The organism is Streptomyces sp. NPDC043812, assembly GCF_056436245.1.
Map to the genome: position 1 here is coordinate 113,423 of NZ_JBWKCY010000009.1, position 114,029 is coordinate 227,451.

Consider the following 114,029-nt stretch of genomic DNA (forward strand, 5'->3'; position numbering starts at 1 on the left):
CGCCTGGGCGCGAATGCTCACATCCCGCCCCGCGATCGGCAGCGATCCCGCGATCCGGATGCTGCCGCGGCCCGCATCGGTGAACTCGACCTGGGAGGCGCCCAGTTCACGGTTGAGGTCGTCGAAGGAGAGCAGGACGTCGCCGTCCATGCGGTCGATCACCCCGCCCTGGATCGCCGTCGGCAGATCACCGACGATCCGCACATCGGTTGCCGTGGCGTGCACTTCGGCCAGTGAGACCTTGTCGGCGGCGACGTCGGGAACGGTGACGTCCGCCCTGTCGATACGGCGGTCGAGTACCTGCGTCAGGAACGGGAAGCCCGCGATGTCGACCTGCGGCCGGGCCGCCAGGCCCATCGACTGCTGGATCTTGTCCTCGGCCTTCTCCTCCGCGTAGGCCACCGCGAGCCGGTCGCCGGTCACGAAGAACGCCGCGGTGATGATCGCGGCGACGGTGAGTTTCACCGGCATGGACAGGATCGCGAAACGGCTTTTGCCGCGGTGGTTGGGGGGTGACCAGTCGTCGTCCTCGTCGTCGTCGTCCGAGCGGATCCCGAGCCGGTCGAAGCCGGAGGCGTAACGCCCGTCGGCCTCCGCGCCGTAGTCCGGTTCGGGGTCGGCGAGTTGGGCCAGTTCGTCGTACGGATTGCGTGTGTGCATGGCTATGCGTGTGGGGGGTCGCATCGGCTCATCCCATCACGATCACCACTGCCGGGCGCAAGCCGGATCCGGGACAACGGGGCGAGATATCGCCCACGTCCACGGCGCCGCCCCGGCCGTCGGCAGCCGTCCGCAGGGAACAGCCTCGGTCCCGCGGCGGTTGCGACAGGGGTGCCCGGCGCGGAGCCGGACACCGGCCGGTCTGCGCACACGCAGCGCCGGCGCTCCTTCCGGACGACTGAGGAGAGCCCATGTCACCGGGTCACCGCATCACCATCGAACAGGGAACCCAGCACGTGCGCGTCGTGCGCGACGGCGCGGTGCTCGCGGAGAGCAACCGTCCGCTGCTGCTGCACGAGACGGGCCTGCCGGTGCGCTACTACCTGCCGCCGCAGGACGTGCACACCGATCTGCTGACCCCGTCCGATTCCCGTACCCACTGCCCCTTCAAGGGGGACGCCTCCTACTGGTCCCGCCCCGGCGCGGCCGACCTCGTGTGGGCGTACCTCGACCCGAAACCGGACGTCGCGCAGATCAAGGGGCATTTCTGCTTCTACGACACCGAGGTCGTGTCGGGCTGACGCGGAGGTCTCCCCTGCCGGACGGGGGCCTGGCGCGAAGGTCTGAACGGTGATTCACTTGATGCATGGCCTATCGCAAGACGCCCGCGGTGCAGGACCGCCTCGACGCCGCCAGGGAGCAGCTGGTGGACAAGGCGACAGCCGTGGTCGCCGACGTGGGCTGGGCCAACGCCTCCGTCACCACCGTCGCCGCCGCCGCCGGGATGTCCGTCGGCTCCGTCTACCAGCACTTCCCGTCCAAGGGAGCACTGGCCGTCGAGGTCTTCCGCCGTGCCTCCGGACGGGAGGTCGAGGTGCTCCGCGAGGTGCTCCACCAGGGCAGCGGCGACCCGGTCGAGCGGCTCGCACGCGGTGTTGGCGTCTTCGCCCGCCGCGCGGTCGAATCACGCGGCCTGGCGCACGCCCTGCTCGCCGCCCCTGCCGAACCGGCGGTGGGTGCCGAGCGACTGGAGTTCCGGCGCCGCTACCGGGCGGTGTTCGCCGAAGTGATCCGTGAAGGGGTCGCATCGGGGCTGCTCCCCGCCCAGGACCCGGAGATCACCGCAGCGGCACTGACCGGGGCGATCGGTGAAGTGCTGGTGGAGCCGCTGTCCGACCCCGCCGAAGGCAATGACGACGCGCTCATCGGCGAGCTGGTGGCCATGTCCCTGCGCTGCGCGGGTGCCCCGCCCGCCGCATCCTGACCCTGACACCCCGGAGGACTCCGATGACCACCGCCGCTGACGCCCCGCTGCGCAGCACACCCACAGCACGCACCCACGAGGTGACCAACCAGGTACCCCCACTGGTCGGCCACGACGTCGCCGACGACGCCGTGCTGCTGGAAGGTGTGCGACGCGAAGGTGCCGGGTGGTACGTCGACGACCTGCACCGCATCGGCCGACTGGCCGGATCGGAGCAGGTCCAGCGCTGGGCCGACGAGGCCAACCGCTACGAGCCGGTACTGCGCACCCACGACCGTTACGGCAACAGGATCGACGAGGTGGACTTCCACCCCTCGTACCACGCGCTGATGGACGTGGCGATCAGCGAGGGCCTCGCCGGAGCACCGTGGGCCGACGACCGGCCGGGGGCGCATGTGGCCCGAGCCGCCGGCTTCATGGTGTGGAGCTCGGCCGAGCAGGGACACGGCTGCCCCGTCTCCATGACGTACGCCGTGGTCCCGGCCCTGCGCTCCGCGCCCGAACTGGCCGCGGTGTACGAGCCGTTGCTGACCAGCCGCACCTACGACCCCGGTCTGCGCGCACCCGCGGGCAAGCGCGGGCTGCTGGCCGGCATGGGAATGACCGAGAAGCAGGGCGGCACCGATGTGCGCGCCAACACCACCGCCGCCGCCGAGCAGCCGGACGGCACCTGGCGGCTGCGCGGCCACAAGTGGTTCACCAGCGCCCCCATGAACGACCTGTTCCTGGTACTGGCGCAGGCGCCGGGAGGACTGTCCTGTTTCCTGGTGCCCCGTGTGCTCCCCGACGGAAGCCGAAACACCTTCCGCATCCAGCGGCTGAAGGACAAGCTCGGCAACCGCAGCAACGCCAGCAGCGAGCCCGAGTTCGACGACACCGTCGCCTGGCTGGTCGGCCCCGAGGGGCAGGGGGTGCGGACGATCATCGACATGGTCACGATGACCCGCCTCGACTGCATTCTGGGCTCCGCGTCCGGGACCCGTGCGGCGCTGGCACAGGCGGCCCACCATGTCCGTCACCGCAGTGTGTTCGGGGCCAAACTGATCGACCAGCCGCTCATGCGGAACGTCATCGCCGACCTGGGGATCGAGTCGGAGGCAGCGACCACCCTCGGCCTGCGGATCGCCGGGGCGGCGGACCGGGCGCAGCGTGGCGACGCGCAGGAGCAGGCGTTCCTGCGGCTGGCCACCGCCGTCGGCAAGTACTGGGTGTGCAAGCGACAGCCCGCCGCGGTCGCCGAAGCTCTGGAGTGCCTCGGTGGCAACGGATATGACGAGGCGTCCGGCATGCCGCGCCTGTACCGCGAGGCGCCCCTCAACGGTCTCTGGGAGGGCTCGGGCAACGTCAACGCGCTCGATGTACTGCGCGCGTTGACCCGCGAACCCGACTCCCTGGAGGCCTTCCGCATCGAGATCGAGGCCGCGGCCGGGGCGGACGCGCGTCTCGACGAGGCGTGGCGGCAGGTGCGCGCCGAACTGGTGCTCACCGAGGACGCGGCCCTGCGCTCTCGCAGGCTCGCCGAACGCATGGCCCTCGTGCTGCAGGGTTCCCTGCTCGTCCGGCACGCACCGGCCGCGGTGGCGGACGCATTCTGCGCCTCACGGCTGGACGGCGACCGCGGCCTGGCCTTCGGCACCCTGCCGACGGGTGTCGACCTGGGTGCGGTCATCGACCGCACCCCCGGCGCCGCGGGCTGAGGCGGTCGCCCACAGGGGTTCGCCGACCGGCCCGCGCGTCAGGGCCGTGCGCCCGTGATCGTCGCGGCCAGGGCCGCGATCGGCGGCCATGACCACTGGCCGGCCCGTGCGAGCAGGAAGCTGCGGCGCAGGCCGGCCAGCGGGTCCAGTGGGCGGAAGGCGACGTCCGGCCGGTGTCGCTCGATACCCGACCGGGCGAGCAGCGCCACCCCGTGGCCCGCGCCGACGAGGCTGTTGACCAGGCGCAGGCTGTCCACGCGATGGGCGATCCGGGGCACGAATCCGGCGATCGCGCAGACCCGCTGCACCAGCTCGTCGTCGTCGGTGCCGCGGGAGTTGGCGATCCAGCCCGTGCCCGCGAACTCCGTCAGGTCGGCCACGGCTACCGGCCGGCCCGCGTCGGGGTGGTCGGCGGGAACGGCGAGATACAGCGCCTGTACCTCGAACTGCCGCGCGCTGAGCTCCGGTGGAACGGTGCGTGGCACCAGGCTGTAGTCGTACACCACTCCCAGGTCGACGCCGCCCGAGCGCAGCAGCCGGGCGGTGTGCTCCGGCTCGTGTTCGTGCACCTCCACCACCACCCGCGGGTACAGCTCCCGCAGGGCGGCGAGCGCGGGCAGGACCACCGGCTCGACCGCCGTGAAGAAACTGGCCAGCCGCACCTTCCCGACAGGGTCGGCCGTGCCGCGCAGTTCCGCCTGGGCCTCCTCGACCGCGGCGAGGATGCCCACCGCATGCTCGACGAGCCGCTCACCGGCGGGCGTGAGCCGGACGCGGCGGCCGTCCGGGGCCAGGAGCTGGACCCCGACCTCCTGCTCCAGCACGTTCAGATGCTTGGAAACGGCTGATGTGCCGTACCCCGTGCCGGCGGCCACCGCCGCCATGGTGCCGAGCCGGTGCAGCTCGACCAGGAGTCTCAGCCTCCCCAGATCGGGGAGCCGTTCCATGTCCTCGGCCGTCATCCCGGCAGTGTCCACCAATGGTGGCCGATCGGTCCACTTTCAGCTCGTGGACAGAAACAGAGGGATGCCGGTCCAATGGTCCGGTGACCACCGACGCCGCCGCTCCCGCCCCGACGAGTACGAGCAACCCTGCGCGTACGACAACGGCCCCGGCACCCGCCGGTTCCCGCCGCATGCCGGGCGCGGCGCTCGTCCTCGTCGCCATGGTCCTGCTGCACACCGGCAGCGCACTGGCGACCGAGCTGTTCCACTCCCTGGGCCCCGCCGGCACCACCTGGCTGCGACTGACGTTCGCCGCCGTGTTCCTCGTCGTGTGCACGGGCCGATCGCTGTGGCGGACGCTGCGGACGGTGTCACCGCGCGACCTGCTGGCCACCGTCCTGCTCGGTGCGGTGAGCGCCGGCATGATGCTGCTGTTCTCCGAGGCCGCCGCGCGACTTCCGCTGGGCACTGCCACGGCGCTGGAGTTCCTCGGCCCGCTCACCGTCGCGGTCGTCGCGTCGCACCGGGCCAGGGAGCTGGCCTGGCTCGGGCTCGCCGCGGCAGGCGTCGTTCTGCTCACCTCGCCCTGGACGGGGGCCACCAGCCTGACCGGTGTGCTCTTCGGCCTGGGTTCCGCAGCCTGCTGGGCGCTGTACGTCGTCGGTACCGCCCACGTCGGCAGCCGCCTCTCCGCGCCGCATGCCCTGGCCGTGTCGCTCGCGGTCGCCTCTGTCGCCGCGGCGCCGTTCGGAGCGCCGGGCGCCCTCTCCGCCCTCACCTGGCAGACGGCGGCCGCGGCCGCGGGCATTGCCGTTCTCATGCCGCTGCTGCCGTTCCTGCTGGAGATGAAGGCGCTCCAGCGCATCGGCAAGACCACGTACGGCACGCTGGCCGGGCTGGAGCCGGCCGTCAGTCTGCTGGCCGCGATGGTTCTCATCTCGCAGACTCCCGCAGTCCTGCAGATCGCCGGCACCGCGCTGGTCGTGACGGCGGGCATCGGCGCGACGCGAGCCGAGTCACGACGCCGCTGACGCCTCGCCGGAAACCGCCCCAGGAGGTGTGATCCGGCGCGTTGCCGCGCTTCAAGGGTGGGCTGCTCGCCCGACCGCTCCGCGGTCCTGTCCGGTGGGCGCGACGCCGACGGAGGTGCGGTCACACGGCGATCCGGACAGGGTGGAACCAGCCGGAAGGCGATGAAGCGAGAGAGCTGATGCGCTGCATCCAGCTGCGTGACCTGGCCGAACTGCTCGGCCGGGCCCTCAATGGCGTCACACGCAGAAGGAAGACCGATGCTGAACGTCACCCTGAACAACGGCGTCGAGATGCCGATCCTCGGTTTCGGCGTCTACCAGATCCCCCCGGAGCAGACCGAACAGGCCGTCACCGACGCCCTCGCAGCCGGCTACCGGCTGCTCGACACCGCCGCCGGCTACCAGAACGAGGAGGCCGTCGGCCGCGCGATCAGAGCAGTGGCGTCCCGCGCGAGGAACTGTTCGTCACCACCAAGCTGTGGATCCAGGACGCGCCCGCGCAGGAGAACACCAGGCGCGCCTTCGAGACGTCACTGCACAAACTCGGCCTCGACCACCTCGACCTGTACCTGATGCACCAGCCCTACGGCGACGTGTACGGCCAGTGGCGCGCCATGGAGGACCTGCATCGTGAGGGCAGGATCAAGGCGATCGGCGTCGCCAACTTCTACCCCGACCGGCTCGTCGACCTCGTCGTCAACAACGACGTCACGCCCGCGGTCAATCAGATCGAGACCCACCCGTTCTTCCAGCGCACCGCCGACCAGGAGGTCATGCGTGAGCACGGGGTCCAGATCCAGTCGTGGGGCGGGTTCGCCGAAGGTCGCAACAACCTGTTCACCCACCCGCTCCTGAGCGAGATCGCAGAGAAGCACGGAAAGTCCGTGGCGCAGGTCGTGCTGCGCTGGCTGATCCAGCGCGGCATCGTCGCGATCCCCAAGTCGGTCCGTGCCGAGCGCATGGCGGAGAACATCGACGTCTTCGACTTCGGGCTCACAGACGACCAGATGGCGTCCATCGCCGCCCTGGAGACCGGAACGTCGCAGTTCTTCGACCACCGCGACCCGGAGATGGTCAGCTGGCTCGGCCGGCGGCGCGTGGACTCGTGATCCCGTCGGCGGCTTCGGAACCTGCTGCCTCGTGATCGGACCCCGGGCACGCCCCCGCCCCGTCCGGAGTGAGGAACCGGCGGTCCCGACGGCTGGACTCGTCTGGACTTTACGTCCACAGTCTGGATGTTTACTCTTGGCGAGTCCTGGGGTGTGCCAGGGCGCCGAGCGCGGAGGTGACGTGTGTCCGATCGGTCCGGTGATGCGATCCTGGCCGCCCTGAAGCCGGTCGTCGACGGGCTCGCGGCGACGTTCGGCCCCTCGTGCGAGGTCGTCCTGCACGACTACCGCCTGGGCGACCGGTCCGTCGTCGCCGTGTCGGGAGAACTGACCGGACGCCGGGTCGGCGGCGCGCTGAGCGAGATCGGCCTCTCCATGCTCGCCAAGGGCGACGAAGCGGCGAACGACCTGAACTACGTCACCCACACCCCGGGCGGCCGGATCGTCAAGTCGTCGACGATGCCCCTGCGCGACGACGAAGGACGCCTGATCGGCGCGCTCTGCGTCAACCTGGACGTGACCGCCCTGCGCCAGGCCGGCGACGTCCTCGCCGCACTGGCCGGCACGGCCCCCGTCGAGCTCCCCGACACGACCTTCACCAACGACTTCGACGACGTGGTCGACGCCGTGGTCCGTTCCGAGGAACTGGCGCGCGGGAGGCCGGTCGACGCCCTCACCCGCGCCGAACGGCTGCGCCTCGTGGGAGCCCTCGATGCGCGCGGAGTCTTCGCCGTGCGCAACGCGGTGCCCCGCATCGCCCGGCGGCTGGGCATGTCGCGGTCGGGCGTGTACGCGGACCTCGCCGAATCCCGCCGCGACGCAGTCACGCCCGATGCGACGGACTGACCACGTCCCCCTCCTCCCCTTGGAGACGCACATGACGTTCCCCGACGGCCTGGCCCCCTCGGAACCGGGCACCATGACCCTGCGGTGCGCGACCTGCGGTCGTTCCCATGCCCTCGACGAACACGCCTGGCGGTGCGCCGACTGCCACGGCGCGCTCGACCTCGCCGGCTTCACCCCCGCCGCCATGCCCGGCCTGTCCGTCCTCGCGCAACGGCCCGCCACGCAGTGGCGCTACGCCGAAGCACTTCCTCTCGGCGAACCCACCCACATCACCCTCGGCGAGGGGATGACACCTCTGGTGACCGCGCCCGGGCGCGCCGACGTGCTGCTCAAGTCCGAACACCTCATGCCCACCGGTTCGTTCAAGGACCGCGGCGCCGTCCTGCTGGCCGCCCTCGCCGAACGGCTCTCCGTGACCCGCCTGATGGCGGACAGCAGCGGGAACGCGGGAACGGCCGTCGCCGCCTACGCCGCCCGCGCCGGGATCGGGTGCGACATCTACGTGCCCGCCGGCACGTCGGCGGGCAAGGTGGCCCAACTGCACGCGTACGGCGCGGTCGTGCACCGCATCGACGGTTCCAGGGAGGACACCTCGGCGGCGGCCGCCGAAGCCGCCGCCGAGCCGGGCGTCTTCTACGCAAGCCACATCTACAACCCGTTCTTCCTGCACGGCACCAAGACGTACGCCTTCGAGATCTGGGAGCAGCTCGGCGGCCGCCTCCCGGAGACCCTGGTCCTCCCCGTCGGTCACGGCACGCTGCTCCTCGGCACCTACCTCGGCTGCCGGGAGCTCCTCGACCAGGGCCTCATCGACCGTCTCCCGCGTTTCACGGCCGTCCAGGCCGAAGCCTGCGCGCCTCTCGCGCGGGCCTTCCGCGACGGCCTCGCCACGCCGTCCTCCGCCCCGGCCGGCCCCGCCACCGTGGCCGAGGGCATCGCGATCGCCCGCCCCGCCCGTGGCGCACAGATCCTCGCCGCCGTGCGGGCGACCGGCGGCGAGATCGTCACCGTCACCGACGACCAGGTGCGCAAGGCCCACACGGCGCTGGCCCGTTCGGGGCTCTACGTCGAACCCACAGCGGCGGTCTGCTGGGCGGCCCTCGACGCCGGGTACGTCACCATGGGCGCGGACGACTCGGGCGGTGTCCGGGCCATCGCCCCGCTCAGCGGCAACGGACTCAAATCCAAGCCGCCGGCCTGACACCCCGCGAGGCGCCCCTGGACGCGGCGCAAAACCGGACGACGGCGCACCGCCCGGCCGGACACAATGCGGCGATGACCGATCCTGAGCGAAGCACTCCCCGCCCGGACTTCCGCACCAAGCCCACGCTGCAGGGGGACCTGGTCCTGCTCCGGCCGTTCACGGGCGACGACCTCCCCGCGCTGATGCCCATGTTCCTGGACCAGGACGTGGCACGCCTCACCGGCAGCCACACCGACGGCGAACCCGACGAAGCACGGCTGCGGGCCTGGTACGACACACGGCGCGACCAGGACGACCGGCTCGACCTCGCGGTGGTCGAACGGGCGACGGGCAACGTCGTGGGGGAGGCGGTGCTCTTCGAGTGGGACGCGGACAACGAGAGCTGCAGCTTCCGGATCTGCTTCGTGCCCGGGACGTTCGGCCGCGGCCTGGGCACGGAGGCGACGCGGCTCATCGTCGGCCACGGCTTCGAGAAGCTCGGGCTGCACCGCATCTCCCTGTGGGTGTACGCGTTCAACCCGCGCGCCCGCCGCGCCTACGAAAAGGCCGGCTTCGTCCCCGAGGGCGTGCTGCGCGACGCGCTGTTGTGGGACGGCGAGAGGGTGGACTCCACGATGATGGCGATTCTCGCGCCGGAGTGGTTCCGGCACCGCGGGCGGCCGGAGACGGCCACCCCGCCAGTCCGGTCGAAGGACTGGACCGGGCAGCCGCACATCCGGTCCGGCCGGCCGGTGGACGAGGCCGGGCAGCCGCACACCCGTGTCGTGGCCGACGTGGTCCCCCGCCCCCTGCCGTGGCTGGCGCGCCCCGCCGCCCGCACCTGGACCTGTCCGCCGGTACCGGCCGGTGCTGCCACCTTCCACGCCCGACTGCCCGGCTATGCACCCACCCCGCTGACCGAACTCCCCGCGGTCGCCGCCGAACTGGGCGTCGGCCGTGTCTTCGTGAAGGACGAGTCGAAACGTCTGGGCCTGCCCGCGTTCAAGGCGCTCGGCGCCTCCTGGGCCGTGCACCGTGCCCTCGCCGAGCGGCCGGCCGCGGGCGGGGAGGCGGCCGGCGTTCTCACGCTCGTCGCGGCCACCGACGGGAACCACGGCCGGGCCGTCGCCCGCTTCGCCCGGTCGCTGGGCCACCGGGCCCACATCTTCGTGCCGCACGGCGTGCACCCCGACGCCGCGGCCGCCATCGCCGGAGAGAAGGCCCGTGTCACGCGGGTGGCAGGGTCCTACGACGACGCCGTCCGCGAAGCAGCCGCCACTGCACAGGCTCCGGACGCCCTCCTCATCCAGGACACGGCGCTGCCCGGTTACGAACGGATCCCGCGCTGGATAGTCGAGGGGTACTCCACTCTGCTCGCCGAGACCGACGCCCAGCTCGTCGCCGCGGGTGTCACGTCCCCCGACCTCGTCGCCGTACCCGTCGGCGTGGGGTCCCTCGCCCAGGCTGTCGTGACGCACTACCGCAGCCGTACCGACGGGCGTGCCACGGCGCTGCTCTCCGTGGAACCCGAGTCCGCCGCCTGCCTCCTCGAGAGCCTGAGCCGCGGTGAGCCGGTCGGTGTGGCCACGGGGGAGACGACGATGGCCGGCCTGAACTGCGGTACGCCGTCCGGTCTGGCCTGGCCCTACCTCCGCGACGGACTGGACGCCGCGACAGCCGTCGCCGACGCCGACAGCGACCTCGCCTCGCGGGATCTCGCCGACGCGGGAGTCTCCTCCGGTCCCTGCGGCGCCGCGTCGCTGGCCGGCGTCCGTGCCGCGCTCACGGGGGAGGGCGCTGCCCAGCGGCGGGCAGCACTCGGCATAGGGCACACATCGACGGTGGTCCTCCTCAGTACCGAGGGCGCCGAGGCCAATCCGCACACTGCGGCGGTCGGTTGACCCGGTGGGCGCCCGACGGTCAGCCCAGTTCGAGGCTGGTGACCCCGAACAGCCCTGACCGGTCCACCGCGGGAGCCGGCCCGGTGTACATCCGGGCCGTCTCGAACGTGGGCGCCAGTCCGAGCTGTTCCACGAGTGCGGTGGCCGCCGCGTTCTCGTCGGGGACGTCGACCGCCACGTCCGTGCCGGGAAGCGTCTGTGCCAGCGCCCGGATCAGCGCGGCCGCCACGCCGGGCGACGCCGCGTAAAGGGGGCCGATGCGTGACGCGCCGCTGCAGGGACGGATGACACCGAACCCCTGCAGCTCACCGTCACGCAGTGCGGCGACAGCGGTGCGTGCGGGCAGGCCGGTCCAGGCAGCGAGGAAGGCGTCGCGGGGCTCGGGGAAGAAACGGCGGTCGTAGGCTGCGAGCCGGGCGAAGGGGAGCGAGCGGGCGTCCACGAGCACGACACCTGCGGGGACAGCTGCTCCCTCGTCCGGCACGCCCTCGAATCGGACGTTGTTCCAGGCCCGGCGGAACCCCGACCGCCGGTAGTTGTCCTGCTGGTCGACGACGCCGTCGAGGCCGACGAGGCGGCCGTCCAGACGCGCCGTACCGGCGCGCCACAGCTGGATCCCGTAGCCCTTTCCGCGGACGGAGGGGCGCGTGATGTAGAAGCCGATGAACCCGAAACCGGCGCCGTAGCGCACCGCGGAGATACATCCCACCGGTTCGCCGTCGAGGTGCCCGACGAGAAAGCCGTGCGGATCGGCGACGGCGAAGGCAGAAGCATCGGACTCTCCCGGATTCCACCCCTCCTCGTCGGCCCAGTCCCGCATGCGCCCGATGTCGTCGGCGCTTGCGTTCCGGATCTCGAACTCCGTCATGCCTGGTCCCTCCGCCGAGCAGAACGGCATCTGCCGTACCTGTGCGTCACCTTCGGTAGGTGACGAGGCGTTCATAGCAGGCGCACTCCGGAGCGCCGATCAGGACAAGCCACACGCGGCGCACCGTCCCGCGAGGCGTTCCTCGGGCCCGGGCCGTCGCAGGCAAAGCGGATCCTGCAGGAGCTGTGGCACGGGCGCGCCCCGCAGATGGCCGCACCCCCTCCGAGCGGGACCTACCGGGGATTCGAGCAAGAGGCCGCCGTGGTCTGCTCCGAGAGTCCCAACCCCCGTGTCCTCAGCCGCTACGCGGAACTCGACGCATTCAGCGCAGCACGCGCGGGGGACCTCGGCCGTCGCTGGGTGTGGGACTACGAGTGGTGCGCGCAGTGGCCGGCAACAGCGGCACACCGCTACGCCGGACCATGGAACCGGCACACCGCCCACCCGGTCCTGGTCGTCAACCCCACCTACGACCCGGCCACTTCCTATCAGGCGGCCGAGGTCATGGCCCGCGAACTGGCCGATTCCCGCCTGCTGACCCTCCACGGCTACGGCCACACCGCCCTCGTCAATCCCAGCGCCTGCGTGAACCAGCATGTCGTGCGCTACCTCACCACGGGCGCCCTGCCGCCCGTCGGGGCCTCCTGCCGACAGGACACCCCGCCCTTCACCCCCGCCAAGCCGACAGGTGGCGTCGCGGCGGGCGGCGGTGGACTCGCCGACGCCCACGACGCTCGGCCGCGGGTTGGATGACCGGCGATGCCACTCCCTCCGCCGGTGGGAGCCGCGGCTCTCAGGGTGCGTCCTGTGCCGCTCATGGCAGTTGCTGGGCACCGAGCCGATCAGGACAAGCCACGCGTGGCTTCACCTCCCCCGGCCGACCGACCAGCGCCGCCGCCTCGGTCCTGCCGTGTGTCCGAGGAGGGCAGCTTGCTCGCTCTTCAGGCGGGTGAACCGGTCACGGATGTACTGCTGCAGATCCCGGCCGGGGAACGGTATGAGCGACAGGTGCTCCTCGTAGTTGCCTTGTGCCCAGCGCGCCGCGGTGATCTCGTACCCCGCCACATGGGCGCAGAGTTGGAGGAGGGAGGGCGGCATCTCCTCCTCGATGAGGAGATCGGCCTTCCTGACCACCACGTCGCGCATCGCCTGGATGTTGGGGATGAACACAGTCGTCGCCCACGTCCGCCACTGGGCGAGTTCCTGCTCGGTGGGAGGTATCTCGTGATGAAAGGGGTCGAGGCCGTCGGCGCGGGCGTACTTCTGCGAAAACGTGTCGTAGGTACGGCTGTTGGCCTCCATCAACGCGAACAGTGGACCGTAGAAGTCGCTCAACTGCTGGTTGACCCGCGTCAGCCGAGCCTGTCGCTGCGCAAGGCGCAGCCCGTTGACATAGGTCGCCAGGTATCCGATGAAGGCCAGCCCGACGGTGATGATCACTGTGCCCATGGGGGCGATGCTAGGCCGCGCCGACGCTGCCGATCGCCTTCCCCGTATGCCCGAAGAGCTCCGGCCGGGCGACGGGGCGGCGAACCTGTTCCGTATCAGCGCCCTGGCATGGGCGGAACCGCACTCCTGGAGGTCCGATGACCGACGCGCCCGAACTCCGGTATCTGCGCCGCTGCGTGGAACTGGCGGCAGAAGCCCTCGACGCCGGCGACGAGCCCTTCGGCTCCCTGCTGGTCGCGGGAGACGGCAGCATCCTGGCGGAGGACCGCAATCGCGACGCCTCCCTCGCCGACCCGACCCGCCACCCCGAGTTCGCGCTCGCCCGGTGGGCGGCCGAGCACATGACGGCCGACGAGCGGCGGGCGGCGACGGTGTTCACCTCGGGTGAGCACTGCCCGATGTGTGCGGCCGCCCATGGCTGGGTCGGGCTCGGCCGCATCGTCTACGTCGTTTCCTCGCTGCAGCTCGGCGCCTGGCTCGCCGAACTGGGCGTTCCCGCCCCTCCGGTTCGCGCCCTCCCGGTCCGTGACGTCGTCCCGGGCATCGAGGTCCAGGGCCCTGTCCCGGAACTCGCCGAGCAGACCACGCACTGCACCGCCGCTTCCACGCGGCCGACTGACCCCGCGTGGTCCGGTTGGCGGGACGCATGCCGGGCTGCCGGCCACGCGGCGCGGGCCGGTGGGTGATCGATCATCCGGTACGCGTATCCCGGGCGCCGCCACTTCATCGGATGGTGCCTGCGTCTTTCAGCACCTGATATCCATGGTAAGAAGATGATATGGGCGCCTTCAGCCGATTCATGGCTGGGCTCCGGCCATCGAGTCCCCGGCCGCACCGGCACTCCCGCTCCCTGCTCGGCGCGCGCACCGTGGCCGGGCAGGTGTTTCTTCTGCAACTCGCACTCGTGGTGCTGCTCGTCGCCGCTGCTGCGGTGTCGCTCGTGCTGCAGGGCCGGCGGGCCGCCGTGCAGGACGCCCGGGCCCGTTCGTTCGGCGTCGCCGAGGCCTTCGCCCACTCCCCGGGAATCGCCGTCGCCCTGGACGGCGAAGATCCCACCGCCGTGCTGCAACCCCTCGCGGAGGAGACCCGCAAGAGCACCGGCGTCGAGTACGTCGTGATCGCCGATCCCCGAGGGATCCGCTACACCCACCCCGACCCTTCGCTGATCGGCAAGCACATCATCGGTCCGTACAAGGAGGCGGTCGAGGGCCGCGGCTTCACCAGCACCTTCACGGGCAGCCGAGGGCCCGCCGTGAACTCCGTCGTGCCCGTGCAGCGGACCGACGGATCGGTGGCGGGCCTCGTGTCCGTGGGGATCACGGTGGAGAACGTCAACGACCTGGCCAACCGCGACGTACCTGTCCTCATCGGCGCCGCAGCGGCCGCACTCGCCCTCACCGCAGGCGGGGCGGCGCTGGTCAGCCGACGTCTGCGTCGGCAGACACACGGTCTGGGCCCTGCCGAGATGACGCGGCTGTACGACCATCACGACGCGGTCCTGCACTCCGTACGGGAAGGCGTGCTCATCGTCGGCGGTGACGGGCTGCTGCTCCTGGCCAACGACGAGGCACGGCGGCTGCTCCGCCTGCCCGCGGACGCCGAGGGGCGCCCGGTGACGGACGTGGGACTGGACCCGGGGACCGCCGAGCTGCTGGCGTCGGGGCGGGTCGTCTCGGACGAGGTGCGCAGGGTGGGCGACCGGCTGCTGGCCGTCAACCTTCGGCCCACCGACGCACACGGAGGGCCCGCCGGAACGGTCGCGACCCTGCGCGACACGACCGAACTGACCGCCCTCGCCGGCCGAGCCGAAGAAGTACGCGAGCGACTGCTCCTGCTGTACGAGGCCAGTGCGCGTATCGGCACGACCCTCGATGTGACCCGGACCGCGGAGGAGCTCACGGACGTGGCGGTCCCCCGTTTCGCCGACTTCGCCTCGGTCGACCTCGTCGAGCCCGTGCTGCGCGGTGAGGAACCGCCCTCGCGCGCTGCCACGGTGACGGACATGCGGCGTACGGCAGCAGCGGGCGTGCGCGCGGACCATCCCTTCTATCCGGTGGGGCAGGTCGTCGAGTTCCTTCCGAGCAGTCCGCCGGCTGTGGGCCTGGCCCACGGCCGCAGCATGGCGGTCTCCGACCTGGCCGCGGAGCCGGGGTGGCAGGAGCAGGATCCCGAGTGGGCGGCGCGGATCATCGCGTACGGGGTCCACGCGTACCTCTCCGTGCCGCTCCACGCACGCGGTGTCGTCCTCGGAGTGGCCAACTTCTGGCGCTCGCAGAACCCGGATCCCTTCGACGACGAGGACCGGTCGTTCGCGGAGGAGCTGGTGGCCCGGGCATCCGTATGCGTCGACAACGCCCGTAGGTACACGAGGGAGCACGAGATGGCGGTGACACTGCAGCGCAGCCTGCTGCCGGGCGGCCTGCCCGAGCAGAACGCACTCGACGTCGCCTTCCGCTACCTTCCGGCCCAGGCGGGTGCGGGCGGTGACTGGTTCGATGTGATCCCGCTGTCCGGCGCAAGGGTGGCGCTGGTCGTCGGGGATGTGGTGGGGCACGGGCTGCATGCGGCCGCGACGATGGGACGCCTGCGCACGGCGGTGCACAATTTCTCCACGCTCGACCTGCCGGCCGACGAACTCCTGGCGCGTGTGGACGAGTTGGTCGCGCGTGTCGACCAGGAGGAGACGGGCGAAGGGGAGCGCGCGGTGATCACCGGCACGACCTGTCTGTACGCGATCTACGATTCTGTCAGCGGCACGTGTTCGGTGGCGCGGGCCGGACATCCGGGGCCGGTGCTGGTCCTGCCCGACGGCACGGTCGCGTTCCCGGACGTTCCCGCCGGGCTGCCTTTCGGTATCGGTGGACTGCCCTTCGAAGCGGTCGAGTTGCAGGTGCCGGAGGGGAGCCGTCTGGTCCTGTGCACCGATGGACTCGTCGAGACGCGGCACCGGGATTTCGACACCGGTCTCAAGGCGATGCGCGATACCCTGTCCGGAGGCCCGCGGACCCCGGAGGAGACCTGCGACGACCTGATCGCCGCGCTGCTGCCCACCGCGCCGAGTGACGACGCCGCCGTTCTCGTGGCCGGTACGCACCTCCTCGATCCCGCCTGTATCGGCGAGTGGAGCGTCGAACCCCATCCGTCGGCCGTCGCCGGGGTCCGCAAGGGGGTCGCCCAGTGGCTCACCGACCGGGGACAGGAGCAGGGGTCATTCGCGATGGAGCTGATCCTCAGCGAGCTCGTCACCAACGCCATCCGCTACGGCAGTCCGCCGATCGGTGTCCGGATGCTGCACGACCGCACGCTGATCTGTGAAGTCTCCGACGCGAGCAGCACGGCGCCGCATCTGCGGTACGCGGCGACGACGGACGAGGGCGGGCGCGGCCTGTATCTCGTCGCCCAGTACGCCGACCGTTGGGGTACGCGCTACACCGGCCGCGGGAAGGTCATCTGGGCAGAACTGACGCCGGGCGCCAAGGAACAGGCCCTGTTCGCAGGTGACCCGGAGCTGCTGGACCTCTGACCGTGACATGCGTCGGGACGGCGATCGGAACGGGCCGATGCCCGCCTCGCCCGGGTCTGTTCCTTCATGTCCACGGCGAACGCACGCTCATCCGTGGGAGGTTGCCTCGCCGATGTGGTGCCCCGCCGCGGCGAGACCTTCCGACACGGCATCGGCGAACGCCGAGATCGCCGCGTTGTGGCGGCTCGGCACCCAGACCACCGAGGTGAGCCACGCCGGCGCCGCGCCTTCGATCCGGCGCCAGACGAGCCCGTCGGGGAGCGGCGTCGCCGGCGCTTCGTTCAGGGAGGTCGGCTACAGCAAGGCGGAGGCGATGCTCACCAGCGTCGTCGCGATGCTCGCCTACAGCGCCGCGTGTCCGCTGATGGCGGCGGCGAGCGACCGGTACGGTCGCAAACCGATGCTGCTGGTGGCCTGCGGCGGCTTCGCGGTCGCCACCCTGCCCGCCTTCTGGCTGATCGGAACCGGCCTGCCCGGAGCGATCCTCGGAGCTTCCGTACTCGCGGTCCTGGTCGCGGTCATCGGCACCTCCAACGTCCCGGCGATGGTGGAGATGTTCCCGGGGCAGCTGCGGGCGAGCGGCTCGGCCATCGGCTACACGGCCGCGTACGTGCTCTTCGGCGGCACGGCCCCGTTCGTCGCCACCGGGCTCGTCTCGCTCGGCGGAACGCCTCTCGCCCCCGGCTTCCACCTGATGGGCCTGGCGGTCGTCTCGGCACTGGTGGTGCTGTTCTCCTTCCGGGAGACGCTGCGACTGCCGCCGGCCCGCACGACGGTGCTGGAGAAATAGCAGCCCCCGCCGCGCCCCGCCGGCGGTCACCGAGCGCGACGCGTCGCGCTCGGTGACCGCCGGCGGCGGCTGCGGATCTTAGGGTTCGCCTTATGCCTCGCAAGGGTTCCACGAACGGTCGGCGTCCCCTGTTGCTGCGTCAGGGGTGGGTCTGGTGGCTGCCGTTCGCCGCTGTGCTGGCCGACCTCCTGGCCGAGCTGGTCCTGGACGGACGCGAGCCGGTGAGCTTCCTCCTCATCGGTGTCCCTCCGCTCGCTGCGGCGACGCGCGGCCCTCGGGGCACGGCACTGTCGGCGGCTGTCTGCCTGGGGCTGCAGATACTCTTCGCCGCCAACCGCCCCGGTCATTTCGACGAGCAGCACCATGTGGCGCTCTACGTGGCCATGCTGATCATTGGCATCGCCAGTACGGCCCTGTCATGGCAGCGGGAGCGGACGAGAGCGCATCTGATCCGGGCGAACTCGGTTGCCGAGGCGATGCAGCGGGCCCTGCTCCGGCCGGTTCCCCATACGCTCGGCCCGGTGCGGGCCGCGGCCTTCTACTCGGCCGGCGAGGGCGGTACCCTCGTCGGCGGTGACCTGTACGACATGTGCGCGACGCCCTTCGGGGTGCGGGCGATCATCGGTGACGTCCGCGGCAAGGGGCTGGGCGCGGTGCAGACGGTGGCCGCGGTACTCGGCAGCTTCCGGGTCTCCGCGCACGAGTGGCAGAACCTGACCAGCCTCGCGGAGCGGCTGGAGCTCAGCATCGCCCGTAACGATCCCGTCGGTGACACGAACGACCCCGAACTCTTCGTCACCGCGCTGGTGCTGGAGTTCCCGTTCGCGGGCGGCGAGGTGCGGATCGTCGACCGCGGCCACCCCCCGCCCATCGTCGTCGGCCCGGACGGCGCCCGGCGGCTGACCACCGCGCCCGCGCTGCCGCTGGGACTCGGCGCACTGTCGCCCGGCGGCGCCGCCGAGACGACGGTGCACACGCTGCTCCCCGGAGAGGTGGTCGTCGTCCACACCGACGGAGTGAGCGAAGCACGAGACGGCACCGGCACGTTCTACCCGGTGCTCGAACGCCTCGCGACGCACTTCGGAGACGGCCGGGCACCGGACCCCGCGGACATCGTGTCGTTCGTCCGCGCCGACACGGCACGCTGGTCGAAGGACTGCGACGACGATCAGGCCGTCCTCGCCCTCGCGCTGACGGATCGTACCCAGCCGGTGTCTCCTTGATGGGCGGTCATATGGCCTCGTGCGTCCGTCCGGTGAGTGATCGCTGATGCGGCCCGGGCGGATCGAGCCGTGCTGATCCGTCGGACGGGCAGGTCAGCCGGGACCCGTGCTCGGCGCTCCAGATCGTGAGCGCCCCTGAGGGGCCGGACGCCGTGGCGTCCGGCCCCTCACGCGCACCCCGCCGGGGGCGGGGGTGCTGCTGGAGGTTGTGCTGGAGGACGAGGAGACACGGCCCAGGGGCCACGGACCCCCGACCGGCCCCGCGCGACGGATGACCGCGCGGGGCGGTGGCCGCGGGTCACTCGTCGCGTGACTCCACGAACTCGCGGGCCGCCGGCAGCTCGTGGGTGTCCTCCGCCATCACCGTGCCGCCGACCGCCTTCTTGTCCGGCTTCAGGAAGTACGCGGAGAAGCTCGCCGGACGCGAGACGTCCGAGAAGTTCTGCGGCGTCCCGAGGCCCGTGTCCACCGCCTTCTGGGTGCGGTGCGCCTTCACGAGGCCCTCGCGGGACAGGTCCTTGGCCTTGCAGGCGGCGGCGAGATCGAGCTCCATCAGCCGGGCCGCGTTGTATCCGGACAGCACACCGGAGTCCACCGGGGAGCCGGGGAACTTCTTCTGATAGGCCGCGACCATCTTCTTCACCGCGGGCAGATCGGAACTGACCGGCGGGGCCGCGCTGACGATGTGCAGCATGGCCGTGAGCGCGGGCTCCGCGGGGGTCGCCATGAGCTGAGGCGCGAAGCCGGGCGCGCTGCTGACGACCGGGACCTTCATACCGCGTGAGGCGGCCACGCCCACCAGGGACGCGGTCTGTGCCGGACCCGCGCTGATCAGGACGGCCTTCACGCCGGACTTGCGCAGCGCCGAGACCTGAGCGGACAGATCGGTGTCGGTGGCCTTGATCTTCTGCCCGACGACGGTGAGCCCGGCCTTCTCCGCCGCCCACGTGGATCCCTCCAGGGCGTTGGCGCCGTAGTCGCCCTCGAAGTACACGTGACCGATCTTGTCGCCCTTCTTCACCCCCTTGGTGCGGGTCAGGAAGTCGACGGCGCTGATCATGTCGATGTCGTAGGTCGTGCCGAGCACCTGGACGGCGTCCTTGCCCAGCAGGGAAGCGGCCCACGCCTGGGGGAACGTGAGCACCTTGTCGCGTTGGATGTCGTCAAGGAGCCCGGCGACCACCGGTGAACCGATGACCTGGGGCATGGCCAGCGTGTCGGGGGAGATCTCCGTGTAGGCGGCGACCGCCTTCTGGACGTCGTAGCCGTGGTCCTTGACGGTGATCTTCACGGTGCGGCCGCAGATGCCGCCCTTGGCGTTGGTCTCGTCGGCCCACATCTGCTGGGCCTGCACGATGCTCTTGCCGAGGGTGGCGTACGGGCCGCTCAGATCGGTGAGCGCGCCGAGCGCGATCGTGTCTGCGGTGACGCCGGGGCCCGTTCTCACCCCGTCGGCACCGGCTTCGCCGGTGCTGCTCCCGCCGGATTTGGTGCTGCATCCGGCCCCTGCGAGGAAGAGTGCCGCGGTCGAGGCGGCCAGGACGGTACGTGCCGTGCGGTTCACGAGGTGTGCTCCTTGGGTCGGGCGGCGGGGGCGGGTTCTGCGGTCGAGCCCGTCGGGTCGGTCGGGTCGGTCGGGCCGGTTTCGGGGTCGACTTCGGGCGGACGATGCCTCGGGGAGAGGCGGCGGATGCGCTGCCCGGCGCGCCGGGCGAGGCCGTGCAGCCCGTCCGGGGCGAACAGCAGGACGAGCACGACGACGGCCCCGTACAGATAGCGGGACGCCTCGGTGGGGCCGACCGCATGACCGGGTGAACCCGGCGCCGCCACGAGCGGCAGCTGGTCGGCGTAGCGGGCCATGAGCAGCGGCAGCGCGGTCACGAAGACGGCGCCCGCGGTGGCGCCCGCGACCGAGCCGAGCCCGCCGATGACGATCATCGCGAGATAGTCGATGGAGAGAGCGAGGCCGAAGTAGTCCGGCACGATCCGGCGGAAGGCCAGCGCGATCAGCACACCGGCGAGACCGGCGTACATCGAGGAGAGGACGAAGGCGGCCGACCGGTGCCGCCCGAGGGCGACGCCCATCACAGCGGCGGCGGTCTCACTGTCCCGCATTGCCGCGAGTGCCCGGCCGGGCCGCCCGTGCAACAGCCCTCGGGCGGTGAACCAGGTGACGGCGAGCAGCGCGAGACCCAGGTACCACAGCCGCTCCTCGGCGCCGAACGGCACGCCCAGGACCACCAGTTGGGGATCGGTCGCCGCGAAGGTGAAGCCGCCCACGGACATCGGCGGTACGGAACGCCCGTTGAATCCGCCGGTGACCGTGTCGGCCGTGAGCATCAGATGGTGGCCGAGGAAGACCAGCGCCAGCGTGGCGACGCCCAGGTAGATTCCGCGCACGCGGGCGGCGATGGGGCTGAACAGCCCGCCCGCCGCACCGGACAGCGCGACTGCGAGCACGAGGGCGAGCGCCGGAGGAAGTCCGGGGCCGGGCTCGCCCGCTAGCCACACGTAGCCGTACGCGCCGACGGCGAGGAAGAACGCGTGGCCGAGGGAGAGCTGGCCCGCCGTTCCGGAGAGCAGGTTGAGCCCCACGGCCCCGATGGCTGCGGCCATCGCGAACAGCCCGACCTGGAGCCAGAAGGCGTCCACGTACAGCGGCAGCGCGCACAGCAGGACGAGACCGACGGCCTTGACGATGCGGTCAGACACGGACCGCCTCCTTCGAACCGAACAGCCCGGCGGGCCGTACGAGCAGGACCAGCACCATCACGGCGTACGGCGCGACGTCCCCGAACCCCTCGCCGAGGACGGACAGTTCGGTCTGGTATCCGGCGACCAGGGCCTCGGTGACCCCGATGAGCAGGCTTCCGGCCAGGGCACCGGGAGGTGAGGTCATGCCGCCGAGGATCGCCGCGGGGAATGCTTTGAGAGCGATCAGGCCGGTGGTGCGTTCCAGCCCCGGTGCGGGGAACGCGGCGAGGAACACGGCGGCCAGGGCGGCGAGCACCCCCGCGAGGCACCACGCGAGGGTGCGGATGCGGTCGAGCCGGATGCCCATCAGGGCGGCGGCCTCCCGGTCCTCTGCCGAAGCGCGCAGCGACAGCCCCCAACCGGTGTACCGGAAGAGGGCGAACACTCCGCCGATGACCAGCAGGGAGACCACGATCGCGGCGATCCTGCTGTGCGCCACGGTGACCGGCCCCAGGGTGGCGACCGAGCCGCCCCACGGGTCGCCCAGGGTGAGCAGATCCCCGCCGATGCGCCGGGTCAGGTCGGTCATCAGGATGATGTCGACGCCGATGGTGAGGATGGTCAGGACGTGGGCGGCGTGCGGGTCGAGCCGGCGCAGCAGCACCCGGTCGACGAAGCCGGCGACGGCAGCGGTGGCCAGGAGCGCAACGGCGAGCGCGCCGGCGAATCCGAGGCTGTCGTGCAGGACGGCCGTGACGTACCCGCCGAGGAGCAGCAGCGAGCCGTGGGCGAAGTTCATCACGCCCGACGCCTTGAAGATGATGACGAAGCCGAGGGCCACGAGGGCGTAGACCGAGCCGAGGGCCAGCCCGTTCAGCACGATGTCGAGCACAGTGCTCATGCGGTTCGCTCCTGGGTGGCGGGGGTGCCGAGGTAGGCGCGGCGCACCTCCGGGTCCTGACGCACCTCGTCGGGTGTGCCTGCCGCGATACGGCGCCCGAAGTCGAGAACCGTGACCTCCTCGGCCAGTCGCATGACGAGTCCCATGTCGTGCTCGACCAGCAGGACGGACAGGCCGAGCTGTTCGCGCACGGTGCGCAGCACCTCGACGGTGCGGGTCCGTTCGGAGCTGTTCATGCCGGCCACCGGCTCGTCGAGGAGGAGGACACGGGGCTCCAGACACAGGGCGCGGGCGAGTTCGACGCGTTTGCGGTCGCCGTAGGACAGCAGGGTGACCGGCGTGTCGAAGAGCGCCGCCAGACCGGTGAGTTCGGCGATCTCGCGTGCTCTGGCCATATGGGCACGCTGCTCGCGGACGGTGTGCGGCAGACGGAGAGCGGTCGCGGCGAAGCCCGCACGGGACCGGGTGTGGCGGCCGAGCATCAGATTGTCGGCGACGGTGCCCGCGGTGGTGACGATGTTCTGGAAGGTGCGGGCGACACCGAGGCCGGCGATGCGGTGCACCGGCAGGCCGGTGAGGTCGGTGCCGCCGAGTTCCACCGTCCCCGAGGCCGGCCGGCACAGGCCCGACAGCACGTTGAAGCAGGTCGACTTGCCCGCTCCGTTGGGGCCGATGAGCGCGTGGATGCTGCCTGGCGCGACCGTGAAGGACACCGCGTCGAGCGCGGTGAGCCCGGCGAACCGCACGGTGATGTCGCGCACGTGGAGGGGCGGGGGTGGGGACTGGGGCGGGAAGGCTGTGGTCACGCGGCTCCCTGCCCTTCGACGGGGGACGGGGCCGTGGCCGGCTCCTCGCCGAGATACAGACGCCGTACCGCGTCGGTGCGGGCCAGTTCCGCCGCGGGACCCGACAGGCGTACCTCGCCGACGTCGAGGACGTACGCATGGTCGGCCAGCGCGAGCGCCATGGCCGCGTTCTGCTCGACCAGCAGGACCGAAGTGCCCTGGGTGTTGATCTCCTGGACGACCTCGGCGATGCGCTCCACCATCAACGGGGCGAGCCCCAGGGACGGTTCGTCCATGAGCAGCAGCCGGGGAGCGGCCATCAGCGCCCGGCCGATGGCGAGCATCTGCTGCTCTCCGCCGGACAGCAGTCCGGCACGCTGCCCGGTGCGTTCGGAGAGTCGCGGGAAGAGCCCGAAGACGCGGTCCCGTGCCTCGCGGACCTGCGCGGGCGCCCGGCGCCCGAGGCCGAGTCCGCCGGCACGCAGATTCTCGTCGACGGTCAGACCGCCGAACACCCGGCGGCCCTCCGGGACCTGGACGACCCCCGCCCGCACCGCCGCGACCGGGTCCTGGCCGTCCATCACCAGATCGCCGTAGCGCACGGTGCCGCCGGTGACCGCGCCGTGGTGCATGCGCAGAGTGCCGGAGACGGCGCGCAGCAGGGTCGTCTTGCCCGCGCCGTTGGCGCCGAGCAGGGCGACGACACCGCCGTGGGGCACGGACAGCCGGACCCCGCGCAGGGCGGTCACGGCGCGGCCGTAGTGCACATCGAGGTCCTCGACGTGCAGGGCGGGACGTCTCTCGGGGGGTGGTTGGGGCATCACGGCTCCTCGGAACCACGCGAATGCGCGGAAGTACGGGTGGACGTCGGGGGAGTCGGCCATACGAGAACACGGCGGACGCAGCGCGTACAGGCGCGGACGCAGTGTCAGGGCCGGTTCCCAGAGCGCGCGGCCCCAGGCTGTGCGGCTGCCCAGTGGGCAGGCCCCGGCGCGCCGTCCGCGCGGCGCGGGCGCAGCACCGAGCCGAGCACGCACAGGGCGAATCCGGCGGGCACGGTGACCAGACCCGGCGTCTCCAGCGGGAAGACATCGAAGTCGGCGCCGGGGAAGAGGGAGACCGGAGTGCCCGAGGCAGCGGGGGAGAGAAGCATGAGGACCGCCACGAGCAGCGGAGTGCCGTACAGGGCCCAGCGCGCCCCGCCCGCGGTCATGCCCTTCCAGAACAACGTGCACAGCAGCACGGGTGCCAGGGTCGAGGCGGCCGCGGCGAAGGTGAACGAGAACAGGATCTGCGGATGGCGGTGCTGGGCGAGGACGGACAGCACTACCGCGGCCGCGCCGACCGCCACCACCGCACGGCGGGCCCGTGAGACCTCGCGCACGGTCGAGCGGCGGCTGCGACGGGACGGCAGGTCGTGGGCGAGGGACGCCGCCGCGGCCACGGTGATGCCGGCGACGGCGGCGAGTGTGGTGGCGAAGACCGCGCACGCGACGAAGGCGAACAGGACGCTGTGTCCGGCTGCGGCACCCGGATCGAGCACGCCGGTCACCATCAGCAGAGCGGTCCCGCCGGCCGGGTCGGCGGCGCGCAGGGCGCCGGCGCCGACGAGGGCGGCAGCGCCCAGCCCCACGACGACGACGGAGCCGCACACCAGGGCGACCGCACCCGTGGCCCACGCCATGGAGAGGCGTACGTCCCGTCGACGCCGCGGCGGATGCAGCCGCATCGTCACATGGGGCAGACAGGCGGCGCCGAGCGCGAGGGTGAGGTGGAAGCTCAGCAGGTCCAGCCGGCCGACTGCCGAGTCCCCGAACTGCAGCCCTGGCGTGCCGTACCGAGATCCGTGGCCGCTGCCGCGCCCGGCCTCGTCGAAGAGCCGTACCGGGTTCCAGCCGAAGCGGTGCAGGACGAGCCCCGCGAGCAGCAGGACCGCGGCGAGCACCACCACGGTCTTGAGGATCTGGACGAACCCGGTGCCGCGCATGCCACCGGACGCGGCGAAGGTGACCATCAGCGCCCCCGTGGCCACCGTGCAACCGGTGAGGGCACCGTCGGGCAGTCCGAGCATCACCGTCATGATCTTCCCGGCGGCGGAGAGCTGCACGATCAGCAGTGGCAGCAGGATGAGCAGGGTGGCGACGCCCACGGCGATCCGCACCGTCCGCTCGTGCAGTCGCTCGGCGAGCACGTCCCCCAGCGTGAACCGGCCCTTGCCGCGCAGAGGTTCGGCCAGGACGAGCGTGAGCAGGACGAGTGAGAGGACGGTGGCGAAGGCGAAGAGCATGCCGTCGTAGCCGACAAGGGCGACGGAGCCGGTGGTGCTGAGCAGGGTCGCCACCGAGATGTAGTCGCCCGCGATGGCGAGCCCGTTCTGCGCGGGACGGGTGGTGGCGCTTCCGGTGTAGAACTGCTCGGGTTCGTCCGAGTCGGCCGCCGCCAGTCCGCAGAGCAGGAGGCAGACGGTCACGAAGGCCACGAAGAGCACGAGCGCGAGTGCCTGTCCGTCGACACCTCCGCCGCTCATCCGTGCTCTCCCGTGGTGTGTTCCGCACGCTCGGCGCAGTGGGCGGCAACGGCCCACACCACGAGCCCGAGGTCGGCGGCGGTGAGCAACAACAGGAGTGGTCCCAGCAGCCCGTGGGTCAACGAGCCGACTGTCGTCACGGTCAGATGGAGGGCGAGCAGCCAGGCGGCCCGCCGGTGCGCGAGGAGATGGGGCATGGCGATCACGGCACCACGCCCGACAGGCGGCGTACAGGCCGCTCCCGCGGTGCGGTGCGGCGGCACGATCCGACCCGGCCGACACTGTGCCGACGCACAACACCCCTGCTGCGGCACGCGGTTCTGCGCCGGGGACGGGTTCGCTCAGGGATGCAGCAGCCGGCGCGCGGTGAGGGCGAGACTGAACTCGACCACGTCGGCCGGGCGGGTCAGCGTCCGTCCGGTGAGCTGTTCGCAGCGGCGGAGCCGATTGAGCACGGTGTTGCGGTGGCAGTAGAGGCGGGAGCTCGCGCGCTGCGCGGATCCCTCGCAGTCGAGCCAGGCGGCCAGTGTGTCCAGCAGCAGGTCGCGGTCGGACGGGTCGAGGCGCAGCAGCGGGCCGAGGACCCGCTCGGCGAGCGCGGTGCCCAGGGCCGGTGTCGAGACGACGAGGGCGGCGGGCAGGTGCTCGTCGAGGAGGACGGTTCCGCCGCTCCGGGGGCAGGTGCGCAGCGCGGTCTGCGCGAGACGACGGGCGTCACCGACGGCGGCCAGTCCCTCGACGACCGAGCTGATCCCGATCCGGGCGCCGGGCGGGCCGGTGATGTCCCTGGCCGGCCCTTCGATGTCGCCGTCGCCGACCAGCACGATGCCCTGCTCGACGTCCGCCCCGGTGTGCCACAGCACCCGCATCCCGGGCAGCCCGGACACCGGACGGGCGCCCGAGTAGGCAAAACCGTGGCTGCCGTCGATCAGGACCACGGCGTATCTGCCCTGTTCCGGCAGGTCGAGCGCGGCGGACACCTCGGGCAGGTCGGCGATGCGGGTGGTCCCGTCGAGGAGCGCGGCGGTCATCACCCGCAACCGGTTCTCGCGCCGCCAGGTCAGCTGACGTTCCACCTGCCGGTAGGCCTCGGCGACGAGCGTGCAGTGCTCGTCGACGAACGTCCAGACATCGGTGGCCACATGGACCAGCAGCCGGACGTCGTCGGGGCGCCGACGGGCCGTCTCCTCGACGAGGCCCTGCCAGACCATGCCGCCGCCGAGCCGGAAGGCGTGCAGCAGGGCATCCAGCGGGAGTCCCTGCTCGGCACGGGAGGCGCCGATCTTCCAGGAGCAACGACGGGCGGCGTCACGGGTGTTCCGCGGGTCGAGGAGCGAACCGACGCTGTGCCGCAGGGACCGGTGGACCTCCTGCCACACATCGGCGGGATCGGCCTCGATCGCCGCCTGGTAGGCGGCGTCCTGTTCCCGCAGCGCGGCCACGAGCCGGTCGGTGAGATCCGGGAGGTCGTCCAGCAGCACCCGTGCGGCGCGGTGGAGCACGGCGAGAGCCTCGGTGTTGACCAGCGAGCGGACAGGTGCCGAGCCGCGCGGTGCGGTGGACGGGACGCCGGGCAGCGCCCGCACCTGGGTTCTGACGACGTGCTGCACCGGGGTTCTGACGACGTGCTGCATCGAGGGCCTCCGCCGGGTCGGCTTCCTCCGGCGCGTCGAGCGGCCCGCCCGCCGCACCGGACCTTCATGATGTCGAAGGATGGCATACCGTCCGGTCGGTCCCCAGGGGTGCGGAGGTCTCATTTCGGCACGATCCGCCAGTCGGGGCGGTTCCGCGTGCGAGCGCGGTGCCGCTGTCACGGCGCCCCGATCGCCATAGCATCGGGCGACCGTGCGCCTCGGGGGCAACCGCGAGCGGTGGTGAGGACCGCCGGTTGCCCGCACCGGCACCTCGGATAGGGTGATTCGGTAGAAAACGTGCCAATTTCGTAACGCACCAGAAGGACGGTGCACCGGCGACGCCCGGTCGTCCGACGCCCGGGGTGAGGTCGTTGCGTGGACACATACGAGCCGACGACTGACCTGCCGGACCAGCCCCTGACGGCGGTCGGGCACGCGGGTGTGCTCCGCGATCTCCTGCCGATCGCCCTGTGGAAGGCCGACGCGGCAGGACTCGTCGTCGAATGGTCCCTCGCCGCCCAGGACCTGCTCGGATACGAGTCCCAGGAGATGCTGGGCCGCCACGGGATCCCGATCCTCGTGCCCGAGTCCGACCAGGAGGCGGCCGACCGTCTGATCCGTGAGGTCGTCGCGGGCCAAGCGGTGGTCGGGACGCTCCCCGTCAGGCACCGTGACGGACACCTGGTGCCGATGGAGATGTGGGTGTGCCCCTCCGCGGACGCCCACGGCGGCACCGGTGTCCTGGTCATCGCCGCCGAGACCTCCACGGTCCTCGGCATGCGCGATTCCCTGGCCGCGCTCGAAGGACTCTTCACGCAGTCGCCGATCGGGCTGGCCATGCTCGGCCCCGATCTGCGCTTCCTGCGGGTCAACGACGCGCTCGCGCGCATGAACGGCGTCTCCGCGGCCGAGCACCTCGGCAGGACGCCGGCCGAGGTCGCCCCCGGAATCACCGCCTCGGCTCTGGAGACGGTGATGCGTCAGGCCATCGACCGCGGTGAGGCGGTCGTCGACGTACGCGGCACCGGCAGGACGCCGGCCGATCCGGACCACGACCGGACCTGGTCGTGCTCCTGCGCCCCCCTGGTCGACGACGCCGGAGCCCGGCTGGGGCTCATCGCCTCGCTGATCGACATCACCGCCGGGCAGCAGGCACAGGCCGAGGCCGAGCGGTCGCGCCGGCGCTTCGCCGTCCTCGCCGAGGCTGCCGGACGCATCGGCACCACCCTGGACCTCCGGCGCACGGCCGAGGAGGTCGTGCAGGTCCTCGTGCCCCGGCTGGCCGACTCGGCGGACGTACAACTGCTGGAGGAGGTGCTCGACCCCGACGAGACGGGCGCGTCCAGCCAGGGCGTGGTGCGGCGCATGGCCGCGACGTTCCCCGACCCCTCCGCGCCCACCGGGAAGCTCACGCCCGGCATGACCTTCCAGGTCCCGCTCGGTTCGGTGTACGAGCGGGTCATCGCGGAGGGGCGGCCCATGAACCTGTACCAGGCCGACCTTCCCGAACTGATCCCGCAGCCACAGGCAGCCCCGCTGCGCGCATACCTCGGCACCCACATGGGCTGCGCACGGCTCGTCCCGCTGGTCGCCCGCGGCAAGGTGCTCGGCGCCGTCGTGCTGACGCGGGTGCGCAGCCGCGAGCCGTTCGACGAGCAGGACTGCGTCCTCATCGACGAACTGGTCGCCCGCGCCGCGCTGAACATCGACAACGCGCGCATGTACACCAGCCAGCGCCAGGCGGCCATCACCCTGCAGAGCAGCCTGATGAGCACCACCCTGCCGGAGGTCACAGGACTGGAGCTCACCGGGCGCTACCTCCCCGCCAGCGATCACGAGGTCGGCGGCGACTGGTTCGACGTGATCGCTCTGCCCGACGGCAGAACCGGGCTGGTCATCGGGGACGTCATGGGTCACGGCGTCCATGCGGCGGCCGTGATGGGTCAACTGCGCACCGCAGTACGCACACTGGCACGCCATGGCATCCCGCCCGCCCAGTTGCTCCGCTCCCTCGACGCGACCGTGACCGAACTGGGGGAGAACGAGATGGCGACGTGCATCTACGCCGTCCATGACCCGGTGGCAGGCGGCTGCGAGATCGCCCGGGCAGGCCACCCGCCCCCGGCCGTGGTAGACGCCGGCGGCGGGGTCGCGTTCCTCGACGGATCACCCGGTACGCCGCTCGGCGCGGGCGGACCCGGCTTCCGCACCGAGTGGGTGACGCTGCCGCCCGGCGGTCTGCTGGTGCTGTACACCGACGGCCTCATCGAGGCCCGCGACCGTGACCTCGACCAGGGCATGCGGCAGCTCGCCCGGACACTGGTGCATCCCTCCCGCCCGCTGGAACACATCTGCGACGGGATTCTCGGCCGTCTGCTCCCCTCGGTGGGCCAGGACGACATCGCCGTGCTCCTTGCCAGACCGTGCACACCCCGGGCGGCGCAGTGAGCCTGGCCGGTGCCCCGCGCATGGAGGATCATGGCAACCGCCGGACCGGGGACGGGATGTGCAGGCATGCGGGCCACCGAGAGCAACCAGGACCACCCCTTCGCCATCACCAGCACGGCTGCGGCCCTCCTGGACGATGCGGGCACAGTCCTGGCCTGGACCGCGGCGGCCGAGGCTCTCGTCGGCCGGCCGTCCGACGACGTGTGCGGCAGGCCCGCCCGTGAACTGCTGGCCGACCCCGGCACCTGGGCGGGGATCCTGGCGCGGCGTCCCGCGTCGCGCGGCAACGGGTGGGAGGGCAGGGCCACCCTGAGGCACGGGTCGCAAGGCGACGTCGAGATCTGCTTCCGAGTCGTGGCGCTGGACGCCGGCAGCCACGGGAGCGGCGCACGCTGCCTCGTCCTGGGGACAACCGCCGAACTCGACGCCAGAACGCGGCAGGATCACGCCGTCACCCAGGAGCTGTTCCTCCAGGGGAGCGTGGGTCTGGCGATTTTCGACGCCGAACTACGGCTGCTGCGCACCAACACACATCTGCTGCCGTACACCGGTGTCCCCGCCGACCTGATCGGCAGACGCCTGGCCGACTTCCTGCGGGCCGAGGACGCGCGGGCCATCGAGGACCGGTTGCGCGATGTGGTGCACACCGGGGACCCGCTCATCGGCTTCCGCGCCGCCGCCCACACGCTGGAGGATCCCAGAGGCGGCCGCGTCCTGAACATCCAGGCGTTCAGGCTGCAGGAGCCGGACGGCCGCGCCATGGGCGTGGCGGTGCTGTTCACCGATGTCACCGACCGTGAACGGGCCCGGGACCGGCTCGACGTCCTGTACCGCGCCACCGCGGCGCTGAACCGGTCCCTCTCCGTCCAACGCACCACGGAGGATCTGGCCGGTGTCCTCGTGCCCGGGCTGGCGGACTGCGCCGCAGTGGACCTCGCGGAGACCGTGCTGACCGGAGGCGAACCGCCCCCCGACGGACCCCGCCCGCTCGCGCTGCTGCGTACTGCCGTGGCCGGTGCGGACGGCGTGCTGCGTACGGGCACGGCCGAGGAACCGTCCGTACCCGCCCACGACCCGGCCTCGCCGCAGGCACCGCCCGACGGCTGCGGACTGCTGATCACCGGACTCGCCGACAGGGCAGCGCCCCGGCCGGACTCCGCGCGCCCCGCCTGGGCCACCGCTGTCCCGGGTGCGCATTCCGCGATGACCGCGGCACTGCAGGCGCGTGGCGTCGTGTTCGGCCGGCTCACCCTGTGGCGCACCGGAGACCGGCACCCGCTGGACGAGGACGATCTCGCTCTCCTGGAGGAGATCGCCGCCCGCGCCGCGATGGCCGTGGACAACGCCCGCCGGTACACCAAGGAACGCCGCACGGCAGTGGGTCTCCAGCGCAGTCTCCTGCCTCCGGCGACGGCGGAGACACCCGCGCTGGAGGCCGCGAGCGTCTATCTGCCCGCGGACGCGGACAGCGGCGTGGGCGGCGACTGGTTCGACGTCGTGCCTCTGTCGTCCGCGCGCATCGCCCTGGTGGTCGGGGACGTGGCCGGCCACGGTCTGTACGCCACGGCCATGATGGGCCGCCTGCGCAGCGCCGTCCGCGCGCTGGCCGACCTCGAGCTGGAACCCGACGAACTGCTGACGCACGTGGACGATCTCGTCCTCCAGGTCGCCGCCGAGGCCGAGCGGGACGACACGGGAGACGGCCCCGAGCACTCGACCCTCGCCGGCGGACCGGCAGGTGCGACCTGCCTGTACGCCGTCTACGACCCGGTGACGCGCCAGTGCGTGATGGCCAGCGCAGGACATCCGCCGCCCGCCGTGGTCCGCCCGGACGGCACGGTGGAGTACGTCGACCTCAGCCCGGGCCCTCCGCTGGGAGTGGGCGGATGGCCGTTCGAACCGGTCGAGCTCGTGCTCCCGTCGGGAAGTGTCCTTGCGATGTACACCGACGGCCTGATCGAGCGCGGCAAGGGCGACATCGACGAGGGCATGCGCAATCTGGCGGACCGTCTGGTCCACGCGGACGTACTCGGCAGGCCGCTGCGCGACGCGCGCCACGACATCGTGGCCGGATTGCCGCCGGGCCGGCTGAAGGACGACGTCACGCTGCTTCTCGCCCGCACCCGGGTCGTCCCGGACGAGGCGATCGCAACCTGGCGGTTCGAAGCGGACGCATCCGTGGTCGGGGATGCGCGCCATCTCGTCCTCGAGCAGCTGTCCCGGTGGGATCTCGACGAGCTGGCGTTCGCCACCGAACTCATCGTCAGCGAGCTGCTCACCAACGCCATTCGCTACGCGGGCGGCCCCGTGCTGCTGCGCGTCGTCCGGGCGGGAGCCCTGATCTGCGAGGTCTCCGATCCGAGCAACACCCAGCCCAGGATGCGCCGCGCCAGAAGCTCCGAGGAGGGCGGCCGGGGCCTGTACCTGGTCGCTCAGCTCTCCCGCCGCTGGGGCTGCCGTTACACCCAGGAGGGCAAGACGGTCTGGTCCGAGCAGGTCCTTCCCCCGCTCTGACCACCCCGGCGTCGCCGCTCCGGCCGTCCGACCAGGTTGCGTCCGAACCCTTGACGCGCCGGAACGACGTCCTCCATGATCCCGCTGGAAACGTTTCCATGGAAACGTTTCCGCTCTTCCCCGAGTCCGCCGGACCGGGGGCGTACGGCCTTCGCACCGAAAGGCGCTCATGGACAACACCGTGACCATCAAGGACGTCGCAGCCCGCGCCGGCGTCTCCGTGGGCACCGTCTCCCGTGTGCTGTCCGGCAGCCCCGCGACCTCCGCCGCGGCGCGGGAGCGTGTGCGCAGCGCCGTCACGGAACTCGGCTACCGGCCCGACGCCCGGGCGCGCGCCCTGCGTTCGGCCCGCAGCAATGCGGTGGGCCTGCTCGTCTCCGACGTACGCAACCCGTTCTTCGCCGACGTCGCCCACGGTGCCGAACAGGCGGCGCTCGCCTCGTCCTACGTGACGCTGCTCGCCAACGCCAACGAGGACACGGCGCAACAGGACACCTATCTGGAGGCGTTCCTCACCCAGCGGGTCGACGGGATCATCGTCGCCCCGCAGGGTGAGGGCAGCGGAAACCTGCGCGCGCTCGAACAGGCCCGCACTCCGCTGGTGTTCGTCGACCGGACGGTCGAGGACTTCGATGTGCCCAGTGTGACGGCGGACAACGAGCAGGGCGTCGACCTGGCCGTCGCCCATCTCGCCGCCCAGGGGCACACCCGCATCGGCTTCATCGGGGGACCGCCGTCCGTGTCCACCGGCCGCGCCCGGCACGACGCGTTCCTGGCGGCCGTGGCCCGCCACGGCCTGGACGAGGATCCGGCACTCGTCGCCGTGGGCGACTTCCGCAGCGCGAGCGGCAGCACCGCGGCCGCCGCGCTGCTCGCCGGCAGACGTCCGCCGACCGCGCTGCTGGCCGCGGACAGCCTGATGGCGGTCGGGGCACTGGGCGAGGTACGGCGCCGAGGGCTGCGCATCGGGACCGATCTCGCACTGGTCTCCTTCGACGACATCGAGTGGTTCAAGGAAATCGACCCGCCGCTGACCGTGGTGGCCCACGACGCACGCGCGCTCGGCGAGAGCGCGATGAGGCTGCTGCTGGACGTCATCGAGGGCCGCCCGGCCGAATCCGTCGTCCAGCCGATGCGGCTCGTCGTACGGGAGTCCTCCACCGGACGGCGCGCCGACTGATCCGACAGCCCGTCAATCCCACCGCCACCGGGCTCCGTTCACACCGGCAGGACCGCTGACGGCCGATCCGCGGTGCGCCCGCACGCGCCGGACGGGGAGACCGGCATGCCGGCGGTGTCCCTCCCCACACCGACATCGATCACCGACCGCGCGAGGTCCAGAACGACCCGCGCTCCCCTCACCGGAAGGACCGACCATGCGTATCGCACTCGGAAACGACCACGCGGGCCTCGGGCTCAAGGAACACGTACGCCACGTGCTGCTCGGCCTCGGCCACGAGGTGCTCGACCGGGGAAGCGACAGCGATGCACCCGTCGACTTCCCCGACGTCACCTTCGCTACCTGCGACGCGGTGCGCAAAGGCGAGGCCGACCGGGCCGTTCTCGTGTGCGGCACCGGCGCGGGCGCCCTGATGGCCGCCAACAAGATCGCCGGAATCCGCTGCGGACTGGGCCACGACGTGTACTCGGCCCACCAGGCCGTCGAGCACGACGACGCCAACGCCATCGCGATGGGCGCCTGGCTCGTCGGCCCCGCGACGGCGACCGAGGTCCTGGAGGCGTTCCTCTCCGCGACGTTCGACAACGACGACGACACCGTGCGCCGCGTCGCCAAGCTCCACGAACTGGAGCTCCGGTCGGCACGGGAGCTTGCCGACCGGCTCTGAGCCGACCGCCCGCTCCCCACAACTCCCCACCCCCCCACAGGCCGATGGGCCAACCGTCCCCCGCGCATACCGAGATCGAAGGAGACCCGGAATGAGCGCGCCCAGCACTGCTTCCGCCGACAGCGCCCGACCAGGACGCATCAAGACCGCACTCGCCTCCGCGGCAGGCACCTGCGTGGAGAACTACGACTTCGTCGCCTACGGCACCGCCTCCGCCCTCTATTTCGGCGATGCCTTCTTCCCCGACTCCGACCCCGTCGTCGGCACTCTGCTCGCCTTCGTGACCCTCGGTGTGGGCTTCCTGATGCGCCCCGTCGGCGGCGCGCTCGGCGGATACCTCGGTGACCGGCACGGCCGCAAGCCGGTACTCGTCGGTGCGCTGCTGGTCATGGGCATCGCCACGGTTCTGATCGGCCTGCTGCCCACCTATCAGCAGGTCGGTGTCCTCGCCCCCGTGCTGCTGGTCGTCATCCGCTGCATCCAGGGCCTGGCGTTCGGCGCCGAGTGGGGCGGCGCGGTCATGATGACGTACGAGCACGCTCCCCGCAGGCGCCGCGGCCTGTACGCGGCGATACCGCAGGCCGGCAACCCGCTCGGCATCGCGTTCGCCAACATCGCCTTCCTGCTCTCCGCCTCGCTCGACGGCGACTGGGCCTGGCGTCTGCCCTTCCTCGCCAGTTCCCTGCTGATCGTCGTGGGTCTCGTCGTACGGATGAAGCTGAGCGAGTCCCCGGAGTTCGAGGCGGCCAAGGCCGAGGGCGGCACCGTGCGCAATCCGCTGCTGTCGGTCCTGCGCGACGACTGGCGCAACATCCTGCGCATCATCGCCCTGCGCGTCGTCGAGTCCTGTGCCTACTACCTGACGGCCACGTATCTGCTGTCGTACATCACGGACCGGGACGCGGACGACCGGGGCATCGCGCTGACCGGCGTGGTCGTCGCGAGCCTGATGGCCGTGGGCACCACGGTCCTGTCCGGCGCCCTGACCGACCGGGTGGGACGGCGCCCGGTCTACCTGGTGGGCTGCCTGCTCGCCGCGGCGTTCGGCATTCCGATGTACATGATGGCCAACACCGGGGCGCCGGTGCTGATCGTGCTGGTGTTCCTTGTCGCCATCGGTGTCATCCACGCGGCACTGACGGGTACTCAGGCAGCGTGGTTCGCCGAGCTGTTCCGCACCGGGACCCGCACGTCGGGTGCCTCGCTCGGCTACCAGACCGCGGCGTCCGTGGCAGGGTTCGCCCCGTTCGTCGCCGTACTGCTGGCCGATTCCTTCGACTGGTGGGGCCCGGCCGGGTTCTACGTGATGGTCTCCCTCGTCGGTCTCATGGGTGTGCTCGCCACGCGCGAGACATGGGGCCCCGCTCAGCGGGCGGCCGTCGACGCCGAGCCGCAGGTGACGCTGGACGGAATCCCGTCGCAGCAGGGCGCCCGCCGCGACACCTCCCGGCAGCGCCCCTGATCCGGCAACCCGGTGACGCGAGCGGCGTGCCACGGCCTCCCCGGGCCGAGGCACGCCGCATGCGGGTGCGTGGGGGAGGGGCACCCGGCCGATGCGCGCAACATGGTCACGGCGGCCCTCCGCGGTGCCACGGTCCGGTGCCGTGTCAGCGGCCCGGGCGGGACGGACGGACCGTGAGGGAGCCGTCCGGCTCGGAGTTCACGCGGGTGCCGAAGCCGCGGCTGATCCGGCCGAGAACGTCGTGCACCCTCAGGCAGTCCGCCCGCGACGCGTGCTCCAGCCGCATGCGCCGTGCCTGCAGCGGCGTGATGCGCAGCTCGTGGAGACGGCCGCTCCCGGCCTCCACAGCGGCGCAGTACAGCAGCCGCAGATCGTCCCGGTACTGCTCGTATCCGGTGATCCCCTCGTAGTCGTTGATCAGATCACCGCAGCCGTAGAGGATCAGCTTGCCCCGGTACACCTCCAGCGGCCTGGGATGGTGCGACGAGTGGCCGTGGACGATGTCCGCGCCGCCGTCGACCAGCGCGTGCGCGAAGCGGACCTGGTCCTGCGTGACGCGGTAGCCCCAGTTGGAACCCCAGTGGAGCGACACGACGGCCACATCTCCCGGCCTCCTCGCGGCCCGCAGCCGCGCGGCCACACCCGCAGCGGCGGCATGCGACGTTCCGGCGGCGAAGTGGACGCCGCTCCGCTCCGCGGTCGCCGCCCAGGTCCGCGGCACACCGCTGGACTGCATCCCGAGCGCCTGGACGAGGACGCGCCGTCCGTCCCGTACGGGCACGGCGGCGCAGTGCCGCGCCTCGTCCACCGACCTGCCCGCTCCCGCGGTGCGCAGGCCCGCGTGGTCCAGGGCGTCGAGCGTCTCGGCGAGCCCGAGGCGGCCGTAGTCCAGGACATGGTTGTTCGCCAGGACGCAGACATCGGGACGGGCGACCGTCAGACCGGGCAGATTGGCCGGGCTCATCCGGTACAGAACCTCCTTGCCGGGGGCGGCATCGTCGCTCTGCGTGATCGACGTCTCAAGGTTGAGCAAGCGCGCGTCGAGCGCCGCGGCGTCCAGCGCCTGCAGCGCCTCGCCCCAGGGCCAGGAGAAAGGGACGGGACGCGGAATGGGACCGTTCATCGCCTCCGCGAGCTCCACGTAGCGGCGGGCGTCCCGCAGATACGGCTCGGACAGGGCTGGATCGCCGGGGTGCGGAAGAATCTGGTCGACACCGCGGCCGAGCATCACGTCGCCGCTGAGGAAAACCGTGACGAGGTCACCGTCCACGCACTCCAAGCTAGTCCTGCCGCAGGGACCGTGCCGACGCCGCATGCGGCGCCCGACCGCCGCCGGTACGAGAATGGCAAGTGGTGGGCCAGACTGTCGGCCGCGTGCGTCGGAGCTCGCGACGGTGAGCCCGCACGCGGATCGCGCACGCGAAACCGGCGGCACACATGCCGGAACACGCGGTGGCTGTACGGCGGCCACCGGGGCAACGCCTCCGTCCGGCACCTGGCCGGCCTCAGGAGGACGAGGTGACCGAACGTGTTCTTCAGGGATCGGATCGACGCGGGGCGTCAACTGGCCGCCCTGCTGGAGAAGTTCGGACGGGAAGAGCCGGTGATCCTGGGACTGCCGCGGGGCGGGGTGCCCGTGGCGGCCGAGGTCGCCCGCGCGCTGGAGGCGCCGCTGGACGTGTGCCTGGTACGCAAGCTCGGCGTTCCCTACCAGCCGGAGCTCGGGATGGGGGCGCTCGGCGAGGACGGCATACGGGTCATCAACGACGAGGTGGTCCGCAGTGCGCGCGTCACCCAGGACGAACTGGAAGAGGTCGAGCGGCACGAGCAGGTCGTGCTGGCGCGGCGGGCCCGGACGTACCGGGGCGAACGCAAACAGCTGGAGGTCGAGGGCCGGACCGTGGTGCTGATCGACGACGGTGTGGCCACGGGGTCGACCGCACGGGCCGCCTGCCGGATCGCCCGGGCACGGGGAGCGGGGCGGATCGTCCTGGCGGTCCCTGTCGCCCCGCAGGACTGGACGGCCCGGCTGGGCGGCGAGGCCGACGAACTGGTCTGCCTGAGCACACCACGTGACTTCTTCGCCATCGGCCAGTTCTACGCCGACTTCGCCCAGACCGACGACAGCGAAGTGATCGCCTGCCTGGACGAGGCGGCGGCCCGCACCGGCCGATCCTCGCGACCGGTCGGCGGCGCCCATCAGGTGCGGGAGGCGGAGGTCGTGTCGGGCGCGGCGCTGCTACCCGGCGAGCTGACCGTGCCTCCCGGCGCGACCGGAATCGTCGTCTTCGCCCACGGCAGCGGCAGCAGCCGACTCAGCCCGCGCAATCGCGCCGTGGCCACGGGGCTGCACCGCGCGGGACTGGGGACGCTGCTTTTCGACCTGCTCACCGAGGACGAGGGCCAGGACCGGGCGAATGTCTTCGACACCCCGCTCCTGGCCCGGCGGCTGCAGGATGCCACCGGCTGGCTGAGGGAACAGCCGGAGGCCGCAGGGCTCCCGACCGGCTACTTCGGTGCGAGCACCGGCGCGGCCGCCGCGTTGTGGGCGGCCGCGGAGCCCGGCGAGGACATCGCCGCGATCGTCTCGCGTGGCGGCCGCCCCGACCTTGCCGGCCCACGGCTGGCCTCGGTGACGGCACCCACACTCCTCGTCGTGGGTGGTGACGACGGGACCGTGGTGGACCTCAATCGCGACGCGCTGGCGCAGCTGCGCTGCGAGAAACGTCTGGCGATCGTGCCCGGAGCGACGCATCTCTTCGAGGAGCCGGGCGCGCTGGAGGAGGTCACGCAACTGGCAAGGGACTGGTTCACCGCCCACTTCGCCGCGTCGGCGCAGGCCGAGCCCCCGCCCGCCGCACGCTGAGGCGCAGGCCGAGCCCCCGCCCGCCGCGCTGAGGCGCAGGTCCGGGAGCGTCTCGCCCGTCGCACGCTGAGGCGCAGGTCCGGGAGCGTCTCGCCCGCCGCACGCTGAGGCGCAGGTCCGCGAGCGTCTCGCCGGCTGCGGGACGACCCGATGGCGGAGCCCGGCGCGAGGCCGCAGCCGGGCCGGCTCGTTGCGGCCACCGGCGGGGTCCGGCGCGCCGCGCGGCTGCGCCGCCCCACCAGGCACCTTGCGCGATGGGCCCAGCAACAAGTGCCAGGTCCGACAGGCCGCCTTACGTTCATGAGTGACCTTCGCCCGGCAGGGCGAAGACCGATGAACGAAAGGCTTCCGATGTCCCGACATCCGTGCACCGCCGCTAACCGACTGCCTGTCAGGAAGTTGCTGATCGCACTCACTTGCGCTCCACTCTTCCTCCTCCTCGGCGCCCTCCCCGCCCACGCCGTGACGCACCAGGCACGCGGCGCCGACTGGGACGCCATCGCCGCGTGCGAATCGTCCGGGAACTGGCATGCCAACACGGGCAACGGTCACTACGGCGGTCTGCAGTTCACCCGGTCGAGCTGGGTGGCGGCGGGCGGGCTGAGGTTCGCCGCCCGCGCCGACCTTGCGACGCGGTCGGAGCAGATCGCCGTTGCAGAGAGGCTCGCCGACCTGCAGGGCATGGGTGCCTGGACGTGCGCCCGCGGCTGACGCGGACGCACCGTGCCGGCAGCCGTGCGCGGCCGGCCGGATAGGGTGACGTGCGTGGTGACTTCGGACAGTACGGCCGGCGACCGGCTCGTCTACGGATGCATGGGGCTCGGCGGCGGCTGGGACAAGGAGCCCTACGGCGCACAGGACATCGCCCGGGCCGAGGCGGCCGTCGAGGCGGCCCTGGACTGCGGCATCACCACCTTCGACCACGCCGACATCTACCGGCACGGCAAGGCCGAAGCGGTCTTCGGCGAGATCCTGGCGCGGGCGCCGGAACTGCGTGACCGCATCGTCGTGCAGACCAAGTGCGGCATCCGTCTCCCCGACGGCCACCGGCCCGGCACCTACGATCTGCGCGGTGCGACCATCGTCCGGCGCGTGGAGGAAAGCCTCGCCCGCCTGCGTACCGACGTCATCGACGTCCTGCTGCTGCACCGCCCCGATCCTCTGGCGGACCCGCAGGACGTGGCCGCAGCGCTCACGAGTCTCCACCGGCAGGGACTGGTACGCCGGTTCGGTGTGTCCAACATGGGGTCCGCGCAGATCGCGGAACTGCAGGCACACCTCGATGTCCCGTTGGGCGTCAACCAATTGGAGATGAGCCTCCACCGGCGCGACTGGCTCGAGGCGGGAGTGCTGGTGAACACCGCCGAGGCGGCGTCCAACGGCTTCCCGCTCGGGACGGTCGAGTACTGCCGGGCGAACGGCGTGCGACTTCAGGCGTGGGGCGCACTCGCGCAAGGGCGCTTCACCGGCGCCCAGGAGACGCCCGAGGAGCAAGCGGCCGCGCAACTGATCGTCTCGCTGGCCGAGGCGAAGGACACGACGCCGGAGACGATCCTGCTGTGGTGGCTGCAACGCCACCCCGCGCGCATCGCTCCGGTCGTCGGCAGCGCCCGCCCCGAACGCATCCGCGCCTGCCGCGACGCCGCCCGCCGCACCCCCGACCTCGGTCATGACGAGTGGTACGCCCTCTGGCTGGCGGCCCGCGGCGTCCCGTTGCCCTGACCGGGGTGGAGATGCGGAGTACGAGCTCGGGCCGCTACTCCACGAGTTCCCCGTTCCGGGCCACCACGCGGCCTGCGTGCACGACCATGTCCCGCTGCGGCATGTCCACCACCACCTGCGGCAGGGCCTCTCCGCGCACGAGGAGGAAATCGGCGGGGGAGCCGGGCGCGAAGTCCGCGTGGGGCAGGGCCATGAGGTCCGCGCCGCCGTGGGCGCCCAGCCGGTAGCAGTCCGCCAGTTCCTCGTCGAGTCGCACGTCCGTGACCCAGCCCAGCAGATGCGCGCGGTGCAGCATGTCCGCGTTGCCGAACGGGCTCCACGAGTCGCGGACCCCGTCCGAACCGAGCCCGACGTGCACGCCGTACTCGCGCAGCCGGGCGACCGGCAGGACCAGCGAGGCGGAGGGCGCCACCGTTGTCAGGGAGATTCCGAGATCCCCCATGTCCTCGGCCAGCGCACCGAGTTCACGGTCGTCCAGGCCCGGGAGACAGAAGACATGGCTCACCGTGACCTTGCCCCGAAGGGACAGTGCCCGGGTGCGGTCGATGATGCCGCGCAGTGCCCTGACGCCCTGCTCGCCCCGGTCGTGGAGGTGGATGTCCACGCCGACGCCGTGCCGGTCCGCGATGCCGAAGACCAGGTCGAGCTGCTCGTCGAGTGCGTGGTCGAAGCCGATCGGGTCGATCCCGCCGATCATGTCGACAGCTCCTGTGCGTGCCGCCTCCTCGAGGAGCTGCGCCGTGCCGGGTGCCCTGACGACGCCGTGCTGCGGGAACGCGACGATCTGCACGTCCAGCGCGTGCCGCAGCCGTTCGCGGGCGGTGCCCACACCCTCGACACCGGCCAGATCGTAGGCGGGGGCCACGTCCGCGTGGGCGCGCATCCCGCGGGTGCCGCGGGTCACGGCATGGGCCATCATGCCGTAGGCGCGTTCCGCGACGGGACGCCGCTGGCTGCGGAACAGCTCCACGTCCTGGGCGACGTAGTCGGCGATGCCGTCGGCCGGCTTGCGCGACACCCACGGCCCGCCCCACGTCGTCTTGTCCGGGTGGATGTGCGCGTCGACGAGTGACGGGAGGGCGATACGGCCTCCGCCGTCGACGACCTTGGCCCCGGAGGGCGCCGGACGGTCCGTGATCCGGCCGTCGACGACCGTCAGATCCACGGCGGTCCTTGCACCGAAGGGGCGCACGTTGCGGAAGACAACCGCCCGGGAGGGCCGACCACCCTGCCCGTGCGAAGGGGCGGTGCCCGTCCCGGCCGCGTCGGTGTCGGCCCGGGCGAGTGAGGCCGTGGCGGACAGCGCGGCCGTGGTGCCGGCCATCGCGACGGCGCCGGCGAGCATGCTGCGCCGGGACACCCCACCGGGTGAAAGGGAGGGTTGCTCCATCAGGACTCCTTCGGTGTGCGGTATGGCTGCGAACAGGTACGAGAAGCGGACGGCTGCACGGCTCAGAGCGCGATCCCTGCGCGGACGACCCGAGCCGGCCTCTTCAGAACCGACACGTCGGCCAGCGGATCACCGTCCACGACGATCACGTCGCCCGAGAACCCGCGCGCCAGTCGGCCGGCCGAGCGCTCCAGGCCGAGCAGCCGTGCCGCGCCGGTCGTGGCCGTGCGTATCGCGTCGAGCGCCGGCAGGCCGGCCTCGCGCATCAGCTCCACCTCGCGGCCGACCGGGTCGATCGCTCCGCCCGCCGAGTCCGTGCCCGCCGCCAGCGGCACCCCCAGCTCGTGCGCCGCCAGGACCGCCCGCCGCAGCACCGGCAGGTAGGTGCGGCCGCGCTCGGCGAGCACCGGGTCGGACGATGCGGCCAGGCCCGCGATCGCGGTGAGCGTGGGAGTGAAGTACGTACCCCTGCGGGTCATTTCGCGCAGCGTCCGCTCGCCGACGAACGCCCCGTGCTCCAGGGAGCGGATGCCCGCCGTGACCGCGTCGTGGCAGCCCTGCTCGCTGTAGCTGTGGCACAGGACGCCCTTGCCGCCGCGCCGGGCGGCCGCGACGACCTCGGACAGCTGCTCGTGCGTGTACACCTGGGCCAGCGGATCCTGCTCGGGCAGCCCCGCCCGTTCGTTGACGCGCGTCTTGATGACGTCGGCGCCGCGCGCGAGGTTCACCTCCACCACCCGTCGCAGCGCCTCCGCCGAGCGCACACCGTCCTTGAGGCGGACCAGCGGCGTGAGATCCGGGTCTGCGAGCACCGTGTCGCCGAGGTCCGGTGTGACGAAGACGCCGGCGGCCTTCAGGCGGGGCGCGAGGGCGGGGGAGTGGCGCGCCAGTTCCCGTACGGCGATGTCCTGGTAGAAGTTCGTCGAGCCGCTGCGGGCGCTGGTCGCACCGCCGCGGACCGCTGCGCGGGCCTCGGCAGCGGTGCTGAGGTGGATGTGCGCGTCGACGAGCCCGGGCAGGATCCACTGGCCGTGGACGTCGAGAACCTGCGCGCCCTGCGGTACGGCGACCCGGTTCCGGGCGCCGGCGGTGCGTACGACTCCGCCCTCGATGACGACGACGGCATCCTCGGTGACGTGTCCCGTCGCAGGGTCGAGCAGGTTGCCGCCCCGCACGACGAGGTCGCCGCCCTGCGCCGGCCCACTGCGTCCCGCCACCGCGGGGGTGGCCACGGCCACGGTGCCGGCGAGTGCGGCGGCGCCCGCGAGGATCCCGCGGCGGGTGAGGCTGCTGGGCGGCGGGGGTGTGGCATCGACGCACATGAGGGCTCCTGGGGCGGTGAGGCGGACGGCGCGGTTCCGTTCACTTTGTATACCAAGCCCGGATGTGCGGACAAGGGATCGAGGCGGAGCCCATGAAAGGCGCGGTTCAATGCGCCCGAGGGTGTCTGGATCTACGTTCTGGTATACAAATTCTCTCAGGCGTCGCTTCCGAACAGCGACCGCAGTGCCACCGCTCTGCTGTCGCGGACATGCAGGAGCGTGCTCGCCGCAGCGGCCTCCTCGTCGCCTGCCGCGATCCGCCGGAACATGTCCGTGTGCTGTGCCCGCATGTGCGCCGGCTCCTCGCGCAGCCCGAACAGCAGCTGCAACTGCCAGCTCAACTGCTCCATCGTGCGGGCGAGCAGCGGATTCCCCGACAGCGCCACGACCCCCTCGTGGAACGCGGTATGGGCCGCCACCTCGCGTGCTCCCTCGTCCGCCGCGGCCGCCCGCTCGGCCTGTGCGAGAGAGGCCTCCAGAGTGGCGAGGCCCTCGGGATTGGCGTCCGCGGCGCGCGCCGCGAGCCGCGACGCCTGGACCGCGAGCGGCTCCCACACCTCGTAGAGATGCTCCACGTCGGCGCGCTCCAGTCGGCGCACCCGCACCCCGCTGTGCGGCAGGAGCTCCAGCAGGCCCTCCGCGACAAGCGCGCGCAGCGCCTCGCGCACCGGTACGCGGGACATGCCGAGCTCCTCGGCGACCTCGCGCTCGACGAGGCGGGCACCTTGCGCGTAGCGCCGGTCCACGATCCGCCGCCGCACGGCTTCACGCGCCTGGGCGCCGAGCGAAGCGGATGCCCGCGCCGCGCCGTCCGCACCACCCTGCCCCGGCTTACTGCTGTCCGCCACGTCCGCTGCCTCTCTCTCGGCGTGCCCCGGTGAGAATACGTGCCCCGAACCCCCACCCGGCGGACGGTTCAGCAGGCGTTGATCACTGCCGCCGGCCGGAGTCCAGATCGGCGATCAAGCAACTCCTGCTCCGCCAAGGGGCGTTGTGCCCAGGGCTCCGGGTACGGAAGCCGCAGGTGCCTGCACAGGGCAACGCTGGCGTCCCAGCGGCACAGGGCAACGCTGACGCCCCACCTGCGCAGGGCACCGCTCACGTCTCAGCGCGCCGACGCCGACGACACCCGCCGGCTCCGTGGCTCAGAGCCGAGCGCCCGCCGGCACCGGTGTCACCGTCACCGGACCCGGCGCCTCGGTCAGCGCCCGGTGCCCCTCCGCGTCGGTGACCACGAGCCGCGGCAGATACCGGCCGCCGCGTTCGTAGCGGTGCGTGACCTCGGGCGCGAAGGTGACGAGACGCGTTCCGTCACCGAAGTACCACGTATAGCGGTAGGAGCCGTCCGCCGGAGCGGACGGGCCATCGGCCGTCAACCGCACCTCGGCTCCCGTCGGCTGCTCGTCACCCTGCACCGTCAGCGACATGCGCGGGCCGTCGGCGGGCAGTCCGAACCAGTCGCGGACGTGCGGGTTGAGCAGGAAGCTGTCGGCGTACTGCCGGGCACCGGCGATGTCCGGATGCGCCATCGCCGCGCTCAGGCACTGCAGCGGCGTCGCGCTGAGCTCGGGGCATGCCGACTTGCGCAGCGGGTACGCGGGGTCGGCGACCGGCGAGCTCCACACCTTGGCGGCCGGAGCCAGGATCGCGTTGTCCCGGGTGAACAGCCCGTCGGCGGCGACCGCGTACCGGCCGTCGGCCGACGCACTGTTGGCCGCTTCGGCGGCTGCCCGGTAGCTCTCGGCGGAGAGCTGGGTGTACTGCTCGTACCGAAGCCTCGCCCTCCCGAGCGAAGCCGTGCAGGAGGCCAGCCGCGCCCCCGCGAGGCCCGGCCGGGAGCACTGCTTGCGCGGCAGCGGGGAGCTCTCGCGGCTCAGGGCGTAGTTGAACCCGGCCACGATGACCTTGGGCCTGCCGGGGAGGGCGTGCGCCTTCTCGATCGCGGCCTGCATGCCGCGGCCGCCGTATCCGACCTTGGCGCCGCTGAACCAGGGCACGTTTTTCGCGGGGTTCTCGGGCTCGGCACCGACGCCCGAGCACTCCCGTCGGACGGCCTCGGGCAGGTTCTCGGAGCCGGGGGTCACGCCGACGGCGACACCGGTGAAGGGGTCCAGATCGTTGATGCAGCCGTTCAGGACCACGAGATCGAGACCGTATCCGCCGGCCCTGGCCTGCGCACCCGCCTTCTCCAACTGGCAGAAGACATCCGGCATCTGCTGGGTGACCTCGCCGAACTCCATCTCGCCGTCACCGTCCGGGTCCTGCTGCTCCGCACGGGACAGGCATGCGGCGTCGTCGTTCCCCGCCGGCAGCTCCGGCGCATCGAGCACCGCGCCGGAGATGGAGTAGTCGTACAACTCGTGACCCCGGCCGGTGGCGTTGCCGAGGAGCTCACCCGTGAGATGGGGGAACTTCTGGTCGTGGTCGAGCCCCTGGCCCCAGACGACCGAATCGCCGACTGCCGCGACACGCACCGGGTCGCAGCCCTTCACGACCCTGTCCCGCCACGGCTTTCCGAACACGCCCGGTTCCTCGCCCCCTGAGCCCTCCTCACCGGCCACACGCGCGTCGACCGTGAGCGCTCCGGAGCCGGGCACATCGGCGGCGGCAGGCAGACGGAATTCGGCGGCGGCAACGGATGCGGTCATGCCGACCGTGCCGCCCGCCAGCCGTTCACCATCGGCGCCCCGGACCCGCCACTCCACCTTCGCGCCCGCGTCGGCGCCCTCGGGATGGTAGATCTGCACCCGCCCGCGTACCTCAGACGGGCAGGACGGGCCGGAGGTGAGGTCCAGATCGAGGATCAGCGGATACGCGGAGGAAGGCGTGGCGGCCGCCGTACCCGGCACGGCGACGACACCCCCGAGCAGCGCTCCGAGGGCCCCCGCGACCAGGGCGGTGTGCCCGGCCCCCGGACCGCCTCGCCACCGTGCTGCTGTCACCACTGCGCGCCCCCTCGGCCGGTCGAACGTGAGCATGGCGAAGCCGGCGCCGAGGAAGACGCCTGCTCACGTGCGTGCAGTTGACAGCCTGGCAGGGGCATGTCGCGCTCCGGAGCCAACTCCGGCGTGATGATGACCACTTACTTGGGGTAACGGCGCCTTCCCGCCGCGCCCGGGAACGCGAACGCCCGGGGTCCGCAGCCGGCAGGCCGCGGACCCCGGGCGGGTCGGATGCGTGTGTGCCCGATCAGGCCTCGACGACGCCCGACTTGGCGATCGTGACCTTGGCCTTGGTCGCACCGCTGCGCGAGCCCAGCGTCTCGATCTGCTTCACGAGGTCCATGCCCTCGACAACCTCGCCGAACACGACGTGCTTGTTGTCCAGCCAGTCGGTGACGATGGTGGTGATGAAGAACTGCGAGCCATTGCTGTTCGGACCCGCGTTGGCCATCGAGAGCTGGCCCGGCTTGGTGTGCTTGAGCTGGAAGTTCTCGTCGGGGAACTTCTCGCCGTAGATGCTCTTGCCGCCCGTGCCGTTGCCGGCGGTGAAGTCGCCGCCCTGGAGCATGAAGTCCGGGATGACGCGGTGGAAGGAAGAACCCTCGTAGCCGAAGCCGTGCTCACCGGTGGCCAGCTCGCGGAAGTTCCGGGCGGTCTTGGGGACCACGTCGTCGAACAGGGTGAAGACGATCCGGCCGGCGGGCTTGTCGTCGATGGTGATGTCGAAGAACACGTTACTCATGAGGTGCATCCTGGCATCCGAGGCCACCGGAACGCACATCCGGCACGACCTGCACCGTGCCGACACCACCACTTGACGTACACGGCCGGCGCCGGCCGGCGGCGTCGGCAGCCCTCAACGACCGTGCCGCAGGCGTCTCATCCGGCGGATCAGGCTCCACCGCGAGCGCCGCGGCCACGTCCCGAACGGCCGCCCGGGCCTCCCGCCCGGCCGGACTGACGGCCCTCTGCCCGAGACCCACGGATCGTCGGGCGAGGGGATCGGCACCTTGCGTTCCACCTGTGCCCGGATCTCGTGGTGCGCTTCATGAGCCGTGATGAAGAAGGCCTCGTCGTGGGAGGCCATGGCCGCCCGGATCGCCGCGCCTGCCAGACCGCGGCGACGGACGACGGACACCACCCACGTGCAGAAGCCCATGACTGTGGCGACGGCCACGGCCAGGACGACGAGCGGCAGCGTGTCACTCATGCGCAGAGCCTACGTCCCGCTCCCCGAGCCCCTGGCCCGGCGCTCGGATCCTGCCGGCGGTGCGCCGACCGTCCGGCAGCCGTGGCGCCGGTCCACCGGGACAGCAGCGCGGACAGCGGTTCAGGAGCCCGCGGCCGCCCGGTCCAGGATCCGTGCCAGTTCACGCGGTCGGGAGAACATCGGCCAGTGGCCGGTGTCCATCTCCACGAGCCGCCAGTGCTCGCTCTTCAGCAGCTCGGCCACGTCGTCGCTCGGCTCGGGGCCGTCGAGCAGACACCTGATGCAACGTTGCGCGGGGTACCGACAACCCGGCCGCGCTTCAGGGGAGGCGGCGGGCTAGGAGGTAGGCCCGTTGTGTCTCGGCCTCCTGCGGGTGGTGCGTCCTCTCCAGCACCGCCTCGACGGCGAAGCCGGCCGCCTTCAACGGCTCGGCGACGGTGTCGGTCTCGAAGAAGTGGAAGTCCACATCGACGTCCCGGCCCCACCACTCGCAGTGGTGCCTGACCTCGGAGCCGAGGTGGAAGGCGACCAGCAGCGGGGCGGAGGGCCGCAGTACCCGTCGCATCTCGTCGAACGCGGGCCGCAGCTCCGCGCGTTCGAGGTGGATGACGGAGTAGAGGGCGACGGCGCCGCCGAACTCCGCGTCGGCTGCCGGAAGATGCAGCAGATCCCCCTCGCGGAATTCCGCCTCCGGGTGCTCACGGCCGGCGATCGCCACCATGGCGGGGGAGAGGTCGATGCCGACCGGTCGCGCGCCGTCCTCCGCGAGGCGGTGCTCCGCGAGCCAGGCCGTGACATGCCCGGGTCCGCACCCCAGGTCGGCGATCGGCGCGCCCCGTTCCGACTGTTCGACGAGCGTGGCCAGAAGTGCCCGGTCCAAGGGCTTGTGCGCGAGTTCGCCCCCGATCCGGTCCCGGTACTCGTCGGCGATGGTTTCGTAACTGCGGCGCACGGATTCGTGATCCCTCGGCATCGCCACAGCATCGCACGGTGGCAGGAGGGCAGTTGTCCGGTCGTCGCAACGCGGGCCGGGTGCCGCACGGCTCCGCACGGCTTCGCCGCGCAGCCGTGCGGGAGTCGGAACCGACCCACCGGACCGAGCGTCGTAGGGGCATGAATTCGACAGCCGGCCGCATTGCCTGGGCCCTCGCGCTGGCCGCCGTGGTGCTCACCGGCTGCACCGACGCCGGTGAACGGTCCGGCGGGCGCACCGACGGGCGCACCGACGGACGCGCCGAGCCTTTGAGTGCCATACCGTCCGCCAGGACCATTCCGTTCGACCTCTACACCCACTGCGGAATCGACGAGGCCCGTATCGGCTCGACGTACTACGAGGCGGAGACACCGCTGTCCAACGGTGAGGGCAGCCCGCCCGCAGGGTGGGACAACCCCGTCCAGCGCGGCACGATGACCGTGAAGTCCGCGACGCAGGCTGTCTTCACGGACGACGCGGGGCACGAGGTGGCGTTCCGCGCCCGGCCCGGCGCGACAGCCTTCAAGCAGATCTGCCACTGACACCCCGGCGGGGTCGGCGAATCCGGACGCGAGGAGCACGGCAGCACGGCGCCCGGCGCCGGCATGGTCCGTGAACCCGCGGCCCGGCGCAGGCGCGCTCACGGATCCGCCCCTTGACGCTCACCGAGTGCCCTTCCATACTGACGGCCAAATCGATTTGGCCGTATCGATGAGGCTCTCCGTCCAGGGCCGGATCCGGCTGTACCGAGCATGCCGAGACGCCGAAACGGAGCTCGCTCATGTCCAGTCCCCGCCCGTCTTTGCCCCGCACGGACAACCGACCGCCCGACCCCCAGGACATCCATCCCGTCGACGAGGCGAGGCCCCTCGGGCGGATCCTGCTCTTCGGGATCCAGCACGTCCTCGTCATGGCCGCCACCCCCATCTCGGCGGTCTTCCTGATGAGCGCCACGCTCAGGCTCGACCCCGGGCTGACCGTCGGCCTGCTCTCCGCCGCCTTCGTACTGTCCGGCGCCGGATCCCTCCTGCAGTCCCTCGGCCCGTGGAAGATCGGGCCACGGCTGCCGTTCGTCATGCTGCCGGGCGGCGCACCGCTTGTCCTCTTCCTCGCCATCGCCGAACAGCACGGACTTCCCACCGCCGCCGGCGCGGTGGTCCTCACCGCCCTCTTCATGCTGGTGGTGCTGCCTCTGTTCTCGCGACTGCTCTCGTACTTCCCGGCCCTAGTCATCGGGACGATGATCGTCATCGTCGGCGTCAACCTCGTGAAGGTCGGCGCCGTTCTGGTGACCGGCAGGCCCGGTGAGCCCGGATTCGCCGAGCCCGGGAATCTCGCCCTCGGCTTCGCGACGATCGGATTCACCGTCGCCTGCTATCTGCTGTTCACCGGCGTCCTGCGACAACTCGCCGTCATGATCGGTCTGTTGGCGGGCACCGCCCTCGCCTTTGTGGCCGGCCGGGCCGACTTCGGGCGAACCGGCGACGGGGGACTCGTCAGCGCCCCCGAGCTGATGCCGTACGACACCGTCGAGTTCAGCCTCGTCGCCGCGCTGCCGCTGATGCTCTACAGCCTCGCCTCCATGGCGGAGGCCACCGGCCAGACCGTGATCAACGCCGAAGCCGTCGGAAAGGAGATCGACAAGCGCGTTCATGTGCCGAGGACCATCCGCGGCGACGCGCTGGTCTCCCTCGCCGGAGGCTTCTTCGGACTGCCGCTGATGGTGACCAGCGGCGAGAACATCGGGATCGTACGGGTGACCGGTGTCCGCAGCCGCTTCGTCACCGCGGCCGCCGGCGTGGTCCTCGTCGCCATCGGCTTCCTCGCACCTGTCACCCGGGCCATCAGCGCGGTCCCCCCGGCCGTCGTCGGCGGAACCGCCATGGTCGTGTTCGCCGTGATCACGGTGCTCGGTGTGCAGATGCTCGGCCGCTCCGAACTCGACCGGCACTCCCACACGTTCATCTGCGCCGTGGCACTCGCGCTCGGCCTGCTGCCGATCCTCGTCCCCGGCGTGTACGGCGGGCTGCCGCCCAACCTGCGCATCCTCCTGGAAAGCGGCGTCGCCGTCGGCGCGGTCACGGCTGCCGTCCTGAACATCCTGTTCCATCACGTCAGGCCGGCCGTCGCCGCCCGCCTGTCCGCACGTACGGAAAGCGAGCGATGAACCAGCACGTCACCGCCGGCCCGCTGAGCGGCCCCGGCCCCTTCCTTCTCGTACCCGATGCCGTTCTGCTGCCCGAAGGGCTCATGGACGGTTACGCGGTCCACATCGCAGACGGCTCCTTCGCGACTGTCGGCCCGGCCGAGCGGCTGCAGCGTGTCCTCCCGCACCTCGAACCGGTCCGGTTGCCCGGCCACCTGCTGATGCCCGGATTCGTCGATGCCCACCACCACCTCACCCAGAGCTTCGGTGCCGCGCTCGCCTTCGGGGAGCCGTCGGAGATCTTCCGCCGCGTCTGGGTACCGCTGGAGAACGCGCTGGACGAGGAATCGGCCTACGTCGCCGCCAAGCTCGCCGCCCTGGAGGCCATGCGGGGCGGGTTCACCACCGTCACCGACGCGGGCACCCGCGCCGCGGTGGACGTCGAGGTGCTCGCCTCGGCGGCACGCGACGCCGGAATCCGCTGCGTTCTTGCGCAGGTCTGCAACGACGCGGACACGGCGGACGCCGACCCGGCCACCGTTGCGGAGCAGGCGGCCGAGCACCTCGCCCGCTACGCGCACGACCCGCTCGTCCACCCCTCCCTGGCCGTCTCCATACCCGAGGCGGCGACCGACACCACCCTCCGCCGAACGGCCCGGCTCGCCGCCGAGGCCGGCACCGTTGTGCAGATCCACGTCAACGAACACCTCGCCGCCGTCGAACGCTCCCTGCTGCGCCACGGGTTGCGGCCCCTGGAGCACCTGCACGCCGTCGGCGCCCTCGGCCCCCAGTTGCTCGCCGCCCACGCCACCCTCCTCACCCCCCGCGAGCTGACCCTGCTCGCCGACACCGGAACCGCCGTCAGCTACAACCCCGTTGCCAGTGCCTGGAAGGGCAACGCCGTCGCTCCGGCCGCCGCCATGGCCGAGCGCGGCATCCGTTTCGGGCTCGGCACGGACGGCACCCGCGGCGACGGCTTCCGCCTCGCCGAGACGGCCGAGTCCGCGCAGCGGCTCGCGTACGGGCTCGCCACCGGCGATTCGTCCTGCGGCGCGGGCTGGACCTGGCTCGACCACGCCGCACGCGGCGGCGCGGACGCCGTCGGCCTCGGTGACGTGACCGGGGCCGTCGCGGAGGGACGCGCCGCCGACTTCCTCCTCGTGGACGTCGCCACCCCGGAGCTCGCCCTCTCCTGGGATCTTCCCTGGGAACTCGTGCGGCGCGGCAACCGCGACCAGATCTCCGCCGTGTTCGTCGCCGGACTGCTGCGCATGTGGCACGGCCGGCCCACCGGCTGGGACGGCTCCGCACTGGTCACCCGGGCGCGGGAACTGTCCCGCGCCGTCGTGACGTCAGCGCCCGTCACCCGCGCGCACCCGACGTCGACGGCCGCACGGGAACGGAGCACGGCGCGGTGACCGCACAGGCACTCGCGGTCCTCGCCGTCACCGTGGCCGTCGCGGCGTTCGTCCAGGGCAGCAGCGGGCTCGGTTTCGCACTGATCGTCGCGCCCGTGGCCGGGATCATCGATCCCGGACTGCTCCCGGTGTTCCTGCTGGCGGCGATGATCCCGCTCAACTCCTACGTCGCCTGGCGGGAGAGGGACTCGCTCGATCTGCGCGGGGCCGGGTGGATCACCGCGGCGCGACTGGCCGCCACACCGGCCGGCCTGGCGGTGCTGGCGATGGTCCCGGACCGCAGCTTGGGTGTGCTGGTGGGCATCGCGACGGTGCTCGCGGCACTGGTGAGCCTTGCCGCACCGGCGTTCAGGCCCGGCCGGGGCGCCTACGCCGTCGCCGGTGCGGTGACCGGTCTGACCGAGACCGCGACCGGAGTGGGCGGGCCGCCGCTCGCGCTGGTCTACCAGCACAGGCCGCCCGCCGAACTGCGTTCCACCGTCGCGGCGTGCTTCCTGGCCGGTGAAGCGGCCTCGCTGGCGCTGCTGTTCGCCACCGGCCAGGGCCGTCCGGCCGACCTGGGCTGGGCGGCGGCACTGCTGCCGGCCACGGCTGTCGGTGCCTGGTTGAGCCGCCGTGTCCACGAGCGGCTGGACGCGCGCCGGATGCGGCTGTTCGTGCTGGCCTTCGCCGTCGTCTCCGGACTGGTCCTCATCCTCGGGGCTTAGGGTCTCTCGTTCGGATCTTGCCGGGCTCGCGTGCCCTGGTCCGCACGCTCACTGATCCCGCCTGATCCGAACGAAAGGCCCAGGGTTTGTCCCTCGGCGGGTGTGTCGCGCCCTCAGGGCCTGACACGCAGGGACGAGGCCCGCGGGATCACGCGCGGCTGCGGCGCCGCCGCCGAAGTCGCCGGGGCCGCGCCGTCGCGCAGGCGGCCGAGCAGCAGGTCCACCGCCGCGGCCGCGGCGGCGTCCAGATGCAGATCGACGGCCGTCAGCGGCGGTTCGCACGTGCGGGCGCGCAGTCCGTCGTAGCGGGTCACGACCATGATGTCGTCCGGCACCCGCCGGCCGCTGTCCGTGATCGCCCGCACCGCCCCGACGGCGAAGGCGTCCACCAGAGCGCAGACCGCGTCGGTCTGCGGGTGGGCGGCGAGCAGTGCGGCGCAGGTCTCGTACCCGGCCTGTTCGCCGCCCGCCTCCGGCGCTGTGGCCACGACCGGTTCCCAGCCGTGCGCCTCGGCGGCACGTTCGTACGCGGCGAGCGCGTCGACAGAGGAGTGGCGCGAACCCGCTCCCACGAGCAGCGCCGGGTGCCGGGCGCCCTGCGCACGGAGATGCTCCAGCAGAAGCTCGGCGACACGGCCGCCGTGGAGATCGACGTACGGTGCGTCGTCGCCGGGGGAGACCGGCCGGCCCAGCGCCACGTACGGCAGTCCGCGCTCCCTCAACTGGGCCGCCGCGGGGTCGTCCACATCCGGCTCGACGACGATCGCGCCGTCGATGTCCACGGATTGCAGCGCGGATCCGGACTGCGCGGGCGGCACGAGGACGAGCGCGTAGTCGTGCACGAGCGCGCTCTCGGCCGCGGCCGCGGCCACCTCCATGTAGAACCCGAGCCGGGACGGACCGCCGGCGACGGCGAACGGCATGGAGGAGGCGAGGGCGATCGCCTTGGCCTGCCCCCGGCGCAGCCGCTGTGCGCGCAGATTCGGCCGGTAACCGAGCTCTGCCGCAACCTCCTTGATGCGTGCCCGCGTTCTGGGGTCGACCTTGCCTATTCCGTTGAGGGCGTGGGACACCGTCGTCCGTGACACCCCGGCGGTGCGCGCGACATCGGCGATCGTCGGCGGCCTCGGAACGGAACCGGATTCAGGCATCGGCGCGGACGCTCCTCGCTGGGTGGGACGGACGGACATGAGTCGGACCCGCGTGGGTCCCATCTTCGCCGACCGGCGGCCGTGTCCGGCAGGGGCGGTCCCGATGGGTTCGGCGGGTACCCGGCTCATCACTCTCATCAAGTTTGACTACTGGGGGTTTCCGGCGTTACTTTCGAGAGGGTAGTCAAGCTTGACTATTGCTTTCTGGAGGGGACGGATGACAGACGCGATCGTCGTCGAAGGCGTACGCAAGCGATACGGCGACAAACAGGCCCTGGCCGGCCTCGATCTGGCCGTGGCCCGGGGCACCGTGCACGGCGTGCTCGGGCCCAACGGCGCCGGCAAGACCACGGCAGTCCGCATCATGACCACTCTCCTGCGGCACGACGAGGGCCGCGTGGAAGTGGCGGGCCACGACGTGCGCACCCGCGCGGACGACGTCCGCCGGCGTATCGGCCTGCTCGGTCAGCACACCGCGGTCGACGAGGAGCTCAGTGGCCGGCAGAACCTGGACATGTTCGGCCGCCTCCACCACCTCGGCGCCCGCCGGGCTGCCGCCCGCGCGGACGAACTGCTCGCCCGGTTCGGCCTCGCGGACACCGGCCGCAAAGCGGTGAAGCAGTACAGCGGCGGTATGCGGCGCCGACTCGACCTCGCCGCATCCCTGATCACCGAGCCCGAGGTGCTCTTCCTGGACGAGCCGACGACCGGACTCGACCCGCGCGGCCGCGCCGAGGTGTGGAACGCCGTGCGCTCCCTCGTCGGGGGCGGCACCACCGTGCTGCTCACCACCCAGTACCTGGAGGAGGCGGATCAGCTGGCCGACCGGATCTCGGTGATCGACAACGGACGGGTCATCGCGGACGGCACCCCGGACGAGCTGAAGGCCAGGACAGGCGGCGATCGTATCGACGTGCAGTTGCACGACTCCCGCGAACTGGGCCGGGCCGCCACGTTGGTGGGCCACGCGGCGGGCACGGCCGCCGTCACGACGGACGAGGACCGGCGCACGATCAGCGCGCCCGTCACCGACCGGATGGCGGCCCTGGCGGAGACCGTGAGAGCCCTGGGCGCGGCCGGCATCGCCGCCGAGGACATCGCGCTTCGCCGCCCGACCCTGGACGAGGTCTTCCTCGATCTGACGCAGCATCCCGCCGACGTGAAGGAGGCCGTATGAGTACGTCCATCGGCTGGGCCATGACCGATTCCTGGACCATGACCCGGCGTGAACTCGCCCACTGGGCGCGACAGCCGGTGCAGGTCGTGGTCGGCCTGGTCTTCCCCGTGATGCTCCTGCTGATGTTCGGCTACCTGACCGGCGGTGGGACGGGCATCGAGGGCAGCTACCGCGAGTATCTGGTGCCCGGGATGTTCGCGTTGACCATGGCCTTCGGGCTCGATGCCACGATGGTCGCGGTCACGCAGGACCTGAACAAGGGCGTGATCGACCGGTTCCGCTCGATGCCGATGATCAACGCCTCGGTTCTGGTGGGACGTTCGGCCGCGGACATGCTGCAGTCGGCGGTGTCCCTGGTAGTCCTGATGGGGGTGGGACTGGCGGTCGGCTGGCGCTGGCACGGCTCGTTCGCCGCGGTGACCGGCGCCGTGGGGCTGCTGCTCCTGCTGCGGTTCGCGATGCTGTGGATGGGGATCTACCTGGCCATGGTCGCCGGCAGGCCGGAGCTGGTGGCCGCCGTGCAGATCCTGGTCTGGCCGGTCGGCTTCCTGTCCAACGCCTTCGCGGCGCCGGGGACCATGCCCGGCTGGCTCGGCGCGGTGGTCGAATGGAACCCGATGTCGGCGACGGCCACGGCGGTACGCGGGCTCTTCGGCAACGAGGGCGGTGCGACGTCCACGTCCTGGGCTGCGTCGCATGCCGAACTGCTGTCGGTGGTCTGGCCGTTGGCGTTGGTGGCGGTGTTCTTCCCCCTCGCGGTACGGAGGTTCGCGCGGCTCAGCAGCTGAACGGCACCGTGCGGCTGCATTGATCACGGCCCCGCCGCCCGTCCGGGGGCGGGGCCGTGGCACCCCGATGCCGCTCGTTCAGTGGCCGTCCGGTGCATCCAGCAGGTCGCGCACGTCCTCCGCCGTGGTCTCCCGGAGTTCCTCGCCGACGACCAGCCAGCGGGTGATCCCGACCGATTCGAGGAACGGCAGATCGTGACTCGCGATCAGGAGCGCACCCTCGAAGGACGCCAGTGCACCGGTCAGCTGCCCCACGGAGGCCAGATCGAGATTGTTGGTCGGCTCGTCCAGCATCAGCAGTTGAGGCGCCGGCGCGGCCAGCAGCATCGCGGCGAGCGTGGCCCGGAAACGCTCGCCGCCGGAGAGCGTGCCCGCCGGCTGCTCCGCGCGGGCGCCCTTGAACAGGAAGCGTGCGAGCTGGGACCGGATGTGGTTGTCGGTCACACCGGGAGCGAGGCGCGCCACGTTCGCCACGAGGCTCAGTTCCTCGTCCAGCACATCGAGGCGTTGGGGCAGGAAGCGCAGCGGTACGAACGCCTCGGCCTCGCCGGACTGCGGAGTCAGCTCCCCGGTGAGGGTGCGCAGCAATGTCGTCTTCCCGGCGCCGTTGCGTCCGACCAGGGCGATCCGCTCGGGCCCGTGCACATGCAGGTTGCCCTCCCGCAGACTGCCGAACCGGGGGCGCAGTTCGCGCAGGTTCAGCACCGTGCGGCCCGCGGGCACAGCGGTGTGCGGAAGGCTCACACGGATCTCGACGTCGTTGCGGACTGCTTCCGCGGCCTCCTCCCGGCGCTCGCGCGCCTCACCGAGCCGGTCCTCCTGCAGGCCGCGGAGCTTGTCGCCAGACTCCTGCGCGGACCGCTTGCGCTCACCCGCGACGATCCGCGGCGCCCGCCGTTGCGCGTCCATCTTCTTGCTGTGCCGTTCACGGCGGGCCACCTTGATCCTTGTCTCCTCCAGTTCGCGCTGCTGCCGGCGCACGTCCGCCTCTGCGGCCCGCAGCATCCGGCCGGCAGCTTCCTGCTGGGTGGCCAGAGCCTCCCGGTACGCGGACCAGCCGCCTCCGTACCAGCTCACCGATCCGGATCGCAGCTCGGCGATACGGTCCACGCGCTCCAGCAGTTCACGGTCGTGGCTGACCACGACCAGTACCCCGGAACGCCAGGAGTCGACCGCCTCGTAGAGCCGACGGCGTGCGAACACATCGAGGTTGTTGGTCGGCTCGTCCAGCAGGAGCACGTCGGGACGCTCCAGCAGCAACGCGGCCAGGCGGAGCAGGACCGTCTCCCCGCCCGACAACTGGCCCACCGTACGGTCCAGTTCGACGTGGCCGAGACCGAGCGAGCCCAGCGTGGCCATGGCCCGCTCCTCGACGTCCCAGTCGTCGCCGATCGTCTCGAAGTGCTGCTCGCTCACGTCACCCGCCTCGACGGCGCGCAGCGCGGCGCGCCGCTCGGCGATCCCCAGCACCCGGTCGGTGCGCAGTGCGGTGTCGAGGGTGATGTTCTGGGGCAGAAGGGCGAGGCTGCCGCCGACGGTCACCGATCCGCGTGCGGGGCGCAGTCGGCCTGTCAGCAGTCGCAGCAGCGTGGACTTTCCGCTGCCGTTGGCACCGACGAGGCCGGTGCGGCCCCGGCCGATGCCGAGGGAGAGTCCGTCGAAGACGGGGGTGCCGTCCGGCCACTGGAAGGACAGGGCGGAGCAGGTCACAGAGGCGGTGGAAGCAGGAAGTGGCATGGTGATTCTCGCAGTCGCAAGCGCAGGGTCGGGGTCTTCTTGTGCGAGCACCGCGCGGCGACCGGGCCGAGAAAAGGGGAGTGCGGCCATCCGGGGAGTGAGGGACGGCTCATGCACCGAGGTCGCATCCACGCGGGGTCACGGGCGGCAGGAAAGCCGGCCAGCGTGACGGGCGTACGGCCATGCCGTACGGCGCGATGATCGCGAACCTCAGATGCGCAACGTCCACCTCTATCGGAGACAACAGGACTCGGCAACTGTACCCCTCACGCCGGTGCAGGGCACCGGGTTTCCGGTGACGACGCTCCCGCGACCGGCGGTCGGCACGCGAACGGTCCTCCGCAACAGGCGCTCGGCGCCCATCGGCGGATGAGATGACTTGTACGCGAACGGGTGTGTCCGCGGCGTCGCTGATGCCGCAGCTCGGCAGGCTCTGAGATGAAGAGCGAACTTCTCGTTTCCGCTGCCGTCCTGGGGGTGCCTGAATGGCCACGTCGACCGAGTCCGCCGCCCCCGTGCCGGTCCGCAGACGCACGAGGGGCAGAGCAGTGATCGGTTGGCTGACCACGACCGACCACAAACGGGTCGGGCACTTCTATCTCATCGCCTCGTTCGGTTTCTTCCTCATCGGCGGTCTGATGGCCCTGCTGCTCCGCGCAGAGCTGGCACGCCCGGGTCTGCAGCTCATTTCCAGCGAGCAGTACAACCAGACCTTCACCCTGCACGGCACGATCATGCTCCTGCTCTTCGCGACGCCGACGTTCGCCGGTTTCGCGAATGTGGTGATGCCCCTGCAGATCGGCGCCCCCGATGTCGCCTTTCCCCGGCTGAACATGTTCTCGTTCTGGCTTTTCCTCTTCGGCGGTCTCATGGTGACGGCCGGCCTGTTCACCCCGCAGGGGGCCGCCGATTTCGGGTGGACGGCCTACACCCCGCTGAGCGGCGCCGAGCGGGCGCCTTTTGTCGGCGGCGACCTGTGGATCATGGGTCTGGCGCTTGCCGGATTCGGCACGATTCTCGGTGCGGTGAACTTCATCACCACCATCCTCTGCCTTCGGGCCCCCGGGATGACGATGTTCCGCATGCCGATCTTCACCTGGAACATCCTGTTCACCTCGGTGCTGGTGCTGATGGCCTTTCCCGTGCTCGCGGCCGCGCTGCTCGTGCTGGAGGCCGACCGGCGGTTCGGCTCGCAGGTCTTCCAACCCGAGAACGGCGGCGCGCTGCTGTGGCAGCACCTGTTCTGGTTCTTCGGCCATCCCGAGGTCTACATCATCGCCCTGCCCTTCTTCGGAATTGTCACCGAGATCATCCCGGTGTTCTCGCGCAAGCCGATCTTCGGCTATGTCGGGCTGGTCGGCGCCACCATCGCCATCACCGGACTGTCGGTCATGGTGTGGGCGCACCACATGTTCGCCACCGGCGCTGTCCTGCTGCCGTTCTTCTCCTTCATGACCCTCCTCATCGCTGTTCCGACGGGAGTGAAGTTCTTCAACTGGATCGGCACGATGTGGAGCGGATCTCTGTCTTTCGAGACGCCGATACTGTGGTCCATCGGCTTCCTCGTGACCTTTCTGTTCGGTGGTCTGACCGGAATCATCCTGGCATCCCCACCCATGGACTTCCATGTCACCGACAGCTATTTCGTGGTCGCCCACTTCCACTACGTCGTCTTCGGGACCGTCGTGTTCGCGACCTTCGCCGGCTTCTACTTCTGGTGGCCGAAGATGACGGGGAAGATGCTCGACGAACAGCTCGGGAAGATCCACTTCTGGACACTGTTCGTCGGATTCCACACCACGTTCCTCGTCCAGCACTGGCTCGGAGCCGAGGGCATGCCCCGCCGCTACGCCGACTACCTGGCCGTCGACGGATTCACCACCCTCAACACCCTGTCCAGCATCGGCGCGTTCCTCCTGGGCATCTCCACGCTGCCGTTCCTCTACAACGTCTGGCGCACCGCCAAGTACGGTGAGCGTGTCCGCGTCGACGACCCGTGGGGGTACGGGCGGTCACTCGAGTGGGCAACGGCGTGCCCCGCTCCCCGGCACAACTTCACGGCGCTGCCGACGATCCGCTCCGATTCGCCTGCCTTCGATCTGCACCACCCCGCGATCGCCGCGCTCGACCGGGCCGCGAGCGGGGGCCGACGGGATGTCGTCGAACCGGGCAGAGGTGCCGCATCCCCCATCGGAGACGACGAATGACGGCCGAACCGCCGCCCACGCCGGTTGCCGAATCCCCGGTCATGTTCGGCATCCGGATGCCGCCGGGCGAACTCCTGCCCTGGAGTTGGGCGCACGACCGGTTGGTGACGGAACGCACCTACTGGATCGCCACGACCCGAGCCGGCGGCAGTCCGCACACACGGCCCGTGTGGGCCGTCTGGCTGGACGGCAGCCTCTGGTTCAGTACCGGCTCCCTCGCCCGCCGCAACCTGCGTACCAACCCCGAGATCACCGTGCACCTGGACGACGGTGACCGCCCGGTGATCGTCGAGGGAGTGGCGGAAGCCGTCTCGGGAACAGTGCCGCTGGCGCCGTTCGTGGCCGAGTACAACACCAAGTACCAGTGGGACCTCGTCGCATCCGACGAGGGAGTCGCCGACGGATCCGGCGCGGCGGGGCCAGTCTTCCGGGTGCGGCCACGGGTCGTCTTCGGATGGGAAGGCGATATGAGGGCCCCTACACGGTGGCGGTTCAGCGGCGTCTGAACCAGGCGGGGTCCGAGCGGCGGCGCATCGGCGGCCGGGCCGCTCGTGCCCCTCCCGGGGTCCGCTCGCCCGGGTCAGGGTGTGATGACGAGCTTCCCGCGGGTGTGGCCGGTGCGGCTGGCGTCGAAGGCCGCACCCGTCTCCTCCAACGGGTGGGTCCCGGCGATCTCGACGGTGACGACGCCCCGTTCGGCGAGGGCGGCGAGCTCCGCCAGCTTCCCGCCGTCGGGCCGGACCCAGATCCAGTGCCCGCCGTGCTCCCGCACCGAGGGGTCGGCGACGGAGACATGACGCCCTTTCGGGGCCAGCACGGCGAGAGTGGCGTCCAACTGCCCGCCGACGAAGTCCGCGACAGCACTCACGCCGTCGGGCGCCGACTCCCTCACCCGGTCGGGCAGGCCGTCTCCGTAGACGACGGGTTCGCCGCCGAGTGCGCGGACGAAGTCGTGATTGCGCTCGGAGGCGGTGCCGATGACGCGGGCGCCGCGGTCGACCCCGATCTGCACCGCGATACTTCCCACGCCTCCGGCCGCCCCGTGGACCAGCAGCACATCACCCGGCCCGACGTCGAGCCGGTCGAGGCTGCGCTGGGCGGTCAGCCCGGCGAGCGGCAGGCCCGCGGCCTGGGACCAGTCGAGGGTTGCGGGTTTGCGGGCGACCGCGTCGGCGGACATCGCGACGTACTGCGCGAACGTGCCGGCCTGCACGACATCCTTGCGGGCGTAGGACATGACCTCGTCGCCGACGGCGAACTCCGGCACGTCGGGGCCGAGCGCCGTGACCACTCCGGCGACGTCCCAGCCGGGGATGACGGGGAACACCGCGTCCATCAGCCCGTCGAGACCGCCGGCCATGATCTTCCAGTCCACCGGGTTGACCCCCGCGGCGCGCACTTCGATCAGTACCTGCCCGGGGGCGACCTTCGGATCGGGGACGTCGCCGACCGTCAGCCGGGAGTTGTCGGATGCGTACGAGTCGTAGGTGACGGCGCGCATGAACGGGCCTTTCCGTGTACGTGAGCCGAGCGCGCGTGGTTCGTGGGTGACGACCGGGCGCCGGGCCGGACGGGGACTGACTCTTCCCAGGCACCGTAACGCCGCACCTGCGCCCCGCGACGCACGACGCGACCGCCCGGCCACGAGGGCATCCCGTGGCCGGGCGGTCGCGCTCCTGTCACCCGCCGCAGCCCGGCGCGTGACGGAAGTCGATGACGAAGCGCTCCGGCGAGTGCAGCCGGTGCGTGGTGTAGGCGGGCTTGGTGGTGAAGGCGGCTCCGAAGGTGACCACTCCTTCGTAGTCACCCGTCAGCGCCAGACCCTTGAGCGTGGGCAGGTAGATCTTGGTGAGCTTGGGGCCCTTGTAGACGGATCTGCCCCGGTCGTCGTGCGCGTCGGCGGGGGAGAGCCTGATCTCCAGGAAGTGCTTGCCTGCGAGCGGGACCTTGCTGCCCAGGCCGTCGTAGCGCAGTTCCTTGACGGTACGCACGGTGACCGGCGGCACCTTGCCGCTGACATCGATGACGATCCTGTCGAACGAGGAGTGGCCGCCCCAGCGGGCGTTGGTGACGAGGGCGGTGGCCGGAGCCGAAGCCGGTGCCCCGGACGGAGCCGCGGATGCCGGGGCGGTCGCTCCGATCCCGGCGATGAGAAGAATGCCTGCGGCGGCAGCCGCGAGCCGTGGACGGTTGAGCATGGTGTCCCCCCATTTCTTCCTGCTATGGGGATGATGTGTCACTTGCGAAGACACATCAGGAAACCGGATGGTTGCACGTTTGTTGTGATGATTTCCCACGGTTTCTGCGGCCGCTGGAACAGGTCCGTCCCGGACGGGTCGCGGACCCTGCCCCACGCTTCCGCTTCTCGCCATGTCCATGAAGTACGTCGGGGTCGCGAGCGAGGGGCAGTCGCGTCCGAATTCCGCTGTGCAGGAATTCCCGTAGCCGTCGATTTCGTACGCAAGTGCGCTCGGGTGTAACGCTTCATTCGTATGCGACGCAGTTCCGCATAGGCGCGCGGACCTCCGCCGTGCGGTGGCCGCTTTTCCGTATCGTCGAGGCGGCGTACGCCTCAGATTGGGACTCAAGTGGGCAACTTCGAACCCCTGCCGGACAACCGCCGGTACGACGTCGATCAGGCGGGCCGCCACGGCTACGCGCCCGAAGGGGACGGCTCCACCGCCCGCCGGGCTGCCCTGGTCATCCATACGATCGCGGACATCGCCGCGGTGTTCCTGGGCCTGTGGATCCTGCTCTACCTGCTCGAGGCGAACCAGGCGAACATATTCGTCGAATTCGTGGAATCAGTGGCGGACGGGCTTGCCTGGTGGTCACAGGATATTTTCACGATGGACACGGACGGCCTTCGCGTTCTCCTCAATTATGGACTCCCCGCTGTGATCTATCTGCTGGTCGGTCATGGGATAGCCACACGCGTGCGGCGTCTGTGACCGTATTCATCGGTCATCCGGTTCTGTGAAGAAATGGAAACCGAGCGGCGGAGGAACCGGAACCGGATTGTCCGCACACGCACCGCGCATCTGAAGCTCCCCGCCCGGGCCCCTCACGCGGGCCCGGGCGTGCGCGAGGTCAATGGCGGAGCGGCAGGCGGTGCAGCCGCACCTCTCCCAGTCTCCCCTCCGCCGCCGAGGCGGTCATGTAGGTGCAGAAGGGCTGACGGCGCCGGTCGGTGGGCGACCCCGGGTTGAGCAGCCGCAGTCCGGCCGGTGTCGTGCTGTCCCACGGGATGTGGCTGTGTCCGAAGACGAGGACGTCCAGATCGGGGAACCGTTCGTCGCACCGCCGCTCACGGCCTTGCGAAGGGCCGGTCTCGTGGACGACGCCGAAGCGCAGACCGCCGAGCTCTGCGCGGGCGACCTCGGGGAGACGTGCCCGGAGCTCGGCACCGTCGTTGTTGCCGTAGACCGCGACGAGGCGCCGTGACCTCGCCTCGAAGAGGTCGAGGGCGGCGGCGTCCACCCAGTCACCGGCGTGCAGCACCACGTCGGACGTCTTCATGTCCGAGAGGAGCTGCTCGGGCAGGTGGCGGGCACGCTTCGGCATGTGTGTGTCGGACGTCAGCAACAAAAGCACCTGCCGCCTCCTGTTCATGTGGCAACCACCGGTGTGCCCCCCGGAGTGAGGCGATCGTCGCACGGTCCCGCCCGCCGTCCCCGACACCACCAGGACTCGGGCCCCGTCCTCCCACGCCCCGTCCGTCGACGCCAGTACGCTCCCGGCGACCCCCGAACCCTGGAGAGACTCCATGGCTCCCGCCACGCCGTCCCCCGACGTCGTTCTGCGCTACGACGGACTGCGCGCGCTGTTCGTCAACTGCACCCTCAAGCGCACCCCGGAAGTGAGCAACACGCAGGGGCTGATCGACAGAAGCCGTGCCGTGATGGAGGCCAACGGCGTCACGACGGAGCTCGTCCGCGCCATCGACCACGACATCGCCACCGGCGTGTGGCCGGACATGACCGAGCACGGCTGGGCCACGGACGCCTGGCCGATGCTGTACGAGCGTGTGATGGCCGCCGACATCCTCGTCCTGTCGGGCCCCATCTGGCTCGGCGACAACAGCTCGGTGATGAAGCAGGTCATCGAGCGGCTCTACGCCTGCTCGAGCCTGCTCAACGACCGGGGCCAGTACGCCTATTACGGCCGGGTCGGCGGCTGCCTGATCACCGGCAACGAGGACGGAATCAAGCACTGTGCGATGAACGTCCTCTACAGCCTCCAGCACCTCGGCTACACCATCCCCCCGCAGGCCGACGCCGGCTGGATCGGCGAGGCCGGGCCCGGGCCCTCGTATCTCGACGAGGGGTCCGGCGGCCCGGCGAACGACTTCACCAACCGCAACACCTCCTTCATGACCTGGAACCTGATGCACCTGGCGGCCCTGCTCAAGGCCGCCGGTGGCGTTCCGGCCCACGGCAACCAGCGTTCCGAGTGGGACGCGGGCTGCCGCTCCGACTTCCCCACCCCCGAGCACCGCTGATGTCCGCCGACCGCCGGTGCGGTCGGCGAACAGTGGGGGAGTCTCACCACGCAAACCGGGCGTAAGCTTGTCGAAACGCCCTATTGCACCGCGAGTGAGCGATGGAGCGGCGCATGACCGACCCGTACGGCTTCCTCAGAACGCCCCGCCGGCCCGTCCCGGCACGCCCCGTCGAGGAACGGCTGAGCGACTGGGACGAGATCTACGCGGGGCAGGCGCTGCTCCCGCTCGTGTCCGAGCAGGCAGGCCGCTGCATGGACTGCGGCATACCGTTCTGTCACAACGGCTGCCCGCTGGGAAACCTCATCCCCGAGTGGAACGTGTATGCCGCACACGGCGACTGGCGGGCCGCCGCCGAGAGGCTGCACGCGACCAACAACTTCCCCGAGTTCACCGGGCGGCTCTGCCCGGCACCCTGCGAGGACGCCTGCGTACTCACCATCAACGCCGATCCGGTGACGATCAAGAACGTTGAGCAGGCCGTCGCCGACCAGGCATGGCAGCGCGGGTACGTGGCACCGATGCCGCCGGAGCGGCTCAGCGGCAGAACCGTCGCCGTCATCGGCTCCGGCCCTGCCGGACTGGCTGCGGCGCAACAGCTCACACGCATCGGCCACACCGTCGCGGTCTACGAGCGCGCCGACCGTATCGGCGGACTCCTGCGCTACGGCATTCCCGCGTTCAAGATGGAGAAGCGGCAGCTCGACCGCCGCATCGAGCAGATGCGCGCCGAGGGCACGAAATTCCGCACGGGCGTGGACGTCGGAGGCGATCTCGACGCCCGCGAGCTCCGGAGACGCCACGATGCCGTGATCGTCGCCGTCGGAGCGACGCAACGGCGGGAGCTCCCCGTGCCCGGCCGTGAGCTCCACGGCATCCATCAGGCCATGGACTACTTGACCTTCGCCAACCGGGTCGCGGAGGGCGACCATGCCGCACCGCACATCACCGCCGAGGGCAGGCACGTGGTGATCGTCGGCGGCGGGGACACCGGATCGGACTGCCTCGGCACAACGCTGCGCCAGGGGGCGGCCGCCGTGGTCCAGCTGGACATCAACCCGGAGCCCGGCGAGGCACGGCCCGACAGCGAGCCATGGCCCATCTATCCGAAGGTCTACCGCATCTCCCATGCCCATGAAGAGGCCCGTGGACGGGAAGGCACCGATCCGAGGATGTTCTCGTCCGCCACCCTGCACTTCGAAGGGGACCGGTCCGGCCGTGTGCGTGCGCTGCGCCTGACGGAAGTGGAACCGGTGACCAGAAGGCCGCGACCGGACAGCGAGCGTGTGATCCCGGCGGATCTGGTCCTGCTCGCACTCGGGTTCTCCGGGCCCGAACAGGGGACCGGTCTGGTGCGGCAACTCGGACTTGTGCTGGACGACCGGGGAAACTTCGCCCGGGACGCCGCGTTCGCGGCGACGCGCGCCTCACCACCGACGGGGCGGGACCACACAGCGGCCGACGGCGTATTCGTCGCGGGCGACGCGGGACGCGGTCAGTCGCTCGTGGTGTGGGCCATCGCGGAGGGACGGGCCGCCGCTGCGGCCACCGACCGCTTTCTGACCGGCTTCACGGAGCTTCCGGCCCCCGTCGCCCCGAACGACCGGCCCATGGCGGCCTGACACGACCGGAGGCCGGACCGGGCCTGCGGTTGTCCCAGGGGGCAGAGTGATCGTTTCGCCCTCCGGGTTCGTCCGGTCGATCCATTGACCTTGTCCCGGAAGGCCGATCAAGATTCCGGTGACACGGCATCAGCCGCGGGAGCGACCGTGCCTCCCGCCGCAGCCCCCGCCCCCGTAAACCCCTGGAGAGCGATGCCCAGCACCACCGAACCCGGCGCCCGCCCGCGCGCCGCCGTCGCCATGGCGCCGGACGCCGCGGCGGCCGTCCTCGACGACCGCGCACGGGCCGCACTGGCCGACGTCTGCGATCTTGTCCCGGGGCCCGTTCTCGACGACTTCACCACGGAGCGCGCCCGCGCCGCACTCGCCGGCGTCGACATCCTCGTCACCGGCTGGGGCTGCCCGCCGCTCGACCACGACGTGCTTGCCGCAGCACCCCGGCTGCGTGCCGTCGTGCACACCGCCGGTTCGGTGCGCGGGCACGTCACGGAAGCCTGCTGGGAACGCGGGATCGACGTGTCCTCGGCAGCCGCGGCCAACGCACTGCCCGTCGCCGAGTACACCGTCGCCATGATCCTCCTCACCGGCAAGCACGTCCTCGAGCGCGCACGTGACCTGCGGGCCACCCACAGTCACGACGACTGGCTCGGCGTCAGGAACGACCTCGGCAACTACCGCCGCACCGTGGGCATTCTGTCCGCCTCGTTCATCGGCCGACGAGTGATCGAACTGCTGCGCCCCTACGACCTGCGGGTGCTGCTGCACGACCCGTACGTGTCCGACGAGGACGCGGCCGAACTCGGTGTCCCGCCCGTCGGACTCGGCGAACTGTTCGCGCAGAGCGACATCGTCAGCATCCACACCCCGCTGCTGCCCGCCACACGCGGGCTCGTGGGCCGGCAGCTCATCGATGCCATGCGGCCCGGCGCGGTACTCCTCAACACCGCGCGCGGTGCTGTCGTCGACCAGGAGGCCCTGACCGAAGCCGCCACCGAGGGCCGGATCCGCGCCGTGCTCGACGTCACCGACCCCGAAGTCCTGCCGAGCACCCACCCGTTGTGGGACTGCGACAATGTACTGATCACCCCTCATCTCGCCGGCTCGCAGGGCAACGAGTTCGCCCGGCTCGCCGACCACGCGGTCGCCGAAATCGCACGCTGGGCCGCGGGCGACGGATTCACCCATCCCGTGCAGCGCGAACGACTCGCCTACCTGGCCTGAGCGGGGGACCCCCGCCCGGAATCCGGTCGGACCCGGAGCGGGTCAGCGGCGGCGGGGGTGAGCCCGCTCTCTGGCGTCGTAGTCCAGCCGGGCCTCGTCGACCTTGCCGAGGTGGGCCGTGGACCAGTCGGCGAGCGTGGCGAACAAGGGGGCAAGGCTGCCTCCCAGTTCGCTGATCTCGTACTCCACCCGCGGCGGCACTTCGGGGTGATAGGTGCGGACGACCAGCCCGTCGCGCTCCAGTTGACGCAGCCGCTGGGTCAGCACCTTGGGCGTGATGCTGGTGATGCGCCGTTCCAACTCCACGAACCGCTGGCGCCCGTACGTGTGGAGTGCCCACAGAATCGGGGTGGTCCATCGGCTGAAGACGATGTCGACCACCGGGGCGATGGGGCAGGCCTGTTCCGGAGGGACCTCGGTACGAACCGCCTGATGTGTGCTGTCGGTCACAACGGCCCTCTCTCCCCATTACTTTCCTCTAGGTACCTACTATGCCGCCGAAGGTAGCTTCCTCGGAGTCCACACAGAACCCCGGAACAGGGAGCGAACATGATCGTGGTGACAGGTGCAACGGGCAATGTCGGAAGGCCACTTGTACGGGCGTTGGTCGCGGCGGGCGAGCAGGTGACGGCGGTCTCGCGCGGTGTCGCTTCGCCTGACATGCCCGCCGAGGCGTTGCACCGGCAGGCCGACCTTGCCGAGCCGAAGAGCCTCGAGCCCGCGCTGGACGGTGCGAAGGCGCTGTTCCTGCTGACCTCCGGCGACTGGCTGGCCGCCGGTGGCGGGCCGAGCGACATTCGTGCCCTCCTCGACGCCGGCCGGTCCCGTGGCCTGAGCCGGGTCGTCCTGCTCTCCTCGCAGGGCGTCGGGACACGGCGATACCCGCCGGAGGTGGAGGAAGCCGTCAGGCAATCGGGTCTCGACTGGACCGTGCTGCGGCCGGGAGCCTTCGCCTCCAACAGCCTTGCGTGGGCCGGGACGGTCCGCGAGGGGCGGACGGTCGCCGCGCCGTTCGGGGATGTCGCGCTGCCGGTCATCGACCCGGCAGACGTTGCGGAGGTCGCGGCCGTCGTGCTGAGTGAAGCGGGCCACGACGGCAGCACCTACGAACTCACCGGGCCGGCACCGGTCTCACCGCGTCAGCAGGCGGCCGCGATCGGGAGCGCCCTGGGCGAGCCGGTGCGATTCGTCGAACAGAGCCGGGAGGAAGCCCGGAGTCGGATGCTGACGTACATGCACCAGCCGGTCGTGGACGCCACCCTGGACATCCTGGGCGCGCCCTCACCCGCCGAACAGCGGGTGAGCCCCGACCCCGAACGCCTCCTCGGCTGCCCGCCCCGCACGTTCGCGCAGTGGGCGACGCGGAACGCGGCAGCGTTCAGGTGACCCGCCCTCCGGCCCGTGCCCAGGTGCTCAGGCTGCACGGGCCGGGGGTACTCCCTCGACCTCGAAGGACACGCGGTCCGTGTAGCACCACCACCAGCCCTCGCCCGGTTCGAAGGACCGGATCAGGGGATGGCCCGTAGCAGCGTGATGGGCGGTGGCGTGCTTGTTTCTGGAGGAGTCGCAGCAGCCGACGTGCCCGCACGTCTGGCACTCGCGCAAGTGGACCCAGGTGTCACCCTGCGCGACACATTCGGGGCACGAGTCCGTGCTGTCGGGGGAGACCTGTCGCACCTGATCGAGGTGGCTGCACAGGGGAGCGGACTGCCTGCCATGCCTCATCCCGGCCCTCCTTCGCATCCCCCACCCGACGGCGGGCGCGCGGAAAGCGGCGGTCCCGCGGCGCGGGCGTGGTCGTTCAGCCTCGTCGGCCGACCCGCTGGACGACCACTCCAGCCTCCCACCGGAGCATCCCGTGTCAACCGCAGGCCGGCGCAGCTGCCGGCGGGCGGGAAGGCTCGGCGTCAGCCCCCGGCCTCTTCCGCCGGGGCCCGCAGCTCCGTGCCGTCCGCAAGCCTGATGATGACGTCGCCGTCGCTGTGCGCGACGGAGGCCGACTCGCGCAGCGCCCCGGGGTGAACCGCGTCGCGCGACAGGCTGATCAGGGACACGAACACGCCTCGTTCACCGTTGCCCGTCACGCCGGTCAGATGCGGTGTCGCCGAGTGCGGGCCGTACGCGTTGGCCTGGACCGCGCGCGCGACGCCCGGCCGCTCCTCGTCCCAGCCGTGCAGGGCGATCATTGCGCTGGTCAGTCCGTCTGCCGTGCGGGCGAGCGCCCAGCCAGGTCCGGTCTCCGCATGCGGTGACTGTGCGTGGGCGACCGCATAGCCGCCCTCGCGGAGGGTGACGCCCTCGAGCGTCCCGCCCCGCGGGGCTTCGACGAGGTGCACCCGGAATTCCCAGGGCCCGTGCAACAGTGATGTGGTGCCGATCCGGAACGCTCCGTCCCGGCCCGGGAGTTCGGTCTCGTACCAGGACATTGCCCGCCGCCCCCGGCACTGCAGGGGATGGATGCGCCGGCGCCGGGAAGGGGTGCCGTCGGGCGCGAGCAGTGCGACATGGCCGTCGACCGCCTTTTCCCATGCGTGGGGGGCCGCGTCGGGGGCTGTGGCCGTCGAGTACGCCAACTTCGCGTAGTGCGGGTCGTCCTCGCCCGCCCCGTCCGGGCCGTTGTGGTCGCTGCCGTGGTTGACCAGGCGGACGATCCCGTCGTGCCGGGTCCCGTGCAGCAGCCAGCCGGGTTCGGGGAGCGCGACGTACTGGTCCGATTCCTCGACGGGCAGGGGGAGTTCACGCTCCGTCCATACGGGGTGTCCGGCGGGGAGCAGCAGTCCGAGGAATCCCTTGCTCGCCCAGTAGGGGGACGCCGGACCGGAGTACGCCTGTGTCGTGGGCAGGAACGTCTCGTACCAGCCGAGGGTGAGCAGCCCCCGTTCGTCGGGAACCCCGCGCTCCACGAAGTGCCGCACGGCGCCCGAGGCGAGCCGGCGGGTGAGCCCCGGCGCGAGCGGGGTGCAGTCGGCAAGGGCGCCCATCCACACCGGTGCCAGCGCCGCGAACCGGTAGGTCAGAGAACGTCCCTGGTGCACCGGCGCCCCGTCGCCGCCGAAGAAGTGCGGGTAGAGCGCGAGGAAGGCGGCGAGCCGCTGCCGGTAGACCTCCGTGCGTCCGCCGTCGGAGCCCGCGGCACCTTCCGTGGCTGCGGCGATGCGCGACCACAGCAGCGGGTACAGGTGCATCGCCCACCCGTTGTAGTAGTCGAAGTTGCGGCCGTCCCCGTCCGTGTACCAGCCGTTTCCGACGTACCAGTCCTCGATGCGGTCGAGACCGCCCTCGATGTCCTCCTTGCGGTACGGGGCGCCCACCGATGCGACGAACTGCTCGGAAACGACCTGGAACAGGCGCCAGTTGTTGTCCCACGTGCGGGCGCCGACGAAACCGGAGAACCAGTCGACGACGCGCTGCTGCACTCGGCTGTCCAGCCGGTCCCAGATCCAGGGACGCGTCTCGTGCAGGGCGACCGCGATCGAGGCCGCCTCCACCATCTGCTGGGAGCAGTCGGTGAGCGCGGGCCAGGACTCACCGCTCGCCGGATCCGTACCGGCCGTGAGCCCGGCCGCATAGCGCTCGCCGAGCGCGTCCATCCCCTCCCCGCGCGCCCCCGCGATCCGGCACGCGGCCAGGAGGAAGGACCGTGCGTAGCCCTCGAGTCCGTCCGACACCACCCCCGACCAGCTCGCCCGGCCCGGCAGCCGGTACTGCGCGCCGCCGGGGGTGGCATACGGCGCGAGCCCGTCCAGCAGGCGGTCCGCGACCGCCTCCCAGTGGGCCCGGGTCCACCCCGTACGCGGGGACAGGACCCGGTCCGTCGGCGGCAGTGGCAGATGGGGTGCGGCATTCATGTGGCGGATCTCCAGGGTGGATCAGGCCAGTTCGGCCCGGTGGGTGTGGCCGCGGGAACCGCCGACGGTGACGGTGAGCCGGGGACGGCGGCCGACGGTGACCGAGACCGTGTCGTCGGTCCGGACCACGGACGTTACGGGGAACGGAAGCTCGATCGTCACCTGCTGGGCGGTGCGCCCGGAGTCGGCGACAGCGACCGAGACGCCGTCGTCCCTGCGGGTGACGAGCACCGAGGCCGGTCCGTCGGAGGAGATCCCCGCGGCGGTTCCGGCCTGCCAGAAGTGCGCCGCCCTCAGCCCGTCCCTGCGGACCTCGACGCCCTGGGCCGCTGCGGAGCCGGCATCGATCCGGACGGGCCGGGACCGCCACCAGGAACGGGTCGCCGACAGTGAGGCGCCGGGCAGCAGAACGTAGGCGTACGAGGCATCCACGGGGGAGACCCCGTGGTCGAACCAGAGTGTGAGATAGCGGCGGGTGAGCTGCGTGGCACTGCCGCCGGTGTCGGCCCCGATGTTGATGTCCCGCCAGCTGCCGGTGCGCTCCTCGCGCAGAGCGCGCAGTGCGCTGCCCCCGGGAAACACGTAGCCGCCGACGCCCTCCAGATGCGCCCAGCCCACCTTGCCGAACTCCCGGGACCAGCCCTGCGAGCCGGGCTGCGCCTCGCCGTCCACCACGAGCCGCTGTTCTCCGGACGTGTGCAGATTGCGGTTCTCGACGACGGTCTCGACGGTGCGGCCGTCGCTCGCGGAAATGCCCGCACCGAGGGCGATCACGGAGTTGTCCAGGAAGAACCACGCCTTCCTCGCCCGCAGCGTGCTCCCGGCCGCGATCAGTTCCATCGCGGACACCCCGAATCGGCCCCCCAGCGCGGCGCCCCCCGCGACGAGGTTCGTCGGCCGGTACAGGCTCGTGCCGGCCCCGGTGCCCGCGTTGGTACGCGGCTGGGTGTCCACGGTGGTGCCCGGCAGCCGGTACGGGTCGACCGTGGGCCAGAAGGCGTCGCCGAACTGGCTGTGGTCCTCCCCGTCGTAGAGATAGGTCATGCCGTCGCCGGTGTACCAGCCGTGCAGGTTCTCCCCGTTGCCTGCCTCGTATCCGGCGATCCGCCGGGACGAGAGCGAGAGGGCGAACGCCCAGCGCGGCCGCAGGTGCACCACCCGGTCCATGTCGGCGAAGACGTGGTGGCCGGTGCGGCGGGCCGCGGGGCGCACGCTGTCGTCGGTCATCAGTGCCTTGGCGCGCGCCACCTGGGCGATACCCACCGAGTCGAGGTACGGGGTGGTGCGATTGCGTTCGATCCAGCCCTTCACCGTCGCACGCCACTTGGCGGTGTAACGCGCGGGCGCTCCTTCGGCCATGAGCAGGATGCTGGAGATGACGTCCGCGCCGCCGTTGTGGTCGGCGGAGCGTTCACGGGAGACCGCACGTCCGCGCAGCGCGTCCATCATCAGACCGTCGAAGACCACCGGTGCGAAGCACCTGTCCACCGCTTCGTACATCACGGCGACCTGCGGGTCCGTGACGGCCCACGGCGAGTCCGCGAGCAGCGCGATCATCTGGGCGGCCCCGCCCAGCAGCACGGCACCGTACGAACCTGTGTAGGCCACGGCGTCGTGCTGGACGAAGGAGCCGTCCTCGTAGAAGCCGTCGCCCTTCGTCACGTACCGGAAGAGGCTGTTGCGTCCCGCGTCCCGTGTGTCGGACAGGCCGTCGCGGGCGAGCGCCACCTTGTCGCCGGCCCGCCCGAGCAGCCCGCGCAGCGCGACGATGACGCACTTGTCGGCACGGTTCGCGCCCGTCTCGGCGAGCGAGGGGGAGTTGGTGCGGCGGTCCGGATCCGCGCAGAAGCGGTCCACGGTGGCGAGATACAGGGACAGGTCCGATGCGGGCAGCACGGCGCGCAGCAGCACACAGCAGTCCAGCAGGGCGCGTGGTGAACCGATCTCCCAGAACCACCAGTTCCCCGTCTCCGGAGCCGCCGCGTTGTAGGCGCGGTCGTGCAGGAACCGCAGCGCGGCGACCAGCGCTGCCGCCACCTCCGCCGAGCCGGCGAGGGAGGTGCCGGGCGTGATCCATGCCGTGGCGAGCGTGCGCAGGCGGGTGTAGCTCTGGCCGAAGTTGCCCGGCGAGGTGACGGGGGAGAGGTCCGTCCACAGGACCGTGCGGGAAGCGGACCGGTCCAGGCGTGCCCACAGGTCGGCGGCCGAGGTGTCCAGTGCGGTGAGTGCGGTACCGAAGTCTGGGTCGTCGGGGTCGAACGTTTCCCCCGCGAGGAGTCGTGCGGCTCGGTCGAGCAGCATGTCGAACGGGTCCGCCGGGGCTTCGGCGGCCGGTTCTGCCGCGTGCGCCGCCCCGCCGGCCGCCAGGGGGACGAGGGCGGCGGCCGCGGCGGTCGCAAGGACGGCTCGTCTGCCCGGACGCGTCGTGCTGTCCGCCGCTTGTGTTCCTCCGAAGTCGGTCGCGGGCCCCGGAGGCCGGACAGCGGGCTGGGGCCGAACGGTGTGCGTCCCGGGGATGCGGGCACAGGACATCCTTGACTCCCTTGAAGCGGAGGAGGGTTGACGGGTGAGAGACGGCTCGAGGGCTCGCTGCCGCAGGATGCAAGCGGTTTCTACCGGGGCGCAAGGGGGCCCGTGATGTTTCTGTTTTTTTACTGTGGCCGAGCCACCGAGTCGCGGACCACGATGTGCGTCCCCAGTCGCACCGTCCCCGTCGACGGCTCGCGCCAGTCGTCCTCGCCCGCCTCCGACAGGGCGAGGCGCACGGCCTGCCGCCCCATTTCCTCCAGCGGCACATGCACGGTGGTCAGCCTCGGACGCATCTCCTGCGCCACGGGAACGTCGTCGTACCCGACCAGGGAGATGTCGTGCGGCACCCGCACACCGGCTTCCTCCAGGGCCTGGGCCGCACCTGCGGCGACGATGTCGTTGGCCGCGAACACCGCGGTGAACCCGGGCCCTTCCCGCAGGAGTTCCGTCATCCGGCGTCTGCCGAAGGCGCGACTGAACGCACCGGGCTGCGCAAGCCGGGGGTCCCAGGCGATCCCGCGCAGTTCCAGCGCCCGCCGGTGCCCCGCGAGGCGGTCGCGGGTGGTGGAGAGCCCCGGGGGGCCGCCCAGGTACAGGATCCGCTCGTGCCCCTGCATCACCAGGTGATCGGTGATCGCGAACGCGCCGCCCTCGTTGTCGTACTCCACCGACACGGTGGGTACGTCCTCGCCCAGCGGTGGACGCCCGCACAGCACCAGTTTGGAGCCCCCGGCGTCCAGTTCGTGTGCTCGGCGGGCGAGTTCGGCGGTGTAGGCACGGTCGGCGACGCTGCCGCCGACGACGATCACCGCGTCCGCGCGGCGCTCGTGCATCAACTCGACGAAGGCCAGCTCCCGTTGGGGATCGCCCTGGGTGCAGCAGACGAGGCACAGCCGGTCCCCGGCGGTCGCCTCCCGCTCCACACCGCGTGCGATGTACGCGTAGAAGGGGTCGACGACGTCGTTGACGATGATCCCGACCGTGCGGCCGGACACACCCGCGAGGGCGCGGGCATGCGCGTTGACGACGTAGCCGAGCTCCCGCATCGCCGCCTCGACGCGCTCGCGGGTTGCGGCGGCGACCGGGTAGTTGCGGTTCAGCACCCGCGAGACGGTCGCGGTGGACACCCCCGCGTGCCGGGCGACGTCGGTGACCGTGGCACGGCGCTGTCCGTCCGCAGCCGTGCTGTTCCGGCGCATCCGGCCCACCCCCTTGGTGTCGTCCTGTGGCGCAGAGCTTAGGGCGGGCGGGACGACGGGCGTCATGCGAGGCGCTCCAGATCGGCGGCCAGGACGGGGTGCTCGAACGGCAGTCCCCGGGCGAAGCGGTCCAGTTCACCGACCGCCAGGGCGCCGAGCCGGTGGACCTCGTTGCCCAGCGACCCGGCGAGATGCGGGGTGAGGAAGACATTGGGAAGGTCCCACAACGGATGGTCCGACGGCAGGGGTTCGGGGTCCGTCACGTCGAGCACGGCATCGATGCGGCCGCTGACGAGATGAGCGGTCAGCGCCTCGGTGTCGATCAGCCTGCCGCGGGCGGTGTTGACGACCAGCGCGCCCGGCCGCAGCAGACCGATCCGTCGCTCGTCCACCAGATGACGGGTCGCCGGTGTGTCCGGTGCGTGCACGGTCACCACGTCACTGGTGGCCATCAGGGTGTCCAGGTCCACCGCGGTCACCCCCAGCCGGGCGGCCTCCGCCGGGCTCACGTACGGGTCGTACAGCAGGACTTCGGCGTCCAGGATGCGCAGCAGCTCGATGACGCGGAGCCCGGTCCGGGAGGCGCCGATGACGCCGATGGTCAGGCCGTTGGTGCCGAGCCAGTGCCGGCGGTCGATGTCGGCTGCTGTGCGGTGGGTGCGGCGGGCGCCGAAGGCGCGGGTGAGCGGAAACGCGCGCTTGGCGCCCAGGATGACGGACGCGAGGGTGTACTCCGCGACGGGCAGGGCGTTCGCGGCGGCCGCCGACGAGACCGCGATGCCCTGTTCGTAGGCGAGGGGGGAGAGGAAGGTCTTGACCGTGCCGGCGGCGTGGATGACGGCGCGCAGCCGCGGCGCGCGCGCCAGGACGGACGCGTCGACGGGCGGGCAGCCCCATCCGGTGAGCAGCACCTCGCTGCGCGCGAGAGCCTCGGCGGCCTCAGGCGAGGTGAACTCACGGATGACCAGGGGCGGTCGGAGGTCGGCGGTCTCTTCGAGGCGCGCGCGCAGGGCCGGCGGGAAGAGGTCGTCGAGCAGTCCGGGGTCCATCGCCAGCACGGTGCGCGGCCGTCGGGCGGGCGGGTCGGCGGTGTCGTCGGCGCCGGCATGAGCCGGTGCCTCATCGGTGGTTCGCACCTTGCCTCCGGACAGTAATCGCATTCTATGGATGTGGGTCGAAGGTAGGGAGTCTTCTGACCTGGAGTCAAGCAATTCCCCGGCGAGTACTGGCCCTTTGATCAGGGGAGATGATGTTTTGTCCCCGAACCTCTCCTGCTTCCGCCGCTGAGTGGCGCAGCCAATCCCGCGAATCTATTGACGAGTTGGGTAACCGCTTACTAGCTTGCCGCCGCAGAAGGCCCGCCATGCGCCACTCAGCCGAACAGGACCGCACCATGGCCGAAACAGCACCACCCCTGCCCCTCGGCGAGCGGCAGCAGAAGGCTGGAACCGCCACGCCGTCCACCACGGACCGGGTCGCGGCCCCCGCCCGTCGACCGGTCCGCACCCACCCGTTGACGTTCTGGCAGCGGGTCAAGCGGGACAGGGTGATGCTGCTGCTCACCCTTCCCGGCCTGCTCTGGTTCGTCGTCTTCCACTACGTGCCGCTGGCCGGTTACCTCGTGGCCTTCCAGGACTACCAGCCCTACCTCGGCTACATGCACAGCGTCTGGGTGGGCTTCGACAACTTCGTCACCGCCTTCGGGGAGCCGGCGTTCTGGTCGGCGGTGAGCAACACCCTGACGATCGCGGTCGTCCAGCTGGTCTTCTTCTTCCCCGTGCCGATCGCCCTCGCCCTGTTGCTCAACAGCATCGTCAGCGACGGGATCCGCCGGTTCGTGCAGAGCGTGGTGTACCTGCCGCACTTCATCGGCTGGGTCATCATCGTCTCGATCTTCCAGCAGATCCTGGGCGGTTCCGGGCTCCTCCCCGATGTCCTCGGCGGACTCGGGCTTCCCCGCTACGACATGATGAGCGACCCCGACGCCTTCCCCTGGCTGCTCACGCTGCAGATGGTCTGGAAGGACGCCGGCTGGGGCACGATCATCATCCTCGCCGCGCTGCTCACCATCGACCGGCAGCAGTACGAGGCCGCCGCCATCGACGGAGCCGGCCCCGCACGCCGGCTGTGGCACGTCACCCTCCCCGGCCTCGCACCGGTGATCATCCTGTTGCTGATCCTCAACCTCGGGCAGATCCTCTCCGTCGGCTTCGAGCAGATCCTGCTCCAGCGCGACGCGGTCGGTCCGGGCGCCGGCGAGGTCCTCGACACGTACGTCTACTACCACGGCATCAGGGACAACGACTGGGGAGTCTCCGCGGCCGTCGGACTCGTCAAGGCCGTGATCGGCACGGCACTCGTCCTGGGCGCCAACACGTTCGCCCACCGCCTCGGCCATGAAGGGGTCTACCGTGGCGCCGACCGCTGAGAACCCGACCGCACGGCCTCCCTGGATGGAGAAGCCGACGAAGGTCACGCAGGCGGCGAAGGGCCTCGCTCTCGTCCTGGTGGTCGCCGCCGTCGCCTATCCGCTGTTCGGCGTCATCGGTACGAGCTTCGCCTCGCAGACCGACATCATCAGGAGCACCGGCCTGGTGCTGTGGCCCGACCATCCCACCCTCGACGCGTACCGGACCATCTTCACCGGGGGCGTCGTCCTGCGTGCCCTGACGGTCAGCATCGGCATCACGGTGCTCGGCACGCTCGCGAGCCTGCTCGTCACGATCGGCATGGCCTACGGGCTCTCCCGGCGCGACGTCACCGGCTCCCGGGTCATTCTGATGACCGCCCTGTTCACGATGCTCTTCAACCCCGGGATCATCCCCAACTTCCTGCTCGTCAACGAACTGGGGCTGTACAACACCTACTCCGCACTCGTCCTGCCCACGCTCGTGAGTGCGTTCAACCTCGTCGTGCTCCGTTCGTTCTTCATGAACCTGCCCGAGGAACTGTTCGACGCGGCCCGCGTGGACGGCGCCGGCGACCTGCGCGTCCTGGTGCGGATCGTCCTGCCGCTCTCCAAGGCCGTTCTCGCCGTGATCAGCCTCTTCTACGCGGTCACCTACTGGAACGCCTTCTTCAACGCGCTCCTGTACCTCGACGACTCCGACAAGTGGCCGATCCCGATGGTGCTGCGCACCTTCGTCCTCCAGGGGCAGAGCCTGAGCGGCTCCGCCATCGGCGAGAGCGTCGCGCCCCAGCAGGCGGTGCAGATGGCCGTCCTCGTCGTCGCCGTCGTACCGATCCTGCTCGTCTACCCCTTCCTCCAGCGCTACTTCACCAAGGGCGTGCTCACCGGAGCCGTCAAGGGCTGACACACCGCGCACACCCCCCGCGCCTTCCGTCCCGTTCGTCGCTAGGAGATTCAGGTGGCACGTTCTGCACCCATCAATCGCAGAGCACTCTTCCGCATGGGAGCGGGCGCGGGCCTGGGTCTCGCCGCCGCCCCGCTGCTCGCCGCCTGCGGCGACGGAGGGACGACGGCCAAGGCCGAGGCGAAGAGCGCCAAGCTCCTGCCCACGACCGCCGTGCGCAACATCGGTCTCGAGCCCGACCTGCCCGGCACCGCCGCGGGCGTACCGCAGGCGTACTTCCGCTACCCCGCCAGGCCGCTGCCGTCCGTCGGGCGCCAACCGCTCAAGGGCGCCGCGCCTGTGAAGGCAACCATGGAGACGTTCTCCCCGCCGCCGCCCGCGCGCGGCAGGAACACCACCTGGCAGGCGATCGAGCAGAAGCTCGGCGGGACCGTCGACATCACCGCGGTCCCCGCCGACGACTACCCGACCAAGTTCTCCACCATGGTTGCCAGCGACAACCTGCCCGACATCTTCATGTACCCGGAGACCGGCGGCGTCGACCACAAGGCCGCCTTCCTCGCGGCCAAGTGCGCCGACCTCACTCCGTTCCTCTCCGGTGACAAGGTCAAGGACTATCCCAACCTCGCCGCCGTGCCGCAGGGCGCCTGGCAGTCCGCGATCCACGGCGGAAAGCTCTACGGCGTGCCCATCGCCCGGATGGGAACGGCCGGCGCCGGCTTCTACCGGCACGACCTGTTCGAAGAGGTCGGAGTGCGCAGCCTCGACGAGATCACCGGACTGGACCGGTTCGTGGAACTCTGCAAGGAACTGACCCGCCCGAAGAACGACCGGTACGCGATCGTGGCGGGAGTCACCCAGCTGCTCGCCATGTCGGCCGGTGCGCCCTACGGCTGGCGGATGGATGCCGGCAGCGGCAGGTTCACCACCGATCTGGAGACGGACGAGTACCGCCTCGCGGTCGAGACCGCGCGCAAGCTCTACGAGGCGGGCTGCTTCCACCCCGGCACGATCGGCATGTCCGGCGCGCAGAAGGCCCAGTACACCGACATGTTCAAGAACGGCAGGGCCGCCTATGTGTACGACGGCATGCCCGCCTATCTGACACCCGTCACCGGCTATGTCGCCGCCATGGCCGCGGTGGACAAGAGGTACGACGTCCGGCCGATGACGCCCTTCGGTGACAAGGCCGTCGCTTGGACGGACAACCTCACGCTGTCCACGACCTTCATCAGGAAGGCTTCCGACGAGCGAGTCAGGCAGCTGCTCGCCCTCGCCGATTTCGCCGCCGCGCCGTTCGGCAGCGAGGAGTACACGCTCATCAACTACGGCGTCGAGGGCACCGACTTCACCCGCGACGCGAAGGGCAACCCCGTCCTCACCGAGCAGGGCACCCAGAACGTCGCCGTGCCCTGGAAGATGCTCGCCTCCGCCGTCCCCGCCGTGTTCAGCGCGGTGAGTGAGGACGCGGTCCGCCATGTGCACACGGCGTACACGAAGCTGATCCCGATGATGGTGGAGGACCCGGTCCTCATGTACTCCTCTCCCACGTGGGAATCCAAGGGGGCCGGCAGTCTCCTCACACTCAAGCTGGACGGTCTGAAGGACATCGTCTCGGGCCGTAAGCCCATGTCCGCCTACGACGGCCTGGTCAAGGAGTTCCTCGCCAAGGGCGCCGAACAGGCGCGCGCGGAGTTCCAGGAAGCCGCGCAGAGGGGGCAGAAGTGACCGGCCTGCCCACCACCAGACGCGCCGCACTGCGCCTCGGCGGCGCGGCGGTCGCCGCCGCGGTCGCCGTGCCGGTCATCGGCTCGCCCGCCTCCGCCGTCGGCTTCGCACCGCGGCCCGGTTCCGACGGCCTCGGTGACCCGCTGTTCCCCACTCTGGGCAACGGCGGTTACCAGGTGACCCACTACGACCTCACCTTCGACTTCACGCCGGTGACCTACGATTTCACCGGCAGCGTGACCATGCATGCCAAGGCTCTCCACGACCTGTCCGCGTTCAACCTGGACTCCGACGGCCACGCCATCGACGCCGTCACCGTCGACGGCCGCGAGGCCGTCTGGGACCTCTCTCTTGGCCAGAGCGGGCAGGAGCTCACGGTCACCCCCGCGCGGCCGCTGCGCCACGGCACTGCTTTCACCGTCGAGGTCCGCTACCGGGGCAACGGCAAGGCGTCACGGGCCGGTCTCACCGGCTGGAACTTCGGCACGGACGGCGGCTTCGCCTCCGCCACCCAGTCCTCCCGCGCCGACACGTTCCTCCCCTGCAACGACCACCCCTCCGACAAGGCGACCTGGACCTTCCACATCGGCGCGCCCGAAGGCTTCGTCGCGACCGCCAACGGCGACCTCCTCCACAGGACGCCGCGCGCCGACGGATCCACCGTCTGGCACTTCGCACTGCGCGAACGGATGGCGACCGAACTGCTCGGCATCGCCGTGGTGAAGGGCACCTACCTCTACGGGACCGGCCACCGCGGTCTGCCCCTGCGGCACATCGTCCCGCAGGGCACGGAGGACAAGTACGGCCCGATCGTGGCCCGCACCGCGGATCATCTGGCCTGGTGCGAGGCAAAGTTCGGCCGCTACCCGTACTCGGTGTACGGCTGCCACATCTACGACGGATACAAGGCGGCGCTGGAGAACCAGACACTCTCCCTGTTCGCCACCAGCTGGTTCACACCCAACGCGGCCGGCCATCCAGCCTACGAGACGACGATGATCCACGAGCTGGTCCACCAGTGGTACGGGGACTCGGTCACGCCCGCCGACTGGCAGCAGGCATGGCTGAACGAGGGCCCCGCCGTGTACTACGCCGGACTGTTCGGCGAGGAGCAGGGCTGGTCGGTCCTCGAGGACAGGATGAGGACCATCTACGGCAAGCTCGACGCGATCCGGGCGCAGGACGGACCCCCGGGACTGCCGAAGGCGCTCGGCGGCACCAACATCTACGACGGCGGTGCCCTGGTCCTCCACGCCCTGCGCAAGCGCACCGGGGACCGCCGGTTCGACCGTGTCATGCGGTTGTGGCCCGAACGCTTCAAGGACCGCAACGTCACCAGCGAGGACTTCATCCGGCACACCGTTCAGGTCACCGGGGACCGGTCCCTCGACGGCTTCCTCCGAGACTGGCTCTTCGGAGCCGTCAATCCGCCCATGCCCGGACACCCCGACTGGAAGGCACCGGCGTGAACCGTCCCACCGCAAGAGCCAGAGGCATGGCCGCCGTATTCGCCGCGGTCACGCTCGCATCGGTCCTCACCGCCCCCGCGGCGCAGGCCGATCCCGCCGCCCGCACCCTGTTCGCCTCGCCCGGCGGCCGTGGCGACTCGTGCACCGCCGCCCGGCCGTGTTCGCTGGAGGGCGCACGGGACGAGGCCCGCACCGTCACCGGCCAGGACGTCCGGATCCTGCTCCGGGGCGGGACGTACACGCTGGACGAGCCGCTGCGCCTGGGGGCGCAGGACTCGGGAAGCGACGGACACACCGTCACCTGGACCGCCGCTCCCGGCGCCGCCCCGGTGCTCTCCGGCGGCCGGGCGCTCGTCGGCTGGACCCCGGGCGAGGACGGGACCTGGACGGCCGGGGTGCCCGCCGGTGTCACACCGCGTCAGCTGTTCGTCGACGGCGAGCGGGCCGTCCGCGCACGTGGGGATGCCTGCGCGGCCTCGGTGTGCGACGCCACCCGGACGGGGATGACCGGGGCCACCGCCACAGGCATCGCCGACTGGAAACGGCCGACGGACGCAGAAGCCGTGATCAGCGTCCGCTGGCGCAACTACCATTGCCGGATCGCCGGGGTCGACGGGGACGCACTCACGTTCGCCCAACCGTGCTGGACCAACTCCGCGAGCGGAACCAACCGCACAGGCCCCGCCTGGGACACCACCACCGTCGACTCGTCACGCTACAGCGGCGTCGCGTTCTTCGAGAACGCCGTCGAACTCCTCGACGAGCCCGGCGAGTTCGTGTGGGACTCCGCAGCGCGAACGGTCACCTACCTGCCGCGCAAGGGCGAGAACATGCGCCGCGCGCAGGCTGTGACGCCTCACACCGAGCAGTTGCTCGTGCTGGACGGCGCGCGCGACGTGACGATCCGGGGCCTCGGCTTCTCCTACGCCGCGTACGGCCGGCCGAACACCGACGAGGGCTATGCGGGGATGCAGGCCGGGCTCACGCTGACCGGCGCCACCGGGCCGGTCGACCATGCGGGCCGCTTCTACACCAAGCCGGCCGCCGCCCTCACCGTCCGCGGCGGCCGGAACGTCACGGTGGACCGGGCCCGGTTCACCCGTCTCGGTGGCGCCGGCGCGATCCTGGAGGCGGGCACCAAGGACTCGTCGGTCACCCGTTCCTCCTTCACGGACCTGTCGTCCGGCGCGGTGTACATGGGCGACACCGAACCGATGCCCGGGGCCGAACTGGCGGGCGAGCGCAACACCGTCGCGTACAACACGATCCGGCACGCCGGCGTGGAGTACACCGACGCCGTCGGCATCTGGGCCGGCTACGAGGCGGACCTGAGCGTCGACCACAACACGCTCGACCGGCTGCCGTACTCCGGTATCTCCGTCGGCTGGGGCTGGAACCAGCCGGAGGCGCAGCAGTCTCTCCTGCGCGACAACCGGATCACCGGCAACCGGATCACCAACGTGATGGAGGTCGCGCACGAACAGCACGACGGCGGTGCCATCTACACCCAGGGAGACCAGCCGGGCACGGTGATCTCCGGGAACTACATCAATCGCTCCGCGTACGGCAACACCGAGCGCGACGGAAACGGCATCTACCTCGACGAGCAGTCCTCGCACATCCTCGTCGAGAGGAACGTGATCACCCGCATCGGCTACAAGTGGGTGTCCAACTGGGCCGGTTACGGCATCGAGAACACCGCCCGCGGAAACTGGACCGACACCGCGGCACCGGCGCTCAGCGGCCGCGGGTCCGTCATGACGGACAACCTCACCGGGCTGGACGAACTCCCGGCGGAGGCCGTGCAGGTGGCAGTCTCCGCGGGCGCCGTGCGCGGCCCGGTGGAGCGGCTCCGCCCCGACCTGGCCCGTGCCGGCACGGTGACGCAGTCGTCGACGGACGGCGCGGCGGCAGCTGTGAGCGCTGTCGACGGTGACACCACCACCGACACCCGTACGCTCTCCGAGCCGGGTGCCTGGTGGCAGGTCGACCTCGGCAGCGCCCAGCACGTGGGCCAGGTGGAGGTCTGGAACAACTCCTCCATGACGACCGCCGACTTCGACGTGATCACGGACACCCGCACGGTGCGTGTCCCGGGCAGGGCCCTGCGACCGACCCTCATCGACGTGGACGCCACGACCCGGTTCGTCCGGATCGAGCTTGCCGGCACCGGCCGCATGGCGCTCTCCCACGTGCTCGTCCACCCGTAGCACGGCCCTTCCCCACCACGGAGCACCCGGCAGTGCACGCTTCGACAGGCACCGGGCACGCGGTCATGAGCCGCGTGCCCGGTGCGTTGCTGTCGAGCGGCCCTGCGGTACGTGTCATCGGGGAACAGGCGGGGTGGACATCATCCATTCATCGGAGTTCTGTGGGGGAGATGCCGTCAACTGCGGGGCAGTTTCGGAGTGTTGGGGCGTTGACATCCGATGAATGTGCCTCTAGGTTCCCCAGCGTTTCGCCGTTCGGTCCGCACCGCCGACTCGTCGAACCATCCCCCAGGGAGCCCCCCATGCGTATGCCCCACCGACGCCACCGCCCCCACCGAGCCACGGGACTCGCCCTCCTGCTGGCCTCCGCACTCGCCGCCACCGCCGTTCCGGCAGCAGCCGCGGGGAGCGCCCCCGCCTCCGGACCCGCGACGGCTCCCGCCGCCGGGCCGGGCACGGACCACGCCGTCGACGACCCGTTCTCCAGCCGGCGTACGCAGTGGTTCCGTGAGGACCGGTTCGGCATGTTCATCCATTTCGGCGCCTACTCGAACCTGGAAGGCGAATACACACGTGCCGACGGCACCGTCTGCCGCGACGCCGAGTGGATCAAACGGGAGTGCGACATCCCGACGGACGAGTACGAGCAGCAGGCCGCGACGTTCAACCCGGCCGACTTCGACGCGAAGGCCGTGGTCGCGGCGGCCAAGGACGCCGGGATGCGCTACATCGTCATCACCTCCAAGCACCACGACGGCTATGCGATGTGGCCCACCAAGGTCAACTCCTGGAATGTGCGCGACCATTCGGCCTTCGACAGGGAGCGCGACATCCTGGCCGAGCTGAAGGAGGCCACCGATGCCGCAGGTATCAAGCTCGGCTTCTACTACTCGATCTGGGACTGGCACGACCCGGACGCCCCCGACCCCGCGACCTTCCCGGCGTACGAGAAGAGGATGTACGCCCAGCTCAAGGAACTGGTCGACACCTACGACCCGGCTCTGCTGTGGTTCGACGGCGAGTGGACCGGCAGCAAGCCCCAGAACCCGTGGACCGCCGGCGACGGCGAACGGCTCGAGGCGTACGTCCGAGCGCTCGATCCCGACCTCGTCGTGAACAATCGGGTCGGCAAACGGCGGGTCGTCGACGGCGACTACGGAACCCCCGAGCAGGAGGTCCCGGGTGTCCCGATCGACGGACAGCTGTGGGAATCCTGCATGACGATCAACGACCACTGGGGTTACGCCCGTCATGACGAGAACTGGAAGTCCGCCACCACCCTGGTGCGCCACCTGCTGACCACCGCATCCCGCAGTGGCAACTACCTGCTGAACGTGGGCCCCGACGCGAGGGGCCGCATTCCGGGGGCATCGCTTCAGCGCCTCGCCGAGGTGGGAACGTGGCTGCGCACCGCCGGCCAGGGCGATGCCGTCCACGGCGCCCGCCACGCCGGCATCGTCGAACAGCCCACCTGGGGCACCGTCAGCCGCAAGGGCGACAAGCTGTTCGCCGCCGTCACCCGGTGGCCGGCCGACGGCGGCACCCTGCACCTCAAGGCGCTGACGGACTTCCGGGTGGAGCACGTCCGCGTCCTCGGCAGCACACAGAAGGTGACCGTGACAACCTCCGGCGACGGCTACGACATCACGCCGTCCGGCGGCCCCACCAATGCCGCCGCCACGGTTGTCGAACTGACGGTGGACCCGGGCCGCACGGCTCCCCGCGGCCACGGGCGTGGCCTGACGGCCGAGTTCTTCGACAACGCGACCCTCACCGGCCCCCCTGCGGTCACGCGCGTCGACCCGACCGTGAACCACTCGTGGAAGTTCACCGGTTCACCGGACACGGCTGTCCCGCAGGACAACTTCTCCATCCGCTGGACCGGTTCGATCCAGCCCCGTCGCACCGAGGCGTACACCCTGACCACCGTTTCGGACGACGCCGTGCGGGTCTGGATCGACGACGAGCTCGTCATCGACGCCTGGCAGCCCCATGGGCCGCGCATCGACAAGGCACAGGTGAACCTGACCGCCGGCAACCGGCACGCCGTCAGGATCGAGTACGCGGAGACCGTCGGCGAAGCCCATATGAAGCTCCTGTGGTCCAGCCCCAACCAGCCCCAGCAGATCGTTCCCGCCTCTCAGCTGTACCCCCGCTGACCACCGCCGGCGCCGCGAAGCCGACAGGAGTCGGCTGAGCGGCGGCGAGCGTGGGTGTCCGCGAAGTGGTACCGCGTCGGTCACCCTGCCGGCTGTCAGAGGCCGTAGATCGCATGGACGGTCTTGCCGCCCAGCTCGGGCACGACGTGGAGGTCGCGGCTCAGCTGTTGCACCAGGTGCAGTCCGAATCCGCCCCGCTCGTCGCCGCTGCGGTGCCAGGGTTCGGGGAGGGCTTCGCTGCGATCACGGCAGGCGATGTCGAGGCAATCGCCGTGGGCAGCGATGGTCAGCATGCACGGGCCGTGGGTGTGCCTGATCGTGTTGGTGACCAGTTCGGACACGATCAGCACCACCTCGTCGACGGCGTCCTGGCCGATGGGCAGGGGGCCGAGCCAGTCGGCGGTGGCACGGCGGGCGGCGGCAGGCGCCCGTGTTCCTGCCAGGGGCAGTCGATGACAGGGGAGGGTGTCCCGGATCGGGGCGGCGAGGATCGACATGACCGTTCCCTTGATGTGCCGCCCGCTCGGGCAGCCGAACGAGTGATCACCAGCGGCGGCGGCGATCCTTGTACGACACGATGTCCTCCTGTGCGTGAGCCGTGTGACACAGGAGATTCGAAGCCGGTCCACGTGGGGATGGGTACCCCGGTGAAATGGGTGCGCAGGGCTGATTCAGGGGGTGCGACGTGCCGGTCAGGTCGGCAGTTCGAAGACGCCGAGGGGAGCGGTGGTGGGCTGCGGGGAGCCGCCCGCAGGTTCGACGGTGATCCCCACAGCGGTCGCATCGCCGACGGGGCCCTCGAGGACACGGCCCTGCTCACCGCCCCGGCCCGCCAGCAGTCCGGCAGCACGTGGGCTGCCCGCATCGTTGAACCACAGCTGGTAGACCTTGCCCGACCCCAGCGGCGCCAGCCCTGAGGCGATGAACGCCGCCTGGCTCTGCGCGCGCGAGGTGATGACGCTGGCGGTGGCCCCGCCCTCCAGCTCCTGGGTGCGGATCGTCGCGTCCGGTGCGGCCAGCACCTCGGCAAGGGACGAGTAGCGCTCGGCGCGCTGCTCGGCCTGCGTCTGCAGGTCGTCGGCGCGCTGGTACTGCCACACCGCGATGCCGCCCAGGGCAGCGGCCGCGGCGACGCAGGCCGCGAGTGCCCACCGCAGCGGATTCGTGCGCCACGTGCGAGCGGGAGCAGGAGCAGGAGGCAGCGGCGACTGATCGGTGACGGCGATACGGTCCAGTACGCGCTGCTTCAGCTCGGGCGGCGGGAGTCTGTGCTCGGCGAGCCCCAGCTCCGCTGTGGTCTCCGAGAGGTCCGCGACGTCACGGCGGCAGTCCGCACAGCCGGCCAGATGGTTCTCGTATGCGGCTGCCTCGCAGGGCGGCAGCGCGTGCAGGACAAAGGCGCCGACCGCAGCGTGGGGGTCCTCGGCCTGCTTCATCGCACAGCCTCCAGACACAACCGCAGACGGCGCAACGCATCCCGCATCCGTGATTTGACGGTCCCTGCCGGCTCCGACAGGGACTGCGCCACTTCAGCGTAAGTCAGTCCTCGGTAGTAGGCGAGAATCAGCGCCTCGCGCTGCCTATCGGAGAGTGACCCCAGACATTTGTGCACCTGTTGCTGCTCCTGCCGCCCCTCCACGGCCTCCGCAACGACATCGAAGGGCGTCTCCTGCTGGAGGAGCGCGGCGCGCAGCTCCCGGTCGCTGTTGGCCTGCGCCCACCGCACGCGGTCCACCGACCGACGGTGCGCCAGTGTCATGACCCACGACCGCGCGCTCCCTCGCTGGGCACTGAACCGGTCGGCCGTCCGCCACACCTCCACCATCACATCCTGCGTCACCTCCTCGGCCTGTGCCGGGTCACGCAGGATGCGGCAGGCCAGTCCCATCACCGGAACGGCCAGCGCGTCGTAGACGGCCGGAAAGGCGTCCCGGTCACCGTGAGCAACCCTCACCAGGAGGTCGTCAATACTCAGACTGCCTGCGCGAGGACCGACATCTCCGTTACCCGTCATCGACCGTCCCCTGCTCCCTGCTCTCTGCGGCAGCGACTCTTCGATGCCATCACTGATCGCCGCTCTTCGCATGTCCTGCGCCCTCGGGCCCCCGCACTTGAGCTTGGCGTCGGTGGACCGTCGGGGGCAGGCTTGAGGGTGCGGAATCGCGTGCGCCCGCCGCACGAAGGGAGCCGGGATGATCCAGATCGCGGATATCCGTGAATGGCGCACTCACGACGTCGTCGACGCCGCCGGGCGCAGGATCGGGCCGCTGGAGGCGATCTACGTCGACACCAGCACCGACCAGCCGGCCATGGCCACGGTGCAGGTCGGGCTGCCCGGCCGTCGTCAGCTGGTCTTCGTCCCGCTGGACGGCGCGACCGTCGGGCCCGAGTACGTCAGGGTCGCCTACGACAAGTCGTTGGTGAAGAAGTGCCCCGCCATCGGCACCGACGACGTGCTTCCCGCCGAGGACGAGGAAGGCGTCTTCCAGCACTACGGCCTCGTCTATCAACCCGGTGCCAACGGCGAACGGCAGCTTGCCCGCCGCTGAGTGCCCCCGTGCTCACAGGGGCGGTGTCCCTATCGTGGCTCTCTTCCTGTTCCTCGTCCTCGTCGCCGTCGTGCTGGGCGTCATCGGCGCCGTGGCCGACGGACTTCTCCATCTGCTGATCATCGGCATCGTGATCTTCGTGGCCGCTCTGGTCTGTCTCGGCCTGCGGCTGCGCCACTCCGGCCCTCGGCGAGTGCGTTGACCGCCGTGCCGGGTCCGGTCGCGGGGACCCGCCGGGCCAGGTACTGAACCACTGCACGCCGCTGCGGGAGGGGCGCTGCCGGGCCGTCCGGTGTGGACGGCATTGCCGTTCGAGAATCGAGCGTGCGCTCACGGCTTGCGGAGTAGTCCGCCGTACTCGTAGATGCCTTTGCGCTGGTCGGTGGCACCGAGGTAGGGGGCGAGTGACGCGTGCACGGGAGCGAGCGGCGGCTGGTCGGGGTCGGGGCGCCAGTCGGCGAGATTGACCAGTCCAGGATCCACCGGCTCCAGCCCGTCCAGGAACGAGTCGAGTTCGGCCGGGGTGCGCGTCTGCCAGGGGATGCCCCCGCCGGAGATGTGTGCGCTCATCTCGGCGCCTCTGGCCGGGTCGTCGGAGACGACCTGGGACAGCCCCAGGTAACTGCCCGGTGCCGCACGGTCGATGACCGTGCGCAGGATCCTTCGGGGGTCACCGGCATCGGTGAGGTGGTGGACCACGGACAGGAACAGCACGGCGACCGGTTCGCGGAAGTCGATCAGCCGTTTCACCTCGGGATGGTCGAGGACGGACTGCTGGTCCCGCATGTCGGCAGTGATGACGGTGGTGGAGTCGTCGTCAGCGAGCAGGGCCATGCCGTGCGCCAGCACGATCGGGTCGATGTCGATGTAGACGACGCGGGTGTCGGGGGCGAAGCGTTGGGCGACCTGGTGCACATTGTTGTCAGTCGGGAGACCGCAGCCCATGTCCAGGATCTGGCGGATGCCCGCCTCCCGCGTCAGATACCGCACGGCCCGGAAGAGGAACTGCCGGTTCTGCCGGGCTATGTCCACGCACTCGGGGAAGTCCGGCAGCGTGGACAGGAGGAACTTGCGGTCGATCTCGTAGTTGTCCTTGCCCCCGAGCATCCACCCGTAGGCCCGCGCCGAGGTCGGCACGTCGAAGGGTATCGAGGTCCCGGACGGGTTCTCGTTGACCACAGGCGCTCTCCGCCTCTCCCCGCACAGCTACGGTCCGTCGGCTACGTCGTGGCGAGACTACCCTCCGATGTACCTCCCGGTGGAGCATTGGAAGCATCAAATCCCTTGCTGGAAAAGGCAGTTGTTCACTCTCGCCTGGCGATGCCGACGAGTCGACCGGGTGCCGGGAGTTGGAGGATGTGACGAAATACCAGTGCCCTTGAACACTCCCCGCACCGTTTCCGTATGGAGCGACGCGCTGCTCTCTCTGCCGGCTTCTCCCCCAGATCCGGTAATGAAGCAATAGGAGTTCCCTTGAGACACACAGTACGAAGACGTTCGAAGCAGACCAAGCGGGTTCTGGCGGCCTCGGCCGCACTGATCCTCGGCGGAGGTGTTCTCCTCGGCGTGAACACGTACGCGTCTGCCGGTCAAGGCTGGGGGCCGTGGTCGGCCGACCGGAACGAAGGCCAGCAGAACCGCACGCAAAATGCCTGGCAGCAGGTGTCCACCGTCGACTGCCCCGAGGTCGCCAACGGGCTGCCGGCCGTGCCGGATCCCGCTCGGCCGGAAGTCGACCGCGAACTGGCCACGATGGACAGCCAGATCACCGACGCCTACCAGCGACTGGCCGACAACAAAGAGCAGTTGGAGCGCGATCGGCAGTTCGCCCAGAATGCGATTCTCTCACCGCTGCGCAGCAAGCGGGTGGCGAGCATCGACCGCATCGCCGTCGCCATCGGCCGCGTGACTGGACAGCAGCCGCAGGGGCTCGAGGCCATGGCGTCCTGCACCCTGAAGAAGGACGACGCCGGCAACGGACAGGGCAACGGCGCAGACGGCGGTCAGGGCAACGAAAACGGCGAGGGCCAGGGCAACGACAACGGCGACGGCCAGGGCAACGAGAACGACGGGGACAACGGCGGCGACCAGAACGGCAACAACAACGGTCAGGCCGGCAACGGCCCCGAGCAGGGCGACTTCGTCAACATCGAGAACCTCCAGCCGAATGTCGACCGGCCCCGCAATCGCCGCGGCTCATCCACGGGAACGTTCACGACGAACTGCGGCGTGAACGCGAACGGCAAGTTCAACCCGGACAACGTCATCGTCGCCCCCGGCGTGGCCAACGGCGCGCACCACATGCACGACTACGTGGGCAACCAGGCCAATGACGCCTTCGCCAGCGACGACGACCTTGCCAACGGCGAGACCACCTGCCGGAACCAGGGTGACAGGTCGACCTACTACTGGCCCGTGCTGCGCCTGCAGAACGGCCAGGACGAGAACGACGTGAATGCGGACGGCGGCGGCAACGACCAGAATGTCGGCGAGATCCAGACGCCGTCCCAGGTCACGCTGCAGTTCGTCGGCAATCCCCGCAGCAAGGTCACGGCGATGCCGCGATTCCTGCGCATCATCACCGGCGACGCCAAGGCGTTCGTCAACGGCAACGCGAACGCGAACGCGTCGTGGAGCTGCACCGGATTCGAGAACCGTCAGCTGAAGGACAAGTACCCGATCTGCCCCGAAGGGAGCAAGGTCGTGCGGTCCTTCAAGTTCCAGAGCTGCTGGGACGGCCGGAACACGGACAGCGCCAACCACCGCACGCATGTCGCCTTCGCCGACAGCAGCGGCCGCTGCCAGAAGGGTTTCCGGGCCATTCCGCAGCTCGTGCAGCGCATCGTCTACGACGTGCCGCCGCCGGTCTTCGACGGGCAGAACTCCTCGGTGTTCGCGGTGGACTCGTTTCCCGAGCAGCTGCACAAGCCGATCACCGACCACGGTGACTTCATCAACGTCTTCGACAAGAACCTGATGAAGAAGGTGGTGTCCTGCATCAACACCGGGCGCCGGTGCAAGTGATCTGAAGGCCGACGAGGTGGGGGTCACGTGAAGACACCGGGCCCCGCCTCGTGGCCGTCGGCGGGTCAGGCCGACGGCTCGTCCGCGCGGCTCGGTTGCGTGGTGGACAGGCGGTCCAGCCATTCGCTCATCAGGCCCGCCTCCGCGGCGCTGAGGGTCCCCGGCGCGGACCGGCCCAGCAAGGCGTTCAGCCTGGCTGCCGTCGCCGGCACCTGGGTCTCGTCCCGCCCGTCGGCCGTGCCGCCGGACGTGTCGTGTGCGGCGAAGGCTTCCGGAGTGAGCACGGCGGCATGGACCGCGTCCCGCACCCGGGTCGACATCGTCCTGTCCGTGAAGGTCGCGGGCCGGGCCACCAGCATGAGGGCCACTCCGACGTTGGCAGACATCACCATCTGCGCGGCCACCTGGGGCGCCAGCCGCAGTTTGCCGAGTGCGGCCGCCCTCTCCAGGTCGCGGGTGAGGATCTGATGGGACTCCAGGGCGGAGGCCGGCGCGGTGCGCATCGAGGGTGAATTCATCAAGCGGTAGAGGTTCGGGTTCTTCAGGGCGAAGGCCACGTGGGTGTCCCAGCCGTCTCGCAGGTCCTGTACCGGGTCCGCTCCGGGCACGTGCTGCCGCTTCGTCGCGAGGTACGTGTCGAAGCCGTGGTCGACGACGGCCGACAGCAGGCCTTCCTTGTCACCGAAGTGCCGGTACAGGGCCGGGGCACCCACCTGGGCGGCTTCGCACACGGCCCGGGTCGAGATGTCCCCGTCCGCAGACGCCGCGACCAGCTCGGCGGCGACTTCGAGGATGCGTGCGCGCGTGCTCATGGGAGGGACGCTATCAAGGCGGGTAGCGCTGTTAACCACCGTAGGCGCGGGTGCGGGCCGCCTCACTCCTTGCCGGGGACGTGCGGTGTGAGGAGGTCGTGCAGTCCGATGCGGGTGAGGAACTCGCTGCGGACGTGGTCGGCGACGGCGCTGACGGTCTCGCTGCCGTCGTCGGCGGGGTCGATGTGGACACGGAAGGGGCGCTTTCCATGTGCGGTGTCGACGATCCGCACGATGGCGTCGGCGACTTGGGAGACATCGGCGTCGGCGGGGGCGAGGGCCGCGAGGCGCCCTGAGACCTGGTCCATGAGCCCGGCGTAGCGCTCCTCGTACGCGGGCAGGAGAGTCCGCTCCGCGGGATGTCCGCCCGTGACGAAGTGGTCGGTGCCGCTGGTGAAGGAGCCGGGGACGACGATCGAGGTCTCGATGTTGAAGCGGGCGAGTTCGGCGGCGTAGGACACGGCGAGGGCGTCCATGGCCGCCTTCGCGGCGAAGTACGGGGCGAGGTAGGGCGGCGTGCCACCGCGAGTGGAGCTGGAGCCGACCCACAGCACCAGGCCCTCCTCCTGGCCCCGCAGATGGGGGAGTGCGGCACGGTTGACGCGCTGTGAGCCGAGGACGTTGGTGTCGTGGACGGCGGCGAGTTCTTCGGGGGTGAAGGCCTCGGTCGGGCCTGTGACCATGTGTCCGGCGTTGTGGATCACGACGTCGAGCCGGCCGGTGTCGGCCAGGATCGTGTCGATGGCGGCGTCGGCCGACTCCTGGGAGAGGACGTCGAGTTCGACGGTGCGCAGGTCGACACCGTGGTCGGTGGCGTAGGCGCGGGCATCGGCGACGCGGTCGGCATTGCGGGTGGTCGTGTTGCGCATGGCGGCGTAGACGGTGTGTCCGGCGTCGGCGAGGGAACGGGCGGTGAGGGCTCCGAAGCCCGAGCCGGCACCGGTGATGACGATGGTCTTGCCCATGACGGAATTCCTCTGCTGAAGGAGATGCGGGAAGTGACGGCAAGCGCGTCGGGGAGCCTCGTGCCTCAGACGATCCCGCCGTTGGCGCGCAGCACCTGCCCGTTGATCCAGCGGGCGGGACCGGCGAGGAAGGAGACGACCTCGGCGATGTCTGCCGGGGTGCCGAGGCGCTCGAGCGGGTTCATCTTCGCCATGCGGTCGATCGTTTCCTCGTCCTTGCCGTCGAGGAACAGGGCGGTGGCGGTCGGCCCGGGAGCGACGGCGTTGACGGTGATGTCCCGTCCCCGCAGCTCGCGCGCCAGGATCATCGTCACGGCCTCGACGGCGCCCTTGGTGGCGGCGTACGCGCTGTAGCCGGGCAGGGCCAGGCCGAGCACGGACGTGGAGAAGTTGATGATCGCTCCGCCGTCCCGCAGGCGCCGCGCGGCCTGCTGGTCGACGACGAAGGTGCCGCGGACGTTGGTGCGGTGCATACGGTCTAGCGCGTCGAGATCGAGGTCGACCAGCGGGGCGAGGGTCATCACGCCGGCGGCGTGCACGACCACGTCAACGCCGCCGTAGGTGTCCTCGGCGACATCGAAGAGCGCTGCCACCGCGTGCTCGTCCGCCACATCGGCCCGGCAGGCGATGGCCTGCCCTCCGGCGCCGGTGACGGCCGCGACCGTCGCCTCTGCCTCGGCCTGGTTGCCCGCGTAGTTGACGACGACGGAGAAGCCGTCGGCGGCCAGCCGCTCGGCGCTCTCGCGGCCGATCCCGCGCGAACCGCCGGTGACGATCGCGACCCGGCGCTGCGGGGAGTGCTGCTCGCTCATGGTGCTGCTCCTGTTCCGGAAGGGCCGCGGGTCCGGTCCGCAACCCGACAGAATCAACGCTAACGCTTGAGGCGTAGCAACGCTACCCACGAACGTAGCGTCGCTACGCCAGGTGGCCGCGGGTGCGACGGCCGCCCGGCATGGTCGCGTCCAACCCGGGCACAGAAAGCAGCGAGAGCCGGGCGCACGGCCCGGCGAGCGAGGACGAGGAGAACCCATGTCGAGGCCGCCACTTCCGGAACAGGCCGTTGCCATGCTCCGCAAGCCCAATCCCGCGGTGATCACCACACTCCGGCCGGACGGCCAGCCGGTCTCCGCGGCCACCTGGTACCTCTGGGACGACGGCCGTGTACTGGTCAACATGGATCAGGGGCGCAAGCGGTTGGATCACATCCGCAAGGACCCCCGCGTCACCCTGACGGTGCTGGACGAGCACAGCTGGTACACCCACCTGACCGTCGTCGGCCGCGTCGGTGAACTGCGTGACGACGAAGGTCTCGCCGACATCGACCGGCTGTCGCACCACTATCTGGGCCACGCCTACTCCCAGCGGGAGAACGGCCGGGTCAGCGCATGGATCGAGATCGACCGCTGGCACGGCTGGGGCGCACTCAGGGACGGCAAGTAGCCCGGCATCCGCGCGGGGTGCGCAAGGATATGTCCATGGCACACATCTCTGATCTTGTGGAGCACCTCGGCCTCCAACCGCATGTCGAGGGAGGGTGGTTCCGGGAGACGTGGAAGACGTCCGGTGAAGCGACACCCGAGGGATACGGCGGCGTGCGGGCGTATGCGACAGGCATCTACTTCCTGCTGCATCCCGGTGAGGTCTCCCGATGGCACCGGGTGCGTTCGGACGAGCTGTGGCTGTGGCATCGGGGCGGCCCCCTGCGGATGCGGCTGGGAGGCGACGGCGCCGCCCCCAAGGAGGCGGCCGCCGTCGAGGCTGTGCTCGGGAACGGGGTCGAGCGGGGCGAACGTCCGCAGGTCCTCGTCCCCGGTGGGATCTGGCAGAGTGCCGAACCGGCGGGCGAGGAACCCGTTCTGGTCAGCTGCGTGGTCGCGCCGGGCTTCGACTTCGAGGACTTCGAAATGGAGTGACGACGCCCGTCGTCCCTCGGGAGGCCGCAGCCATCGCCCTCGTTCTCACGGGTCAGGAACGGCGGTTGTGCGTGCCGGGGGTGTAGCCGAAGGCGCGACGGAACACATCGATGAACGCGCTGGTCGAGGACCAGCCGCACCGATGGGCGACGGTGGTCACCGGCCCGTCCTCGGCCAGCATGCGCAACGCGTGGAAGAGGCGTAGCTGGGTGCGCCACTGAGGGAACGTCATGCCCAGCTCGCGCCGGAAGAGGCGGCTCAGGGTGCGTTCACCCGCTCCCGCCGCAGCTCCCAGCTCGGCCAGGGTCCGAGCGTCCGCAGGGTTGTCGTGAAGAAGGCCGCAGACGGCTGCGAGGCGGGGGTCGGTGGGGGCCGGCAACTGGACGGGCTGCTGCGGAGAGGCGCGCAGCTGGTCGAGGAGTACCGCCCGCAGGCGCAGCCGTTCGGGAGTGTCGTCATGCGGACCGCTGGTGTACGCCAGGATCAATTCGCGCAGCAGCGGACTGACGGCGAGGACCGTGGGGGCGTCGAGTCCGAGAGGTTGGTGTCGGTGGGCAGGCCGAGCAGGTGCAGGGCGAGGTGGCCGTGCGCGCGATGGGCGTGGACGCAGCCGGCCGGGACCCAGATGGCGCGGGTGCCGGGTGCGAACCAGGTCCCGCTGTCGGTCGTGACGGCCAGAACGCCGGAGCCCGCGTAGACGATCTGGTGGTCGTCGTGGCGGTGCGCATCGATGCTCGCTCCCGGAGCGAGTGACTGGGCGCGGGTGGGCGCCTCGGGCGTGTGGCGGATGTCCGGCATTCATTGGCATTTTATCGGAAGCGCGCCACGTCGTGCCGTAGCAACGATGGGGAAGTGCCGACGAACCCGCCCGCCCGCAACAAGCACATCGCCCTCCTGTCCCTGGGCCATGCCTGTGTGGACATCTACCAGGGAGCGGTGGCCGCCCTCGTGCCGTTCCTCGTCTCCGAGCGCGCCTACACCTACGCCGCCGCCTCCGGCATTGTGCTGGCCGCCTCCCTGCTGTCCTCGGTCGTCCAGCCGCTGTTCGGGGCGCTCACCGACAAGTGGGCGATGCCGTGGCTCCTTCCGGTGAGCGCGCTGATGGGCGGGCTCGGCGTGGCGCTCGCCGGCGTCAGCGGCTCCTACGCCCTCACTCTCGCCGTCGTCGCCGTGTCCGGAATCGGCGTCGCCGCCTACCACCCGGAAGCCGCCCGCGTGGCCCGTGACGCCGCCGGCGGCAGCCACGCCGCGATGGGCTGGTTCTCCCTCGGGGGCAACCTCGGCTTCGCCGTCGCGCCCCTGATGGTCACCGCCGTCATCGCCACCGGAGGGCTGCACGCCTCCCCACTGCTGGTCGTCCCGGCCCTCGTCGGCGCGGCGTTGTGCGTGGCTGCGCTGCGGGGGATCAGGGCCGGTACGAAGACCCCAGCCGCGGCTCCGGCGGCGGCCCGCACCGGCCGGGTCACCGGCGGCCAGGACGACTGGGCGTCCTTCATCAGGCTGTCGGGCGCCGTCGTGTGCCGCTCGATCGTCTTCGTCGGCCTCGGCACGTTCATCTCGCACTACGCACGTCAGCGCGCCGGGGGAGGGGAGGCGTCGGGCACGGCCGCGCTGTTCGTGCTCTACCTCGGCGGCGCGGTCGGAACCGTGGCCGGTGGGAAGCTCGCGGGCCGCCGAGGCCGCATCCCCGTCGTCCGGTGGTCCTACGCCCTGACCGTCCCGGCGGTTGGCGGCGTCGTCCTCGTCCCCGGCCCGCTGCTGTACGTGTTCGTCGCCCTCACCTCGGCCGGTCTCTACGTGCCCTTCTCTCTGCACATCACCCTCGGCCAGGACTACCTGCCCGGGCGCGTGGGCACTGCCAGCGGCGTCACTCTGGGCTTGACCATCAGCATCGGCGGCCTCGCCACGCCGCTCATCGGTACGCTCGCCGACGCCACCACCTTGCAGAACGCCCTCGCACCCCTGATCGCGCTGCCCGCACTCGGATGGCTCCTGCTGCGCACCCTGAAGGAGCCCGAGTTGCTCGAAGCCGCCACCGGCCGGTCGTCGGTCATTGCCGGATGACGGCACGCCCAGGGCGAGGCGAACGCATCGGGCGTCCCTCTATGCTCGGCGGATGGCGAAGTACTTCGATGTGCACCCCGAGAATCCTCAGCGGCGCACCATCAGCAATGTGGCCGACAGCATCCGGGCCGGTGCGCTCGTCGCGTACCCCACGGACTCCTGCTATGCCCTGGGGTGCCGGCTGGGCAGTCGTGACGGCATCAGCCGGATCCGGTCCATCCGGAACCTCGACGACCGTCATCACTTCACCCTCGTGTGCCGGGACTTTGCGCAGCTCGGTCAGTTCGTGCACATCGACAACGACGTGTTCCGTGCGATCAAGGCTGCCACTCCCGGCAGTTACACGTTCATCCTGCCGGCGACGAAGGAGGTGCCGCGTCAGCTGCTGCACCCGAAGAAGAAGACGGTCGGCGTACGGATTCCCGACCACGTCGTCGCTCAGGCCCTCCTCGCCGACCTCGGCGAGCCGCTGCTGTCCAGCACCCTCCTCCTGCCCGACGAGGACGAGCCGCTGACGCAGGGCTGGGAGATCAAGGAACGACTCGACCATGTGGTGGACGCCGTGGTCGACTCGGGCGACTGCGGCACCGAGCCGACCACGGTCGTCGACTTCTCCGGCGGCGAACTCGAGATCGTGCGCCGAGGGGCGGGCGACACCGCGCCGTTCGAGTAGCAGCGGCCGTGCGGCCGGGGCCGGAACGGCCCCGGCCCCGGTCCCTGTCCGAGGAACGCTCACCGGTCCTCGGGGCGCAGGCCGGCGTCCTTCCCGACAGTGGACGGATCAGGCACCGACGCCCCCAGCCGCTCGGTCAGCCAGGCATGGAACATGCCGATGTGGTGCTCGGTAGGCACCAGCACACCCCCGGACCGGTACGCACGCGACGCCATCGCCGGCTGGGTGCGCTCGCAGGCCTCGAAATCCTGGGCGTTGACGCGATGGAACAGTTCGACGGACCTCGACACGTCCGAGCCGGACTCCACCACCTCGGGCGCGTACAGCCAGTCGCACTCGACGACCGTGCGGTCCTCGGCGAGCGGGAACATCCGGTGCAGGATCACATGGTCCGGCACGAGGTTGATGAAGACCGTCGGCCTGACAGTGATCGCGTAGTAGCGGCGGTCCTGGTCGTGCGCGACCTCCGGCAGTCTCGCGAAGCCCTCGCTGCCGTCGACGGTGAAACCCTTGATTCCGTCGCCGAACTCGGCGCCATGGCCGACGTAGTACTGCGCCGCGTAGCCGTCCGCGAACTCCAGGAGCACTTCGGTGAGTTCGGGATGGATCGTCGCGCAGTGGTAGCACTCCATGAAGTTCTCGACGATCAGCTTCCAGTTGGCCCGCACGTCGTAGGTGATGCGCCTGCCGAGCACCAGGTCCTCGGTGCGGTAGCAGTCGATGGACGCGACGTCGCCGAGCCGTTCCACGGCCGCGCCGATCACCGTCTCCTCGAACGATGGAGCCTCGTCGGCCAGACACACCCAGGCGTAGCCCAGCCATTCGCGCAGCGCCACCGTGACCAGGCCGTACGCGGTGCGGTCGACGTCGGGCATCCTCACCAGATTCGGCGCGGCGATCAGCCTGCCGTCCAGGTCGTACGTCCAGGCGTGGTACGGGCACTGCAGATTGCGCCGGAGCTCGCCGGACTCCTCGGTGCACAGCCGGGCGCCTCGGTGCCGGCAGACGTTCAGGAAGGCGCGCAGTTCACCCTTGCGGTTACGGCTGACGATGACACTCTCGCGGCCCACCTGCACGGTGCGGAACGCTCCGGGCCTGTCGAGGTCGGCGCTGCGCACGGCGCAGAACCACATCGACTCGAACAGCCGCTCCTGCTCCTGCCGGAAGATCTCCGGATCGGTGTAGAAGCTGCCGGGCAGCGTCGCGATCAGGCTTGGGGAGACGGGGGTTGTCGTCACGGCGGCCTCCTCAGGCGGGCGCGGCGGACAGCCGGCGAGGGTCGAAGAGCTCGATGGGGTGCTCGGTGGTGCCGTTCAGCGACAGGTCGGCGACGATCTCGCCGACGACGGGGACGAATTTGAAACCGTGTCCGGAGAACCCGCAGGCGACCGTCACGGCGTCGGGATGCCCCGGATGGCGCGCGATCACGAAGTGCTCGTCGGGCGTGTTGGAGTACATGCAGGTGGCGGCCTTCAGGAACCGGCCGGGGAGCGACGGGATGTGGTGGGAGAGCTGGTCCGCCATGGCGGCGACCTCGTCCGGGTGGACGGTCCGCTCGATGGTCTCCGGAGTGCAGACGGTGCCCTTGCGGAAGAACGCGACCTTCGCACCCAGGCTCGGCCCGTCGATCGACGGAAAGCCGTAGAACTGGACGTCGTTCGCGTCCTCCCAGATGTAGATGGGATGGTTCTCGGGAAGGAACGGACGGGTGCCGCCGTCGGGCTGGAACCAGTACATGACCTGCCGCTCGATGGTGAACGGCACACCCAGGTCGGTGAGCAGCTGCGGCGCCCACGCCCCCGGGCAGATCACCAACTGCCCGGCGGTGTAGGTGTCCTCGGCGGTGTGGACGCGCACGCCGTCGCGGTACGGCTCCCAGCGCAGCATCGGCTCCTCGAAGTGCAGGTCCGCGCCGGACCGTGCGGCGAGCTGAAGGTGGGCGGCGACCGTGTTCTCGGGGCGGACGAGTCCGGCCCGCGCCTCGTAGAGCGCCACCTCGTCGTCCTCGGGGGTGAGGGTGGGGAAGCGGCGGCGGATCTCCTTGGCGTCGAGCATCTCGTGCGGCAGGCCCCACTGCCGGGCCGAGAGCAGAGAGCCGGACACCGTGCGGGACTCCGGGCGCCCGACCATCACACCGCCGCACAGGGTCGCGATGTCCCGGCCGGTGTCGCGTTCCAGCGCCTCGTACAGTTCGTACGCGCGCAGCAACAGCGGTACGTACGCCGGGTCCTCGAAGTAGGACTGGCGCGTGATGCGCGAACCGCCGTGGCTGGAGCCGCGGTTGTGGACCGGGCCGAATTTCTCCAGGCCCAGCACGCGCGCGCCGCGCGCGGAGAGATGGTGGGCGGCGGCGCTGCCCATTCCGCCCAGGCCGACGACGATGACGTCATAGGTGGGTGACATGCCTGGTGACCTTCCTAGCGGCGGATACGGCTCATGTCCGGGTCGAACAGTGGCTCGTCGGCCACGGTCGCCGGGACCTTCTCGCCGAAGTACTCGACATGCACGGCCGTGCCTGTCGACAGTGGAGGCAGCCACGCGTACGCAATGCACCGGCCCAGCGTGTAGCCGTACGACGCGCTGGTCACGTAACCCGACGGTGCCCCGTCGACGTACACCGGCTCCTTGCCGAGGACGACGGCCGCCGGGTCGTCGAGCAGCAGCGCTGTCAGCCGGCGCCGCGGCTCACCCTCCTTTTCCAGGGCCTCGCGGCCCACGAAGTCGCCCTTGTCCCTGCGGACGGCGAAGCCGACGCCCGCCTCGTAGGGTGTGTGCTCGTCGGTCATGTCGTGGCCCCAGGAGCGGTAGCCCTTCTCCAGCCGCAGGCTGTTGAAGGCCGAGCGTCCGGCAGCGATCACCCCGTGCTGCCGGCCGGCCTCCCAGAGGGTGTCCCACAGACGCAGACCCATGTCGGCGCTGGTGTACAGCTCCCAGCCGAGCTCGCCGACGTAACTCAGCCGCATCGCCGTCACCGGTACGAGGCCGACATGCGTCTGCTTCGCCCGGAAGTAGCCGAAGCCCTGGTGGGAGAAGTCGTCCCGGGCGAGCGGCTGCACCAGCTCGCGGGCAAGGGGTCCCCACACGCCCACGCAGCAGGTGCCGGAGGTGATGTCGCGGATCTGCACGTCGTCCGGTGCGTGCCGCAGCAGCCAGTCCTCGTCCGCACGGGAGTTGGCGCCGATCTGGAACCGGTCGGCCGCGAGCCGGGCCACGGTGAGATCGGAGCGGATGCCGCCGCTGTCGTCGAGGAGGAGGGTGTAGGTCACCGCGCCGGGCTTCTTGGCGAGGTTGTTGGTGGTCATGCGCTGCAGGAAGGCGAGCGCGCCGGGCCCGGTGACCTCCAGCCTGCGCAGCGGGGTCATGTCGTACAGGGCGACCTTCTCGCGGGTCGCCTTCGCCTCGGCGGCGGCGATGGGTGACCAGTAGCGGGCCGACCAGGCGTCCCGCTGCGGCAGTTCGATTCCCTCGGCGAGCGGGGCGTTCGCCTCGTACCAGTGCGGACGTTCCCAGCCGCCACCCTCCAGGAAGTACGCCCCGAGCTCCTGCTGGCGGGCGTGGAAGGGGCTGACCCGCAGGGGTCGGGGCCGTTCCATGGGCTGCAGCGGGTGCAGGATGTCGTACACCTCGACGAACTGCTGCGAAGCACGTTCCGCGACGTACGCGGGGGAGCGCTGCGCGTCCTCGAAGCGCGTCAGGTCGCACTCGTGGACGTCCGTCTGCGGCCGCCCGTCGACCATCCACTCGGCGACGGCCTTCGCCACACCGGCCGAGTGCGTGACCCAGACCGCCTCGGCGAGCCAGAAGCCGCGCAGCACACGGGATTCGCCGAGTACCGGCATGCCGTCGGGGGTGAAGGAGAAGACGCCGTTGAACCCCTCGCCCACCTCGGTGTCCGCGAGCGCCGGCATGAGCCAGGCGCAGTCCTCCCAGCTCGGGGCGAAGTCCTCCTGCGTGAAGGGGAACGAGGACGGCATCACAGGTGCGTCGTCGTACGAGGGGACCACGAAGGGGTCGACGGGCAGCGGCCGGTGGGCGTAGCTGCCGATGCCGATCCGGTCGGTGTGCTCGCGGAAGTACAGGTCCCGGTCCTGGAATCGCAGGATGGGCCGGGAAGCCTCCGTGCGGGGGTCGTTCAGCCCCGCCAGTTCCGGCAGCGGCCGGGTCTTCGCGTACTGGTGCGCGAGGGGGAGCAGTGGGACGTCGACACCGGCCATGCGGCCGATGACAGGGCCCCAGAAGCCGGCGGCCGAGACGACATGGTCGGCGGGGAAGGTGCCGCGGTCGGTGACGACGGCGGTGACGCGGCCGTTCTCCGTCTCGATGCCCGTGACGGTGTGCCGTCCCAGGAAGCGGGCGCCGCCCCGCTCCGCACGTTCCCTCTGGGCACGGCAGGCGAGGACGGCGCGGGCCAGACCGTCGTCGGGGGTGAGGAATCCGCCGAGGACCTTGCTCTCGTCGAGCAGCGGCCACAGCTCCTTGCAGCGCGCAGGGGAGATCACTTCGCCGCGGATGCCCCAGGAGGCGGCGTACCCGGCCCTGCGGTGCAGGTCGGCCAGCCGCTCCTCGGTGGTGGCGAGCTCCAGCCCGCCCACGGGGTTGAAGCAGGGCAGCCCGTCGACTTCGAGGGCGCCGAACTTCTCGACGGTGTAGGAGGCGAAATCGCTGAGCGTCTTGGACGGGCTGGTCCGGAAGACGAGCCCCGGGGCGTGGGACGTGGAACCGCCGGGCGCGGGCAGCGGCCCCTGGTCGAGGACCGTGACGTCGGTCCAGCCCCGTGCGGTCAGCTCGTCGGCGAGTGAGCAACCGACGATGCCGGCGCCGATGACCACGACACGGGGACCGGGTGCGGGTGCGTGGGACATGCCCCTCCTTGAGACGGGTGGGGACGACAGGGAGTGTCGGTCACAGGACCACGACCGAGCGCAGGACCTCTCCGCGGTGCATCGCGGCGAACGCGTTCTCGACCTGTTCCAGGGAGATCGTCTCGGTGACGAAGGAATTGAGGTCGAGGAGGCCGTAGAGGTACTGGTCGATGAGGATCGGGAAGTCTCGGCTCGGCAGGCAGTCGCCGTACCAGGAGGACTTCAGGGCGCCACCACGCGAGAACAGGTCGATCAGCGGGAGCGCGATCCTCATCCCGGGATCGGGGACACCCACCTGGACGAGTACGCCCGCGTGGTCGCGCATGTAGAAGGCCTGCTCGAACGTCTCCGGGCGGCCGACCGCGTCGATGGCGATGTCCACGCCGAAGCCGTCGGTCAGCGCGCGTACGGCCTCGACGGGGTCCGTGCCGCGGGAGTTGACCGTGTGCGTGGCACCGAACTTCTCGGCGTGGTTCAGCTTCTGGTCGTCGATGTCGACGGCGATGACCTTGCGGGCCCCGTTCAGGCAGGCCCCCGCGATGGCCGCGTTGCCGACGCCGCCGCAGCCGATCACGGCAACCGTGTCCCCGTTGCCGACCTTGCCGGTGTTCACCGCGGCGCCGTAGCCGGCCATCACGCCGCAGCCGATGAGCCCTGCGGCCTCCGGCCGGGCGGCGGGATCGACCTTCACCGCCTGGCCGGCGGCAACCAGCGTCTTCTCGGCGAAGGCGCCGATGCCGAGCGCGGGCGACAGCGGCGTGCCGTCCTGCAGGGTCATCGGCCGGCTCGCGTTGCGCGAGTCGAAGCAGTACCAGGGGCGGCCGCGGCGACAGGAGCGGCAGGCGCCGCAGGGGGCGCGCCAGGCGAGGACCACGTAGTCGCCCGGCGCCAGGTCGTCGACGCCGGCACCGACGGACTCGACTGTGCCGGCCGCTTCATGGCCGAGCAGGAACGGGAAGTCGTCGTTGACGGCTCCCTCGCGGTAGTGCAGGTCCGTGTGGCACACCCCGCACGCCTGCACGGAGACAAGCACCTCACCAGGGCCGGGATCGGGCACGAGGATTGTGTGGACCTCGACGGGTGCGCCCTTTTTGACGGCGACGACGGCACGGACCTCATGTGGCACGACGAGACTCCTCTCCTGTTGCGCAGGGCACGACAGGTTGCGCTATAAGAAACATCGTGAGGAGTCGCCGCGATGGCGTCAAGGAGTCGTGGGTCAACGACGGGAAAATCCGGAAGCCGGCACGGAAACACCCCCGACACACGACGACGCGGGGCCGGGTTTCCCCGTGCCCCGCGTCGTTCGCGAGCGCTGTTCGGCCCATGTCCTGATCCGCCGGACACGGCCGTGTGTCACAAGCCGTACCCCATGCGCCGGGACAGCTCGTTCGCCGCCACGACCGTACGCGCCGCGAGCTCGGGCAGCCGGTCCCGTTCCAGCCGGTAGGCGGGCCCCGACACGCTGAGCGCGCCGATCACCTTGCCGTCGTGCGCGCGTACGGGCGCCGCCGCGGCGTGCAGGCCGAGCTCCAGCTCCTCGGTGGCCAGGGCGTATCCCTGCCCTTCGACCGCCTCCAGATCGCTGCGCAGCATTCCGGCACTTGTCACCGTGTGCTCGGTGAACCGCGGCAGCGTCCGCGCCAGCAGCCCCTCGCGCAGCGTCAGGGGCAGGTACGCCAGGAGCACCTTCCCGCTGGATGTGGCGTGCAGCGGAGTGCGCCTGCCCAGCCAGTTCTGCGCGGTGACGGAGGACGGGCCGCGGGCCTGCATGATGTTGACCGCGGCGTCGTCGTCCAGCACGGCGATGTTCACGGTCTCGCCGAGCTCGTCGGCGAGTTCCCGGCAGACCGGCGCACCCTCCTGGGAGATGTCCAGACGCATCGCCGCCGCCCCCGCGAGGCGCAGCATGCCGGCTCCCAGCTGGTACTTGCCGCGGCCCTCGGCCTGCGAGACGAGGCCGCGGTTCTCCAGCACGCCGAGCAGGCGGAACGCCGTCGACTTGTGCACGTCCAGCTCGTCGGCGATGTCGGTGACGCCGGCCTCGCCGTGCCGCGCAAGGATCTCCAGCACGCTCACGGCGCGGTCCACCGACTGGATGGCTCCGGCCCCGCCCTTGGGTGTGCGCTCCTGCGAGTCCTCGGTGTGGTCAGGCACTGTCCGGTTGCGGCTCATAGCTCAACTCTCGCCATCTTGCGGTCCGTGGGGGGCGCATCTTCGGGAAGCCCTTGACGCGGCGGGCCACCGGCGCGGATTCTGTTGCGTATAGCGCTCCCTCATGCGCCATGCGAAATCTCATGTTACCGAAGAGTCCTGGACCGAGGGGGGCCCATGATTCCCGTTTGCCGCCTAGAAGACCTCCCTGCGGGCGAATCCGTCCGTGTCGGCACCACACCGCCCATCGCCGTGTTCAACGCCGACGGTGAGCTGTATGCCATCGACGACACCTGCAGCCATCAGGACGCGTCCCTCTCCGAGGGATGGCTCGAAGGCTGTCTGGTCGAATGCCCGCTCCACGCCGCCTCATTCGATCTCCGTACCGGGCAGGCGACCTGTCTGCCCGCCCGCCGCCCCGTCCGCACCCACCAGGTGTTCGTCGTCGACGGCTTCGTCCACGTCAGCCCGGCGGCAGAGGAGGGCACCGCCGCATGAGAACCGTCACCGTCGTCGGTGCCTCGCTCGCCGGGCTCTACGCCGCCAGAGAGCTGCGCGCCCAGGGGTTCGACGGGCGTCTGGTGATCGTGGGCGAGGAACGCCACCGCCCGTACGACCGCCCGCCCCTGTCGAAGGACTTCCTCACCGGGAAGGCGGACGAGACGCACCTCGCTCTCATCGATGCCGAGGAGGAGACGGAACTCGATGCGCAGTGGCTGCTCGCCACACGCGCCGCTGGACTCGACGCGCGTGGCCGCACCCTCCTGCTGGAGGACGGGCGCACCGTCGCCACCGACGGTGTCGTGATCGCCACGGGTGCCTCCGCCAGACCGCTGCCCGGCGCCGAGGGGCTCGGCGGCGTCCACACCCTGCGCACCCTCGACGACGCGCACGCCCTGCGCGACGGACTGAGCGGTGGGGCACGGCGCGTCGTCGTGATCGGCGGCGGGTTCATCGGCGCCGAGACCGCCTCCTCCTGCGCGTCGCTCGGACACGAGGTCACCGTGGTGGAAGCCGCTCCGCTTCCCCTCGTGCCGCAGCTCGGCCCCGACATGGCCGCCCACTGCGCGGCCCTGCACGTGCGCGGCGGCACGGAGTTGATCACCGGGGCGGGGGTTGCCCGTCTGCACGGCGGGGCCACCGTCACCGCGGTCGAACTGACCGACGGCCGCGTCCTCCCCGCCGACGTGGTCCTCGTCGGCATCGGAGCCGTACCCAACACGCACTGGCTGGCGGACTCCGCCTTGCTCGTGAACAACGGCGTGGTCTGCGACGACGGCTGTGCCACCGCCCTCCCACAGGTCGTGGCCGTGGGGGACGTCGCCCGGGTGGGTGCGGTGCGCGCCGAACACTGGACCAGCGCCACCGAGCAGCCCGCTGTCGCCGTTCGCAACCTCCTGGCGGGCCGCACCGTGGGCCACATGCGCGCCGTGCCCTACTTCTGGTCGGACCAGTACGGGGCACGCATCCAGTTCGCGGGAAGGCGGCAGGACCAAGACACCGTCGGCCTGGCCGAGGGCTCCCCGGAAGAGGGCAGCTTCCTCTGCCTGTACCGGCGTGACGGCCGTACGACAGCGGTTCTCGCCGTGAACCGGCCCCGGCCGTTCATGCGCGCCCGCAGGGAGCTCGCCCGCGCCGGATCGGCGGACCGCCCCGACGCACCCGCCCCCGGCGTGCGTCCCACCGGGGCCCCCTCCATGGCCGGCGACGTCATGCCCTGAGGCGGCACGGATGGCCGCCGAGATGTTGCCGCCCCGAGGGCCCGCGGTGAGGCTGAGCGCGACGTCACCGGGTCCCAGCGAGCGCGGGCGGACCGCGCCGGTCGCGGTGGCCGGAAGGAGCGAGTGCCATGCGGGTCATGCTGAGAGCACATCTGGACACTCAGGCCTCGAACAAGGCCATCAAGAACGGCTCACTGCCCAAGCTCATGCAGGCGATGATCGAACGACTCAAGCCCGAGGCGGCCTACTTCGGCCCCAGCGAAGGGGGACGGTCCTGCACCTTCGTCTTCGACATGCAGGACAGCTCCACCATGCCGAGCATCGCGGAGCCGCTCTTCGAGGATCTCGGCGCGAGGATCGAGATCCAGCCGGTGATGAACGCGGACGACCTGAAGAAGGGCCTCGCCGCGCTGCAGCAGAGCTGACCTCGGACGGGCCGTCCGGCTCGGCCGGTCGGTGACCACGCACCCGAGCAGGGACCACGGCAGTCGACGCACACAGTCCTCCCGCGGCGTACCGCCGGGAACGCGCTAAGCTGCGGGGGCCCCGCGGGGGAAGTCCGGTCGAAGTCCGGCGCTGACCCGCAACGGTAGGCGGAGTGACGAACCTGTTCGCAGGTCTGGCACCCCGTGAGCCCGATCACCTGCGGCGGTGAATGCTCCTGTCAACTCGCCGTGGACTGCGAGAGGTGCTGCGCCCGCGGCCGCGTCGCAGGCCGCTCCTCGGTGTGTGCACGGCCCCGAGGCGAAGGCGAACCGCCCGTGGCCACACCGGTCGTCCGCAGCACCCCCGCCGTGCCGCACACCGCGCGAAGGGGCGCCGGGCCCGCCCCGCCGCGGCGCGTTCCGCTGCTGCCGCTGCTCACCGCTCTGTGCGCCGCGTTGGTGCTCTCCGTCGTCTGCGGGGCAGGGATGGGGGCTTCGGGACTCGGCTGGGAGCAGGTGCTTCGTTATCTGTGGGCGGGGCTCACAGGTGGCGCGATAGCCCCCGACGAGGTCCCGGCGTACACCATCGTCTGGGAACTGCGCTTCCCCCGTGCCGTGTTGGCCGCGGTGGTCGGGGCCGGGCTCTCCGCGATCGGTGTCGCCGTGCAGGCCATGGTCCGCAACGCGCTCGCCGACCCCTTCGTCCTCGGCATCTCCTCGGGCGCTGCCGTCGGAGCCAACGCCGTACTCCTGTTCGGGGCGCTGGGTGCGCTCGGCATCTGGGCGCTCTCCACCGCGGCGTTCCTCTCGGCCCTCCTCGCCATGCTGCTGGTGTACGCCATCGCCCGCACCGCCCGCGGGCTGACCCCCATGCGGCTCGTCCTCACGGGCAGTGCGATGTCCTACGGCTTTTCGGCCGTCACCACGTTCATGGTGTTCGCCGCCGAGCGCGGTGAGGCGGCGCGCTCGGCGATGATGTGGCTGCTCGGCAGCCTCGGCGGCGCCAACTGGGCCTCCCTGCCCATCGCCGCGGGGGCCGTGCTCGTCGGCCTCGTCCATCTCGGGCTGTCGGCGCGCCGGCTGAACGCGCTCGCCATGGGGGACGAGACGGCAATCGCGCTGGGCGTGGACGCGGGGCGGCTGCGCACGGAGCTGTTCCTGGTGTCCGCGGCCGTCACGGGGGCTCTGGTCGCCGTCAGCGGTGCGATCGGATTCGTCGGACTGATGGTTCCGCACGCCGTACGCATGATGGTCGGCGCCGACCATCGCCGAGTGCTCGCCGTCGCACCACTCGTCGGCGCCGTCCTGCTGATCTGGGTGGACATCCTGTCCCGCGTCGTACTGGCGCCGACGGAACTGCCCGTCGGTGTGCTGACCGCCGTCATCGGCGTGCCGTGCTTCGTCCTGCTGATGCGCGGCCGCGGCCATGCTCTCGGAGGCGCGTGATGCGGATCGACATCGATGACGTGACGGTCGAGGCGTCAGGTGCCCGGCTGGTGGAGGACGTCACTCTGCGGGTCGGTTCCGGACAGGTCGTCGGCCTCGTCGGGCCCAACGGCAGCGGGAAGTCCAGCCTGTTGCGCTGCGTCTACCGGGCACTTCGGCCCTCGGCCGGAACAGTCCGGCTCGGCGGCGAGGACCTGCACGCGATGAGCGCGCGCGAAGGCGCCCGGCTCCTGGCAGCGCTTCCGCAGGAATCGGTCGCCGAGTTCGACTTCACGGTCGCCGAGGTGGTGGAGATGGGGCGGCTGCCGCACCAGCGAGCCGTGGCCCGGACCACCGTCGACGACCGGGGGGCGTGCGAGACGGCCCTCGCACAGGTCGGTGCGGACCATCTCTTCGACCGGGGCTTCCTCAGCCTCTCCGGCGGGGAGAAACAGCGGGTCCTGATCGCCCGCGCGCTCGCCCAGCAACCGCAGGTGCTCGTTCTCGACGAGCCCACCAACCACCTGGACATCGCCCAGCAGTTGGAGGTGCTGTCGCTGGTGCGGGGCAGCCGGCTCACCGTGCTCACCGCGCTGCACGACCTCAACCTCGCCGCTGTCCACTGCGACGTGCTCCACGTCGTCCAGCACGGCCGCATCGTGGCCTCGGGACCTCCGCACGACGTGCTCACGCCCGAACTGCTTGCCGAGGTGTTCGGGGTACGGGCGCACCGTGTGCCGCACCCCGACACAGGTGCCCTGCACTTCCTCTTCGACCGTCTGCCGTCCACTCCGCCCGCCTGACACCCCACGGAGCCACCATGCCCGCATTCGTACGTCCCGCTGTTCTCGCGCTCGCTGCGGCCCTGACACTGACCGGCTGCGGTGCCGAGGTCACGGCCCGCGGCGAAGACGACGGCCGCGCCGGGGCCACCGGGCACTATCCGGTGACCATCGAGAACTGCGGCGGTAAGAAGACCTACGCCGCGGCCCCGGAGCGCGTCGTCACCAATGACGTCGGAATCACCGAGATCATGTTCGCGCTCGGCCTCGAGGACCGTATGGCGGGCTATGTGATGCCCGACGACAAGGGCGATCTCGACGCGGTTCCCTGGAAGGACGCCTATGACCGGACGACGTGGCTGTCGAAGAAGACCATCAGCAAGGAGCTGGTCCTCGACGCCCGGGCGGACCTGGTGTTCGCAGGCTGGAACTACGGCTTCAACGAGGGGGAGGGCTTCACACCGGCCTGGCTGGACAAGGCCGGCATCGGTTCGTACGTGCTGACCGAGTCCTGCCGCAACGGGCGCGGCACGGCGCGCGGCGTGGTGCCGCCACTCGAAGCGCTCTACACCGATCTGCGCAACCTCGGGAAGCTCTTCGACGTCGAGGACCGCGCCGAAGACCTCGTCACGAAGTTCGAGAAGCAGGTGTCCGAAGCACAGGCGAAGGCCCCCAAGGGCGCGGACAGGCCCCGCGTCTTCCTGTACGACGACGGCCGCGACAAGCCGCTCACCTCGGGCGCGTATGCCGGACCGCACGACATCATCACCAAAGCGGGTGGTGACCATGTGATGAAGGACCTCAAGGACAGCTGGACGACGGTCGGTTGGGAGACCGTTGTCGAGCGCGACCCCGAAGTCATCGTGATCAACAACTACGGGGACACCACTGCCGAGGAGAAGGAGAAGTTCCTGAAGTCCTATCCGCCGCTGGCCAACGTCTCGGCGGTCAAGCACGACCGGATCATCATCCTCGACTACGTGGAACTGGTGGAGAGCCCGCGCAATCCCGCGGCCGTCGCCCTGCTCGCGGAGGAACTGCGGAAGCCGGGCGCGACGGTCAGGAACTGAATTCCGCAGGCGGCGCCGCAACAGCAGGAGGTCATTTCGCGGGCGGCGCCGCAACAGCGCGAGGTCGGTGGGCCGCCGTCAACCCGTGGGCTTCGGCTCGTCGGGCAGGACCTCCTCGGTCACTGGTGGGCGGCGGGCGTCGAGCCAGCGTTCGCTGCGGGCGATGTGCGCGGCTGCCGCGCTCGCGGCCGCGGCCGGGTCACGGTTGGCCAGTGCGGTGACGATCGCCCGGTGGTCCTCGTCGCCCGCGCGCTTGAACTCCGGACCCCCCTGCAGCGCGAACATCGGGTAGTAGCGCGAGCGGGCACGGAAGACGGCGAGGAGGGCCTGCATCGACGGGCTTCCCCCGATCCGTGCGATCTCGGCGTGGAACCGGTGGTCGAACTCGGTGAATTCGACGGGGTCGTCGCTGGCCTCGATCGTCTCGATGTAGCTGTAGAGGGTCTTCAGCGACTCGGGCGTGATACGGGCGGCTGCCTGTGCCATCACGTGCGATTCCAGGACGCGCCGGATCTCGTAGAGCTCCAGCAGACCGTCGAGCGGCAGTAGCTCGACCGTCAGGGACAGCCTGCCGAGAAGATCCTCCGGCCGCAGCTGCGAGACGAACGTGCCCGAGCCGTGCCGCGCCTCGACGGCGCCCAGAGCAGCGAGCATGCGCACCGCCTCGCGCAGGGAGCCCCGCGAGACCCCGAGCTCCTCGCACAGCTCGCCCTCGGGCGGAAACCGCTGGCCGACGCCGAGGCGGCCACTGGAGATCATGCGGCGCAAGCCGTGGAACGCCTTGTCGACTGCGGACATCTCTTCCTCCCGTACCGGCCCGTGCGGCGGCGCCGAGCACTCGGTCAGTCTAGGCCGGTCGTCATACGTTACTTGGTTGGAATCCGAAGTCATCAGATAACTATGGCTGAACTCTTGCTACACGACCCCTCTCATGGGCAGTATTTCGCCCAGTCATCACACCTCTTCTGGTCAGTGTCCGATGACCAGCCTGCTGGGAGTCCCGTGAGCACGACAGATCTCACCACCGCACCGCGTCCGCTGGCGCTGGCCGACGGACGTCCCGCCGCCGCTGCCTGGTCGCTCGACCCCGCGGTGAAACACCTGAACCACGGATCGTTCGGGGCGGTCCCGCTCGTGGCACAGGACGAGCAGAACCGGCTGCGCCGGGAGATGGAGGCCTCGCCCGTCGAGTGGTTCCCCGCGTTGCCGCGGAGGGTCGCGGAGGCACGCGGGGCGATCGCCCGCTTCCTGCGGGCGGGCACCGACGAACTCGCCCTCGTACCGAACGCCAGCGGCGGCGCGAGCGTGGCCTACGCCAACGTGCCCGCACGACCCGGCGGCGAGGTTCTCGTCACCGATCACGGCTACGGCGCGGTGACCATGGGCGCCGAACGTCTCGCCCGCCGCTGGGGCGGCACCGTCCGCACCGCTCACGTGCCGCTCGCCGCCGATGCCGACAGCGCATTCGAGGCCGTGGTGGCGGAAATCGGCGAGGCGACCGGCCTCATCGTCCTCGACCACATCACCTCGGCCACCGCACGATGGATGCCGGTCGCGAGGATCGCCGCCGAGGCCCGCAGACGCGGCATCCCCATCCTCGTCGACGGGGCGCACGTGCCCGGACTCGCCGACGACCCCCTCGCCGGTCTCGACTGCGACTTCTGGGTCGGCAATCTGCACAAGTTCGGCTGCGCCCCGCGCGGCACCGCGGCGCTCGTGGCGCGCACCGGCCTGCGCGAGGGCCTCTTCCCCCTGATCGACTCCTGGGGCGCCCCCGACCCGTTCCCCGAACGGTTCGACACCCAGGGCACCGTCGACGCCACGAACTATCTCGCCACGCCCACCGCCCTCGGCTTCATCCAGGACACCTGGGGGTGGGACACGGCCCGCACCTATATGCGCGAGCTGGCCGACTACGCGGAACGGATCGTCGGCACGGCGTTGTCCGAACTGACCGGTGAGGACTGCCGCGTCGATGTGGGCATGCCGGTCAACGCCCTGCGGCTGGTACGCGTCCCCGCCCCGCTGGCCGCCACCCACGCCGAGGCCGACGCCCTGCGCGACCGTGCGGCGCGAGAGCTGGGCATCGCGACCGCGTTCACCAGCTTCGGCGGCGTGGGCTATCTGCGGCTGTCGACGCACGTGTACAACACGGCAGCCGAATTCGAGTACTTCGCCGAGCGCTGTGTCCCCGTGCTCGGCGCTTGGTCCCGCAACCAGTCCCACGGAGGACAGCGATGAAACGCAGGAACGCAGTCGCCGCTCTCGGCCTCGCCCTCACCATGACCGCGACCGGTTGCTCCGCCATGGGCGGTTCCAGTGACGGGACCGTCACTCTGCAGATGGTCGAGAGCCTGACCAACCCCGCCCGCACCGAGGTGCTGAAGCAGCTCATCGCGGACTTCGAGAAGCAGAACCCGAAGATCAAGGTCAACCTGGTGTCGCCGCCGACCGGCCAGGCGGACCAGAAGATCCAGCAGATGCTGCAGTCCGGCAGCGGCGTCGACACGCTCGAGGTCCGGGACATCACCGTCGGTCCGTGGTCGAACAACGGCTGGCTCCACGACATGAGCAAGGACCTGAAGGGCTGGTCCGGCTGGCAGGGCCTCACCGACAACGCTGCCAAGGCCGCCAAGGACGCCGAGGGCAGGACGTACTTCGTGCCCTACGGCTTCTACGGGCTGAGTCTCTTCTACCGCACGGACCTCGTCTCGGAGGCGGGCTACGACAAGCCGCCGGGTACCTGGGAGGAGCTGCTCGAGCAGGCGGGCGCGATCCAGGACAAGAGCAAGCGCCGCTACGGTTACGCGTTCCGCGGCGGCCCCAACGCCAACAGCAACGTCACGGCGGTGATCGAGGCGTACGTCGCCGACAGGATCGACCCGGCCAACGGCTACAAACTCACCGACGGCAGCACGATCTTCTCCGCGCCGGAGGCCGCTCAGGCACTGAAGACGTACATCGAAATCTTCAAGAAGGGCTCCCCGCCGTCCTCCATAGCCTGGGGCTACCCGGAGATGGTGGAGGGCTTCTCCAACGGGTCCACCGCGTTCCTGCTCCAGGACCCCGAAGTGATCGCCACCCTGCGGGAGTCCAAGGCGGTCAAGGAGAACCAGTGGACCACCGCCCCGCTGCTCGCCGGCCCCGGCGGGAAGGCCGTCCAGCCGCTGGCAACCGCGGGCTGGGGCGTGGCCAAGGGGAGCAAGTACAAGCCGCAGGCCGTGAAGCTGGTCGAATTCCTCTCCGAGGGAGAGGCGTCGGCCACGTTCGCGAAGAAGAACAGCCTCATCCCGATCCTGAAGCAGGCGAGCGAGGACTCGTTCTACAAGACCGGGCCGTGGGCCAGCTACGTGACGATGAACAAGAACCCCGACACGTATGTCACCGTCACCCAGCCCCGCGACGTGCCCTGGTTCACCGAGTGGTCGCAGAAGGCCGACGCGGACGTCCAGAAGGTGCTCCTCGGCAAGATGACGCAGCGGCAGCTGCTCGCTGACTGGGACGCGTACTGGACCGCCAAGTGGAAGAACGAGAAGAACTGACATGCAGGCGGGCACGGCTACTTCGGCACACGAACAGACGCGGCGCCCCTCCCGCAAGGAGGGCGCCCGTCCCGCCAAGGTGACAGGCGGGGGACGGCGCAAGCGTGAGTTCACCACCCGCAGAGGTCTGACGATCGCCGCGTTCCTGGCACCGGCCGTGATCTTCGTGGCGGTGTTCACGTACTACCCCATGGTGGCCGGCAGCCAGATGGCCTTCCGCCACTGGAACCTGACCGACCTCACGGACAAGTCCTTCGTGGGACTGGGGAACTTCGAGGCGATCTTCGGTGACCCGCTGTGGGGCACGGTGCTGAGCAACACCGCCCTGTGGGTGGTCGCCTCGATCGTGCCCCAGCTCGTGATCGGCTTCGCGCTGGCCCTGTGGCTGCGACGCCGCTTCCGCTTCCGTGGCCTCTACCAGGCACTGATCTTCTTTCCCTGGGCCATCTCGGGCTTCCTGATCGGCATCCTGTTCCGCTGGATGTTCAACAGCGAGTTCGGAGTCGTCAACGACCTGCTGATGAAGGCGCATCTGATCGACGAGCCGGTGGCGTGGCTGGCCGATCCGCAGACGGCCATGGTGGCGATCATCGTCGCGAACATCTGGTACGGCGTGACCTTCTTCGCCATCATGATCCTCGCCGCGCTGCAGTCCATCCCGGACGAGATCTACGAAGCCGCCGCGCTGGACGGCGCCGGCAAGGTCCGCACGCTGTTCCGGATCACGATCCCGTACATCCGGGCCACGCTGGCCCTGACCGTCCTGCTGCGCGTCATCTGGATCTTCAACTTCCCGGACATCATCTTCGGGACGACGGGCGGCGGGCCGAACAACGAGACGCACATCGTGACCACGTGGATGATCAACATCACCCAGCAGGGCGACTACGGCAAGGCGTCCGCCCTCGGCCTCATGGTGGTCGCGGGGCTCCTGCTCTTCTCGGTCTTCTACCTCACGGCCACCCGCGAGAAGGGAGCGAAGTCGTGAACACCCGCGAATCCTCGGCCGGAAAGACCGTCAGGATCGGCTTCCTGACGCTGTGGCTGATCTTCACCGTCTTCCCGCTGTACTGGATCACCATCACCTCCCTCAAGCCCCCCGGCGCCATCTTCGCCTTCCCCCTCGAGTACTGGCCCGAGGAGTTCTCGCTCGAGAACTACGCAGGGCTGTTCGACAAGGCGCAGTTCGGCG

General features: G+C 70.8%; 99 protein-coding genes and 5 pseudogenes (2 of these 104 running past the window's edge). 58 read left to right on the forward strand and 46 right to left on the reverse strand.

The features are described from left to right. Positions 1-684, reverse strand: the 5' portion of a protein-coding gene (locus tag AC067Z_RS15670) for an LmeA family phospholipid-binding protein (protein ID WP_478790047.1). Its footprint begins 564 nt before the window's first position; the window shows 684 of its 1,248 coding nt (coding positions 1-684); it begins with the start codon at positions 682-684; its stop codon lies off the left edge, out of view. Positions 685-911: 227 nt separating this feature from the next. Between AC067Z_RS15670 and AC067Z_RS15675 the strand changes: the two genes are divergently transcribed. The 3 genes from AC067Z_RS15675 to AC067Z_RS15685 all read left to right on the forward strand — a co-directional run bounded on the left by AC067Z_RS15675 (position 912) and on the right by AC067Z_RS15685 (position 3,621). Beyond that, positions 912-1,241 carry a DUF427 domain-containing protein gene (locus AC067Z_RS15675; RefSeq protein ID WP_478790048.1) on the forward strand — a complete coding sequence of 110 codons (330 nt, stop codon included), beginning with the start codon at positions 912-914 and terminating at the stop codon, positions 1,239-1,241. Positions 1,242-1,306: 65 nt separating this feature from the next. Beyond that, positions 1,307-1,924, forward strand: a complete 618-nt coding sequence (locus AC067Z_RS15680; RefSeq protein WP_478790049.1) for a TetR/AcrR family transcriptional regulator — start codon at positions 1,307-1,309, stop codon at positions 1,922-1,924. Between the two features lie 23 nt (positions 1,925-1,947). Next, entirely contained in the window at positions 1,948-3,621 is a 1,674-nt protein-coding gene (locus AC067Z_RS15685; RefSeq protein WP_478790050.1) for an acyl-CoA dehydrogenase family protein, read from the forward strand. A 38-nt stretch (positions 3,622-3,659) separates the two neighbouring features. On the opposite strand, the gene AC067Z_RS15690 is transcribed toward AC067Z_RS15685, so the two are convergent. Then, positions 3,660-4,583: a LysR family transcriptional regulator gene (locus tag AC067Z_RS15690; RefSeq protein WP_478790051.1), complete on the reverse strand. Its 924-nt coding sequence runs from the start codon at positions 4,581-4,583 to the stop codon at positions 3,660-3,662. Positions 4,584-4,666: 83 nt separating this feature from the next. Between AC067Z_RS15690 and AC067Z_RS15695 the strand changes: the two genes are divergently transcribed. The 6 genes and pseudogenes from AC067Z_RS15695 (at position 4,667) to AC067Z_RS15720 (ending at position 10,635) form a co-directional block, all read left to right on the forward strand. Beyond that, the gene (locus tag AC067Z_RS15695; protein WP_478790052.1) at positions 4,667-5,596 is read left to right on the forward strand and encodes an EamA family transporter; all 930 of its coding nucleotides are present in this window, start codon (positions 4,667-4,669) and stop codon (positions 5,594-5,596) included. A 258-nt stretch (positions 5,597-5,854) separates the two neighbouring features. Beyond that, positions 5,855-6,705 (forward strand): annotated as a pseudogene (locus AC067Z_RS15700) (aldo/keto reductase). A gap of 183 nt (positions 6,706-6,888) precedes the next feature. Further along, entirely contained in the window at positions 6,889-7,551 is a 663-nt protein-coding gene (locus AC067Z_RS15705) for a helix-turn-helix transcriptional regulator (protein WP_478790053.1), read from the forward strand. 31 nt (positions 7,552-7,582) lie between these two features. Then, the gene (locus AC067Z_RS15710; RefSeq protein WP_478790054.1) at positions 7,583-8,752 is read left to right on the forward strand and encodes a threonine synthase; all 1,170 of its coding nucleotides are present in this window, start codon (positions 7,583-7,585) and stop codon (positions 8,750-8,752) included. 74 nt (positions 8,753-8,826) lie between these two features. Next, positions 8,827-9,417 (forward strand): annotated as a pseudogene (locus AC067Z_RS15715) (GNAT family N-acetyltransferase); the annotation flags it as partial. Between the two features lie 102 nt (positions 9,418-9,519). Then, the gene (locus AC067Z_RS15720) at positions 9,520-10,635 is read left to right on the forward strand and encodes a diaminopropionate ammonia-lyase (protein ID WP_478790189.1); all 1,116 of its coding nucleotides are present in this window, start codon (positions 9,520-9,522) and stop codon (positions 10,633-10,635) included. Between the two features lie 19 nt (positions 10,636-10,654). Here AC067Z_RS15720 and AC067Z_RS15725 read toward each other — a convergent pair whose 3' ends face one another. Then, positions 10,655-11,503: a GNAT family N-acetyltransferase gene (locus AC067Z_RS15725; protein WP_478790055.1), complete on the reverse strand. Its 849-nt coding sequence runs from the start codon at positions 11,501-11,503 to the stop codon at positions 10,655-10,657. Positions 11,504-11,710: 207 nt separating this feature from the next. On the opposite strand from AC067Z_RS15725, the gene AC067Z_RS15730 reads away from it, so the two are divergent. Next, positions 11,711-12,256, forward strand: coding sequence for an alpha/beta hydrolase (locus AC067Z_RS15730; protein WP_478790056.1), 546 nt, complete (start codon positions 11,711-11,713; stop codon positions 12,254-12,256). 111 nt (positions 12,257-12,367) lie between these two features. Here the strand turns inward: AC067Z_RS15730 and AC067Z_RS15735 are convergent, their stop codons facing one another. Beyond that, a complete protein-coding gene (locus tag AC067Z_RS15735) occupies positions 12,368-12,952 on the reverse strand; it encodes a hypothetical protein (RefSeq protein ID WP_478790057.1) in 585 nt (194 codons plus the stop codon). Between the two features lie 137 nt (positions 12,953-13,089). On the opposite strand from AC067Z_RS15735, the pseudogene AC067Z_RS15740 reads away from it, so the two are divergent. The 4 genes and pseudogenes from AC067Z_RS15740 (at position 13,090) to AC067Z_RS15755 (ending at position 18,488) form a co-directional block, all read left to right on the forward strand. Beyond that, positions 13,090-13,571: pseudogene (locus tag AC067Z_RS15740) on the forward strand (nucleoside deaminase). Positions 13,572-13,751: 180 nt separating this feature from the next. Next, on the forward strand, positions 13,752-16,475 hold the full coding sequence (locus tag AC067Z_RS15745) for a SpoIIE family protein phosphatase (RefSeq protein WP_478790058.1): 2,724 nt from the start codon (positions 13,752-13,754) through the stop codon (positions 16,473-16,475). Between the two features lie 112 nt (positions 16,476-16,587). Further along, entirely contained in the window at positions 16,588-17,265 is a 678-nt protein-coding gene (locus tag AC067Z_RS15750) for an MFS transporter (RefSeq protein ID WP_478790059.1), read from the forward strand. 92 nt (positions 17,266-17,357) lie between these two features. Beyond that, complete coding sequence (locus AC067Z_RS15755; RefSeq protein WP_478790060.1) at positions 17,358-18,488, forward strand: PP2C family protein-serine/threonine phosphatase; 1,131 nt, start codon at positions 17,358-17,360, stop codon at positions 18,486-18,488. A 298-nt stretch (positions 18,489-18,786) separates the two neighbouring features. On the opposite strand, the gene AC067Z_RS15760 is transcribed toward AC067Z_RS15755, so the two are convergent. The 8 genes from AC067Z_RS15760 to AC067Z_RS15795 form a co-directional block, all read right to left on the reverse strand. After that, a complete protein-coding gene (locus AC067Z_RS15760) occupies positions 18,787-20,052 on the reverse strand; it encodes an ABC transporter substrate-binding protein (protein WP_478790061.1) in 1,266 nt (421 codons plus the stop codon). Further along, positions 20,049-21,200 (reverse strand): branched-chain amino acid ABC transporter permease, encoded by a 1,152-nt coding sequence (locus AC067Z_RS15765; protein ID WP_478790062.1) that lies wholly within the window; start codon positions 21,198-21,200, stop codon positions 20,049-20,051. Before AC067Z_RS15765 ends, AC067Z_RS15760 begins: the two co-directional genes overlap by 4 nt. Continuing rightward, complete coding sequence (locus tag AC067Z_RS15770) at positions 21,193-22,083, reverse strand: branched-chain amino acid ABC transporter permease (protein WP_478790063.1); 891 nt, start codon at positions 22,081-22,083, stop codon at positions 21,193-21,195. Before AC067Z_RS15770 ends, AC067Z_RS15765 begins: the two co-directional genes overlap by 8 nt. Then, positions 22,080-22,889, reverse strand: a complete 810-nt coding sequence (locus AC067Z_RS15775; protein WP_478790064.1) for an ABC transporter ATP-binding protein — start codon at positions 22,887-22,889, stop codon at positions 22,080-22,082. The genes AC067Z_RS15770 and AC067Z_RS15775 overlap by 4 nt, the downstream gene beginning before the upstream one ends. Then, complete coding sequence (locus AC067Z_RS15780; protein ID WP_478790065.1) at positions 22,886-23,689, reverse strand: ABC transporter ATP-binding protein; 804 nt, start codon at positions 23,687-23,689, stop codon at positions 22,886-22,888. Before AC067Z_RS15780 ends, AC067Z_RS15775 begins: the two co-directional genes overlap by 4 nt. Positions 23,690-23,796: 107 nt before the next feature. Next, complete coding sequence (locus AC067Z_RS15785; RefSeq protein ID WP_478790066.1) at positions 23,797-25,395, reverse strand: sodium/solute symporter; 1,599 nt, start codon at positions 25,393-25,395, stop codon at positions 23,797-23,799. Then, a complete protein-coding gene (locus tag AC067Z_RS15790; protein WP_478790067.1) occupies positions 25,392-25,592 on the reverse strand; it encodes a hypothetical protein in 201 nt (66 codons plus the stop codon). The genes AC067Z_RS15785 and AC067Z_RS15790 overlap by 4 nt, the downstream gene beginning before the upstream one ends. Positions 25,593-25,736: 144 nt before the next feature. Then, a complete protein-coding gene (locus tag AC067Z_RS15795) occupies positions 25,737-27,029 on the reverse strand; it encodes a PucR family transcriptional regulator (protein ID WP_478790068.1) in 1,293 nt (430 codons plus the stop codon). 375 nt (positions 27,030-27,404) lie between these two features. Between AC067Z_RS15795 and AC067Z_RS15800 the strand changes: the two genes are divergently transcribed. From AC067Z_RS15800 to AC067Z_RS15820, 5 genes are all read left to right on the forward strand, one after another. Continuing rightward, positions 27,405-29,477 carry a SpoIIE family protein phosphatase gene (locus AC067Z_RS15800; RefSeq protein ID WP_478790069.1) on the forward strand — a complete coding sequence of 691 codons (2,073 nt, stop codon included), beginning with the start codon at positions 27,405-27,407 and terminating at the stop codon, positions 29,475-29,477. 66 nt (positions 29,478-29,543) lie between these two features. Then, positions 29,544-31,991, forward strand: a complete 2,448-nt coding sequence (locus AC067Z_RS15805) for an ATP-binding SpoIIE family protein phosphatase (RefSeq protein ID WP_478790070.1) — start codon at positions 29,544-29,546, stop codon at positions 31,989-31,991. A 169-nt stretch (positions 31,992-32,160) separates the two neighbouring features. Next, on the forward strand, positions 32,161-33,171 hold the full coding sequence (locus AC067Z_RS15810; RefSeq protein WP_478790071.1) for a LacI family DNA-binding transcriptional regulator: 1,011 nt from the start codon (positions 32,161-32,163) through the stop codon (positions 33,169-33,171). 196 nt (positions 33,172-33,367) lie between these two features. After that, a complete protein-coding gene (locus tag AC067Z_RS15815) occupies positions 33,368-33,838 on the forward strand; it encodes an RpiB/LacA/LacB family sugar-phosphate isomerase (protein ID WP_478790072.1) in 471 nt (156 codons plus the stop codon). A gap of 91 nt (positions 33,839-33,929) precedes the next feature. Next, positions 33,930-35,300, forward strand: a complete 1,371-nt coding sequence (locus AC067Z_RS15820; protein ID WP_478790073.1) for an MFS transporter — start codon at positions 33,930-33,932, stop codon at positions 35,298-35,300. Positions 35,301-35,445: 145 nt separating this feature from the next. Here the strand turns inward: AC067Z_RS15820 and AC067Z_RS15825 are convergent, their stop codons facing one another. Beyond that, positions 35,446-36,570, reverse strand: coding sequence for a CapA family protein (locus AC067Z_RS15825; RefSeq protein ID WP_478790074.1), 1,125 nt, complete (start codon positions 36,568-36,570; stop codon positions 35,446-35,448). A 258-nt stretch (positions 36,571-36,828) separates the two neighbouring features. On the opposite strand from AC067Z_RS15825, the gene AC067Z_RS15830 reads away from it, so the two are divergent. From AC067Z_RS15830 to AC067Z_RS15840, 3 genes are all read left to right on the forward strand, one after another. Beyond that, entirely contained in the window at positions 36,829-38,166 is a 1,338-nt protein-coding gene (locus tag AC067Z_RS15830; protein ID WP_478790075.1) for a phosphoribosyltransferase family protein, read from the forward strand. A 351-nt stretch (positions 38,167-38,517) separates the two neighbouring features. Continuing rightward, positions 38,518-38,877, forward strand: coding sequence for a transglycosylase family protein (locus tag AC067Z_RS15835; protein WP_478790076.1), 360 nt, complete (start codon positions 38,518-38,520; stop codon positions 38,875-38,877). Positions 38,878-38,931: 54 nt separating this feature from the next. Then, positions 38,932-39,888 carry an aldo/keto reductase gene (locus AC067Z_RS15840; protein WP_478790077.1) on the forward strand — a complete coding sequence of 319 codons (957 nt, stop codon included), beginning with the start codon at positions 38,932-38,934 and terminating at the stop codon, positions 39,886-39,888. 34 nt (positions 39,889-39,922) lie between these two features. Here AC067Z_RS15840 and AC067Z_RS15845 read toward each other — a convergent pair whose 3' ends face one another. The 8 genes and pseudogenes from AC067Z_RS15845 to AC067Z_RS15880 all read right to left on the reverse strand — a co-directional run bounded on the left by AC067Z_RS15845 (position 39,923) and on the right by AC067Z_RS15880 (position 47,725). After that, on the reverse strand, positions 39,923-41,278 hold the full coding sequence (locus AC067Z_RS15845; RefSeq protein WP_478790078.1) for an amidohydrolase family protein: 1,356 nt from the start codon (positions 41,276-41,278) through the stop codon (positions 39,923-39,925). A gap of 62 nt (positions 41,279-41,340) precedes the next feature. Further along, positions 41,341-42,600: an amidohydrolase family protein gene (locus AC067Z_RS15850; RefSeq protein WP_478790079.1), complete on the reverse strand. Its 1,260-nt coding sequence runs from the start codon at positions 42,598-42,600 to the stop codon at positions 41,341-41,343. Between the two features lie 155 nt (positions 42,601-42,755). Further along, on the reverse strand, positions 42,756-43,448 hold the full coding sequence (locus AC067Z_RS15855; protein WP_478790080.1) for a GntR family transcriptional regulator: 693 nt from the start codon (positions 43,446-43,448) through the stop codon (positions 42,756-42,758). A 297-nt stretch (positions 43,449-43,745) separates the two neighbouring features. Further along, positions 43,746-45,542, reverse strand: coding sequence for a PKD domain-containing protein (locus AC067Z_RS15860; RefSeq protein WP_478790081.1), 1,797 nt, complete (start codon positions 45,540-45,542; stop codon positions 43,746-43,748). Between the two features lie 247 nt (positions 45,543-45,789). After that, positions 45,790-46,284 carry a peptidylprolyl isomerase gene (locus AC067Z_RS15865; protein WP_478790082.1) on the reverse strand — a complete coding sequence of 165 codons (495 nt, stop codon included), beginning with the start codon at positions 46,282-46,284 and terminating at the stop codon, positions 45,790-45,792. Positions 46,285-46,398: 114 nt separating this feature from the next. Continuing rightward, the gene (locus tag AC067Z_RS15870) at positions 46,399-46,752 is read right to left on the reverse strand and encodes a hypothetical protein (RefSeq protein WP_478790083.1); all 354 of its coding nucleotides are present in this window, start codon (positions 46,750-46,752) and stop codon (positions 46,399-46,401) included. Between the two features lie 120 nt (positions 46,753-46,872). Then, positions 46,873-47,034: pseudogene (locus AC067Z_RS15875) on the reverse strand (alpha/beta hydrolase); the annotation flags it as partial. A gap of 37 nt (positions 47,035-47,071) precedes the next feature. Continuing rightward, complete coding sequence (locus AC067Z_RS15880) at positions 47,072-47,725, reverse strand: class I SAM-dependent methyltransferase (protein ID WP_478790084.1); 654 nt, start codon at positions 47,723-47,725, stop codon at positions 47,072-47,074. Positions 47,726-47,865: 140 nt separating this feature from the next. On the opposite strand from AC067Z_RS15880, the gene AC067Z_RS15885 reads away from it, so the two are divergent. From AC067Z_RS15885 to AC067Z_RS15900, 4 genes are all read left to right on the forward strand, one after another. Beyond that, positions 47,866-48,267, forward strand: coding sequence for a hypothetical protein (locus tag AC067Z_RS15885; protein WP_478790085.1), 402 nt, complete (start codon positions 47,866-47,868; stop codon positions 48,265-48,267). Positions 48,268-48,506: 239 nt separating this feature from the next. Further along, positions 48,507-49,892, forward strand: a complete 1,386-nt coding sequence (locus AC067Z_RS15890) for a uracil-xanthine permease family protein (RefSeq protein ID WP_478790086.1) — start codon at positions 48,507-48,509, stop codon at positions 49,890-49,892. Then, complete coding sequence (locus AC067Z_RS15895; RefSeq protein ID WP_478790087.1) at positions 49,889-51,289, forward strand: amidohydrolase family protein; 1,401 nt, start codon at positions 49,889-49,891, stop codon at positions 51,287-51,289. The genes AC067Z_RS15890 and AC067Z_RS15895 overlap by 4 nt, the downstream gene beginning before the upstream one ends. Further along, positions 51,286-51,996 (forward strand): sulfite exporter TauE/SafE family protein, encoded by a 711-nt coding sequence (locus AC067Z_RS15900; protein ID WP_478790088.1) that lies wholly within the window; start codon positions 51,286-51,288, stop codon positions 51,994-51,996. Before AC067Z_RS15895 ends, AC067Z_RS15900 begins: the two co-directional genes overlap by 4 nt. Before the next feature lie 113 nt (positions 51,997-52,109). Here the strand turns inward: AC067Z_RS15900 and AC067Z_RS15905 are convergent, their stop codons facing one another. Next, on the reverse strand, positions 52,110-53,147 hold the full coding sequence (locus AC067Z_RS15905; protein WP_478790089.1) for a LacI family DNA-binding transcriptional regulator: 1,038 nt from the start codon (positions 53,145-53,147) through the stop codon (positions 52,110-52,112). A gap of 217 nt (positions 53,148-53,364) precedes the next feature. Here AC067Z_RS15905 and AC067Z_RS15910 point away from each other — a divergent pair, with 217 nt between their 5' ends. Together AC067Z_RS15910 and AC067Z_RS15915 are read left to right on the forward strand one after the other, a co-directional pair. Next, positions 53,365-54,324, forward strand: coding sequence for an ATP-binding cassette domain-containing protein (locus tag AC067Z_RS15910; protein WP_478790090.1), 960 nt, complete (start codon positions 53,365-53,367; stop codon positions 54,322-54,324). Further along, complete coding sequence (locus tag AC067Z_RS15915; protein WP_478790091.1) at positions 54,321-55,112, forward strand: ABC transporter permease; 792 nt, start codon at positions 54,321-54,323, stop codon at positions 55,110-55,112. Before AC067Z_RS15910 ends, AC067Z_RS15915 begins: the two co-directional genes overlap by 4 nt. Positions 55,113-55,190: 78 nt before the next feature. Here AC067Z_RS15915 and AC067Z_RS15920 read toward each other — a convergent pair whose 3' ends face one another. Further along, positions 55,191-56,849 carry an ATP-binding cassette domain-containing protein gene (locus tag AC067Z_RS15920; RefSeq protein ID WP_478790092.1) on the reverse strand — a complete coding sequence of 553 codons (1,659 nt, stop codon included), beginning with the start codon at positions 56,847-56,849 and terminating at the stop codon, positions 55,191-55,193. 485 nt (positions 56,850-57,334) lie between these two features. Between AC067Z_RS15920 and ctaD the strand changes: the two genes are divergently transcribed. Both ctaD and AC067Z_RS15930 read left to right on the forward strand, forming a co-directional pair. Next, entirely contained in the window at positions 57,335-59,056 is a 1,722-nt protein-coding gene (ctaD, locus tag AC067Z_RS15925; RefSeq protein ID WP_478790093.1) for an aa3-type cytochrome oxidase subunit I, read from the forward strand. Continuing rightward, complete coding sequence (locus tag AC067Z_RS15930) at positions 59,053-59,562, forward strand: pyridoxamine 5'-phosphate oxidase family protein (protein ID WP_478790094.1); 510 nt, start codon at positions 59,053-59,055, stop codon at positions 59,560-59,562. The genes ctaD and AC067Z_RS15930 overlap by 4 nt, the downstream gene beginning before the upstream one ends. Before the next feature lie 74 nt (positions 59,563-59,636). On the opposite strand, the gene AC067Z_RS15935 is transcribed toward AC067Z_RS15930, so the two are convergent. After that, positions 59,637-60,557 carry an NADP-dependent oxidoreductase gene (locus AC067Z_RS15935; RefSeq protein WP_478790095.1) on the reverse strand — a complete coding sequence of 307 codons (921 nt, stop codon included), beginning with the start codon at positions 60,555-60,557 and terminating at the stop codon, positions 59,637-59,639. Between the two features lie 178 nt (positions 60,558-60,735). Further along, positions 60,736-61,254 (reverse strand): AMIN-like domain-containing (lipo)protein, encoded by a 519-nt coding sequence (locus tag AC067Z_RS15940; protein WP_478790096.1) that lies wholly within the window; start codon positions 61,252-61,254, stop codon positions 60,736-60,738. A 390-nt stretch (positions 61,255-61,644) separates the two neighbouring features. On the opposite strand from AC067Z_RS15940, the gene AC067Z_RS15945 reads away from it, so the two are divergent. Further along, a complete protein-coding gene (locus AC067Z_RS15945) occupies positions 61,645-62,007 on the forward strand; it encodes a hypothetical protein (RefSeq protein ID WP_478790097.1) in 363 nt (120 codons plus the stop codon). A 139-nt stretch (positions 62,008-62,146) separates the two neighbouring features. Here AC067Z_RS15945 and AC067Z_RS15950 read toward each other — a convergent pair whose 3' ends face one another. Then, a complete protein-coding gene (locus AC067Z_RS15950) occupies positions 62,147-62,650 on the reverse strand; it encodes a metallophosphoesterase family protein (protein WP_478790098.1) in 504 nt (167 codons plus the stop codon). Between the two features lie 172 nt (positions 62,651-62,822). Here AC067Z_RS15950 and AC067Z_RS15955 point away from each other — a divergent pair, with 172 nt between their 5' ends. The 3 genes from AC067Z_RS15955 (at position 62,823) to AC067Z_RS15965 (ending at position 66,400) form a co-directional block, all read left to right on the forward strand. Further along, entirely contained in the window at positions 62,823-63,557 is a 735-nt protein-coding gene (locus AC067Z_RS15955) for a flavodoxin family protein (RefSeq protein WP_478790099.1), read from the forward strand. 113 nt (positions 63,558-63,670) lie between these two features. Further along, positions 63,671-65,179 carry a glutamate synthase subunit beta gene (locus AC067Z_RS15960; protein WP_478790100.1) on the forward strand — a complete coding sequence of 503 codons (1,509 nt, stop codon included), beginning with the start codon at positions 63,671-63,673 and terminating at the stop codon, positions 65,177-65,179. A gap of 192 nt (positions 65,180-65,371) precedes the next feature. Beyond that, entirely contained in the window at positions 65,372-66,400 is a 1,029-nt protein-coding gene (locus AC067Z_RS15965) for a hydroxyacid dehydrogenase (protein WP_478790101.1), read from the forward strand. A 42-nt stretch (positions 66,401-66,442) separates the two neighbouring features. Here the strand turns inward: AC067Z_RS15965 and AC067Z_RS15970 are convergent, their stop codons facing one another. Further along, positions 66,443-66,850 carry a winged helix-turn-helix transcriptional regulator gene (locus AC067Z_RS15970; protein ID WP_478790102.1) on the reverse strand — a complete coding sequence of 136 codons (408 nt, stop codon included), beginning with the start codon at positions 66,848-66,850 and terminating at the stop codon, positions 66,443-66,445. Between the two features lie 99 nt (positions 66,851-66,949). On the opposite strand from AC067Z_RS15970, the gene AC067Z_RS15975 reads away from it, so the two are divergent. Further along, positions 66,950-67,786, forward strand: a complete 837-nt coding sequence (locus tag AC067Z_RS15975) for an NAD(P)H-binding protein (protein WP_478790103.1) — start codon at positions 66,950-66,952, stop codon at positions 67,784-67,786. Between the two features lie 27 nt (positions 67,787-67,813). Here AC067Z_RS15975 and AC067Z_RS15980 read toward each other — a convergent pair whose 3' ends face one another. From AC067Z_RS15980 to AC067Z_RS16000, 5 genes are all read right to left on the reverse strand, one after another. Further along, positions 67,814-68,125, reverse strand: coding sequence for a UBP-type zinc finger domain-containing protein (locus AC067Z_RS15980; RefSeq protein ID WP_478790104.1), 312 nt, complete (start codon positions 68,123-68,125; stop codon positions 67,814-67,816). Positions 68,126-68,307: 182 nt separating this feature from the next. Beyond that, positions 68,308-70,248: a DUF2264 domain-containing protein gene (locus AC067Z_RS15985; protein WP_478790105.1), complete on the reverse strand. Its 1,941-nt coding sequence runs from the start codon at positions 70,246-70,248 to the stop codon at positions 68,308-68,310. Between the two features lie 21 nt (positions 70,249-70,269). Further along, positions 70,270-72,780, reverse strand: a complete 2,511-nt coding sequence (locus AC067Z_RS15990; protein ID WP_478790106.1) for a polysaccharide lyase 8 family protein — start codon at positions 72,778-72,780, stop codon at positions 70,270-70,272. A gap of 119 nt (positions 72,781-72,899) precedes the next feature. Next, positions 72,900-73,976, reverse strand: coding sequence for a LacI family DNA-binding transcriptional regulator (locus AC067Z_RS15995; protein ID WP_478790107.1), 1,077 nt, complete (start codon positions 73,974-73,976; stop codon positions 72,900-72,902). A gap of 62 nt (positions 73,977-74,038) precedes the next feature. Beyond that, positions 74,039-75,025: a hydroxyacid dehydrogenase gene (locus tag AC067Z_RS16000; RefSeq protein ID WP_478790190.1), complete on the reverse strand. Its 987-nt coding sequence runs from the start codon at positions 75,023-75,025 to the stop codon at positions 74,039-74,041. Positions 75,026-75,339: 314 nt separating this feature from the next. Here AC067Z_RS16000 and AC067Z_RS16005 point away from each other — a divergent pair, with 314 nt between their 5' ends. From AC067Z_RS16005 to AC067Z_RS16030, 6 genes are all read left to right on the forward strand, one after another. Next, entirely contained in the window at positions 75,340-76,404 is a 1,065-nt protein-coding gene (locus tag AC067Z_RS16005) for an ABC transporter permease (RefSeq protein ID WP_478790108.1), read from the forward strand. Between the two features lie 25 nt (positions 76,405-76,429). Continuing rightward, positions 76,430-77,290: a carbohydrate ABC transporter permease gene (locus AC067Z_RS16010; protein ID WP_478790191.1), complete on the forward strand. Its 861-nt coding sequence runs from the start codon at positions 76,430-76,432 to the stop codon at positions 77,288-77,290. Positions 77,291-77,344: 54 nt separating this feature from the next. Beyond that, positions 77,345-79,018: an extracellular solute-binding protein gene (locus tag AC067Z_RS16015; RefSeq protein WP_478790109.1), complete on the forward strand. Its 1,674-nt coding sequence runs from the start codon at positions 77,345-77,347 to the stop codon at positions 79,016-79,018. Continuing rightward, on the forward strand, positions 79,015-80,487 hold the full coding sequence (locus AC067Z_RS16020; protein WP_478790110.1) for a M1 family metallopeptidase: 1,473 nt from the start codon (positions 79,015-79,017) through the stop codon (positions 80,485-80,487). The genes AC067Z_RS16015 and AC067Z_RS16020 overlap by 4 nt, the downstream gene beginning before the upstream one ends. Positions 80,488-80,513: 26 nt before the next feature. After that, positions 80,514-82,697, forward strand: coding sequence for a right-handed parallel beta-helix repeat-containing protein (locus AC067Z_RS16025; RefSeq protein ID WP_478790111.1), 2,184 nt, complete (start codon positions 80,514-80,516; stop codon positions 82,695-82,697). 302 nt (positions 82,698-82,999) lie between these two features. Continuing rightward, a complete protein-coding gene (locus AC067Z_RS16030; RefSeq protein WP_478790112.1) occupies positions 83,000-84,856 on the forward strand; it encodes an alpha-L-fucosidase in 1,857 nt (618 codons plus the stop codon). Between the two features lie 95 nt (positions 84,857-84,951). Here the strand turns inward: AC067Z_RS16030 and AC067Z_RS16035 are convergent, their stop codons facing one another. From AC067Z_RS16035 to sigK, 3 genes are all read right to left on the reverse strand, one after another. After that, on the reverse strand, positions 84,952-85,353 hold the full coding sequence (locus AC067Z_RS16035; RefSeq protein WP_478790113.1) for an ATP-binding protein: 402 nt from the start codon (positions 85,351-85,353) through the stop codon (positions 84,952-84,954). Between the two features lie 195 nt (positions 85,354-85,548). Beyond that, positions 85,549-86,292, reverse strand: coding sequence for an anti-sigma factor (locus AC067Z_RS16040; protein WP_478790114.1), 744 nt, complete (start codon positions 86,290-86,292; stop codon positions 85,549-85,551). Then, complete coding sequence (gene sigK / locus AC067Z_RS16045; RefSeq protein WP_478790192.1) at positions 86,289-86,870, reverse strand: ECF RNA polymerase sigma factor SigK; 582 nt, start codon at positions 86,868-86,870, stop codon at positions 86,289-86,291. Before sigK ends, AC067Z_RS16040 begins: the two co-directional genes overlap by 4 nt. Before the next feature lie 178 nt (positions 86,871-87,048). Between sigK and AC067Z_RS16050 the strand changes: the two genes are divergently transcribed. Continuing rightward, on the forward strand, positions 87,049-87,405 hold the full coding sequence (locus tag AC067Z_RS16050) for a PRC-barrel domain-containing protein (RefSeq protein WP_478790115.1): 357 nt from the start codon (positions 87,049-87,051) through the stop codon (positions 87,403-87,405). Between the two features lie 34 nt (positions 87,406-87,439). Continuing rightward, the gene (locus AC067Z_RS16055; RefSeq protein ID WP_478790116.1) at positions 87,440-87,607 is read left to right on the forward strand and encodes a hypothetical protein; all 168 of its coding nucleotides are present in this window, start codon (positions 87,440-87,442) and stop codon (positions 87,605-87,607) included. A 128-nt stretch (positions 87,608-87,735) separates the two neighbouring features. Here AC067Z_RS16055 and AC067Z_RS16060 read toward each other — a convergent pair whose 3' ends face one another. Next, the gene (locus tag AC067Z_RS16060) at positions 87,736-88,584 is read right to left on the reverse strand and encodes an SAM-dependent methyltransferase (protein WP_478790117.1); all 849 of its coding nucleotides are present in this window, start codon (positions 88,582-88,584) and stop codon (positions 87,736-87,738) included. 294 nt (positions 88,585-88,878) lie between these two features. Between AC067Z_RS16060 and AC067Z_RS16065 the strand changes: the two genes are divergently transcribed. Beyond that, on the forward strand, positions 88,879-90,429 hold the full coding sequence (locus AC067Z_RS16065) for a DUF1996 domain-containing protein (RefSeq protein ID WP_478790118.1): 1,551 nt from the start codon (positions 88,879-88,881) through the stop codon (positions 90,427-90,429). A gap of 65 nt (positions 90,430-90,494) precedes the next feature. Here AC067Z_RS16065 and AC067Z_RS16070 read toward each other — a convergent pair whose 3' ends face one another. The 3 genes from AC067Z_RS16070 to AC067Z_RS16080 all read right to left on the reverse strand — a co-directional run bounded on the left by AC067Z_RS16070 (position 90,495) and on the right by AC067Z_RS16080 (position 93,018). Next, positions 90,495-91,241 (reverse strand): TetR/AcrR family transcriptional regulator, encoded by a 747-nt coding sequence (locus AC067Z_RS16070; protein ID WP_478790119.1) that lies wholly within the window; start codon positions 91,239-91,241, stop codon positions 90,495-90,497. A 62-nt stretch (positions 91,242-91,303) separates the two neighbouring features. After that, positions 91,304-92,206, reverse strand: coding sequence for an SDR family NAD(P)-dependent oxidoreductase (locus AC067Z_RS16075; RefSeq protein WP_478790120.1), 903 nt, complete (start codon positions 92,204-92,206; stop codon positions 91,304-91,306). A gap of 65 nt (positions 92,207-92,271) precedes the next feature. Next, complete coding sequence (locus AC067Z_RS16080) at positions 92,272-93,018, reverse strand: SDR family oxidoreductase (RefSeq protein ID WP_478790121.1); 747 nt, start codon at positions 93,016-93,018, stop codon at positions 92,272-92,274. A gap of 217 nt (positions 93,019-93,235) precedes the next feature. Here AC067Z_RS16080 and AC067Z_RS16085 point away from each other — a divergent pair, with 217 nt between their 5' ends. Then, positions 93,236-93,646, forward strand: coding sequence for a PPOX class F420-dependent oxidoreductase (locus AC067Z_RS16085; RefSeq protein WP_478790122.1), 411 nt, complete (start codon positions 93,236-93,238; stop codon positions 93,644-93,646). A gap of 35 nt (positions 93,647-93,681) precedes the next feature. Further along, a complete protein-coding gene (locus AC067Z_RS16090; RefSeq protein ID WP_478790123.1) occupies positions 93,682-94,119 on the forward strand; it encodes a cupin domain-containing protein in 438 nt (145 codons plus the stop codon). Positions 94,120-94,171: 52 nt separating this feature from the next. Here AC067Z_RS16090 and AC067Z_RS16095 read toward each other — a convergent pair. Beyond that, positions 94,172-94,917: pseudogene (locus AC067Z_RS16095) on the reverse strand (helix-turn-helix domain-containing protein). A 54-nt stretch (positions 94,918-94,971) separates the two neighbouring features. On the opposite strand from AC067Z_RS16095, the gene AC067Z_RS16100 reads away from it, so the two are divergent. Next, a complete protein-coding gene (locus tag AC067Z_RS16100; protein ID WP_478790124.1) occupies positions 94,972-96,183 on the forward strand; it encodes an MFS transporter in 1,212 nt (403 codons plus the stop codon). A 52-nt stretch (positions 96,184-96,235) separates the two neighbouring features. Beyond that, complete coding sequence (locus AC067Z_RS16105) at positions 96,236-96,856, forward strand: L-threonylcarbamoyladenylate synthase (protein WP_478790125.1); 621 nt, start codon at positions 96,236-96,238, stop codon at positions 96,854-96,856. A gap of 59 nt (positions 96,857-96,915) precedes the next feature. Here the strand turns inward: AC067Z_RS16105 and AC067Z_RS16110 are convergent, their stop codons facing one another. From AC067Z_RS16110 to AC067Z_RS16130, 5 genes are all read right to left on the reverse strand, one after another. Next, positions 96,916-98,094, reverse strand: a complete 1,179-nt coding sequence (locus tag AC067Z_RS16110; RefSeq protein WP_478790126.1) for an aromatic ring-hydroxylating oxygenase subunit alpha — start codon at positions 98,092-98,094, stop codon at positions 96,916-96,918. 10 nt (positions 98,095-98,104) lie between these two features. After that, positions 98,105-99,259 (reverse strand): N-methyl-L-tryptophan oxidase, encoded by a 1,155-nt coding sequence (solA, locus tag AC067Z_RS16115; protein ID WP_478790127.1) that lies wholly within the window; start codon positions 99,257-99,259, stop codon positions 98,105-98,107. A 14-nt stretch (positions 99,260-99,273) separates the two neighbouring features. Next, entirely contained in the window at positions 99,274-101,718 is a 2,445-nt protein-coding gene (locus AC067Z_RS16120; RefSeq protein WP_478790128.1) for a GcvT family protein, read from the reverse strand. 40 nt (positions 101,719-101,758) lie between these two features. Further along, positions 101,759-102,844, reverse strand: coding sequence for an S-(hydroxymethyl)mycothiol dehydrogenase (locus AC067Z_RS16125; protein WP_478790129.1), 1,086 nt, complete (start codon positions 102,842-102,844; stop codon positions 101,759-101,761). A gap of 230 nt (positions 102,845-103,074) precedes the next feature. Beyond that, positions 103,075-103,893: an IclR family transcriptional regulator gene (locus tag AC067Z_RS16130; protein ID WP_478790130.1), complete on the reverse strand. Its 819-nt coding sequence runs from the start codon at positions 103,891-103,893 to the stop codon at positions 103,075-103,077. A gap of 156 nt (positions 103,894-104,049) precedes the next feature. Here AC067Z_RS16130 and AC067Z_RS16135 point away from each other — a divergent pair, with 156 nt between their 5' ends. The 6 genes from AC067Z_RS16135 to AC067Z_RS16160 all read left to right on the forward strand — a co-directional run bounded on the left by AC067Z_RS16135 (position 104,050) and on the right by AC067Z_RS16160 (position 109,295). Further along, a complete protein-coding gene (locus tag AC067Z_RS16135; RefSeq protein ID WP_478790131.1) occupies positions 104,050-104,370 on the forward strand; it encodes a bifunctional 3-phenylpropionate/cinnamic acid dioxygenase ferredoxin subunit in 321 nt (106 codons plus the stop codon). Then, positions 104,367-105,593: an NAD(P)/FAD-dependent oxidoreductase gene (locus AC067Z_RS16140; RefSeq protein WP_478790132.1), complete on the forward strand. Its 1,227-nt coding sequence runs from the start codon at positions 104,367-104,369 to the stop codon at positions 105,591-105,593. Before AC067Z_RS16135 ends, AC067Z_RS16140 begins: the two co-directional genes overlap by 4 nt. Before the next feature lie 128 nt (positions 105,594-105,721). Continuing rightward, positions 105,722-106,018: a DUF3303 family protein gene (locus AC067Z_RS16145; RefSeq protein ID WP_478790133.1), complete on the forward strand. Its 297-nt coding sequence runs from the start codon at positions 105,722-105,724 to the stop codon at positions 106,016-106,018. A 369-nt stretch (positions 106,019-106,387) separates the two neighbouring features. Next, positions 106,388-107,464 (forward strand): FecCD family ABC transporter permease, encoded by a 1,077-nt coding sequence (locus AC067Z_RS16150; protein WP_478790193.1) that lies wholly within the window; start codon positions 106,388-106,390, stop codon positions 107,462-107,464. Further along, positions 107,464-108,246: an ABC transporter ATP-binding protein gene (locus AC067Z_RS16155; protein WP_478790134.1), complete on the forward strand. Its 783-nt coding sequence runs from the start codon at positions 107,464-107,466 to the stop codon at positions 108,244-108,246. Before AC067Z_RS16150 ends, AC067Z_RS16155 begins: the two co-directional genes overlap by 1 nt. Positions 108,247-108,263: 17 nt before the next feature. Next, entirely contained in the window at positions 108,264-109,295 is a 1,032-nt protein-coding gene (locus tag AC067Z_RS16160) for an ABC transporter substrate-binding protein (RefSeq protein ID WP_478790135.1), read from the forward strand. 78 nt (positions 109,296-109,373) lie between these two features. Here the strand turns inward: AC067Z_RS16160 and AC067Z_RS16165 are convergent, their stop codons facing one another. Beyond that, positions 109,374-110,093 (reverse strand): FadR/GntR family transcriptional regulator, encoded by a 720-nt coding sequence (locus AC067Z_RS16165; protein ID WP_478790136.1) that lies wholly within the window; start codon positions 110,091-110,093, stop codon positions 109,374-109,376. A gap of 204 nt (positions 110,094-110,297) precedes the next feature. On the opposite strand from AC067Z_RS16165, the gene AC067Z_RS16170 reads away from it, so the two are divergent. The 4 genes in view from AC067Z_RS16170 to AC067Z_RS16185 are tightly spaced (at most 1 nt apart) and all read left to right on the forward strand, a layout consistent with a single transcriptional unit that may run on beyond the window. Then, positions 110,298-111,536, forward strand: a complete 1,239-nt coding sequence (locus AC067Z_RS16170) for an aminotransferase class V-fold PLP-dependent enzyme (protein WP_478790137.1) — start codon at positions 110,298-110,300, stop codon at positions 111,534-111,536. Continuing rightward, a complete protein-coding gene (locus AC067Z_RS16175) occupies positions 111,533-112,837 on the forward strand; it encodes an ABC transporter substrate-binding protein (RefSeq protein WP_478790138.1) in 1,305 nt (434 codons plus the stop codon). The genes AC067Z_RS16170 and AC067Z_RS16175 overlap by 4 nt, the downstream gene beginning before the upstream one ends. Before the next feature lies 1 nt (position 112,838). Next, positions 112,839-113,825: a carbohydrate ABC transporter permease gene (locus tag AC067Z_RS16180; protein WP_478790139.1), complete on the forward strand. Its 987-nt coding sequence runs from the start codon at positions 112,839-112,841 to the stop codon at positions 113,823-113,825. After that, positions 113,822-114,029: the 5' portion of a carbohydrate ABC transporter permease gene (locus AC067Z_RS16185; RefSeq protein ID WP_478790140.1), read on the forward strand. 629 nt of this gene lie beyond the right edge of the window; 208 of the gene's 837 nt are visible here — the first part of the coding sequence; it begins with the start codon at positions 113,822-113,824; the stop codon falls past the right edge of the window. Before AC067Z_RS16180 ends, AC067Z_RS16185 begins: the two co-directional genes overlap by 4 nt.

Excerpts from the sequence above, each read along its gene's own strand:
- AC067Z_RS15980 (WP_478790104.1), bottom strand. The coding sequence starts at position 68,125 with ATGAGGCATGGCAGGCAGTCCGCTCCCCTGTGCAGCCACCTCGATCAG.
- AC067Z_RS16160 (WP_478790135.1), top strand. The coding sequence starts at position 108,264 with ATGCCCGCATTCGTACGTCCCGCTGTTCTCGCGCTCGCTGCGGCCCTG.
- AC067Z_RS15885 (WP_478790085.1), top strand. The coding sequence starts at position 47,866 with ATGAATTCGACAGCCGGCCGCATTGCCTGGGCCCTCGCGCTGGCCGCC.
- AC067Z_RS16025 (WP_478790111.1), top strand. The coding sequence starts at position 80,514 with ATGGCCGCCGTATTCGCCGCGGTCACGCTCGCATCGGTCCTCACCGCC.
- AC067Z_RS15955 (WP_478790099.1), top strand. The coding sequence starts at position 62,823 with ATGGCTCCCGCCACGCCGTCCCCCGACGTCGTTCTGCGCTACGACGGA.
- AC067Z_RS15910 (WP_478790090.1), top strand. The coding sequence starts at position 53,365 with ATGACAGACGCGATCGTCGTCGAAGGCGTACGCAAGCGATACGGCGAC.
- AC067Z_RS15710 (WP_478790054.1), top strand. The coding sequence starts at position 7,583 with ATGACGTTCCCCGACGGCCTGGCCCCCTCGGAACCGGGCACCATGACC.
- AC067Z_RS16000 (WP_478790190.1), bottom strand. The coding sequence starts at position 75,025 with ATGGACCCCGGACTGCTCGACGACCTCTTCCCGCCGGCCCTGCGCGCG.
- AC067Z_RS15770 (WP_478790063.1), bottom strand. The coding sequence starts at position 22,083 with ATGAGCACTGTGCTCGACATCGTGCTGAACGGGCTGGCCCTCGGCTCG.
- AC067Z_RS16130 (WP_478790130.1), bottom strand. The coding sequence starts at position 103,893 with ATGAGCCGCAACCGGACAGTGCCTGACCACACCGAGGACTCGCAGGAG.
- AC067Z_RS16155 (WP_478790134.1), top strand. The coding sequence starts at position 107,464 with ATGCGGATCGACATCGATGACGTGACGGTCGAGGCGTCAGGTGCCCGG.
- AC067Z_RS16035 (WP_478790113.1), bottom strand. The coding sequence starts at position 85,353 with ATGTCGATCCTCGCCGCCCCGATCCGGGACACCCTCCCCTGTCATCGA.
- AC067Z_RS15735 (WP_478790057.1), bottom strand. The coding sequence starts at position 12,952 with ATGGGCACAGTGATCATCACCGTCGGGCTGGCCTTCATCGGATACCTG.
- AC067Z_RS15975 (WP_478790103.1), top strand. The coding sequence starts at position 66,950 with ATGATCGTGGTGACAGGTGCAACGGGCAATGTCGGAAGGCCACTTGTA.
- AC067Z_RS15880 (WP_478790084.1), bottom strand. The coding sequence starts at position 47,725 with ATGCCGAGGGATCACGAATCCGTGCGCCGCAGTTACGAAACCATCGCC.
- AC067Z_RS16075 (WP_478790120.1), bottom strand. The coding sequence starts at position 92,206 with ATGGGCAAGACCATCGTCATCACCGGTGCCGGCTCGGGCTTCGGAGCC.
- AC067Z_RS16005 (WP_478790108.1), top strand. The coding sequence starts at position 75,340 with ATGCGCCACTCAGCCGAACAGGACCGCACCATGGCCGAAACAGCACCA.
- AC067Z_RS15960 (WP_478790100.1), top strand. The coding sequence starts at position 63,671 with ATGACCGACCCGTACGGCTTCCTCAGAACGCCCCGCCGGCCCGTCCCG.
- AC067Z_RS15965 (WP_478790101.1), top strand. The coding sequence starts at position 65,372 with ATGCCCAGCACCACCGAACCCGGCGCCCGCCCGCGCGCCGCCGTCGCC.
- AC067Z_RS15990 (WP_478790106.1), bottom strand. The coding sequence starts at position 72,780 with ATGTCCTGTGCCCGCATCCCCGGGACGCACACCGTTCGGCCCCAGCCC.
- AC067Z_RS15920 (WP_478790092.1), bottom strand. The coding sequence starts at position 56,849 with ATGCCACTTCCTGCTTCCACCGCCTCTGTGACCTGCTCCGCCCTGTCC.
- AC067Z_RS15930 (WP_478790094.1), top strand. The coding sequence starts at position 59,053 with ATGACGGCCGAACCGCCGCCCACGCCGGTTGCCGAATCCCCGGTCATG.
- AC067Z_RS15815 (WP_478790072.1), top strand. The coding sequence starts at position 33,368 with ATGCGTATCGCACTCGGAAACGACCACGCGGGCCTCGGGCTCAAGGAA.
- AC067Z_RS15810 (WP_478790071.1), top strand. The coding sequence starts at position 32,161 with ATGGACAACACCGTGACCATCAAGGACGTCGCAGCCCGCGCCGGCGTC.
- AC067Z_RS16140 (WP_478790132.1), top strand. The coding sequence starts at position 104,367 with ATGAGAACCGTCACCGTCGTCGGTGCCTCGCTCGCCGGGCTCTACGCC.
- AC067Z_RS15835 (WP_478790076.1), top strand. The coding sequence starts at position 38,518 with ATGTCCCGACATCCGTGCACCGCCGCTAACCGACTGCCTGTCAGGAAG.
- AC067Z_RS15690 (WP_478790051.1), bottom strand. The coding sequence starts at position 4,583 with ATGACGGCCGAGGACATGGAACGGCTCCCCGATCTGGGGAGGCTGAGA.
- AC067Z_RS16085 (WP_478790122.1), top strand. The coding sequence starts at position 93,236 with ATGTCGAGGCCGCCACTTCCGGAACAGGCCGTTGCCATGCTCCGCAAG.
- AC067Z_RS15785 (WP_478790066.1), bottom strand. The coding sequence starts at position 25,395 with ATGAGCGGCGGAGGTGTCGACGGACAGGCACTCGCGCTCGTGCTCTTC.
- AC067Z_RS16120 (WP_478790128.1), bottom strand. The coding sequence starts at position 101,718 with ATGTCCCACGCACCCGCACCCGGTCCCCGTGTCGTGGTCATCGGCGCC.
- AC067Z_RS15675 (WP_478790048.1), top strand. The coding sequence starts at position 912 with ATGTCACCGGGTCACCGCATCACCATCGAACAGGGAACCCAGCACGTG.
- AC067Z_RS15685 (WP_478790050.1), top strand. The coding sequence starts at position 1,948 with ATGACCACCGCCGCTGACGCCCCGCTGCGCAGCACACCCACAGCACGC.
- AC067Z_RS16050 (WP_478790115.1), top strand. The coding sequence starts at position 87,049 with ATGATCCAGATCGCGGATATCCGTGAATGGCGCACTCACGACGTCGTC.
- AC067Z_RS16175 (WP_478790138.1), top strand. The coding sequence starts at position 111,533 with ATGAAACGCAGGAACGCAGTCGCCGCTCTCGGCCTCGCCCTCACCATG.
- AC067Z_RS15745 (WP_478790058.1), top strand. The coding sequence starts at position 13,752 with ATGGCTGGGCTCCGGCCATCGAGTCCCCGGCCGCACCGGCACTCCCGC.
- AC067Z_RS15795 (WP_478790068.1), bottom strand. The coding sequence starts at position 27,029 with ATGCAGCACGTCGTCAGAACCCCGGTGCAGCACGTCGTCAGAACCCAG.
- AC067Z_RS15780 (WP_478790065.1), bottom strand. The coding sequence starts at position 23,689 with ATGCCCCAACCACCCCCCGAGAGACGTCCCGCCCTGCACGTCGAGGAC.
- AC067Z_RS15905 (WP_478790089.1), bottom strand. The coding sequence starts at position 53,147 with ATGCCTGAATCCGGTTCCGTTCCGAGGCCGCCGACGATCGCCGATGTC.
- AC067Z_RS16165 (WP_478790136.1), bottom strand. The coding sequence starts at position 110,093 with ATGTCCGCAGTCGACAAGGCGTTCCACGGCTTGCGCCGCATGATCTCC.
- AC067Z_RS15680 (WP_478790049.1), top strand. The coding sequence starts at position 1,307 with ATGGCCTATCGCAAGACGCCCGCGGTGCAGGACCGCCTCGACGCCGCC.
- AC067Z_RS15750 (WP_478790059.1), top strand. The coding sequence starts at position 16,588 with ATGTGGTGCCCCGCCGCGGCGAGACCTTCCGACACGGCATCGGCGAAC.
- AC067Z_RS16010 (WP_478790191.1), top strand. The coding sequence starts at position 76,430 with ATGGAGAAGCCGACGAAGGTCACGCAGGCGGCGAAGGGCCTCGCTCTC.
- AC067Z_RS16105 (WP_478790125.1), top strand. The coding sequence starts at position 96,236 with ATGGCGAAGTACTTCGATGTGCACCCCGAGAATCCTCAGCGGCGCACC.
- AC067Z_RS15915 (WP_478790091.1), top strand. The coding sequence starts at position 54,321 with ATGAGTACGTCCATCGGCTGGGCCATGACCGATTCCTGGACCATGACC.
- AC067Z_RS15890 (WP_478790086.1), top strand. The coding sequence starts at position 48,507 with ATGTCCAGTCCCCGCCCGTCTTTGCCCCGCACGGACAACCGACCGCCC.
- AC067Z_RS15845 (WP_478790078.1), bottom strand. The coding sequence starts at position 41,278 with ATGGAGCAACCCTCCCTTTCACCCGGTGGGGTGTCCCGGCGCAGCATG.
- AC067Z_RS15805 (WP_478790070.1), top strand. The coding sequence starts at position 29,544 with ATGCGGGCCACCGAGAGCAACCAGGACCACCCCTTCGCCATCACCAGC.
- AC067Z_RS15790 (WP_478790067.1), bottom strand. The coding sequence starts at position 25,592 with ATGCCCCATCTCCTCGCGCACCGGCGGGCCGCCTGGCTGCTCGCCCTC.
- AC067Z_RS15865 (WP_478790082.1), bottom strand. The coding sequence starts at position 46,284 with ATGAGTAACGTGTTCTTCGACATCACCATCGACGACAAGCCCGCCGGC.
- AC067Z_RS15820 (WP_478790073.1), top strand. The coding sequence starts at position 33,930 with ATGAGCGCGCCCAGCACTGCTTCCGCCGACAGCGCCCGACCAGGACGC.
- AC067Z_RS16080 (WP_478790121.1), bottom strand. The coding sequence starts at position 93,018 with ATGAGCGAGCAGCACTCCCCGCAGCGCCGGGTCGCGATCGTCACCGGC.
- AC067Z_RS15935 (WP_478790095.1), bottom strand. The coding sequence starts at position 60,557 with ATGCGCGCCGTCACCTACGACTCGTACGCATCCGACAACTCCCGGCTG.
- AC067Z_RS16070 (WP_478790119.1), bottom strand. The coding sequence starts at position 91,241 with ATGAGCACGCGCGCACGCATCCTCGAAGTCGCCGCCGAGCTGGTCGCG.
- AC067Z_RS16090 (WP_478790123.1), top strand. The coding sequence starts at position 93,682 with ATGGCACACATCTCTGATCTTGTGGAGCACCTCGGCCTCCAACCGCAT.
- sigK (WP_478790192.1), bottom strand. The coding sequence starts at position 86,870 with ATGACGGGTAACGGAGATGTCGGTCCTCGCGCAGGCAGTCTGAGTATT.
- AC067Z_RS15995 (WP_478790107.1), bottom strand. The coding sequence starts at position 73,976 with ATGCGCCGGAACAGCACGGCTGCGGACGGACAGCGCCGTGCCACGGTC.
- AC067Z_RS16040 (WP_478790114.1), bottom strand. The coding sequence starts at position 86,292 with ATGAAGCAGGCCGAGGACCCCCACGCTGCGGTCGGCGCCTTTGTCCTG.
- AC067Z_RS15725 (WP_478790055.1), bottom strand. The coding sequence starts at position 11,503 with ATGACGGAGTTCGAGATCCGGAACGCAAGCGCCGACGACATCGGGCGC.
- AC067Z_RS15755 (WP_478790060.1), top strand. The coding sequence starts at position 17,358 with ATGCCTCGCAAGGGTTCCACGAACGGTCGGCGTCCCCTGTTGCTGCGT.
- AC067Z_RS15940 (WP_478790096.1), bottom strand. The coding sequence starts at position 61,254 with ATGCTCAACCGTCCACGGCTCGCGGCTGCCGCCGCAGGCATTCTTCTC.
- AC067Z_RS16030 (WP_478790112.1), top strand. The coding sequence starts at position 83,000 with ATGCGTATGCCCCACCGACGCCACCGCCCCCACCGAGCCACGGGACTC.
- AC067Z_RS15730 (WP_478790056.1), top strand. The coding sequence starts at position 11,711 with ATGGCCGCACCCCCTCCGAGCGGGACCTACCGGGGATTCGAGCAAGAG.
- AC067Z_RS15895 (WP_478790087.1), top strand. The coding sequence starts at position 49,889 with ATGAACCAGCACGTCACCGCCGGCCCGCTGAGCGGCCCCGGCCCCTTC.
- AC067Z_RS16145 (WP_478790133.1), top strand. The coding sequence starts at position 105,722 with ATGCGGGTCATGCTGAGAGCACATCTGGACACTCAGGCCTCGAACAAG.
- AC067Z_RS15870 (WP_478790083.1), bottom strand. The coding sequence starts at position 46,752 with ATGAGTGACACGCTGCCGCTCGTCGTCCTGGCCGTGGCCGTCGCCACA.
- ctaD (WP_478790093.1), top strand. The coding sequence starts at position 57,335 with ATGGCCACGTCGACCGAGTCCGCCGCCCCCGTGCCGGTCCGCAGACGC.
- AC067Z_RS16180 (WP_478790139.1), top strand. The coding sequence starts at position 112,839 with ATGCAGGCGGGCACGGCTACTTCGGCACACGAACAGACGCGGCGCCCC.
- AC067Z_RS16135 (WP_478790131.1), top strand. The coding sequence starts at position 104,050 with ATGATTCCCGTTTGCCGCCTAGAAGACCTCCCTGCGGGCGAATCCGTC.
- AC067Z_RS15985 (WP_478790105.1), bottom strand. The coding sequence starts at position 70,248 with ATGAATGCCGCACCCCATCTGCCACTGCCGCCGACGGACCGGGTCCTG.
- AC067Z_RS15850 (WP_478790079.1), bottom strand. The coding sequence starts at position 42,600 with ATGTGCGTCGATGCCACACCCCCGCCGCCCAGCAGCCTCACCCGCCGC.
- solA (WP_478790127.1), bottom strand. The coding sequence starts at position 99,259 with ATGTCACCCACCTATGACGTCATCGTCGTCGGCCTGGGCGGAATGGGC.